Below are 103,647 nucleotides of genomic sequence, written 5' to 3'. Positions count from 1 at the left end.
GGAAGTAACTTCCGCGCCATAGTGGCCTTTACCTAAAATGCTTTCCCTCTTCCACAAAGGCGTATTCCCCTCCTAGGAGGGGTAAGGGTGGGTTTTGCACGTATTCCCATCTCCTTCAAAGGCGCACAAATCTGCTAAAGCAAACTTACTTAACTGACTTCACAAAAGCCACCACCGCAGGCATCAATTGGCTGGCCAAAGGAAGAGTGGGATTGGAGTAGGTGCTGATATTTGCGTTACGCTCTGAAGTAGTTTCCTTAAGCACATGGTTCATGTTCTGCACTTCTACCAACTTGCATTTAGGAGCGGCGGCAGCCAATAATTGAACTTCGTTCAGGCTCACCTGCAAATCTTGGGTGCCCTGAACCAGCAACACCGGTACGGTCAGTTTCCGAAGTTCTGCTTGCGGATCATACTTGAACCAGGAGATGAGATAGGGCTGCACGCTTGGTCTGAACAGCACCGCCAGCATTGGGTTTGCATCCGGCACCGTTTTGCCTTGAGCCAACTGGTCAAGAATAGGATAAGCAACTTCTTTCACCATCTCGGATAAGGGTTGCAATTGCTCTCTAATCACCTTCTCAGCCGATTGCCCGGCGCCTGCTACAGAGATGAAGGCATCTGCCTGAGCCTGCCGGGCGGCTATTATGCCAATCAAAGAACCTTCGCTGTGGCCTAAGACTACTACTTTACTGAATCTTGGGTCTTTCTTCAATTTCTGAATCCAGGCGGTGGCGTCCTGCACGTAATGGTCAAACCTTAAATCAAACTCTGATATAGCTGCGCTTTGGCTTTCGGCAATGCCACGTTTGTCAAACCGCACTGAAGCAATTCCCTGAGCATAAAGTTCCTCGGCCACCATCTTCAGGCTGTTGTTTTTCATGGCTGGGTTGTTCCCGTCGCGGTCGGTGGGGCCGGAACCGGAGAGAAGGAGAACCACCGGTACTTTCCCGGTGGAGACAGGAGCGAGTAGCGTGCCTTTGAGAGTACCTTTCTGCGTGACCAGCTCTATAGGCTTACCTTTGGCAGAAGCAGCAGATTGGGCTTGCGCCCGAAACAGACACAAGAAACAGAGTAAAGTCAGTAGCAAGGTGTTTTTCATCTGTTTTCTGGAAAAGGAGCCTAAAATCAAGGTTACTTCAAAAGCGGAGCAGCGGCTTCTTTTACGCGTTGCACCAAGCTAGCCGAAGCGGGAGCCAGGGGCAACCGCACGAACGGCTCACAGATACTGGCTTGTTGCAGCGCCAGTTTCACGCCCACCGGATTCGCCTCTTCGTACATAAGCGGATTGATTTTTCCGAAGGAACGTTGCAGCGCACCCGCTTCTCTGAAGTTTCCTTCCAGCGCCAGACGGGTCATACGGCTGAACCGCTCCGGAAATGCGTTGGCCAAAACAGAGATAATACCGTCACCACCCACCGAGATCAAAGGAACGGTGTGCATGTCATCACCGCTGATGACCAGAAAACCTTCGGGTCTTTCTTCCAAAATGGTCATGTACTGTTCCATGTTGGCGCTGGCGTCTTTAGTGCCTAAGATGTTGGGGTGCTGGGCTAGGCGCAGGGTAGTAGCGGCGGTCATGTTGATGCCCGTTCTGCCCGGTACGTTGTACAGAATCACCGGCACTGGCGAAGCATCGGCGATAGCCGTGTAGTGAAGAAAAATGCCTTCCTGCGAAGGTTTGTTATAGTAAGGGCACACCGAAAGGATAGCGTCAATGCCGGTAAAATCCAGCTTTTTGATTTGATCCAGCACGTAGTGCGTGTCATTGCTGCCTAAACCGTACACAATCGGTTTCCTACCTGCCACGCGCTCTTTGGCGAAGGCCAGCAAAGTGGCTCTTTCCTCGGGAGAAGTGGTCACCGACTCGCCTGTGGTGCCGTTCACCACCAGATAATCTACGCCATTCTCTATGTTGAAATCTATTAAGCGGCCAAAAGCTTCCAGGTCAACGGAAAGGTCGGCTTTGAAAGGAGTTACCAAGGCTACACCTGTTCCTCTTAATGCTTGCATGTCTGTAGGTTTGATGAATTTTTCGTCTCTCAAAGATACAGCTTTGCGCCATTAGTTGGTGTGTAGGACGAACGTTTGTTCTGCTACTTCTTAAAAGCCGTTTTTACCCTCAATTCTGGAAAATAAACCCTAAACAGTAATCGAAAAGAATCTCCCATGATGCTTTAAGGCTAGCTAAGTAAAAAGAGGCAATAAATATTCGGAAAGGTGAAAGGCTTATGACTCAGAACTCAAGACTCAGAACTAAAAACTATATATTCTTGCTTTCCACCCAGCGCATGAAGGACTCTTTGTAACTGTCACCAATGGGCACTTCCTGCTCCTTTATTCTGATGCGGCCTTTCTCAATACTATCTATGTGGGCCAGCGAAACAATGTAAGAACGGTGTACCCGCGCGAACTCCTGCTCCGGAAGTTTTTCCATGATTTTGTTCATAGATAACAGAGTGATTATCTTACGGGTAATGGTATGAATGATCACGTAGTCCTTTAAGCCTTCAATAAAAAGAATATCCTTCAGGTTAACCCGAAGTGTTTTGTAATCAGCCTTTACAAAAATGAAATTTTCGTTGTCAGCCGGAGTTGAGGCGGGCTGCGAAATGGGCAGCGAGGCGGGCTGAAGTTGCGCACGTTCGTAGACTTTGTTCACGGCCTTGAAGAAGCGGTCTAAGGGAATGGGCTTGAGCAGGTAATCTACCGCATCCAGGGTAAAGCCGTCCAACGCGTACTGCGGATAGGCGGTGGTGAAGATAATAGCGGGCCGATGGGAGAGCGACTGCACAAACTGAACCCCGGTAATCTCGGGCATCTCAATATCCAGAAACAGGAGGTCTATTGGCTGACGCTGCAAAATGGTCATAGCCTCCAAAGCGCTGGAGCAGGTCTGGATGAGTTGCAGAAACGGAATCTTGCTGATGTAAGAGCGCATGATGTCCAACGCGAGCGGTTCATCATCAATGGCGAGGCAGGTCAGTTGCATCTTGTGAAGGTACGTGTTTAGGAACGTTTGGTCAAGGTGAGCGTCGTGTTAAAGTCCTGTTCCTGTTGCCGGGTAGTGAACGTGTAGTTGCCCGGGTAAAGGAGTTCCAGACGTCTTTTCAGGTTCTGGAGCCCAATACCCCCGTAGGAGTTTTCATTTCCGCTGGCGGATTTCATGCGGTTCTGGGTAGTGAAGGTGAGGCTGCCGTTTTGGGCGGAGAGATGCACGTGCATGGGTGCTGAGGTAAGGCCATGCTTGAACATATTTTCTACCAAAGGCATCAGCAGCATGGGTGGGAGGGATAGGCTACTCAAGTCTCCATCTATCTGTGAGGTGAGCAAAGAAGGATCGGTCAGGCGCAGGCGGTGCAGGTCCAGTAAGTGCTCCAAGTGTTCCACCTCGCGCTCCAGCGGAACCACGTTGGTATTGGTTTCATAGAGCTGATAACGCAGCAACAGCGACAGTTTCATAATGACATCTGGGGTAGAGGGTGCCTGCTGGTAAGCCAGTGAGTAGATGTTGTTTAACGTGTTGAACAGAAAGTGAGGGTTTACCTGGGCTTTTAATAATTCCAGCTCCGTTGTCAATTGTTGTAGTTCCAGTTCTTTGCGCCTGCGTTCGTTGCGGAGGTAATCGCCGGTGACTTTCAAGGAGGAACTCAGGAAGATATTCATCAGGCCAAACACCGCCAGTTGTACCAGGTTAGTGATATAAGCGATCATGGTGGGGTACTTGGCCATCTGTTCAGCCAACGTTGGGGTAACACTGGCTTGCATCTTTATCTGATAGATCTCTATAGGAGCACGCACCGCCGCGAAAACTGCCAACGTCACCACTACAGCCGCCGCATACCCCAGTACATTTCCCTTCGCCAGAATTCTGGGTAACAGCACAAACCAATTAAAGTAAAAGAGCGCCAGATGAAAGCCAAACGTCTGCACCACGTCTAACGCTTTCCAAGTCCAGGGTAAATTCTTTTGAGACATACTGAAATGCATGGTAAGCGAGAGCACTATCAATACTATCCAAAGCAGCATGTGCAGCAAAACCGGGAAGTGTTTTTTCATTGTTTTATCCAAAAGAAACCAAAACTAAGCATTACAGGAAGTTTTCGGCGCAGAAACAACAGGAATTAGACTAACCCTCCAATTGTATCGACGAACAGGTTAATGGGGGTGAAAACGGCTTTTGTCCTGATGAAGTAGGGGTTGGTCTAGTTTAGTTGCGGTATGCAGAGGGAAGCTGTTCATTTGATTCATCCAACCTCAAACGCTATGCAAAAACCGCTCATCTCTACCCATCAGCTCACCTATCGCTACGGTCCGCAGGAAATACTAAAAGGTCTGAACCTAGAGATTCCCCAAGGCAGCATCTATGGTTTCCTGGGGCAAAACGGCGCCGGAAAGACCACTACCATCCGGTTGTTACTGGGTTTGTTAAAACCATCCGGCGGAAACATTCGGCTGTTCGGGCAGGAGTTGACTGCGCAGCGGGTGCCAATTCTGCAACGGGTAGGCGCCTTGATTGAAACGCCCAGCCTGTACCGTCACCTCTCTGGGAAAGACAATCTGGAAGTGATGCGCCGGGTGCTGGGGATAGAGAAAAAACATATTACCGAAGTGCTGGAGATTGTGCAGCTGCAACATGACGCGCATCGGCTGGTGAAACAATATTCCCTGGGCATGTGCCAGCGATTAGGTATTGCGCTGGCGCTGCTCTCAGACCCCGATCTGCTCCTTCTGGACGAGCCTACCAATGGCTTAGACCCAAGCGGCATCCGGGCGATGCGGGAACTGCTCAAAGAGCTGAATCAGGTGCACGGCAAAACCATCTTCCTTTCCAGTCATTTGTTAAGCGAAATTGAGAAAACAGTGACGCACGTGGGCATTCTCCATCAGGGGCATCTCTCTTTTCAGGGCAGCGTGCAGGAATTGCAGGAGGCAACCACAGCTTCTAAAAGCATTGAGGTGGAAGTAGATAATGCGTTGTTAGCAAAGGAGATATTACTTGGTAATGGATTCAAAGTCGAGCCTATAAATCGGTATTGCCTTAGAATAGCCGTGCCCGAAAAAGCAGAAGCGGCAGTTCTTAACCAGCTACTGGTACAGGGTGGGGTTTCGGTGTTTGGCTTGTCCTATACGAGCCAAAGCCTGGAGGAAGTTTTCCTGCACCTCACGCAAAATACTACCTCAACAACTCTTAAAACTACTCCTTCACTTTTGCAAAACGCCTAAAAAGATGAAGGCAGCAATCACGTACCTGGGCCGGGGAGTTTCGGCGGAAGCTTTGAAAATCAAAAATACCTGGGCTTTGTGGCTTTCGGTGCTGGCGCCGCTTTCCATTGTTGGAATGACGTTCCTGGTTTTCTTTTTCAAAGGGCACTTAATACTGAAGCCGGGTACTAATCCCTGGCTGATGTGGACGTTAAATAACTTCGCGGCTACTTCCCAACTGCTGGTGCCGCTGTTTCTGGCCTTGATCACTGCCTTAGTGAACGGCACCGAGCACCAAAGCGGCGGCTGGAAGCAGTTGTACGCCTTGCCGGTGCCTAAAGGCTGGGTATTCCTGAACAAATTTCTTCTGCAGTTCGGGCTGATGGTACTGGCCTGCGTGGTGTTCTGGGCCGGAATAGTGGCCGGTGGTTACCTGTTAGGTTTAGTGCGCCCAGGTCTGGGGTTTCAGCATTTCCACCATGTGCAGAGCATTAGCCTGAATGCGTTCCGCCTTTTAGTAGGGTCGCTCTTCATCTTTACGATGCAGTTCTGCATCAGCTTTCGTTTCAAGAGCATTGCCCTGAGCATTGGCTTGGGAATTCTGTTTACTATGGCTTTTCTCATCGGGAGCCGATGGGAGCACATCGGGTATTATCCTTATAGTTGGCCCTACTTTTCGGCTGCCTTCAACCTGAAAGAGACTTCCTTGTTTGTGCCGCAGATGGGATATAGCCTTGCCGGAAGCATGGTGCTTTTCCTGCTGGGGCTGTGGGATTCCTGCCGAAAATAGATACAGTAGTTTAAGAGGTGATTTAGGTAAAACAACTTATAAACAGATAATTATGAAAATAATGTTTACTGTTGCTTTAGGTGCTGTTTTAGGCTGGGCCACTAGCACTTGGCAAGAGGAAGACCAGTTAGCCTTGGAACAACACCAACTGAAAATAAATGAAGTACTGTACCAGGCAGCCGCTCGCACGGCAGAGGAGAAGGCCCTTTCAGAAGTACTGTATCTGTGGCCGTAAGTCAGCCGGTCCGTTTAACTTAAAGTGTAGTACGGTTCTTTCTCTTTGTCATGCATTCTAATCTGGCCCTGTAGGACCAGGTACACCAATAAGCGTTTGGTTCGCTGTTTGGAAAGATTGGCCAGGTGCATGAAATCTTTGATGGTGAGTTTACGGTATTTTCTGAGCAGCTCCAGAATGCGTTCTTGTTGGTGGTCTACTTTGTCTTCCAAAGACTCGGTGGCAGGTTCCAGCCTAAGCGACTTCTCCACCAGTTTGCTGGTTTGCACGCTCTCATCTTTCACCCTGATGTAGCTGCGCCAATCGTCTTCCTTTACTTTAGCCAAATGGGGTTTGGTGCCACTTTCGGGAATGATCACTTTCAGGATGGTGCCTTCGTCCATCTCCACTTCTTTGTAAATGACCTTCACGGGCGGCTCGCAGAAGGTAGTGATGGCAATGTCCAGGGAATATTTCTCTTCCTCGGGATCTGCGCCGCAGATGGTGCCGTCGTCCTGTACACCTACCAGAATCTGTCCGCCGCGCGTGTTGGCGAAGGAGACCAGGGTGCGGGCAATGCGAGCCGGGTGGGTGATGGTCTTCTTGAACTCCAGCGTTTCGCTTTCCCCCTCTAAAATCAACAGATACATTTCCTGCATGCCGAATAGTGTTTGGTTTGGACGGTGTTTTCCGAAAAGAAGCTAAAAACCGGTTTGTTCGGCACTTATGTCCCACAGGCGGCGAGCCACGTGCGCGTTATTGGAATCTCCGGCCGAGGCCGCCTGCTTGCAGTTCTTGAAGTATTTACCGCTTATATGGTTCAAGTGTGGCGAGGTGGCCAGATACACCGATGTCTTGGCACCTTTCTCGGGTGTTTTCATGAAAATGCGGGCTAACCGGAAGAACTGTTTAATGAAGAAATTGCTGTTACTCCCAAAGCTGGTTCCCACTACGCCCGGATGCAGGCAGTTCACCGTCAGATTGGTGAATTCTGTGCGGCGGGCCAGTTCATAGGTAAAGTGAATATTAGCCAGTTTGGAATCGGCGTACGCTGTAATAGCGCTGTATTTCTGCGGCTTACCGGCGTGCTCAAAGTCTATCTGCCCCAACCGGTGCGCTTCTGAGGTGACATTGATCACGCGTCCTTGTTCGGCGGCCAGCAAGGGCTCCATGAGTAAGTTGGTGAGTAGGAAAGGGGCGAGGTGGTTGGTGGCCCAGGCCAATTCCCACCCGTCTACCGTGGTTTCCATAACCCCGGGGATGAGTCCGGCGTTGTTGAGGAGCACGTCAATGAACGGGTAGTTTTCCTTGAGTTCGGCGGCCACTTTTCTCACTTCCTGCAAAGAAGATAAATCTGCGAGATGAAGTTTCAGGTTCGCTTCGGGCACTTTCTGCTTGATTTCTTCCATGGCCTGCAGCCCTTTCAGTTCGTTTCGGCACACGAGCACTACCTGCGCTCCCTCTTTAGCCAATGCCTGCGCGGTGGCCTTGCCTATGCCCGAACTTGCGCCGGTGACCACCATTACCTTTCCTTCTTTGTCTGTTGTCATGTTCTGTGCTATTCCAGGGTGTCTGGATAAGAGCTGGTTTAAATTTTGGGTTTGCAGCGAGAAAACCAACGTTTAAACACGCTCACAGGGGCACTACGCAAATTTTGTACTTTTCGCTGTGTTGAAAGTTCAGCTTTTACGCAGACATAAAAAATGCGGCCTTTTGGGGCCGCATTTTATGGTAAAGAAGGATTATCCTGAACTTAGAAAGGAAGGTCGTTGTCCATGTCATCGCTGATGAACGAAGAGCTGGATTTCACGGGCTGCTGGGCGGCATACGGGTTGCCAGAGGCTTGCGGCTGCGCGGCATTGCCGGCGTGCTCTACTCTCCAGGCCTGCAGGTTGGTGAAGTACATGGTGGTTCCGTTCTTAGTGAACGGCTTTCCGCTGAGGTTAAAGGCAACCTTCACTTCATCGCCTGTTTTATAGTTGTCAAGAATACCGCACTTGTCTTGGGTAAGCTGAAACTTGGCATATTGCGTATAAGAGCCGTCTGGGATTTCCAAAACGAATTCGCGTTTACGGAATTTCTCGCTCACTTGGGTTTCGTCAAAGATTTCGTGCAATCTTCCTTGTACATCAAAAGACATAGGTGATATTTTTAAAGATTAGTAAAGTAACTATTACAAAGATACAAAGAATAGAGGGTTTAGATTCCCCCGGCTAGACTTTAATTTATCCCCATGCAGCCTTTTTTCGGAATGCCCTGCTGGTGGCGCAAACGCTTTATTTTATGTCACTAAGTCTTAACCTTGTAGAAAAATTTTTCCTTTATATATGAAGAACCAATCCCGTTTTGCCATTGCCCTGCACGGAGGTGCCGGAACTATCACTAGAGATTCCCTCACCCAGGAAATGGATCTTGCATACCGGCAGGCGTTGCAGGCAGCCCTGACCATTGGCTACCGGGTGTTACAGCAAGGCGGAACGTCTCTGGCGGCGGTAGAGGCTACCGTGGTTTCTTTGGAAGATTGCCCTTTGTTTAATGCGGGCCGAGGTTCGGTGTTCAATAAAAGGGGCACGCACGAGATGGACGCTGCCCTCATGGACGGCAAGAACCTGGCAGCCGGAGCAGTCACTGGCGTAAGAAACGTCCGGAATCCCATTCAGCTGGCCAGCCAGGTGTTGCACCATTCAGACCATGTGTTTCTCTGCCAGCAAGGGGCCGAGGAATTTGCCCGCAACCACGGCATCGTCTTTGAACCAGATGACTACTTCTTCACCCAGCAGCGCTACGACCAGTGGCAGGCCCTCCGTGATTCTGACACCTACATGCTGGACCATTCTGAGACCAAGGAAAAGAAATTCGGGACGGTAGGGGCCGTGGCCCTGGACTTACAGGGAAACCTGGCCGCTGCCACTTCTACGGGTGGTATGACCAACAAGAACTTCAACCGCATTGGCGACACGCCCATCATTGGCGCGGGTACCTACGCTAACAACCGCACCTGCGCCATCTCCTGCACCGGCCACGGCGAGTACTTCATGCGGAACGTGGTAGCGTATGACATTTCTTGCCTCATGGAATACAAAGGCCTGTCCCTTTCGGAAGCCTCGGCGCTGGTAGTGCATCATAAGCTGAAAGAACAGGGGGGAGAAGGTGGCCTGGTAGCCGTAGATTTCAACGCCCAAGTAGCCTTGCCTTTCAACTCAGAGGGCATGTACCGGGCTAGCTGGGTTTCAGGTCAGGAACCGGTGGTGGCTATTTATGAGGAGTAGCTCTGGTGCTGCTGAGTACATGGAAGCGCTTTCTATAGGCTGCGACCTTCATCCGGTAGAACAACGACATTACGGTGTAACGTCGTACGCATTCCATAACTCCCCACCAATTTACCTTCCTAGGCGGGGCACTGATAGGCTCATTTTCCTACTAAAGGGCAAAGGGGGAAATCAATGTTTAAGAACTGATTTTGTGAAAGTAGCTTCAAAATAGTAGTGCTAAATACATTAGAGTTATGTGTATTATCTTAGAATTTAATCCAGGCTATCAATACATTACCTTGTGACTTTAAAAGTGTCGCTTTAATCAGAATTACTCCGTCAACACCTGTTTGGCTCCCACGCAGAACTTACGTTCTTTGATATCATAGTAATTTCCGAAGGCCAAAACGTGCATCTTGAAGTTCTCAATGGAAAGCGGCGTGCCCGGGGCGGCGTAGGAGGTGTTGTTGTGTTTGATATGGTGGCCGTCTACCACAATGACCAAATTGGAGCCAATGGTTTCAATAAAATTCCCTTGGGTAATCATCACGCCAGTGTCTTCCCCCAGCCCAATCCCAATCTTGAACGGGTGCGTGGCCACGGCTTCCATTAACCGTCCAAAACGGCCTCTTTTTACAAAGTGCGAGTCAAAGATGACGTTCTCCTGAAATGCCAATCCGCGGTCCAATTTCACCGAGCCCTTAAGCAAGGAGTGTTGGCTGCTGCCTCCTTTTATCATGATATCAGACATCGCCATGGCGCCTGCACTTGTTCCGGCAATGACAAAACCGGCTTCATTCCAATAACGGTTCAGCAAAATCTGGTGAAAGGCCGTGCCGGAGTAAATCCGGAACAAACGGGATTGGTCACCGCCGGTAAACATCACGCCGCTGGCTTGCTGTAAACGTTCCAAATACTCAGGTTTGAGCGCATCGGCTTCCTCCCTGATGTCCATGATGCCTACCTGCTTGCATCCCAAAGCCTCAAACGCCTGCAAGTACAACGCACCAACCTCCTCCGGAATCATGGAAGCAGTGGTGATGACTTCCACCCGAGCTTTGCTGCCGCCCATGGCGTCAATGATGCGCCGGAGAATGCCTAATTCAAAGAAACTTAAATGAAAACGCTTTTTAGGTCTAGGGAAGGTGCCTTTGTCTTCGCTTCCGCCTACGGCGATGAGAATGCCTTTGGGGGCCAGCTCAAATTTGGTCATGTATGCTACTCATTTTACTGTTATAGCTTTTTATACGGCGTAAACAGCTTTAACGGACTAATTAGCGGTAGAAAGATAAACTCGTAAAATCCTTTACGGCATTTTCAAACTACCGTATTTTAACCTCGTATAAAAATTATTTACTTGATTTTCAGATAATAAGAAACGCTTTGAAATTAACTTCTTTACATGACCTGTTCATCCATCAGATGAAGGATCTCTACAACGCCGAACAGCAATTATTGAAGGCGATGCCCGAAATGATGCAGATGGTGACCAGTCCGGAACTGGCAAACGCCCTGGAAACGCACATGCGCGAGACCCAGGGCCAGATACAACGCCTAGAGCAGTGTTTCCAGACCATGGGCATCAGCGGTGACGGTGAGAAATGCATGGCCATGGAAGGAATCCTGAAAGAAGCCAAAGCCTTTCTACAGCATGAGGCTGACGCCGAAGTCATGGATGCTGGTATTATTGCCTGCGCCCAACGGGTAGAGCACTACGAGATTGCCGGCTACGGCACCGCCTGTACCTACGCCAAATTCCTGGGCTTAACCGATGTTCTGAACCACCTCAAGGAAATCCTGAACGAAGAGAAAATGACTGACGAGAAACTGACCATGATTGCGGAAACCACGGTAAACCGAAAAGCGGAAAATCATTAACGTATTCCTCCTGTAAAGCAGAACAGCCCGTTCATTTTAATTGAACGGGCTGTTCTGCTTTACAGGAAATCCTTTCTAACGGAGGAGAGCGTCTAATGAACTGGTGGAAACAGCGTGGTAGTTGGGCCGAGCTTTTTCGTAAATTTCCTTCGCCAAAGCCGTTCCTTCTTCTGTTTGCAGCAAAGTTTTGTACAAAGGCAGCAGAAACTTCCGTCTTCCTACCCGTACCAAAAAGGATTCCAGCGCGGGATAGGCGGCTTTGTATTGATGTGTCACCGCGTGCCGTAGCCATTCCGCTTGAATTTCAGCGTTGCCGGAGGCGGTAAATCCAAACGCCTCGTCCAGTTCCTGCAATTGGGGCAATGTCAGTTGCTTGGGCAAGTTGCTCAGGAAGTACAGCCATTCATGGGTGCTCCAATGCGCGGTGGTGAGTTCGTTGGCTGGTATGCCTGTCGTCCATTTTTCCAGTTCCTGCGCTACTTTCTCAAACAGGGCCGCTTTCACGGGTGCTACGCCGGCGGGAATACCAGGGGCGTAGATCCAGTCTTTCGCTCTTGCTTTCTGCGTCAATTCCTCGTTTCCGTTTAGGAGCTCTTTTTCCAGAAACTGCTCAAAACGGGCCGTATCCATGGACTGAAACTGAAACGTACTAAAATAGCGGTGCACAAAGGCGTCAAACTTTTCCCGGCCTACCAGGGCTTCCAGATGGCGCAGAAACAGGTTGCCTTTCTCGTACGCAATTTCGGTGAGGCCTTCGTCTGGGTCACGGTTCTCCAGGTTCAGTTTGAGGAAAGTGTCTTGCGGGGTGTTGCTTAGTTCTTCCAGAGTGTGCCGCAAATCTTGATAGCCCAGGGTGTGCAGCATTTCGGCGTAGTCTGGGCCGTAAAGGGCTTCCATGATGCGTCGTTCAAAGTAAACGGTAAAGCCTTCGTTCAGCCAAAAGTCATTCCAGGTGGCGTTGGTCACCAGATTACCCGACCACGAATGCGCCAGTTCATGGGCCACCAGACTGGTGAGGGAACGGTCTCCGGCAATGATGGTGGGCGTGGCAAAGGTAAGCTTCGGATTTTCCATGCCCCCGAAAGGGAAGCTAGGCGGAAGCACCAGTAGATCATAACGGCCCCATTGGTACGGGCCGTACAGGTTCTCGGCGGCCAGCAGCATCTGCTCGGTCTCGGCAAACTCGTAAGCGGCGGCTTCCAGGGTTTCCGGCTCAGCGTACACACCGCATCTTTCGCCCAGGGGCGCAAAAACCAGATCGCCTACGGCTAGGGAGAGAAGGTAAGACGGAATGGGCTGGTCCATCCTGAAAAAGTACGTTCCCGCTTCGTTTTTCTCCTGCGGGTTCTCGGCGCTCATGAGGGGCAGTAGGTGAGGAGGGATCTGCACCCGAGCTGTGTAGGTGAACCGCACACTAGGGCTGTCCTGGCACGGGAGCCAGGTGCGCGCCAGAATAGCTTGGGATTGGGTGAACAGGAAAGGCTGCGTTTTACCAGCGGTTTGGGCAGGTTCCAACCACTGTAGCGCCGCCGATGCTGGCGTAGTCTCAAAGCTGATCCGGATTTTCTCTGTATCCGGTTTCAGGGGGATTTTCAAACCCTGGCCCAGAAACGGCTTTTCTTCTGTGAAGCTGTATTCAATTTCCTGCTCTTCTTCCGCCAGCCAGACCTGCGTAATCTTCAGATGATGGATATCCAATACTATATGTGAGGCTTGCCGATGGCTGACGTGGTAAACGCCGGTACCGGTTATCTGCTTCTGCTCAAAATTGACGGTCAATTCCCAATCTACGTGCTGGATAACAGCTTCTTGGGGTTTTGAAAAGCTGTGTGGGTCTTGGGGAGTTGTCATTTGGCTATTGTTGCTAAAATCCATTTTAGTTTAAAAATATGATTCGGTGAAAAATCAGACTCGTCTACGCCTGTTCTGGCAAATATCTGGTGGTACTACTCATAATAACTTCTGAAAAGAAAGTATTCCAACCCATTAGCCATCTTAATATTCCTGAACAAGCATAGAAGAGCTTGCATCTACAAGAATTGAGTGTAGCTACATTTATGCGGATATAGTTCAATTTTATCCTGCTGCTGTCTCTTAACTTTTTTAGGGGTTTGATAGTATAAGTACCACATCTCTTTGACAGAATTAATCCATATGAAATCAAATAAATCAGTTTTTCCTCTTCTCCTGCTTTTCATGATGACGTTAGCGCTGGTGTCTGCCTGCGCTAAGTCAGGCGATAAGCAACAAAAGAAAGTTGCCTTGGCAACGGTAGATGGTATTCCGCAGCAGACAGACAGTGCATACGTGGTGAATTTCACCAAAAACGATCCTAAGTTCAAGAAACACCTGGATCTGATGAAGCTATTTTACCGGGAGCGCCAATACCGGTTCGCCTGGTTTAAAGACGGTGAATTGGTGCCGCAGGCCTTTAAGTTTGTGGAAGTGCTTAACAAAGCCCATGAAGAAGGGCTAGACCCCAAAGATTACAACCAGAGTCAACTCAAGCAGATGTTCCAAAAACTGGAGCAGTCCCCTAAGGATTCGGCCCGTCACAAACTGCAGGAACAACTTGACGTGACCTTAACCGCTTCCTATTTCAACTATGCCAGTGACTTCTACCGGGGTACGGTAGATCCGCGCAGCGTTGATAACATTGAGTGGGCAGTTAAGAAAAACAAAATCAAGTTACACAAGGCACTTCAGACCATTTTAAAGGAACGGGAAAGCCGTTACCCGTACTATGAATTTGAAGCGCTGCATACCGGGTACATCCGCTTGCGGGAGGCCTTAAAGCAATACCGAGCCGCCAAACAACAGGGCGGCTGGCCCAAGGTGCAGCTTGCCACCAAAATGCTTAAACCCGGCGACTCTGCCGAGGCAGTGATGACGCTTAGACACCGTATAATTGGTAAAGTGGCCGAAAACACGCCACAAAACAGAGTCTATGATGATCAATTGGCTACCGCGGTCAAGAACTTCCAGATACGCCACGGCCTGAGACCAGATGGGGTAGTAGGCGGGGAGACCTTGCGGGTCATGAACATTCCTATTGAAGATAGGATTGACCAGATTATCATCAATATGGAGCGCTGGCGTTGGGTGCCCAAGCGCTTTGAAGACAAGTACGTGTTTGTGAACATTCCGGAATACATGCTGCACGTGTTTGAGAAAGATAAAGAAGTGCTGAGCATGAAAGTGGTGGTAGGAAAGGAAATGCACGCCACCCCGGTGTTCAGCGACAAACTGGAGTACATTGTTTTCTACCCTTACTGGAACATTACCCCGCAGATCTTGGCCGAAGAAATTGCTCCGGCGCAAGCCAACAACCCTAACTACTTAGCCAAAAATGACATGGAGTTGGTGAAAGACATAGGCAATAATAAGGTGGAAGTGGTTTCCCCTTCTTCAGTGGATTGGTATTCAGTAGATGAGAAATTCAAATACCGAGTGCGCCAGCGGCCGGGTAGCAGGAATCCGTTAGGCTATGTGAAATTTATCTTCCCCAACGAGCATAACGTGTACTTGCATGATACCCCCTCAGACCATTTGTTCAACCAAACCGAGCGCGGTTTCAGCCACGGGTGTATCAGAATTGAGAAGCCCTTTGAGATGGCCCAGTACCTATTGAAAGATCAGAAACAGTGGACACCTTCTGCTATCAAAGCGGCCATGCACGGGGGAGAAGAGAAGTACGTGAACCTCTCAGCCAAAGTGCCAGTGTACATTGTGTATTTTACGACCTGGGTTGATGACAATGGCGCCATCCACTTCCGCGATGATATTTACAACCATGATCGTGACCTGGAGATGGCTTATTTTAGATAAGTAACGCTTTATTACCTTCATTTAGGTTCTTAAATAAAGGCCCCTGCCTGCTCAGACTTTGAGCAGGCAGGGGCCTTTTCTGTTTTACAAATATAGCTGCCTTCCTGCAACTCTATAGCATGCAACTGTTTAATAGGCTAATATCACAAAGCCAAGGCATCTTCTGAAAGTCAAAGCATCCATCATTAAACTGTCCACTCACTAGTAGATGTGCCAGTAAAGAGTAACCCCGCTCTAAGTTATCGTGCCCATGCTCTGGTGGAGTGACTAGGATTTAAGCTTTAGTGATAACTATTGTAAACAGATAAGTAAATAGATATTAAGGTAAGTTAAATTATGGAATAAGAGTATAACACAAATGTATACAAAAATTAAGTTAACATTTGTTTATTATTATTACAAACGTGAATTAAGGTATTGATTTGTAGAATTTAGATTTCTAATTGAATTTTATTACATTTGTAAATTCTAAATCAGATGTATTATCTTAGGATTTGTCTATTTAAATCAATTGATTTAAATATGAAGAGTTTACATTTGTGCTCAACCTTAACCATCACCTTTACGTGACAGATTTATTAACCAGAATACAGGAAGTAATTAGCTGGAGTGCAATGGGGCCTACTGCTTTTGCAGATGAAATTGGCATAGCAAGACCGGTCATCAGCCATATTCTATCTGCTAGAAACAAAGCGAGTTTGGAAGTGGTACAGAAGCTACTTAGCCGGTTTCCTGAAATATCTCCCATTTGGCTGCTCTCAGGCGAAGGGGAAATGCTCAGTGGTGTGCCTGCTACTTCTAGTAGTGTGGCCAATAAGAATGAGACGCCATTGCCCAAATACCGAAATGAGGTAGCAAGCGCCTTCAGCCAGGAAGCGAGTAAAGGACAACGGAAGGAAAAAAGTAGGCCTGCTGTAACAGACCTGAAAGAGGAAGCGGCTAAAAAACTAGTTAAAGTGATGCTGTTCTATTCAGATGGAAGCTTTGAGAGTTATGATCCTTCCTAAAAGCGATGGTTGATAGCGGCAGTTGGAGTTGCTATTCTGTAGCCCTGCCCCGTTGTAGGTGAAGAATATTAAGATCGCTTCTTATTAGATCCTTTGATAAGGAATCTTTTGCACTTAAAACTCTGAAGCCAATTTCGTGTATTCGCTTAATTGACTACTTCTATGAAAGCAAAGTAATGTCAAAAAGATAGACTCCTTCTTCAGAGGTTTTGGTCAAAGACAGGTGCAACTTCTGTAACTCACCGTAGTAATTTGCGATTCCCTTTATCACACCAACTCCTAATTGAGGTATGTTTCTCTTGGAGCGGTATATGATATGTAAGCTCTTGGAACTTTTGCGTTCAATTTCTAAGATAGGCGGAGCAACGTTGGGGTTGTTTGTGCGCACGGCATGGTGCATGGTGCGCTCCGTATGCTCTAATAAGTCCATGGTTCTCCAGGAAGGGTCAATGTAGGCTTTGTACACTTTCAACAGACTGGGAACCAGCGTGTACCCAAACTTTTCCAGGAAATCACCCGCTTCCACTTCCAGTAACTTGATTGCTTCCCCCACCAAAGAAAAGACAACAGTATCTGGATAAATCTGATTTGCATCTATTGAAAGGTTTTCAGCATTAGCGTTCTTGGAAACTGTATTCCAGGTTGTAAATCCGTATTCTTTGATAATAAACTTCTCGAATTCTAACAGTATAAAACCATGCATAGGTGGGTGAGATTAATTCTAAGCTAAAACTACTGCTTGTACGGATAGTCTCAGACAAAAAATGATGTTAATACTGAATGGGACAATCTAATCAAGTGAAATTTGCCGTGTACCAAAAATCATCTTGAAAAAGAGAAGAAGGCAAAAGCTATAAACTCAATAAAAACAAAAGAGTCCCTTCACAAGAAGCGAAGGGACTCTTTTCCAAAAGCGGTCCGGACGGGACTCGAACCCGCGACCTCCGCCGTGACAGGGCGGCATTCTAACCAACTGAACTACCGGACCAACATCTTCCGGAGACCTGCTGTCCCCGTTTGATGGTGCAAATATGTAGAGTTAATTTTTAGCATGCAACAGATGCCTCACAAAGTTTCTAAATATTTTGAATAGTGAAGGAGGAGGAGGGCCGTTTTGCCTCTGTTTTTCTGAAAGAAGCTACAAAACAACTGCAAGCGTTTTATGTCTGCGCCTGAACGGAAAGATGTTCATTCGAAACTAAAAACCACTTAAAGCAAAAAGAGTCCCTTTACAAACTGTAAAGGGACTCTTCTCAAAAGCGGTCCGGACGGGACTCGAACCCGCGACCTCCGCCGTGACAGGGCGGCATTCTAACCAACTGAACTACCGGACCAACATCTTCCGGAGACCTGCTGTCCCCGTTTGATGATGCAAATATGGGGGGCAGATTGTTACCACACAACAGGCAAGCCCAAAAAAGACCAAAAGAAACGGCCCTTAAACGCTAACCGGTTCAGTGTCAAACCGAAAATTTTATGTAAAAACTTGAAAAAACTCGTGCTACAAAACTTTGCAAGTTTCGTTTACCTTTGTAGTCACACTTTAGCTAAACGTAAGGGGCATTACTATGCTGTTAGATTTTGAACAACCCATTGCTTCTCTGGAAGGAAAATTAGCCGAGATGAAAAAACTGGCCTCTGAGAGCCAGGTAGACGTGAGCGAGGCGGTTACTGCACTAGAGGAGAAAATAAAATCGCTTAAGAAAGAAACCTACGCCAACCTTACCCGGTGGCAGCGGGTGCAACTCTCCCGGCACGTGGAGAGACCTTATACCTTAGACTATATTAAAGGACTTTCTCCCACCTTTATAGAATTGCACGGCGACCGTAATGTGCGCGATGACAAAGCAATGGTGGGCGGTTTTGGCGAGATTGACGGCAAAACGGTGATGTTCATTGGCCAGCAGAAAGGCCGGAACACCAAAGAGCGTCAGTACCGTAATTTCGGGATGGCCAACCCCGAGGGGTACCGCAAAGCGCTTCGCCTGATGAAACTGGCCGAGAAATTCAACAAACCCATCATCACCTTCATTGATACGCCGGGCGCTTTCCCGGGGCTGGAGGCTGAAGAAAGAGGGCAGGGCGAAGCCATTGCGCGTAACCTGAAAGAGATGTTCATGCTCAAGGTGCCGGTCATCTGCATCATCATTGGGGAAGGTGCCTCGGGCGGAGCCCTGGGTATTGGCATTGGAGATAAGGTGTTCATGCTGGAAAACACCTGGTATTCGGTGATTTCGCCGGAGTCGTGTTCTTCTATTTTATGGCGCAGCTGGAACTACAAAGAACAAGCAGCCGAAGCCCTGAAACTGACCGCCAAAGACATGTTGGGAAATAAACTGGTGGACGGCATTATTAAAGAACCGTTGGGCGGCGCGCACGTGAACCCCGAGAAGATGATCAGAACCCTGCAAAAAAAGATTCTCTCAACCCTAGAAAAGCTGGAAGCCATTTCCCCCGAAGACCGCATTATGCAACGCATTGAGAAGTTCGGCGAGATGGGCGTAGTAACAGAGTAGTTCTGTTTTACCGCTTCTTTTTAGAAATCAGACTAAAAACCCCCAGGCATGGCCATGAATCTGTATCCTATTCCTACCGGAAATTTCAAGTTAGACGGTGGGGCCATGTTTGGTGTGGTTCCTAAATCCATCTGGCAGCGCACCAACCCGGCAGACGAAAATAACCTCTGTTCCTGGGCCATGCGCTGCCTGCTGGTGGAAACCGATGGCCGCCTGATTTTGGTTGACAACGGCATAGGAGACAAGCAGGATGGCAAGTTCTTCAGCCATTATTACCTGCACGGTGATGATTCACTGGAGAAATCTTTGCGCGAGGCGGGCTTCGGGTTTTCTGATATCACAGATGTATTCTTGACGCACCTGCACTTTGACCATTGCGGTGGTTCTGTGAAGTACGGCAAAGACGGCAGCATCCTTGAAACCGTTTTCGCTAACGCCCGCTACTGGAGCAACCAGGACCATTGGCAATGGGCCACAGAACCCAACCCCAGAGAGAAAGCGAGCTTCATCAAAGAGAACATCCTTCCCATTCAGGAGAGCGGACAACTGGAATACCTGGTAACGGGCCAGGAGCAGTTCCTGCCTGGGTTTGACGTGACCTATGTAGACGGACACACCGACAAGATGATGGTGCCTCGGTTGCAGTACAAAGGGCATACGCTCTGCTTCATGGCCGATCTGCTGCCCTCTGTAGGGCACATGCCACTCCCGTACGTGATGGGGTATGACACCCGGCCACTGCTGACGCTTCAGGAAAAAGAGAAATTCCTGAAGCAGGCCGCCGATGAAAACTGGGTTTTATTCTTTGAACACGACGTCCAAAATGAATGCTGCACCGTAAAGCACACCGACAAAGGAGTAAGGGTAGACCAAGTTTTCCCTTTGTCTGAGTTGTAGCAGATGCAGAAATTAGGAATTTGTATGTCTGGCGGGGCTGCCAGAGGAGTGGCGCACTTGGGAGTTTTACAGGCACTGCAGGAAATGGGCATTCACCTTCATGCCATCTCCGGAGTGAGTTCTGGAGCCATTGCTGGTGCTTTTTTCGCGGCTGGTTACGCCCCAACTGAAATTCTGAAATTGGTTTGTGCGTTGCCTTTGCCCAAGTTGCTCAGGCCAGCCCTTAATAGAGGTATCCTGCATACCCAGGCGCTGCACAAGATCTTTGAGGAACACCTGCAGGGCCGCACGTTTGAAGAACTTCCTATTAAGTTATGGATTTCGGCTTTGGATTTAGTGGAAGGTAGTACCGTTTACTTTACCCAGGGTTCTTTGGTGGATGCCTTGAAAGCTTCTTCGGCGGTACCGGTGTTGTTCAAGCCCATGCAGCTAGAGAAAAGGCAATTAGTAGACGGCGGCATCATCAATAACCTGCCGGTAGAATGTTTGACCGGGGAATGTGATAAGATCATTGGCGTACATGTCAATCCTACGCCTACCAATTTTGACATTAACGGCATCAAACAGGTAACGGAGCGAATCTTTCATTTAGCCCTGCACGAGAACATTCAGAGCAGAATTTCCCTTTGCGACTTGTTTCTGGAGCCACCCAAACTGAAGGACTTTCATATCTTGGATCTCAAAAAAGCGCAGGAAATGTACACCATAGGGTATGAATATACCTTAGATATAGCCCCCCAGATTGAAGCTTTAATGAAGTCTGAGGTAGATTAATCTATTAATTGTACTATATATTTGTGTTTTTATATAGTACTTCTGTGCACTTCAGCCGTATGAGTCATCATAGAGAATGTCATTTACCTTTATGTTGGCTTTATGAGAAAGTTGCTTTTCGCAAGCATTTTACTTCTAACGTTTATGCAGGCCCGGGCTCAGGAAAACCGGGGCACACTTGTACCAGCCAAAATATTTCAGCGCAGTTTAATGGTGGGCGGAAGCGTTTCTGGTTCCTATAAGCAAATCAACATCACCAGTGGCAGTGAGCCTTTATCCGGGCACCGGCAGCAGTTTGATCTGGATGTCAAACTAGGCTACTTCGTTTTAAGCGATGTAGCCTTGGGAATGAAGGGAACCATCTACCATTACAAAGAAGTGATGGACGATCAGATTCCTACCCAGGCCACCAATATCTTAGTAGGGCCTTTTGCCCGCTATTATTTGCAGAATGGTTTTTACGGCGAAGCCAGTGCGGCCGTGGGGGTAAACAATAAACCCAATAACCCCAAAACGGAACTGGCCGAATTCAAAGGTGGGGTGGGGTACGCCATCTTCATCAATCCCAAAGTAGCCATTGAGCCCGCCGTCATGTTCTCATACTACCAGGAAAAGAGGCCATCTGAAGGAAACAAAAAAGTGACCGAATGGGGCCCTTCGGTGAACATAGGCTTGCAGGTGTATTTGTTCCGGGAACGGAAGTTCCAGTTGTCTCCCCGTTAACCACAATACCGTGAGAAACCAGCTAAAAAGCTGGTTTTTTTTGTAATATTGTAGTTGAATTCACTTAAAATCTATGTTCGGGAAAGCGTTAGCGAAGGTTATTTTTAAAGTTGCCGGTTGGAAATTGAAAGGGAGCATGCCGCCGGGTATGAAACAGGCCATCATGATTGCGGCGCCGCACACCAGTAACTGGGATTTTGTGTATGCCCGCGCCGCCTTCTACCTCATGGACGTTCCCGTGAAATTAACCATCAAGAAAGAAGCGTTCTTTTTCCCGATGGGTGCTTTGCTTAGATCTATGGGAGCCGTACCGGTTGACCGGAAGAAAAATAATAACCTGGTAGCCGCCATGATTGACATCTTTAAGGAAAACGAAGAAATGGTCATGATGGTCACGCCCGAAGGAACCCGCAAGTACCAACCCCGCTGGAAGAAAGGCTTTTACCACACCGCCGTAGGAGCGGGCGTTCCCATTCTGCTAGGCTACCTGGACTACGCCAAAAAAGAAGCCGGCATAGGCCCCACTATTTATCCCACCGGTGACTTTGAAGCCGATATGAAATTGATCCTTGATTTCTACCGCACCGTCACCCCTAAGTTCCCGAGCCAGGGTGTGAGGTAAATTTTAGTAGGAAAACCAATTAGATACTCCTTCACCCTCCAATATTTGTCATCCTGAAAGGACCTTGTGGGCGAATGGTAGTAGCGGTTAATCATTGCCTTTCTAGTTCGCCCACAAGATCTTTCCAAGATGACAAAGAGGGAAGAAAGAGGGATGGGAATAAAAGGAAAGAAGTTATTTTCTAACTTCCATAAAAAAAGCCTCTTCCATTTAGCGCTTGTTTTACCATAAATAGGCGCTAAACGGAAGAGGCTTTTACTTTTAATATCTTGTTCTAAGCTGTCAAAGCCGCCTGCGTTTCTGGCTCTGGAGCCAAATCACGCAAGTCAACCGGAATCACGCGGGAAACGCCTACCTCCAGCATGGTGATGCCGTAGATCACATCCGTAGATACCATGGTGCGCTTGTTGTGGGTCACCACTATGAACTGGGAGTCATTGGAGAACTTCTTCACAATGTTGTTGAACTTGTCAATGTTTGCATCGTCCAGCGGAGCATCCACCTCGTCAAAAATACAGAACGGAGCCGGCTTGAGCAGGTAAATGGCGAACAGCAGCGAAATGGCCGTCAAGGTTTTCTCACCCCCGGAAAGCTGGTTGATGGTCAATGGACGCTTGCCTTTCGGCCGAGCCATAATCTCAATCTTAGACTCCAATGGGTTGCTAGGGTCAGCGATGTACAAGTCACAGGTATCTTCATCAGAGAAGAGCGACCGGAACACGCGCATGAAGTTCTCCTTGATCTGATCAAAGGCAGTCAGGTATTTCTCCTTAGCTACGGTGTCAATTTCCGCGATGGTGTCCATCAACTGCGTCTTGGCATCCAGTAAATCATTCTTCTGGGTAAGAATGAACTGATTGCGGGTGTCAATTTCCTGGTAAGCCTCGGCCGCCATGGGGTTTACCGGACCAATGTTGTCCAGTTTCTGTTTGACAGTCTGCACCTGTTGGCTTAACTCCTCATTGCTGATGTCCAGCTTCTCAGTAGGTGCTTCGGCCAGATCATCTGGGTTCATGTTGAACTCCGCCGATAGGCGTTCGATCACCGAGACCAACTTGATGCGGGTATCGGTAATAGCCTGGTTCATGGACTGGAATACTTCATCGGTGTTCTGTTTCTTGCGTTGCAGTTCCCGTATGTTCTTCTCCTTCTCGTCAATCTCGCCGCGCAAAGAGAAATAGGCTTTCTCAATCTCTTCCAGCTCGCGGGCCATTTCCTTGCGGGCCACCATGCCTTCTTCCAACAAGTGGGTCTGGTCTTCCACAAACTGGTCCAGTGAAACAGTCTCGTCTTCGGCCCGGCTGAGTTCGTCCTGAAGTTGCACCAGGCGTTCCTGGTGGTTCATGACGGTTTTCTGCTTGTACGCCAATTCCTGCTGAATGCTTTGCAGACGGTTCTTGAGTTGGTGGAACTTGATGTTCTCCTGGTTGAAGATGCCGCTGACTTCGGTGATGATTTCGTTTTGTTTTTCCAAAACCTGGCTTAAACCAGCAAGTTCCTGTTCATAGCTTTTCAGGGCCAGGTTCTTGCTTTCGGCATCCGGCATCAGGTCAGCTAGTTTGTCACCCAGCTCCTGGATTTTATCGAAGAGTTCGTCTTTTTTACTGGCCTGATTTTGCTGGTTTAACAGGAACTGCTCATAACGAACTTTGTGGCTCACCAATTCCTGCTGCAGGTTGTTGATGTCGCGCTCCTGTAACCTGATGTGCTCCTGTTGGGTGCTTTCCTTCTGGTTTTGCAACACCTGCTGCAAGGTGGTAATCTTCACTTTCAGTCGGTCCTGGTCTACTTTTAAGGTCTCCAGTTCCTCGGCCAGTTTCTCCAGGTTCTGCTTCCGGCCCAAACGGTTTCCGTCAAACAAACCCACTGAACCACCGGCCACACTCAACGGCTTTTTAATAGCCGAGCCATCGGTTAAAATATACGTTCGTCCGTCGCTTAGGAATAGTTCGGTATCGGCGGTATCGGTCAGGTACACTTCACTGAGCATGAAGCGCAGGAGGGAATGGTATTTCTCTTCGGCAGCGACCACCTCTAGGGCGGCTTTGTATTTTGGGGTGCTAAGCGTGTCTGGAATTTCCATTTCCTCCACCTCAGAGAGGATGATGAAACTCGCGCGTCCCTTGTTCTGCTCTTTCAGCAACTCAATGGCCTCCACCGCATCATGCGGAGAGTCTACCACGAAGAAGTTCATATACGGCTCCAGGTACGTCTCAATAAGGTTCTTGTACTCAGGGTCGCAGGAAATAATATCAGAGAGGAGAGGGGCAGGCTTTTCCCAGTTCTCTGCTTTGTACAGGAATTTGATTGCCTCGGGGAAACCCTCCAGGTTGTCCACCAAAGACTTCATGAGGTTGTACTGATTTTTCTTGGCGTCGTGCTCCCGATTCAGGTCAATGAGCTGTTGCCGGTAGTCGTGCAGGGTCTCCTCGGTTTTGGTCATCTCCGCCCGAAGCACATTTTCCGCTTCCTGCAGTTCGGCCAGATTTTCCTGGGCCTCTTCCAACAGGATTTTGGTTTCGGCTAAAGCCGATTCATGTTGCTGCGCGATTTCGTTCTCGTGGCCTTCCATTTGTTGCAGGCGTTCCAGTTCCATCCGGTGGCTCTGCATCTGTACCTGCGTAATCTCAATGCTTTTGTTTACCGTGAAAGCCTCGTTCTGCACCTGGCGCTGGGCCATGGTTTTCTCCTGCAATTCCTTCTGCAGCTCAGCTTTCTGCTGGTTCACGTGCTCCAGCTCCTTTTTGGTAAGTCCCAGTTGTTCCTCAGAAATGAGCAACTCTTCCTGAATCTGCTCCAAATCATTCTGCAAAGCCCCAAGGCTCTGTTCAGTCTGGCTGATGTTAGTGGTGTCCTGATTTATCTGGGTGTGCAGCGTTTTCACCCGCTCCTGCAGGTACATGTTGCGCTCGCTTTTCAGCTTGATGTCATTCTCTAGCTGCCGAAGTTGCCCGGTATGTTCGTTTACTTCCTTCTGCTTGTGCTGCAGTTCATGTTGGGTTCGGTCCAGCAGTGTTTTCTGCTCCTGCAAGGTATCTTCAAGAATGGCCAACTCCTCAGAGTAAGAACCTTTGCGGTCGGTTTCTTTCTGCAGTTCATTTTCCAACCGTTCCAGCGCCTCCTGGTGATGCCCGATGTTGCGGCGGGCGTATTCCAAGCTTAGTTTCTTGTATTCGTCTTTCAGGTTGAGGTAGCGCTCTGCGGTTTTGGCCTGCCGTTCCAGACTCTTCAGGTTCTTGCCAATCTCGAACAACACGTCTTCCACACGCTCTAAATCAGCATCGGTCTCTTCCAGCTTTTTGAGCGTTTGCTTTTTACGGACTTTGAACTTAGAAATCCCGGCAGCTTCCTCAAACAGGTTCCGGCGGGAGTTGTCTTTGTCCGTGAGAATGTCATCCACCATTTTCAGTTCGATGATGGCGTAGGAGTCTGACCCGATTCCTGTGTCCAGGAACAGGTCGTTGATGTCTTTGAGGCGGCAGGTGACGTTGTTGAGCAGGTACTCGCTTTCCCCGGAACGGTAGTACCGGCGGGTGATGGTCACCTGCGAGTACTCGGTAGGAAGAATGCCCTTGTTGTTGTTGAACGTGAGCGACACCTCCGCAAGTTGCTGCGGCTTCCGGTTCTTGGTACCATTGAAAATCACGCTCTCCATTTTGTCTGAGCGCAGGTTGCGGGTTTTTTGCTCACCCAACACCCACCGGATGGCATCCACAATGTTGGACTTGCCGCAGCCGTTTGGCCCTACAATCCCCGTGATACCGCTGTCAAAGTTAATGGTGACTTTATCGCCGAAACTCTTAAAGCCCTTGATCTCTAATCTTGCTAATTCCATACACATCGGCCAGAAACCCCGACCCCAATCTCAAAATTACAAAAAAGTGTGCGGAGTTGCGAGAGGTTGTGCTTTGCTATACAGAAGTGTGTTTGTTTTTAGAGAGATTTATAGAAAAGAGGCGAAAAACGGAGGAATTTGGTTGGTAGGAAATACCAGTTGCTCAAAAGACCTCGTAGCGTTTGAAAGACCTGCGAGCGTCTGTGTCTAAAGGCTTTCCCGCAACGCCAATTAGGAGATTGGCTGTCCGGTTCGTGCGTAGAGCGCTGACGCTAACTCTACGCACAGCAATAATCATCTTGGATTCCGGCGAGTCTGGAGACTCACTTCATCCTTTGTCTCGAGACTGTTTGGGCCAATTAGGACTTCCAGTAAAATAATAAAAAAGAAATGGCGCGGGAGTAACTCCGCGCCATTATAATTATAGAGTAGGTAATTCTTAAAAACTGGTTAACGCATAAGACACCAGATTGGCACCCATGCGCAGCGCGGCCTGGTGTTTCTCTGCCGGATCATTGTGTACTGCTTGGTCTTCCCAGCCGTTCCCTAAGTCGCATTCATAGGAGTAAAAGCACACCAACCGGCCTTGGTAAATAATCCCGAAACCTTGGGGGGGTTTGTTGTCGTGTTCGTGGATTTTAGGTAGGCCGCGCGGAAAGTCGAATTTCTGGTGGTAAACAGGGTGGTTGAAAGGTAATTCAATAAAATCTAGTTCAGGGAAGACTTTCTTCATTTCGCGCCGGGCGAATTTGTCCAGGCCGTAGTTGTCGTCAATATGGAGGAAGCCGCCACTGGTAAGGTATTTACGTAGGTTCTGGACTTCGGCCTCGGTGAAGATGACGTTGCCGTGGCCGGTCATGTGCACGAAAGGGTAGTCCAGCAGCTCGGGACTGCCGGGCTCTACAGATTCTTCCTGCGGCGCAATGTTGGCTTTCAGTTCGCGGTTACAGAAGGAGATGAGGTTGGGCAACGAGGTTTTGTTCGCGTACCAGTCTCCGCCGCCGCCATATTTAAGCCGGGCAATCCGGAAGCTGGGACGCTGCGCCCAGGCAGCACTGGTACCTGTTAGTATAAGAAGAAGCCAAAGGAGCAGCCGTTTTTGCATGGTTTTTCAGAAAAGAAGCTTAGAACGTTAAACGTCTAAAAGTACGTGAATGGTATGACAAGCGGCTAAAGCGGCAGTTTCAGTCCTAAGACGGCTTTGGCCCAGCGTCACTGGTTTGTATCCGGCTTGTAGGGCCTGCGCCACTTCCTCGGGACTAAAATCACCTTCCGGACCAATCAAGATGGTGTACGTATCTTCGCCCGAGATACTTTTCGCTAAGGAGTGCCGTTCCTGTCCTTCTACCAGATGGGCAATAAACCGCTGTCCGGCGGAGGGTTGTTTGATGAAATCCACGTAGCGGGTAAGTTCGTGCAGTTTGGGCAGGTACGCTTTCATGGACTGTTTCATGGCGCTTACCGCAATCTTCTCCAGCCGATCCAAATTAAGGTTTTTCCGCTCAGAGCGGGCGCATTGCAGGAAGGTGATTTCGTCAATGCCCATCTCCACCGCCTTCTCCACGAACCACTCCATTCTATCCATGTTTTTTGTAGGAGCCACCGCTATATGGATTTTATAGCCACGCTTTTGGTACTTAGGATGGTGCTGTAAAATGTTGATTTTGGTTTTCTTAGGGTTCGCCTCTGCAATCTCTGCTTCAAACAAGCCACCCCGGCCATCTATCAACGTGACGACATCGCCTTGCCCTAACCTGAGCACCCGGGCACAGTGCTTAGACTCTTCTTCAGACAGAGTGTAGAACGAGTCGGTGGGTTGCAGGTCTGGGGTGAAGAAGAGGTGCATGGGTGATTTGGTTTAGGAGCTGGTTTCCAAAAATACGGCAAAAACCCAAAGAGTGGCTTTCCAAATAAAAAAAGCCTTCCATAACATGGAAGGCTTTAATAAGGTGAAGGAAATAATTAATTAAAATCTTAGGCCTCAACGGCAATCTCTGGGGCACCGGCCAGAATCTCTTCGTTGGCGTAATCGGCGTACTTGTGGAAGTTCTTGACAAAGGCTTTGGCCAGGTCGTTGGCTTTGTGGTCGTAGGCATCTTTGTCGGACCAGGTGTTACGCGGGTTCAGGATATCTTCGGGAACGTTAGGGCAGGACGTAGGCATCTCCACGCCAAAAACCGGATGTTTGACGAAGGTCACCTCGTTCAACTCACCGTTTAAGGCAGCCGTAATCATGGCCCGGGTGTAGCCCAGTTTCATGCGGGATCCCACGCCGTACACGCCACCGGTCCAGCCAGTGTTCACAAGCCACACTTTCACGTTGTTTTCGGTCATTTTCTTGCCCAGCATCTCGGCGTAGTTGGTGGGGTGCAAAGGAAGAAACGCCGCGCCAAAACAAGCCGAGAAGGTCGTCTGCGGTTCGGTCACGCCCACCTCGGTCCCAGCTACCTTAGCAGTGTACCCCGAAATAAAGTGGTACATGGCCTGGCACTTGTTCAGCCGCGAAATAGGAGGCAACACCCCAAAAGCATCGGCGGTTAAGAAGAAGATGTTCTTGGGAATGCCTGCCCTGGATGGCTCCACGGCGTTGTCTATGTGATGAATAGGGTAAGCCGTGCGGGTGTTTTCAGTAACCGATTTGTTTGTGTAGTCTACGGTGCGGGTGCCAGGTTTAAAGCGTGTATTCTCTACAATAGCCCCAAACCGGATGGCATCCCAGATCTGAGGTTCTTTCTCACGGGTAAGGTCAATCACTTTGGCGTAGCAGCCGCCTTCAAAGTTGAAAACGCTGTCTTCGGTCCAGCCGTGTTCATCGTCACCAATCAAGCCGCGGTTCGGGTCTGCGGATAAAGTGGTCTTGCCGGTGCCGGATAATCCGAAGAAAATAGCGGTGTCGCCTTCTTTGCCCACGTTGGCTGAGCAGTGCATGGAAAGCGTGTTGCGTTTGTGCGGCAACAGGTAATTCAACACCGAGAAAATCCCTTTTTTCATTTCGCCGGCGTAACCAGTTCCGCCTAATAAAATCATCTTGCGGGAGAAGTTGATGATAGCGAAGTTGCTTTGGCGGGTTCCGTCTACCGCAGGGTCCGCTAAAAACTCGGGTGCATTGATGATGGTGAAGTCTGGGGTATGGTTTTCAAGTTCTTCTTCAGTTAAACGAAGGAACATGTTATGACAGAATAGGTTGTGCCAGGCTTGGGTGTTGATGATACGCAGGTTTATGCGGTATTCTGGGTGCGCTCCGGCGTAGGCGTCACGCACGTATAGTTTACTGCCTTTTAGGTGCGCCAGCATCTTCTGGTGCAGGGCCTCAAACTTGGCCGGGTCAAAAGCAATGTTCACATCGCCCCACCAAACAGAGTTTTCAGTTTCGGCGTCACGCACTATAAAACGGTCTTTAGGGGAGCGTCCGGTAAAGGAACCGGTATCGCACATCAACGCTCCGTTATCCGTCAGATAGCCTTCCCCGTTTTTCAGCGCTTCTTCCACTAACTCCGCCGGGGAAAGATTCCAGAGAACCTCTTTCGCTTGCGTAATACCTACTGCTGCTAAATCCATAGTGTCTGACTTTTTGCCAAATTCTTTCATAAAGGAAGCTTTATTTTTTATTTTTTCAAAATGGAAGAATGATTAAGAATTATGATTCTCAAATTTACAAAAAAACTAACGTATGTTATCTTTTTTGGGAACTTTCTTCCAGAGTGGGGCTCTGCCGTCGTACGGGTTTGCCCTTCTACAGCGTTTATGCTATATTTACCCGTTATACGAGTATCAGACAACCAAAACAAACCTTACTTTAATCTTTACTTTATGTCTCAAGGAGTTAATCCGCTTAATGACCAAGTCAGTAAGCATAACATCCCATACGGGGAGCAGCCGCTGGAAATAGACGGCGCGCACCCACCGGGACTTTTTGTGCTTTTCTTCACAGAAATGTGGGAGCGCTTCAGTTACTATGGCATGCGCGCCCTTTTCGTGCTTTTTCTAACCTCTACCGTGGCCAACGGCGGCTGGGCCTGGGAGCGGGAAGAAGCCCTTCAGTTGTATGGTATCTACACCGGTCTGGTGTATTTAACACCTATTATTGGTGGCTACATTGCGGACAAGTTCCTGGGTTTCCGGAATGCCATCATCTTTGGGGCCTTGCTCATGACGCTGGGGCACGCCAGCATGGCCATGGAATCTGTCATGTTTTTCTACATAGGGCTGGGGCTTATTATCATAGGGAATGGATTGTTTAAGCCCAATATCTCTTCCATGGTAGGGCAGCTGTATGTGAAGAACCCCGCTAAAAAAGATGCTGCGTACACTATCTTCTATATGGGAATCAACTCCGGGGCCTTTTTGGGAATCTTGCTCTGCGGGTACATTGGCGAAAAAGTAGGCTGGAGCTGGGGCTTCGGTCTGGCCGGTATCTTTATGCTGTTTGGCATGCTGCAGTTTATGTTCTCTAAGAAGTTATTCGGAAACATTGGTTTATCGCCTAAAAACCAGCTTGAGTCTGGAAGTGCCGCTGCCGCGAAAGCAGAGGAAGCCCCTGCGCACATTGTCAGAGACAGATTGATCGTAATTTCAGTACTGGCCTTCTTTGTGATTTTCTTCTGGATGGCGTTTGAGCAAGCCGGTGGTTCTATGACCATCTTCGCGGCAGATTACACCAACCGGGTATTGGAAGGCAGCAGCGGAACCATTTTCAAGTGGGCTAATGCTATTCTGGTGGTGGTGCCAATGTTGATTTTGACGGCGGTTCTGGGCAACCTTTTCAGACAGACCTACAAGCATATTCCCTTCTCTAACCTGTTCCTGGGCCTGAGCTTCCTGATTATTTGGGGAATTATCATCTGGATGCTGAGAAGAGAGTTTATCTCTGATGCCACGGAGGTACCTGCTTCCTGGTTCCAGATTCTGAATTCATTCTTTATTATCTCCTGCGCACCAATCTTCTCTAAAATTTGGGAGAGTAAGTACAACCCATCTGCCCCGGTGAAGTTTGCCTTAGGTTTGTTTTTGTTGGGAATTGGCTTCGGCATTTTAGCTTACGGCGGATTATCTATTCCGCAAGGCGCCAAGACTGCTTCTGTAAGTATGGTTTGGCTTATTTTGGCATATCTGTTCCACACCCTGGGAGAGCTTTGTATTTCGCCCGTAGGGCTGTCTTACGTAAGTAAGTTATCTCCGCAGAGGTTAGTAGGTCTGATGTTTGGGATTTGGTTTGTGGCCAACTTCGTAGCCAATACGTTGGCCGGCTGGACCGGTTCTTACATTGATAAAATCACCGAGACATATTCTATCTCTACCTTCTTCCTCATTTTCACCGCCTTGCCAGTACTAGCGGGCTTGATTATGTTGGCCCTGAACGGAACCCTGAAAAAGAAAATGCACGGTATTCAATAACCGCTGTCTTTTGCTGAAGAAAGCCTCTGTCATTTTTTGGCAGAGGCTTTTTTGTTGAACCGCAACTTCCTAAAATTAATAGTAAGTTTGTACAAAGGAGAGAGGGCGGCGTTACCTGCTGCCAAAGTTGGAATATGAAAAGAGAGTCTGCGGCCCCACGCAAAAGCCCCAAGAAACCAGCTCCGCGCAAGAAACCGGTGGCAGACCAAGGTACCTGGTGGAAGCCGCTCTTGTTGGGAGTATCTGGTTTTCTGGTGCTGTGCTTAGGGATAGAATATTTCAAAGAAGGAGGCAGGTTAGCTTTTTTGCGCCATAAGGTGGAAGAAGCAACTCAGACCAATACTCTTAAAACCTTCAATCCGGCCGGGTATGAGGTCATTGGCCTGGATATCTCGCACCACCAGCGTCAGGTAGATTGGAAAGCGGTGAAAGCCCAGAAGATTAAATTTGCCTTTATTAAAGCCACCGAGGGCATTACGCACCAGGATCGGTATTTCGCCCGGCATTGGCGGCAAGCCAAAAAACACGATGTCCTGAGAGGGGCGTACCATTTCTTTCTGCCCGCCAGAGATGCCGAGGAACAGGCCCGGAGTTTTCTTAAAAAAGTGAAATTAGAAGCCGGAGACCTGCCGCCCGTGCTGGACGTGGAGGTCACCAATCATCAGTCTGACGAGGAGATACGCGCAGGCGTTCAACTGTGGCTGGATGTGGTGGAGGAGAAGTATGATCTGAAGCCCATTATCTATACCAATTATGCTTTTTACGAAGAGCATCTGGCTGGGTATTTTGATGATTATCCGCTTTGGATCGCACATTATAACCCAGATAAAAGCCACCAGTTAGCAGATAGAAACTGGAAGTTCTGGCAGCACACCGAGAAAGGTAAACTCAAAGGAGTGAGAGGCAACCTAGACCTAAATGTTTTTAATGGTACTATGGAAGATCTGTATAATATGTGCTATGAACCTGGCGACGTAAAGGAATAGCAAATTGTTTTAATTATATTATAAATCTTTTTTGATTATGATATAATTAAATATATAACTTTTTGAAGGCAGTTTTCATGTGAATACCTTTGGTGTAAACCAATTGATAATCATGAAACCCTTTGTATGCAAATTACCTTTACTTGCAGTTCTTCCTTTTTTATTTCTATCCTGTAATGAACCCGCAGAGGAAATAGTACCTACTGCGCCCGTGGTAGCTTCAGTTGAAGAAAGTACTACTTACATCATCAAAAGCGGTGTGCATGAAACTACCAATCCTCTGAAAGGACTGCAAACCAACAGCCTCAGGTTTGAAGTAAGATTTGACGCCTCGGCTATTTACCAAACCAAAGACCCAAGCAACCAGGCTGACATCAACAAACTATACGGCATGTCAGATTGTGGTACTTTTCATCATCAGAACAGCGCCCGGTTCGGGTGGAGATGGTATAACAACAGACTAGAGCTACACGCTTACTCCTACAAAGATGGTGTGAACACTTCTTCCTTTATCACAGCCATTGACCTGAACAAAACTTATACCTGCCAACTAACCTTAGTAGGGAACAAGTATGTCTATAAAGTAGGAGACAAGGTGGTTGAGCATGACAGAAAGTGTGACGGAGAGGGGATAGGCTACCAACTATATCCGTACTTTGGCGGTGATGAAACGGCTCCGCATGAAATCAACATTAACATCAAAGTCCTGAAATAGCTTTTTAGCCTGTTTTCCAGAATGTAGACCAAAACAATAATGACTTTAAAAAGAAAAGCCCCGGTTCATGAACCGGGGCTTTTTTATAATCAGCGTATGCTGGAGGAGATTACATCATTCCGCCCATGCCGCCCATGCCACCTGGCATTCCGCCACCGGCAGCAGCACCAGCTTCTTCTGGCTCATCAGCAATCACACACTCTGTAGTCAGCAACAAGGCGGCTACGGAAGCAGCGTTCTCAAGAGCAAGACGCGTTACTTTAGTTGGGTCAATGATACCAGCCGCAAACATGTTCTCGAACTTGTCGTCACGGGCGTTGTAACCGTAGTCAGCTTTACCAGCACGTACTTCGTTTACAATCACTGAACCTTCGCCACCAGCGTTAGCCACAATGGTTCTCAACGGAGACTCCAAGGCAGTGCGGATGATCTGCACACCAGTTTTCTCATCTTCGTTACGAGTGTCTACATCGTTCAGGGCATCAATCGCTCTGATCAAGGCAACACCACCACCGGCTACAATACCTTCTTCAACGGCAGCTCTGGTCGCGTGTAAGGCATCATCTACACGGTCTTTCTTCTCTTTCATTTCTACTTCAGTTGAAGCACCAATGTAAAGGATAGCTACACCGCCAGATAATTTGGCCAGACGCTCTTGTAACTTCTCTCTGTCATAGTCAGAGGTAGTTTTCTCAATCTGAGACTTGATCTCGTTTACACGACCAGTGATCGCATCTTTCTCACCACGACCATTCACAATTGTAGTATTGTCTTTGTCGATGATGATGCGCTCAGCCTGACCTAGGTAGTCTAGGGTAGCGTTGTCAAGTTTGTAACCACGCTCTTCAGAGATCACAGTACCACCAGTCAAGATAGCGATGTCTTCCAACATAGCTTTTCTGCGGTCACCGAAACCTGGCGCTTTTACAGCAGCGATTTTCAATGATCCACGTAGTTTGTTTACTACCAAGGTAGCAAGAGCTTCGCCGTCTACGTCTTCAGAGATGATTACCAAGGCTTTACCAGTTTGTACCACTTGCTCCAATACCGGAAGCAATTCTTTCATGGTAGAAACTTTCTTGTCGTAGATCAAAATGTAAGCGTTTTCAAACTCAGCTTCCATTTTCTCTGGGTTGGTCACGAAGTAAGGAGACAGGTAACCGCGGTCAAACTGCATACCTTCTACAGTCTTCACTTCAGTTTCAGTACCTTTTGCTTCTTCTACCGTGATAACACCGTCTTTACCCACTTTGTCCATGGCATCAGCGATCATCTGTCCGATTTCGCTGTCGTTGTTGGCAGAGATAGTACCTACCTGGGCAATTTCAGAAGAGTTCTCGATCTTCTTAGACTGCTCTTTCAGGTTAGCCACTACTTTCGCAACGGCTTTGTCAATACCACGCTTCAAGTCCATTGGGTTAGCACCTGCCGCTACGTTTTTAGAACCGGCCGTGTAGATAGCCTGCGCCAATACGGTTGCAGTGGTAGTACCGTCACCTGCCATGTCAGCGGTTTTAGAAGCTACTTCTTTCACTAACTGAGCGCCCATGTTTTCCACGGCGTCTTTCAGTTCAATTTCTTTCGCAACAGTTACACCATCTTTGGTGATGGAAGGAGCACCGAATTTCTTATCGATGATGACGTTGCGGCCTTTAGGGCCTAAGGTTACTTTCACGGCATTTGCCAGGGTGTCCACGCCTTTTTTGATCTTATTGCGGGCGTCAACGTCGAAAGTGATGTTTTTAGATGCCATAGTTTCTTAAAATAGATTATGGTTGATGAATGTAAATGTAAGATTAAAGAACAGCCAGGATGTCAGACTCTTTCATGATCAGGTAATCTGACCCGTCTAAAGAGATCTCCGTACCAGCGTATTTACCATATAAAACCTCATCACCCGTTTTCACAGTTGGTTTTTTGCCTTCACCGTCTTCTTCTGATACTGCTACTATAGTACCTTTCTGTGGTTTCTCTTTGGCAGTGTCTGGGATGTACAATCCAGAAGCAGTTTTTTCTACCGCAGGAGCTGGCTCTACAATTACTCTGTTCGCAGTTCCAGCAATTGGTTTGATGTTTAAGGCCATAGGTTTTTTATAAGATTAGATTTAGTTAACGATGATGTCCGGCAGCGGAGCCGCCTGTGACGGTTAGCCTATTAGCGATTGTTATGCCAAAGCCGAAATTCTGCCAAACTTGCCGTTTTATGGCAGTTTTGCGGCTGTCAGACTTTCTGTAGGACTGACACGGAGGGAGGGGAGAACTTAAATTTTGTCAGATTTGACACACGTGTGACCCCGTTTTGCGTAATGGCTTTTGCTTAGAGCCGGCTTTGTAAGGAAGATTGGTAGGTGCATGCAGTTTGCTGTTCCCTATGCTTTTCTGCTTTTTGCGTGGTTGCAAGTGCGGCTCTTTGCATAGTTGCCGGTATGCGCTCACGGCCGCGAGGCCCCGTCTTCCCCTCTCGCACTGCCCTTTCGGCCTGAGAAGTTCGTCTCTCTTAGCTGGTGTTTGTCTAGGGCCAAAAGCGAGGCGCGCTCAGGAAAGACTGGAACTGGGGAAAGTAGCAGAAGTTTGAGGGAGAACTCTCATTTACTATGGCGCGGAAGTTACTTCCGTGACTCTCGGACATGTAAGTCACGGAAGTAACTTCAGCGCCATAGAGGCCATAGGGGTTTATATAAGTAGTTTTAGGTATTATCCTCCTCTTAATGAGCGCTTTTATTTCCCTCCTTGGAGGGGTATGGGTGGGTTTTTACTTTCCCTCGGATATAGCTAAAGCGTACCCGTTATTTGATATTGTTATGTCAAGTCTGAGAAGTTGTTTTGCGCCTGCTTTCAGGAAAAGTACCTCAAAACTGTGCAAAAAAAGAGTCCGTACCAGAAGGCACGGACTCCAATAAAGGGTCATCGGTATCGGCTTTTGTTATTGTGCTTTATCAACTGCTGGGGCTGGGGCGTTGGTTGGTGCCGGAGTGGCAGCGCCAGGGGCAGCGTTTTGCTGAGGTAGAGTTGGTGCGGCAGGAGCAGGGGCCGGAGCCACCTGACCGGCACGTTGCTCGTTGATGGTGCGGTTATCTGCGCCAGCGCCATCGTTCACAATGGTATGAGAAGCCAAGGACAATACAATGATTCCGATCGCGAACCCCCAGGTTAACTTCTCAAGAAGGTCGCCGGTGCGTTTCACACCCATTAACTGGCTGGTGCCACCGCCGCCAAACTGGCTGGATAAACCACCACCTTTAGAGTTCTGGGATAATACCACTAATACAAGCAGTACGCACAGGAAAATAATAACGCTGATCAGAGCAATGTACATAATTGGACTATTCGTTTCTTAAATTTTCAATTTGTTGCGCAAAGTAACTCTTTTTTTCGGGAAACTTCACTATTAGTTGTTCATAAATTTTGATGGCCTTTTTGCCCTTCCCTTGCTTCACCAGAATGAGGGCAAGGTTTTCAGACACAAGGGTTTTCTTGATCTTGGTGCTCTTGGCAGATAAATCCTCAATGGGTTCATTGTTGAGTTGCGCGCTGGCCAAGGTCTTGCGTTTGGGCGTGGTCTTCAGGAACTGGTTGATGATATCCAGTTGCTTGTCCAGCTTGGCCGCGGGAGTCATTTCCGGGGCAGGGGCTGGGGCATTCTTGCCTTTCACGTGCTCCAGAATAAGCTCTGGCTGGAAGTAGAAAGGCGTGGCCGAGGTCAGATCGTCTTTCAGCTGAATGCTTTCGCCCAAGCGGCTGGAGCCCATCCAATAAGCCAGGTTGTTCTGGGTGAAAATGGAAAGGTAGGGGTCTTGGCTTTCGTCTGTCTCTGCGATTGAGGCAGCTTCGGGGAGTTTTAACGTAGGAAACTCATACCCCGAGGTATCATATAAGGTGTCTAGTTTCGCAATCTCTAAGTAGGCGCTTACCTCTACCTCCTCGGTTTCCGGAACGGAATTGCTGGTGTTCTCTGGGGAAGATAACCGCTCGGCTACTTTCTCAAAGGCAATGGCAGGTTCTGCTGTGTCGTCCGTCTCCTCGGTAGAGGTAAGTTCCGGGGTAATTTCAGCAGGCGGCAGGGTAACGCTGGGACCAGGAACTGCAAAGGAAGAAAGGCTGCTGATTTGGATCAGTTCCAACAATTCATCCAGACTGTCGTCCTCCTCTGACAAGATGGGACCATCTGCTGCTGCTATCTCATCCGGCTCTACCGAATCTTCTTCCAGCGAAGGCGCGTCTACTGCTTTATCCGCAGTCTCAACTTCAACCGCAATCTCAATTGAAGAAGTGTCAGGCATTGGAGCTGCGTCACGTACCAATGCTTCATCCTCTATAATAGGAAGAGCCTCGGGGAAATCCGCTTCTAGTGTTTCCAGTGCAAGGGCAGGAGTTTCAGCTTCAACTATGTAAGCAGCTAATTCCTGTTGGTCAGGTAAAGAAGAAGCGTTCGGTTCCAGCTCGTCAACTACTGTAATAGTTTCAGCCAAAGGCTCCTGCGTTTCAGGAGTTTCAGAGTCATTTAAAGAAGAATCGGCTTGAACTGGTTCTGTGACTTCAAGTTCTGGTTCAGCTTCTAAAACCTCGTTTTGGTGCTGGTTTGAAAAATCAGGCGCTAAAACGGGTGAGATAACGCCGGCTGCTTCAATTTCCTCTTCTACAACCGTGGCCGTTGCTTCTTCCAGCGCGGGAGTTGCGTAGACAAGTTGCTTTAATAATTGACGGTTAGAAACGTGGGCGGCAGCTCTTCTCAGTTTTTGGTTGGAAAGCATGCTGCCCCGGTCATAGGCCGCCTTGGCGAGTAAAACATGGGCGGTCTGGCAGTACGGAAAAGACACTACCAGCCGTTCCAGGTCGTCAACTTCCTGGTCTTGGATGGGGGCCACTTGCCGTACAATGTTTAAAAATGCCGCTTTGTTCATGAAGCTTTGGTTTGCTTTGCGCTGTTGGCAAATACAAATTACTAGTTAAAAGGGAATTAGAGGAGAAAGGCACTGAAATTTATGATTTCAGTGCCTTTCTGGGGTTGCAAAGATACTTACCAATTTGCTACCGTTTTGGTAAAAACGCTGTAAATAATGCGTTCTGTGATTTGCCTGATCTGCGCCTGGCTTATCTGGTTGATATCCAGGGTGGGAGGAAAATCGGCGAAGCCGGAAAAACTTTGGTCAAAGTTGTTGGTGGGGTTCTTTGTGTCTGTGTAGTTGATCTGGACAACAATGGTGAGACGGTTTGCACCGGCTTGGTCCAATCCAATATTCCCACCGGCAGGGGCATCGGTACGCTGGATTGCGGCTGGACTGAAGGTGTAACTCAGGATCTGACCTTCAATCTGTAAATCACCCGCTTGGGGCAGAATGCGTAAATTGGTATTTCGTTGAAAGTAATCCTTGAAGTCTTCAGTCACAAACTGCTGTAAGTTAGAAGGTCCCTGTCCGGCAGCGTTGTTGAAGTTGGTGATGGAAATAGACTTCACCTCCGGCGATATATTGGTTCCCGTAAAGGAGTAGCAGCCGCCTAGCAGAAGCGGAAGGCAGAGCAGGAGCAGGTACGTAAAGGGTTTAAAGGTCTTCAAGGTCGTATTGTTTTAATTTGCGGTAAAGGGTGCGTTCTGAGATGCCCAGGTCTTTGGCGGCGTATTTGCGTTTGTTGCCGTGTTTCTTTAACGCTTTTAAGATCATTTCCTTTTCTTTGTGCTCCAAAGAAAGACTTTCTTCTTCGGTTTCATGGGAAATGTCTTCCACTTTGTCCTCGTATTCCTCGTCTGGCTCGTCCACGGAAAGCATGTACCCGTCACGGCGTTCGGGAGCGCGGTACACCGGCTGCTGTTCAAAGGGACGCACCTCTTCAAATAAATGCCGATTGTTCTTCAGAAGTTCCGCGTCTTCCTGTTGATGAGAGAGCAAGTCAAAAACCACCTGTTTCAGGTCGTTCATGTCTTTGCGCATGTCAAACAAAACCTTATAAAGTAAGTCACGCTCTGAAATTCCGCTGTTTCCATCTGCCTGCGCATTGGGGTGGAAGAGAGCAGGCAGTTGGTTTTGTTGTTCTTGCGGAAGGTACTTGCGTAAAGTGGCCCCGTTGATTTCGCGCTCGTACTCCAGCACCGATATCTGCTCCACAATGTTCTTCAGTTGCCGAATATTGCCCGGAAAACGGTACCGAAGCAGTTCCTGCACGGCTTCCTGGTTCAGGGTGATGGGCTTTACGTGGTAACGCTCGGCAAAGTCACTGGCGAATTTACGGAACAACAAGTGCGTGTCTTCGCCGCGTTCGCGCAGCGGCGGCACGCTGATGGGCACGGTATTGAGGCGGTAATACAAGTCTTCCCGGAACTGTCCGCGCTCCACGGCCTGCATCAGATTTACGTTGGTAGCGGCCACCACACGCACATCGGTTTTCTGCACTTTAGACGAGCCCACTTTGATGAATTCGCCGTTTTCCAGCACGCGCAGCAAACGGGCTTGGGTTCCCAGGGGCATTTCGCCAATCTCATCCAGAAAGATGGTACCGCCGTTGGTCACCTCAAAATAGCCTTTGCGAGCTTCGGCGGCGCCGGTGAAAGAGCCTTTCTCGTGCCCGAACAATTCAGAATCAATGGTGCCCTCCGGGATGGCGCCGCAGTTAATGGCAATGAACTGCCCGTGCTTGCGGGGACTCAAGTGATGAATGATCTTGGAGAAAGATTCTTTCCCGCTTCCGCTTTCACCGGAGATAAGGACGGTCATGTCAGTAGGCGCCACCTGCACGGCCACCTGAATGGCGTAGTTCAGCAAAGGCGAGTTCCCGATGATGCCAAACCGCTGCTTCACCGACTGGATTTCAATATCACGCATGTGTTAGATGTGAAGATGTGAAGATGTGAAAATGTGAAGATTTGAAAATGGAAGAATGAAAACCTGAATTTCCAAATCTTCACATCTCCAAATCTCCTCATTATAAAACGGGTTCCCCGAACAAGGTGCCTACGGAGCAGTGGGTGATGAGCACGTCTACGTAGTCGCCTTTTTTGAAGTGCATCTTGGGGAAGATCACTACTTTGTTCTGGTCATTACGGCCGCTGAGCATGTCGTCTGAGCGCTTGGAGAAGTTTTCTACCAATACCCGGGACACTTTGCCTACATCCAGTTTATTCCGTTCCAGGGAGTAGTGGCGTTGCTTGTCAATGATCTCCTGCAAACGGCGCTTCTTCGTTTCCAAAGGAACATTGTCTTCCAGTTTGCGGGCGGCCAAGGTGCCAGGGCGCTCAGAGTAGAAGAACATATAGGCGTAGTCATACTGCACGTAGTCAATGAGCGACAAGGTGTCCTGGTGCTCTTCCTCGGTTTCTGAGCAGAAGCCGGCGATCATATCCGTAGAGATGCCGCATTCCACGCCCAAAATCCGGCGGATGGCGTCTACGCGCTCCATGTACCAGGTGCGGTCATAGGTGCGGTTCATGAGTTCCAGCACGCGGGAGTTTCCGCTTTGGGCCGGTAAGTGGATGTATTTGCAAATGTTGTCGTACTTTTTCATGGTGTACAACACATCATCTGTGATGTCTTTGGGATGCGAGGTGGAGAAACGTACCCGCAGGTCTGGGCTGATCAAGGCCACGCTTTCCAGCAGTTGCGCAAAGTTGACGCGCTCCGTACCGTCTTCTGATTGCCATTTGTAGGAGTCTACGTTCTGGCCCAGCAAGGTCACTTCTTTGTAGCCCTGGTTTACCAGTTCCTGCGCTTCCCGCACAATGGAATGAGCATCGCGGGAGCGCTCGCGGCCCCGGGTGAACGGCACCACGCAGAAAGAGCACATGTTATCGCAGCCCCGCATGATGGATACGAAAGCACTCACACCGTTGCTGTTCAGACGAATCGGGTTGATGTCGGCGTAGGTTTCTTCGCGAGAGAGCAGCACGTTTACGGCTTTCTGGCCGCCGTCTACCTCATTAATGAGCGAAGGCAAATCGCGGTACGCGTCTGGGCCTACCACCAGGTCCACCATTTTCTCTTCTTCCAGCAGGTTTTTCTTCAGACGCTCGGCCATACAACCTAACACGCCCACTACCAAGCCGGGCTTTTTCTTTTTCAGGTGCTGCAATTGGGTTAAGCGGTGACGTACAGTCTGCTCGGCCTTTTCTCTGATGGAACAGGTGTTCAGCAAAACCAGGTCAGCATTGGTCACTTCTGAGGTAGTATCAAAACCAGCCTCAAACATGATGGACGAAACGATCTCACTGTCAGAGAAATTCATCTGACAGCCGTAGCTCTCTATGTAAAGTTTCCGCTGGCGGCCGGTATCGGAATCTGTGGTTACTTTGGTGTCGCACGCGGCTGCTTGTTCCGGCGTGCGGTTATCAATAAAGTCTAAGTCCAGAATGGGTGCGTGCATAGCTTGCAAGTAAAAAGACAAAGATAAGCATATTCACGTGCTTGTGACAGAATGGCAGACGATATTTTTGATGATATCGTTTAAAGATTCTCCAGTACGTTCTTTATGGCGGCCGCTTTCAAGAGGCATTCCTGGTATTCCTGCTCTGGATCAGAGTCATAGGTAATGGCGCTGCCTACTTCAAAGGATAGATAACCTGTCTGGGCATTGTATTGTAAACTGCGGATGACCACATTAAAGTCAAAATCACCATTAGGCAGAAAATACCCGAAGGAGCCCGAATAAAGGCCTCGCCTGGTTTTCTCATACTGCTCAATCAGTTCCAAGGCCCTGATCTTGGGCGCACCCGTCATACTGCCCATGGGGAAAGTGGCTTTGAGCATCTCTACGGAACTTACATTGTCCGGTACCTGGCCGGTAACGGTGGAAATCATCTGCCAGACATATTGAAAACGATATAAGCCAAACAGTTCATCTACCTGCACCGAACCGGTTACGGCTATCCGGTTTAAGTCATTGCGGACCAGATCCACAATCATCATGTTTTCGGCCTGTTCTTTCTCGCTGGAGGCTAAAAGCGTTTTCTGCCGTTGGTCTTCCTCGGGAGTGGTTCCGCGCCGGATGGTGCCTTTGATGGGCTGGCTGATGAGGACGTTCTTCTGCTTTTTCAAGAATCTTTCTGGACTGGCACAAAGCAAGTAACGGTCTTCCAGTTTAAGAAAGCCTGCAAACGGCGTAGGGGAGGCGGTATTCAGTTTCCAGAAAAGCGGAACAGGGTTGAGGGCTACTTCTTCAGCATAGAATTCCTGGCAATAATTCACTTCGTACACATCGCCGTCCAGAATATGCTGCCGTAGTTGCTCTACTGCCAGCAGGTATTCCTCTTTGGCTACGCGGGGCTGTATTTGGACCTTGTTTTGGGAAGATGAGTCCGAAAACGAATTATCCTGAATGGCTTGGGCAATAGTTTGTGGGTCTTCTACACAGGAAAAAATAGTCACGGAAGTCTCTGCCCATTGAAGCCAAGTTTCCGGTTGGAAAAAATAGAGTTCAGGGAAACCCATGTAATCTGGATGCTGGCTCTGCAATGGTTCCAGTCCGTTTTTGAGATCATAGGTAAGATACCCCAGCAAGGGAACGTTCCTGTTCTGATTTAACGCATTCTGTAGCCTCTCCCAGGAAGAAACGTCTGCTTCGCTTCTGTGCCTGCGCATGCCCAACAGGTTCTCAAACGTGCCGTGCCGGTAACTGATACCATTAGGCTCATAATAAGCCACTACCTCATGCTGCTGGGTTGCCCAGGCCATGGCTTTCTTTTTCCAGTCAGAAACGGAATCTGGTAAATCAGTAAAGGGCAAGGTGAGTTGCTGCATGGAAGAACTGATAGGGACGGGGCAAAGATAAGGAGTATATCCGGGGCTTGGCTCAGCGCGGAAACTACACGTCTGCTTTGAAGGTGTTTTTGGAGAAATGGCCTTGAAATGAAGGTTAAAGTTGATTGTTGGTGGTTCCCGGCGAGTCTGGAGACTCGCATCATCCCGTGTCACGAGACTGGAGTCTCGCGCCAGTTCTTTTCCAATATTTTTCCTGTACTTTCTAAACGTGTGAGGTCTTGGGAACCTCACACGTTCCGCGTTTAGAAGCTGTTTTACTGAAAACAGCTTCTAAACGCGTCTGGGTGAAAAATGGCTGCGCATAAAAAAAGGATGACTTTAAGCCATCCTTTTCTCTATAGGGTTACCTGATGTTGATTAAGCGATTGCTTTTTGCTCCACATCGGCTAGAATACGGCCACAGTGCTCGCAAACAGTTATTTTCTTGTGGGCGGCAATGTCAGACTGACGTTGTGGGGGAACGGTGTTGAAACATCCGCCGCAGGCGTCACGCTTCACCGTTACCACGGCTAGGCCGTTACGTACGTTTTTGCGAATTCGGTTATAGGCGAAAAGGAGACGCTCTTCAATGTGGGTTTTCGCTTCTTCTTTTTCCTGATTCAGGCGGCGCTCTTCTTCCTCACTTTCGTTCACCATTACCTGAAGTTCGCCGTTCTTGGTGTTCAGGTCTTTCTGGCGCTCTTCCAGGCGGTTTTTGGTCTCCTGAATTTCCTGGTTTTTCTGCTCTATCTGGAAATTTGCCTCGCGGATTTTTTTCTCGTTGATCTGGATTTCCAGTTTCTGAAGCTCAATTTCTTTGGTGATGGCGTCAAACTCGCGGTTATTACGCACATTCTCCTGTTGCTCTTCGTATTTCTTGATCAGTTTTTCAGCGTCTTTGATGCCTTGTTTGCGGCTGGCAATAGACTGCTGCAACTCAGCGATCTCATCATCAAATTTGCTCACGCGTACTTGGTAGCCGGCAATCTCATCTTCCAGGTCACGAACCTCTTCCGGAAGATCGCCTCTAATTTGTAGAATTTTGTCCAATTGAGAATCTAAGCTCTGAAGTCTTAGAAGTGCATCTAACTTGCTTGCTACGGTACTTTCCATGTATTTTTAGCTGTATCTAACGGGATTTGTGTGGGTACGGGACAAATCAACCGCAAAATTAGAAAAAGATTTTGTAAGTATATCATAAAAAAGCTCCTTGGTGAAAACTTCGCTTTCATAATGACCTACATCTACCAGGGCCATGTGCGCATTGGCTTCAAAGAACTCATGGTACTTCAGATCGGCAGTTAGGAAAACATCGGCGCCCGCCGCTTTGGCCTGCCTGATGAGAAAACTTCCAGCCCCGCCGCACACCGCAATTCTTTTGATGGGCTTCTGCGGCCAGGCGGTGTGCCGGAAGGTGCTGATTTGTAATTTCTCCTTTACGTGCTGCACAAAGGCCTCTGGAGAAAGGGCTTCTTCCAGTTCGCCTACCATACCCGCGCCTACTTCCTGGTTCTCGTTCTGCAGCGCTACTATATAATGTGCCACTTCCTCGTACGGGTGCGCTTCAAACAAAGCCTGCATGATCTGGTGCTGCTTGAAAGTAGGGAAAATTACTTCTATTTTGTTCTCGATGGTCTCCTCAGTGTGGCCAGCTTCGCCGATGTGGGGGTTGGCCTGGGCCGAAGGCGTAAACCGGCCGGTACCGGTTACCCGGAAACTACAGTCAGAGTACTCGCCAATCTGTCCGGCCCCGGCTTTATGGAGGGCAGCTAAGACTTTCTCGGTGTCCTCTAGAGGCACATAGGTCTCCAGTTTGGTTAGAAGCTGGGTTTTAGGCGAAAGGACTTTGGGATTCATAATGCCCATTTTCTCGCAGAGCTTCGCGTTAACACCGTTATGCACGTGGTCCAAATTGGTGTGGCAGGCGAAGATAGCGACCTGGTGTTGCAGGGCTTTAAGTAAAATGCGTTCAACGGGCGTTTTTCCGGTCAGGCTTTTCAGGGGTTTGAAGATGACCGGGTGGTGGGCCACAATGAGGTTACAGCCCCGTTCCACCGCTTCTTCTATTACTTCAAGGGTACAATCTAAGGTGACCAATACACCCGTTACGGTTGCGTCTGGGTCACCTATTTGGAGCAAGGCATTGTCATACGATTCCTGATAGGCGGGAGGGGCGTAGCGTTCCAATACCTGTACTACTTCCTTTATCTTGGTCATGCTATAGGTTTAAAGCTGTTTTGGTCAAAGAAAGCTAAATTTCGCTTACTTTTGCAGCCCATGTCCGCTATGCCGTCTGTCCTTCGTTATCCGTTGTACCCGTTCGCCCTGCTGTACGAAGGCATTGTCAGGACGCGCAATGTGTTATACGAGAAGGAGGTCTTTGATGTCTACCAAGCACCTATTCCTGTCATTTGCGTGGGCAACCTGAGCGTAGGAGGGACCGGCAAAACGCCGCAGGTAGAATACATTGCCAGGCTCTTGCATCCCAAAAAGATTGCTATTCTGAGCCGCGGCTATAAACGGGCCACCAAAGGCTTTGTTTTGGCAAATGCTCAAGCCACGGCAGCTACGCTGGGCGATGAACCATTTCAATACACCCAAAGCCTGCCCCAGGTGAAAGTGGCGGTTTGTGAGAAGCGGGCGCTGGGCATACAGCAACTTCTAAAGCAGTTTCCAGAACTGGAGGTGATTTTGCTGGATGATGCCTTCCAGCACAGGGCAGTCAAAGCTTCCCGTTACCTTTTGCTCACCGACTATAACCACCTGTTCACGCAAGATCACCTGCTGCCTGCGGGCCGTTTGCGGGAACCCAGAACCGGAGCCGAAAGAGCAGATGCTGTTGTCATTACCAAATGTCCTGAGCAAGTGACGCCTGAGCAACAAGGGGCCATCCGGCAGCAAATTCTGCCCTACACGCGCCCCGCCACGCCGGTTTTCTTCTCGCAAATAGTCTATGGTGCGGCTGTACCGGTTGGGCAAGGAAAAACGTTAGGAAAAAGGTTGATTTTGGTAACGGGTATTGCGAATGCGCAACCGTTGGTACGGCACCTGCAGCAAACGGGAGCGGAACTGGTGCGTCATTTTGAGTGGCTAGACCATGCGGCGGTGACCCCTGAGCGGGTAGAGGAGGTTATTTCTTTTTATAACACCTTGCAAGATCCGCAGGTAAGTATGCTCATGACGCAGAAAGATGCCGTGAAATGGCAGGAACCAGCGCTTGCAGCTCTTTGGCGAAATCTGCCGGTTTTCTATCTACCCATTACCAATGCCTTCGCCCCTCAGATACCTTCTTTTGATGACACCATCAGAGAATGGGTAACACAGGCGGGTTCAGATTTTAATGCTTAATTTTGAACGTGACTTATAAGAAATTTTTAGCTGCGGCTTTTGTGGTTGGACTGGGTCTCTGCTCCCAGCAGGCTTCTGCGCAAATCCTGAATGACTCTACCAAAGCCATTTACGGCTCTGCCACTACGTTGGTGCTCTATGAGGCAGATATCTTCAAAGGGAACCTCACGCCGGCGCGCATAGATACCTCGTTGACCAACGTGCATCAGTTCCGGCATTGGTACTATGACACTACCCTGCAGCAGAACCTGGGTAATGTGGGCACCGCCTCGCAGCCGCTTTTCTGGCGAATGCCTACTACCTTAGGTAATCGGCTGGGCCGAAATGCTTTTGATCCCTATGCCGTGAACCCGGCCACCATTGCGTATTATGACACCAAATCGCCGTTCACGTTCCTAAACTACATGCAGGGAAGTTTGGGCGAGCAGCTCTTCAGGGCGAAGCATACGCGTAATATTTCTCCTAACTGGAACGTAGGCATTGGGTATGAGCGGCTGGGAGCGGAGCGGCAATTCGGTAGTCCCGGACCCGGTAGAGACGCCTTCATCAGCCATTATGGTTTACAGGCCTTTACCCATTATTACAGCAAAAACGACCGCTACCGCTTAATGGCCAATTTCAGCCAAACGAGCCATGACCAGATAGAAATGGGGGGGATAAGGCCCGAGAGTGGTGATACCAGAGAAGATCTTTTTGACTACAAAGAAGAACCGGTTTGGTTAGCCGAGGCTTCCAGTGAGGAGAACCGCAGCAATTTACACGCCACGCAATGGTACAAGCTGTTGGGCCCCGGGCTGCAGTTGTACCATACCCTTGATGTGAATTCGCAGACCAATTCCTATTCAGATAAAACCTTGCAGTATGGGACCGAAGGAAACAGAAGAACCCGGGTTGTCAAGTTTTATCCTGCGGTACTATTAGACTCGGCCCGCACCTATGATGATTCGTACTTTAAGCAGGTAGAAAATACGTTTGGGGTCATGGGCAGCGGCCGGTTATTTGTATACCGGGCCTATGCCAAACGCCGCGATGGCTCTTATGAGGTCACCGCTGAAGGCGTAGATGTACTGGAAAGAGCAGGCGAGGAAGATACCTTGGTGTACAAGGTTGACCGGGAAAAAAGAACCATCGCCGATAATTTTATTGGTGGTGAGGCGCAGTTCCGGTTAAAGAATGACATCTACGTCACCACAGACGCCGAGTTCCAGATTGGTGGGGGCGATTACCGGATTAATGCCCAGGCCCGTTACAAGTACCTGACCCTGAGACAGACCCGTACCTCTTATTCCCCTACCTTGTTGCAGCGGGTGTTCATCAGTAACCACTACCAATGGTTCAATGATTTTGAGAACACCCAGGCCAACCAGACGGCGGCCTCCTTGGAAGCTGGTTACAAGAACCATTACCTCAATGCCCAGCTTCAGTTCACCAACCTCAAGAACTACGTGTACTACCGTGATTCTACCGAAACCGGGAGAGCTTTGTGGGCTTCTCCGGCGCAGGAGTCAGGAAATACCAATCTGGTGCAAGCCAGTGTGCGGTACAAGCTCAGTGTGAAGTCTTTTGTCTTTGACAACACCGTGTACTACAACAAAGTAACAGGGGAAGATATCATCAGAATGCCCGAATGGTACGTCAATTCCAAAGCGTATGTACAAGGACCGCTCTTTAAAGGAGCCATAAATGTGCAGACGGGTCTAGAGATGAACTGGCATTCTTCGTATTACGCTGATGGCTACATGCCTGTAACACAGCAGTTTCATTTGCAGAATCGTTTCCTGGTGAACCGCTACCCCACGCTGGACCTATTCCTGAACACCGATATAAAAACCATCAACATTTTCCTGAAACTGAGTAACCTGAACACCGTGACTAAAGCCTGGGAACCCGGGTACTTTACCACCCCATACTACCTGGCCAATCCCTTCAGCTTCATCTTCGGTCTGCAGTGGAATTTCTATGATTAGGTTTTTAGATTAGAAGATTTGAAAATGTGTAGATGTGAAGGTTTGCAGATGTAGAAACTTTCATCTTCCAATCTCCTTTCTATGCTATGGCGCGGAAGATACTTCCGTGTCTTAGGGAAAACCGCTAAAGCAAGTCACGAAAGTAACTTCTGCGCCATGGAAAGTAAGTCTTCAAACTTTCATATCTCTACATCAACCAATCTCCACATCTTCTAATTTCCATATCTTCAAATTAAAAAAGTGGCGAAATCGATCTTAAAACTACAGCTTCCTACTGATCCCCGGTGGGTGAACATCGCGGAGATGAACATTGAGGACATACTGGTGGACCATGCCTACTGTGAGCAGAAAGCGGCCACTTCCGGCATTTCCCTGATTGTGAAGTACCCCGATAAAACCAAGCTGGTAGAGGAAATGACGGCGTTGGTGGCCGAGGAGTGGAGCCACTTTGAACGGGTGCTGGAAGAACTGAAAAAGCGTGGCTATGAATTAGGGCGCAACCGGCCCGATGAATACGTGGTGCAACTGAGCAAACACATCAGGAAAGGAGATAAGCGTGAACGCCAACTCATGGATCATTTGCTGGTAAACGCGCTTATCGAGGCGCGTTCCTGCGAACGCTTCAAACTGCTCTGGAAGAACCTGCAAGATGAAGACTTACAGAAGTTCTACTATGAGTTGATGGTGTCAGAGGCAGGCCATTACGTGAGTTTTGTAAAACTGGCGAAAGAATATATGCCTAAAGAAGTAGTAGATGCCCGCCTGCAAGAACTACTGGAGATTGAAGCCAACATCATCGCCAATCTGGAACATCGCCCAGACCGCATTCATTGATTCTGATGGGGAAATTTGGAGGCTGTTTTAAGTAAAACGGGCTATAAATTGTAGCGTCGTTACACTGTAACGACGTGGTGCTGCGCAGCAAGAACGCCACTCTCTCCCTAAAATCCCCTCCTCAAAATCTCTTCTTGGTAAGGATGTTCTGGTGTAAGGTGTGAAACGGCATTATTTCAGAGAGTCACGTCGTTACGGTGTAACGATGCTACATTATCAAGTCTTCTGCTTTTTCTTTTTGGCGGCAGGGAAGAGAATATTGTTCAAAATCAGGCGGTAACCAGGGGAGTTGGGGTACAACGATAAATCGGTGGGTTCCTCTTCCACGAAGTGCTGGTAGTCCTCGGGGTCATGGCCGCCGTAGAAGGTCCAGGTGCCTTTCCCGAAGGTGCCATGAATGTAGCGGGCTTCGTCAATGGCCTTGTTTTCGCCCATGATCACTACTTCAGATTTAATCAGGCGCTTCTTGAAACCGGTAGTCAGGCCCATGAAGCCTTTGATGGTTTTGACGTGGTTTTGGGTAAGCATGGTAGGAATGGGGTCCCACTTCGCCGAGTAGGTGAACAACTGGAAGAAGTCGTTGTTTTCGCGCAGGCCTCGCTCCAGTTGCGAGTTGTCAATGTTGGAGAACTCAGGGTGGTAGGGGTCTCTGATGAGGGTGAAATCCTTGAAGGCAAAGGTGTTGTTGAAGTTCAGTTTCTGCTGCGCTTGAGGGTCGGAGGGGTCGCCGTCAAACATGGATTCCGTGATGTCCAGACCTACGGCGGCTAGCGCAATATCATAGGTGTCGGTGGCAGAGCACATGGCGAACATAAAGCCGCCACCCGCGCAGAAGTCTCTGATGCGTTGAGCCACGGCGCTTTTCAACTGCGGCACTTTGCTGAACCCGAACCGTTTGGCGGTTGCTTCGGCCTCACGTTTCTGCTCAATGTACCAGGGCGCGTTCCGGAAGGCGGTGTAGAATTTTCCGTGCTGTCCGGTAAAGTCCTCATGGTGCAGGTGCAGCCAATCGTACTTAGGTAATTTGTCTTCTAAGATCTCGGGGTCATAGATGATATCATAGGGAATCTCGGCGTAGGTAAGCACCAGTGTCACGGCGTCATCCCAAGGCTGTTTGGACTTGGGTGAGTACACGGCAATTTTGGGGGCTTTCTCCAGCTTCATCACGTCCATGTTAGACTCGGGGGCTGCAATCTGGGTCAAAACCTGGCTGTATTGCGCGTCTGAAATGGTCTGGTAGCTGATGCCACGCACCACCAGTTCGTTTTCGATCTCATTTTGCTGTTTCAGGGCAAAAGCGCCTCCCTTGTAATTCAGGAGCCATTCTACCTCTACTTGCCGTTGCAGCGCCCAATAGGCTAGCCCATAGGCTTTTAGATGGTTCTTCTGCGTCTCGTCCATGGGCAGGAGTAGGTAAGACGCCCAACTGGCATGACTTACCAGCTGCAAGAGCAGCAGAAAAAATAAAATTCGGGGTAAAATCCTCATCTGTAATCGGTTTGGAACGAATTTAAGAAAAACGGGCAATAAACAGGAAAACCTTTACTTTTATAGCAGTAAGAAAGCGAACACATGTGCGACCAATAGGTTGTTCCGGTACTGGCGCCCCAAAAACATGAATCTTTTAGAAAACACCAAAGAAGGTTTCCGCTCTATCAAAGGCAATATGCTCCGCACGGTGCTCACGGCCCTTATCATCTCCATCGGGATTATGTCTTTAGTTGGTATTCTAACGGCAATTGAGGGCATCAAGTATTCCGTTTCCAGCACATTTTCCACGTTAGGGGCCAATTCCTTCGACATTGAAAAGAAATGGGATGGCGGCGGACAGCGGGGCGGGCGGCAGAACAAGGTTTATCCTAACATTACGGAATTCCAGGCGAGGCAGTACAAAGAACTAATGGCCGATAAAGCACGGGTGAGTTTGTCTGCCTGGGTAAGTGGCAATGTGTCTGTCAAGGCCGGAAGCATCAAAACCAACCCTAACATGAGCGTAATTGGCGGCGATGAAAACTATCTGGTAAACGAAAACTATGACCTGGAACTGGGGCGTCCTTTCTCCAACACCGAGATTGAAACCGGTGCCCCGGTAGCCATCATTGGCGAAGAAGTAGCCAATAAACTGTTCCCTAAGCAGAGCCCCGAAGGCAAAAGCATTATTATGATGGGCCGTCGGTTCAAGGTGATTGGCAAAATCAAAAACGAAGGCGGCGGTTTAGGCGGGGGCGGTAGTAACCGCCGCATTATCATTCCGCTGGAAGCGGCTACCCAAATTCCTACGCCTAGTCCTTTGACGTTCGAGATAAAATCAGCTATTTTAAATGGTTCCAGTCTGGCCTTTGCCATGGAAGAAGCCACGGGCATTATGCGCAAGGTGCGGCAGGACCGGCTAGGCCAGGAAGATTCCTTTGAAATTACCCGTAGTGACTCTGTGGAGCAAGAACTGAACAACATTACCGGTTATCTAAAATCGGGTGGTTTTCTGGTGGGCTTTATTACGTTGCTGGGTGCTTCCATTGGTTTAATGAATATTATGATGGTGAGCGTGACCGAGCGTACCCGCGAAATTGGCATTAGAAAAGCCCTGGGAGCCACTATCAAGCAAATACGGCTGCAATTCCTGATTGAGGCCATTGTCATCTGCGTACTGGGGGGAATAGTAGGAATTCTACTGGGTATTTTAATGGGCAACGGCATTGCCATGCTCATTGGCAAAGGCGAATTCTTTGTGCCTTGGCTGTGGATGATTGTGGGCATGGGTATCTGTATTACCGTAGGGCTCATCTCGGGGTATTACCCGGCTTACAAAGCCTCCAAGCTGGATCCTATAGAATCGCTCCGCTACGAATAGTTGGGTAAAGAGCCCAAAAGAAGCACTTGCCCGATGTGGTTCTTCGGCTTACATTTGCGTTTTTAAAAGGTGATGGGGTACCACCTGTTTACAAACCGCCTTCTGTCAAGGCTGATGACTCCTACTTCTGCGTAGCTGAAATAGAACGGCTGCGCCTTTGATGATGTATCAACAGAAGTAGTATGACCTTTTTCAAAAAAAGATTCCTTTCCAAGTTCCTTCTTTCCCAAAGCTCTTTTCCGCAGGAATTTTCCTTGAACTTTCTCTTTCTGGGACGTTGGTTTGGCCTCGCCTTGTTGGTGGGAGTCCTGTCCGGGAGCGCTTCGGCCTTGTTTCTGAAATTGCTGGTAATGGCCACCGCTTACCGGGAAAGTCACTTATGGTTGATTGCCCTTCTGCCCCTAGGCGGTTTTCTGATTGGTTGGCTGTATTACACCTGGGGGCAGCAAGCGGAAGCTGGGAACAACTTGCTGCTATCTTCTATTCAGACCCCCGCTTCTAAACGCATACCTTTCATCATGGTGCCTCTGGTATTGGTGACCACTGTTCTCACCCACCTGTTTGGCGGTTCGGCAGGCCGGGAAGGCACCGCGGTGCAAATGGGAGGATCCCTGGCCGACCAACTAACCCGCTTATTCAAGCTGCGCCCCCGAGACCGGAAAATAATTTTGATCTGTGGCGTGAGTGCTGGTTTTGCCTCCGTGTTTGGAACACCCTTGGCCGGAGCCATTTTTGGACTTGAAGTTTTCCTGTTGGGGCAAGTCCGGTACCAGGCGCTGCTTCCTTCTTTTCTGGCGGCTGTGGTAGCTGATTACGTCACAACGGCGTGGGGGATTGGGCACACGGCCTATCCGGTGGTAGAAGTGCCGACTATTACGGTTCTAACCCTTGGGGCTACCATTCTGGCGGGTATTTGTTTTGGGCTGGCGGCAAGGCTTTTCTCCTGGGCTTCTCATGCAATTGGTGCCTCGTTTAAAAAGTATATCTCGTATCCGCCCTTCAGACCGGTGGTGGGAGGAGCTGTTCTCGCACTTCTTGTCTGGGCAATGGGTACCACCAAGTATATAGGATTAGGTATTTCTACCATTGTAGAATCATTTACCTCCCCGCTGCCGCCGTATGATTTTCTGGTAAAGTTGGCACTTACCGCCTTAACCCTGGGCAGTGGTTTCAAAGGAGGAGAGGTCACACCGCTGTTTTACATAGGGGCTACCTTGGGGAACGCACTATTTGCCGGATTGCCTTTGCCGTTGGAGTTGTTGGCCGCCATGGGCTTTGTCGCGGTTTTTGCCGGAGCCTCCAATACGCCCTTGGCCTGCACGTTCATGGCCATTGAATTATTTGGGGCTGGATGTGGGCTGTATGCGGGTTTGGCTTGCGCCGTGGCTTATGTGTTTTCGGGGCACAGCGGTATTTATGGGGCGCAGCTAGTGACGGAGAGTAAGCATCCTTTTTTTGCCCGTGAGTCTGGTGTTAAATTGTCAGAGGTGAAGAGAAGGTTTTTTTGAGTTTTTTTCTTAGGAGCTGAGCAGATTCATTCAGAGATAACATGGTCCAAGTTTTCAACTTGGACCTATTATGGTCGGAAGTTTGCAACTTCCGTGAGTCGAATGCCTCAAACCTTCTTTTGCTGATTCAGGTGCATGTAGTTTGCTGTTGCTAGCGTGGTGACTGTTTGAAGCGAGGCCCTTATGCTTGGTTGTTGCATGGTTTCTCTCCGTGCGCTCACGGCCGCGGGGCCCCGTCTTCCCTTCACGCACTGCCCTTTCGGCCTGAACTGTCATTTGCGCTTAGTTTTGCCATTCCGGGGCCAAAAGCGAGGCGCGCTCGGGGAAGACTGGAACAGGGGAAAGTAGCAGAAGACGTTATCAGGTATCGTAGAGACCAGGCACTGCCTTGTCTCTCACGCATTGCTTTCTTCTTCAATCACGCATTCCTATTAGCCGCAAAGGCGTATTCCCCTCTAGGGCACATTGATACCCTCGCTCGCCTCTGGCGAGTGTGAGCTACTTGCGGCGTCCCGCCGCTTTAGATAGGAAAAGAAGCGTTCAGAAGCATAGTTCACATTTGCAAGGGGGAAGGAAAGAGCATAAAAAAAGCCTGACGTATGTCAGGCTTTCCTATTGATAAAATGAGCGCGTTATTTCTTTGCGGCGGGTTTATTCGCTTTGTATTCTTCGTTCAGGCCTTTTACGGCATCATCTGTGATGTCCAGGGATTTGTCTCCGTAGAGGATGGCGCTGTTGCCGCGGGTGTAGGTCAACACCATTTTATAGCCTTTCTCCTGGCTTACTTTTTTGAGGTGGGCTTCTACTTTCTCGTAGATTTTTTTCATCTCATCGTTCTCGTCTTTGGCCAGTTGGTTGCCCAGGGTCTGCTGCTGTCCGGCCAGTTGCTGTTCTTTCTGGGCCAGGCGTTGCTCGGTGGCGGCGCGTTGTTCCTGGGTCATGCCGGCCCCGGTCTGGCGATATTGCTCCACTTCTTTCTGGAAACTGGTGGCTTTGCCTCTCAGGTCGTTCTCCATGCGCTTGCCTTTGGCTTCCAGACGGGCTTTCACGTCTTTGAAGTACTGGTATCTGTTCAGAAGAGTGTCTGAGTTTACAAATACAATCTCGGGAGCTACAGAACCAGTGGTAGAAGGAGCTGTTTCGGTTTCGTCAGTATCCGTGTTTTCGGCGGCTGGTGTGGTTTGAGTGGTAGCCGTGGTGGCTTGTTTGGGAGCCTGGTCGTTTTTACAGGCCGAAAAAGATGCTGATAACACAGCCAATAAGAGAAGCTTTCTAGTGATGCTCACAGTCAATGATTAAGGATGGTGAAAATGAAATCAGGGACCGCGACCATCTTTTCGCGGCCCCTGATTTGTTGTTTGGGCTCTAATTTAAGAAAATAAATGGTAAGGGGTAGAACCTGCGGGGTAGGAAGATTAATTTCCGCCGGCGCGGTTCACCTCGTCCAGGTTGGTGGCGCGTTTCTTCATCTCAAATTTCTCGCCTTTGTTGAAGCGGTAGCGTAGGTTCAGGCGTACTCCCTGGCCAAATTGGTACATGTTTATTTTGTTTAAGTTGCCATTCACTTCAGAGGTACCTTTCATGATTTGGGTTCTGAAAATATCGGTTAGGGCCAGGCTTGCATCCAGTTGGTCTTTCAGGAAGGACCTTTTTACGGCCACATCTACCCAGCCGGCAGGATCTGTTTTGTACACGTTGAACACGCCTTTGCTGCGGTAATTGCCGTTCACTTCCACTTTAAAGTTTTTGGGTAACAAAATGTTGTGGTTGGTTTGGGCCGTTAACATGGTCTGGGCGTTGAAAATGGCTTTCTCGTCTACTATGGTGGTGTAGTTCTGGTAAGCCACGGTCACGTTGTTGTTCATGTTCCACTTGGAGGTCACGGTTACTGGTGCCACCACCGTGATATTGGCAGTTTTGCTCTCTACGTTGCGCTGTTGGAATACCATGGAGTTTGTCTCAGGATAGAAGGCAGGAACTTCAGAGATATCATCTTTAGTGTGGGCGTAGCCGATGATCAGGTTATAGTTTTTCCGGAACGTCTGGGTTACCTGGAAGGAATTGGTGTACTCGGGTTTCAGGTACGGGTTGCCTTGGGCGTAGGTGTTGGCGTCAATGTAGAACCGGAAAGGGTTTAGGTTGCTGTAGCGCGGACGGTAAATGCGGCGGCTGTAATTGTAGCCAATCTGGTAGTTCTCAGAGACTTTTTGCTGCACAAACACGCTGGGGAACAAATCCAGGTAGGAGCGGGGTGTCACTTTTTGCTCAGGAATTGAGTTGCCTTTGGAGTCAGTGTACTCGGCCCGGAGTCCGGCCTGCAACGTGAATTTAGGATTCAGGCTGGCGCTGAAGTTGGAGTAGGCGGCGTAGATGTTTTCGTCATAGATGAAGTGGTCGCCTCTGCGTTTCTGGTCTGGCACGCGGGTAGAACCTTCCAGGGTGAAGAAATCTATCTGGTTGTCAGACTCCACGTAGCTGGCTTTCGCGCCCAGTTCCAGCTTGCCTTTGATGGAAGGGAAAGGCCTTGCATAATCTACCTTGGCTGAGTAAATCTGGTAAGCGGTAGGATTGTCGTTCTCAAAGTACTCTTCCTCTACAGAGCCATCAGAAACATGGGTCTTGAAGTTTAAAAAGTCGCTAAGGCCATGGTCTTTGATTCTGGCTACGTCTACATCAGCGGAAAGCGTGGTGCCCAGGGTATCTAGTTTGCCCACGTAATGCGCGTTGAAGGTGGCACTATAGAACTTCCGTTTGTTATGGGTGAATGTTTGGTTTGTGATGGGGCCGTCTTCTTTTGGGTCCAGCAAGGTGGAGTTGGTGTTCACCCCGGAGTTAGGGCGGGAATAAGATACATTCACCGATGCTCCCACACTATGGTTTTTGTTCAGGTCATAATCAGTTCCGAAACGGGCATTAGGGGCAAAAGTATAGCCGTTTTCCTGCCCTTTCTGAGCAAGGGTTGCATTTTCCCCCTCGGCGTTGAAGAAGGTGCGGTTCATGGTAAAATCTCTGCGGTAAGGCCGTTGCGCCACATCAACAGAAGCAAAAGAACTCCATTTACCTTGTTTCAGGTTAAGGTTCAGGCCACCGTTTCCGCCACTTTTCGTGTTGTTCTGGTAACCGGCGTACACGCTTCCGTTCAGGCCGTCCAGCGTGTTTTTCTTCAGGTTCAGGTTAATGATGCCCGCAGAGCCCTCGGCGTCAAACTTAGCCGATGGGTTGGCGATGATTTCCAGGTTCTTCAGATTATCGGCGGGCATGCCTTGCAGCATGGTCTGGAGTTGTTTTCCGTCCAGGTAAGTCAGTTTACCATCAATCATCACCTTTACGCCTTGTTTTCCGTTCAGCTGGATGTTGCCGTCCTGGTCCACCCACACGCCCGGCGACTTCGCCAGCACATCATAGGCGGTATTGCCCGCCGCCATGGCCGTTCCTTCCACACTCACCACCATTTTATCGGCCTGCACATCTACGCTGGGCCGTAGGTTCTGTACGGTCACTTCTTTGAGCACCTTGGCATCCTGTTTCAAGGCAATTCTTCCGAAATCACGCGAAAAACCGATAGAGGAAACCTCTACCGCAGGCAAGTCCTGATTGGCAAAACCCATGGCGCTGATGCGGAGCAGGTATTTGCCGGGAGCGGGGGTTTTCAGTTTAAAGGTACCATTCAGTTCAATGGCGGTGCCGGTGAGCAAAGACGCATCGGCGGCTTTCAGCAGGGACACGGTGCCGTAGGGGAGCGGTTCGCCTTTTTCATCTACCACCAAGCCGGTGAGGGAACCAGGGGTTTGGGCCAGGGCGGCCTGGGTCAGGAAAGCCAGGGCGGCCAGTAAGAGGAGGAAGTTGTATAGCTTTTTCATGGCAGTAGGTGTTTATGGGATGATGTTTAATGTGTATAGTACTGTGTTATGCAAGGTACATGTAGAAAAAAAAAGCCCGGCGGACTACAACCAGAACGTCTCTGGGGCAGCAACGGCTTTCTTCACGCGGGAGGCACCATGGGTAGAAGTCAGGTAGACATAGCCAAACACGATAGCCGTGAATGAACCTAAAAAGAGCATCACCTGAAATAAGAGCTGGAGGAGGGTTTGGGTTTCCATGGCTGTATTTTGTTTTTGTAGGAGTAACCTCTAAGGATGAAACAAATATACTATAAGGTACTATGTAACGCAAGGTACTGTTTGGAAATTTTTAAAATATTTTTTTTGAGTGTTTGGGGTGGGGAATGCGGTGCGGTGATTTCGCCGTTGTTGGTGTTATCACCAACAACCTGAAGGACTACCCTTCTAGCAAGAAGCTTTGGTGCAAGTAGTTTGCTGTTCCCTTGGCTTGTAAGCTTACTGCGTGGGTGCAAGTGCTGGGTTGTTTCATCTTTTCTGGTAAGCGCTCACGGCCGCGAGGCCCCGTCTTCCCCTCTCGCACTGCCCTTTCGGCCTGCACTGTTTGTCTCTCTTAGCTATTGTCTGTCTATGGCCAAAAGCGAGGCGCGCTCGGGAAAGACTGGTAAGGGGAAAGTAGCAGAATGGATTTCTACCCTCTAAAGCAGATACTTCCCCTTTGAAGGGGACGAAGGGGCATGTTTACACAAGCAGATCAAACGCATTCCCATTAGGAAACATGGTTCAAGTCTGTGACTTGGACCTACCATGACCGGAAGTTTGCAACTTCCGTGAAGCGAGGGCTTCAAAGATGTTTGCTGAATTGTGAATTACGTTTCTGGGCCATTTTCTGCAAGACAGCTCCTAAGACCTCGTAGCGTCTTCAGACCTGCGAGCGTCTCTCCGCCATCAACCTAATCAAGCCTATTCTCTCCAGCATCAATCATCAACTCAAACATAAAAGTTATTCGATGTTTCGGGGCTGTTTACCGTAATACAGCCCCGAAACATGTAGCTAATATTATCAGCCACCGGCACGGTTAGATTCTTCCAGGGTGGTGTTGCGGCGTTGCATTTCGAACTTCTGGCCTTTGTTGAACCGGTAGCGCAGGTTGAGCCGGACGCTTTGCGCCCCGAAGTACTGGTCAAAGGCGTTGACGTTGCCGTCGAAGTTGGCGGAACCTATCACCTTGCGGGTTCTAAAGATGTCAGTCACGGCCAGAGAGGCTTCCAGTTGGTCGCTCAGGAAAGAGCGCTTCACGGCGGCGTCAAGCCACCAGTTGCGCTCTATGATATAGAGGCCATAGGCGGCTGGCCCCTGGTAGCCTGCGTTCAGTTCCATCTTAACTTTCTTGGGCAGTTGCAGCGTGTGGTTGGAGTTGAGCATGTAATAGAACTGCTTGTTTTCCTGCACTTTGTTTTTAATAGTTAAGGCGTAGGACTGGTAACCCAGCGTCACGTTGTTGTTGATGTCCCATTTGTTCGAGATTTTCACAGGAGCCACCAGCGTGCCGAAGTATGAATCAAAGTCATCTACATTGCGGGGCCCGAAAACAGTGGTGTTGTTTTGGGTGTTCTGCTCCGGAATCTCGGCCACGAAATCAGTGGTCTTGGAGTAGCCAAGCGTCAGAATGTAGGTGTTCTTGAACGTTTGAGCTACCTCAAAGGCGTTGGAGTACTGTGGCTTCAGGTAAGGGTTACCCTGCGCCCAGGTCAAGGGGTCCAGGTAGAAGATGAACGGGTTCAGGGAACCGTAGTTAGGCCGATTGATGCGACGGCTGTAGTTGTAGGTGAGTTGGTAGTTGTCACTTACTTTCTGCTGCACAAATACGCTGGGGAAGAAGTTGAGGTACTCGCGTGGCGTGGTTTGGTCCAGCGTTTTGGAATATCCCTCAGAAACGGTATGCTCGGCCCGCAGACCGGTTTGCACGCTCCATTTGGCTCCCAAACTCATGGTGTAGTTCACGTAGCCCGCGTAGATGTTCTCTTTGTAGATGAAATGGTTGCTGCGGGTAGGGTCGTTCACTTGGGTGCTGCCTTCCAGGGAAAAGAACTTGAGCTGGTTGTCTGAGGTCACGTAGCTGGTTTTAACCCCGGCCTCCAGTTTGCTCTTGTTTTGGAATTTCTTCGTGTAATCGGCCTTGGCCGAATAGATGTGGTATTTGGTGGGGTTGTCGCTGCCCAGGCTTTGTACCTCCGTAGGTTTGGAGGCATTGGGATAGGCAAAGGTGTTCAGGAAGCGGGAATTGTCCTGGTCTTTGATCTGCACATAGTCCACGTCTGCGGAGAGCGAAGAACCCAGCGTGTCTATCTTGAACACGTAATGGCCGTTCAGGGTAATGTTGTAGTAGCTGCCGTCTACCCGGTTATTGGCTTTGATGAACTGGTCTTCCAGTTGGTTCCCGTTCCGCAGGTGGGTATCTGTGTCATACCTGTTGTCCCAGGTTAAGGTGGTGTAGTTGGCGGTGCCGCCAATGCTGTGGCGGTCGTTGAAGTCATAGTCGGTGCCGGCGCGGAGGGAGGGAACCAGGCGCACGCCCAGCTCATTGCCATTTTGGTCAAAGGTAGTGCGGCCTTCTTCACTGTTGAACACGCGGGTCATGGTGTTGGTGCGCAGGTTCACGCGCCGCGATACATCTACATTCGCGAAGGAGCTCCAGCGGCTGGTTTTATAATTCACGTTGGCACCGGAGTTGAACCCGTGGTGCCCGTTGAACTGGTAGCCGGTGTACACACTGCCGTTCATGCCTACCTGGGTGTTGCGCTTCAGGTTAAGATTGATGATGCCAGAATTGCCCTCAGCGTCATATTTGGAGGACGGATTGCTGATGATTTCCAGGTCTTTGATGTTTTCGGCGGGCATACTCTGCAACATGGTCTGTAGTTGCTTGCCGGTGAGATAGGTGAGCTTGCCGTCAATCATCATGCGCACCCCGGCTTTACCGTTCAGTTGGATGCTCCCGTCTTGGTCCACCCACACGCCGGGTGCCTTGGAAAGAACTTCCAGCGCCGTACTGCCCGCCGCCATGGCCGTTCCCTCCACGCTCACCACCATCTTGTCTGGGTGGTTCACAATGGTGGGCCGCATGGCTTCCACGGTCACTTCCTTCAGCAGCTTGCTGTCAGTTTTCAGAACCATCGTCCCGAAATCTTTGCTGAACCCGCCCGCCGTTACCGTGAAAGGAGGGGTGTCCAGGGCGGCATATCCCATTGCGCTGATGCGCAGCAGGTAAGAGCCGGGGGCCGGAGCGGGCATTTTGAAGGTTCCGTCCACTTCAATTCCAGCCCCGTTTACCACCGATGCCTCGGGCATCTTAAGCAGCGAAACGGTGCCGTAGGAAAGAACTTCGCCCTTTTCGTCTTTCAATTTACCGGTCAGCAGCCCGGCGCTTTGCGCGAAGAGGGATTGCACGGTGCAACAGAGAAAGCTGAAAAACAGGAGGTGTACTAATTTTTTCATGGAAGTTGAAAGGGTTTGAACGCGTGAATAAAAGGAGGGCCCAGTTTCTCTTTGTTCAGCTGATACTCCATAGATGAAGACATTTGTCTGATGGTTGCCTAAGCGCTTCATTTAATTTTCAGACCATCTACATCACGCTTTCCCTTATGTCAAATTCTTGCCAAAAACCTGGTTGATGCTTTATTATTTGATAATCAGTTTTTTATGTATAAAATAGATGTTGTATTATGTTCAGAACCGGACAGATTATGTTCGCAATAGAACAGGCAGACCGTACCGGAACTTCAAAAAAATTGTGTCAGAAGTTCTTATGCTCGGGGAGGGCTCACTGGTGTTTTGAGGCTGTTTTGCAGAAATCAGCTCTTAACTGGAAGATGAGAAGCGTTCAACCTTGAGGGCTTTCTTCAGCCGAGGAGGAACAATCAACTGACAACAGATGCAATAGTTTCTTTGCAGGTTTGACCAGTTTGGCCATTTTGCCCGTACTTTGCTCAACAGACAAAATGTAGCACCTCATTTATTTGGTTCATGCGTCCAGAAACACCTGCCCCGCCATTAGTACCACAAAAAGAAAATAAACCCGAAACGGGATTTCTGAAAAGAATTGGCCTGGATGCCTTTTTGCTGGCCTTGCTGGCGATGATTGTGCTCGCCTACCTATGGCCTGAATTGGGCGAAGAAAACGGACCGCTGCCGCTGGAAGAAATCACGACGTACGGTGTTTCGCTCATCTTCTTTTTCTACGGCCTGCGGTTAAGCCCCGCCAAACTCAAGGCCGGGCTCAGTGATTGGCGGCTGCATTTGGTGGTGCAGTTGAGCACGTTTCTGCTGTTTCCTTTGCTGGTGTACGTGGCTCATCTGCTGTTAGCCGACCAAGAAAATCAGTTGCTGTGGTTAGGCGTTTTCTACGTGGCAGCTTTGCCGTCTACGGTTTCATCCTCGGTGGTGATGGTGTCCATAGCGGGCGGAAACATTCCGTCGGCCATCTTCAATGCCAGTATTTCCAGCCTGATTGGGGTATTCATGACACCGCTCTGGATGGGACTGTTCATGAGCACCAGCTCTACCGCCGACATGGATTTGGGTAGTATTATCCTGAAGTTGATGCTGCAGGTGCTGTTACCGGTTACGTTGGGCGTGTTGCTGAACAAGCGGTTCGGAGCCTTTGCCGAGCAGCAGAAAGGCCGGCTGCGGCTCTTTGACCAGACCATTATCCTGCTCATCGTCTATTCCTCCTTCTGCGATTCCTTCGTCCGCGAAATGTTCAAAGGCTACAGCGCCACCCAACTGCTACTGCTGGGAGGCGCCATGGTGGCCTTATTCTTCCTGGTCTTCGGATTGATTCATGTGCTCAGTACCGCGCTAGGTTTCTCCCGCGAAAACCGGATTACGGCCATTTTCTGCGGCTCCAAAAAATCGCTGGTCCACGGCACGGTCATGTCCAAGGTGATTTTCCCAGATGCCAACATTGTAGGGATCATCCTTCTGCCACTCATGTTGTACCACGCCCTGCAATTAATTGCTGCCAGTGTTCTGGCCCAGCGCATGGCCCGGCAGACCAGTGTTACTACTGAAAAAGGCTGAGGTTTTTCAGGCTGTTTTTGGGAAACCAGGTTGGAAACGATAAGCTTAATATTCTCTTTTCTGTCACTTCTCTCTTTTTCTCCTTCACTGTCATCCTGAAAGGATCTTGTGAGCGAACTAGAAAGGCTTAGTAGTTAACGCTATTACCGTTTGCCTACAAGATCTTTCCAAGATGACAAAATAAGGGAAGGTGCTCATTATGTAGAAAGCAAAAGGTCCAGCTATGTCTAACATAGCTGGACCTTCAATCATGTAACAGGAATTTCGAGGCTCTTAATGAGCCAACAATTCATGATAGGTTTCTTCGGCTTCCATAAGTCCTGCCGGGGTGAGGTTGGTAAGGCGAACGTGTTTCTGCTCGTTCACCAGAACCGGGTCGTATTTGGCCACTACGCGCACATAATTCTCGGTGAAGCCTTCCATGTACCCGTCGGTGATATCAGCTTCAAAGAGAACGCGGCCTTCGTAGCCGATCTGGCTCTCGTAGAAAGCGCGCTTCTTTTTCTCTGAAAGAATGCGCAGCATATCTGCGCGGCGGTTACGTTCTTTCTGCGGTACCACGCCAGGTAAATCCAAGGCCATGGTATTGGCGCGCTCGGAGTATGGGAACACGTGCAGGTAGCTGATGTCTAAGCCATTCAGGAAGTTGTAGGTCTCCAAGAAATCTTCTTCAGTCTCACCCGGAAAGCCTACAATCACATCCACGCCGATGCAGGCGTGCGGCATGGCGGCCTTAATCCAGCTCACCCGCTGTGCGTACAGTTCCCGCAGATACCGGCGGCGCATCAGTTTCAGAATCTTGTTGCTGCCCGATTGCAAGGGTACGTGGAAGTGAGGCATAAAGCGCTGAGAACCTGCTACGAAGTTGATGATCTCTTCACTTAACAGATTAGGCTCGATAGACGAAATCCGGAAGCGGTTCACGTTCTCTACCTGGTCCAAGGCCTGCACCAACTGGAAGAAATTTTCTTTGCGTACGCCTTCCTGCAACCCGAAATCGCCGGTGTTTACGCCGGTCAAAACAATCTCTTTCACGCCAGAATCCCCGATGCTGCGGGCCTCGGCCACTACTTTCTCAATGGTGTTGCTTCTTGATTTGCCGCGGGCCTGCGGAATGGTGCAGAAGGTACAGGAATAGTCACAGCCGTCCTGTACTTTCAGGAAGGTGCGGGTACGGTCCCCGAAGGAGTAGGCGTTCACAAACGTGTTGGCCTCCGATACCGGACTGGCATGTACCTGCGGCGCGTCCTTCTTATCAAACGTCTCCAAAATGTCTACCAACTGAAACTTCTCGGCGGCACCCAATACGGCATCCACGCCGGGAATCTCGGAAATCTCTTTGGGTTTCAATTGGGCGTAGCAGCCTACAATGGTGATAAACGCGTTGGGCGAATGCTTGAGCGCTTCCTTCACCACTTTGCGGCACTTCTTATCGGCGTTGTCTGTGACGGAGCACGTGTTAATGACGTAAATATCGGGCGTATCGGTAAACTCTACCTTCTCAAAACCGCGCTCCTGAAAGATTCTGGAGAGGGTAGAAGTCTCAGAGAAATTGAGCTTACAGCCTAATGTATAAAATGCTACCTTTTTCATAATCAAGGTGCAAAGATACGGAGAATGGGGAAATAGTTTTTAGTTGTTGGTTGATAGTTGTCAGTTAGAGGTTTGTTTTGGGGCTGTTTTCCAGAAAACAGCCTTTCAGCAACGCTTTTCCTTAAAAGGACTCAGTCTTGATTTTATCACTTAACAACAAACAACCAACCACCAAAAATTACTTCTTCAAAAAATCACCGAAGCTGCTTTGCATGTAGGCTTTCCCTTGTTCCACCTGTTGGTCTGTGACTCCTGCCTCCCGCAGGATAGGGCGCTGGGCTACGTTGTCAAAGGTGACTACTCCTTGCGGTGTTACCATCCCGAAACCGTCATTGAAGACGTAAAACGCGAAGGGCGTGGCTTTGGCGTCTAGTAAGTTTTTGCTCCAGGCAAAGTGGTGCGTGGGCAAGCCGAACTGTTGCAACAGGGTAGGTACCAGATCCGTCTGTGAACCTATATTCGTCACTACGGAATCTCTTACCGCCAATGCACCGCCAGTTAATAGAAGCGGAATCCGGAATTTACTGGGGGCGTCATTCTGATCTCTTCCGGGGAAGTGGTGCCCGTGATCGGCTACTAGAACAACCAGGGTGTTCTGCCACCAGGGCATTTTCTTGGCAGCAACTATAAACCGGCCCAGGGCCCAATCGGTGTAGTGGAAAGCATTCTTGAACTGCGTTTCTTCATCGTTTCCCGGAAACTTAGCGGGAATGGGAATATCATATGGCTCATGGCTGCTGAGGGTAAAAATGGTGGTGAGGAACGGTTCTTTGGGGTGTTGGTGGTCGGCAAGTACTTTGTCGAACAGAATATGGTCATGCACGCCCCACTTGGAGTTGTAGTTCTCGCTGCTAAAATCTGATTTCTCCACCAGTTTGTCGTACTGCCCATTGATGAGGTAAGATTTAATGTTCGCGAAGGCCAATTCGCCGCCGTAATAATAGCTGGTGCTGTAGCCTAATCTTTTCAATTCGGCCGCAAACTGGGGCAGGCGTTCGGTCTTTCTTGGCGTTTTGATGATGGAGGTCGTGGTCTGCACGGGATAACCGCTCAGAAGCGCCACCATGCCTTTTTCGCTTCTATCCCCGGCGGCATAGATGTGATTGAAAAGGATTCCTTCTTTGGCTAAGGCGTTGAAATTAGGAGTCACCTCGGCAGGGCCACCCAGGGCGCCAATAAACTTTGCGGTATAGCTTTCCAGAATGATAAATAAGACGTTAGGCCGTTTTATCTTCAGCAAAGAAGGAATAGAATCACTTTTAGGCTGATACAGTTCCTGCACCAGGGTGTGCGCCTTTTGCTCGTCCAGGTACTGGTAAGGGCTCTTGGTGTTGTGGTTCTTCTTGATGACCGAGTGCATCACATTCCAGGGTACGTTCACGCCCGCATGGTTCGCGAAAATCTTCTGGGAAAAATACACGTCGCTTTGGTTCAGCGGGATCTGCTGCCAGCCGCCTCTGATGGGCAGCACCAGCAACGCCAGCAGAAAGAAACTCAGCAATAATTCAGCCGCCAGTTGTTTGGTGCTTCTTTTGGGAGAAACAGCCCATTTTCGTTGGAGGTACGTGTAAGCTGCCGCTCCTATCACCAGCAACCCTATATAAGAGAGCGCTAAAAGCCACACCGGGGCCGAGGCCGTAGATGCCAGCATCTCGGCGGGCGTGTTCAGGTATTGCAGGGGCGTAGAATCCAGCCGAAAGCCCCACGCCGAGTACAGTTCCAGGTCAATGGTCACCAACAGCACCAGCAGCGGGAGCAGCACATAGGTAAAGCCATTGATCAGGGTCAGAAACACTTTCTTTCTAAAGGCGGCTTCGTTGAGAAACAGCAGAAAGGGGATCACGCTCAGGTAGGCGGCAAAGGATAAGTCCATCCGGAAGCCATACCAAAAGACTTTGCCAAGTTCAGCGGCAGTTAAGGTAGCGGCTTTGGAATGCTGGTAGAGAAGGAAAAAAGCCCGGCAAATCTCAAAAAAGAGAGTCCAGAACAGAAAGTAGCTGATGGATCTGGTAAGTATTCGTTTCACAGGTCAAATATACCGCTAATAGAGCATCTGCAAAAAGGATGCCTTTTACAGAGGAGGTATTATTTTAGAGGGGTTTTTCTGCTGAAAGTAGCTTGTTTTCTGAAAAAGGCATCTGAAATGAGAGTAGTTCTGTGATAATTTGGGGTGTGTTGATAAAAAATGCCGTTAAAATTAAAGGGGTGTGCTTGTAAGTAAAATTTTCTCTCCTACATTTGAAGCAGATTATAAAACCAAACAAATTTCATGGCCATTCTTCGTTTTAAGGCAATTGAGTTGGTAAACCAACGCACGCCAGTAGAGGTGAAGCTACCTTCTGACAAAATCTCTGATTATTATGGCAGCAACGTATTCGGCATTGAGGCCATGCGTTCCACCCTTGCCGGCGACTACTTCAAGCGCCTGCAGTTTGCCATTAGAACCGGCAGCAAAGTAGACCGTAATTTAGCTGATGCGGTGGCGGGTGCCATGAAAACCTGGGCCTTGAGCCGCGGCGCCACCCACTACACCCACTGGTTTCAGCCCCTTACCGGCGAAACCGCTGAGAAACACGATTCTTTCTTTGACCTGAGCTCAGACGGACGCGCCATTGAAGTATTCAAGGGAAGTGCCTTGGTACAACAGGAGCCAGATGCTTCTTCTTTTCCAAGCGGCGGTATCCGGAACACGTTTGAGGCCCGCGGCTATACTGCCTGGGACCCCACCTCTCCGGCCTTCATTATTGAGAACGCAGGAGCCAAGACCCTTTGTATTCCTACCATCTTCGTTTCTTACACCGGCGAGGCCCTTGACTACAAAGCCCCTTTGCTGAAAAGCCTGAACCAGGTAGAGAAAGCGGCATTGGACGTTTGCCAGTACTTTGACAAAGACGTCACCAAAGTCACCACTACCTTGGGTATTGAGCAGGAATATTTCTTGGTAGACCGCGCCTTATTTGATGCCCGTCCAGATTTGGTCATGACCGGCAGAACCGTGTTCGGGCATGAGCCCGCCAAAGGCCAGCAGTTGGAAGACCACTACTTTGGGGCCATTCCTTCCCGCGTACACGCGTTCATGGTTGACTTTGAGGCCGAGTCCCACAAGCTGGGTATTCCGTTGAGAACCCGCCACAATGAGGTAGCTCCTAACCAGTTTGAGTGCGCTCCAACCTTTGAAGATGCTAACCTGGCCGTTGACCATAACCAGCTGTTAATGGATATCATGGACAGAGTTGCTGAAAAGCATCACTTTAAGGTATTGTTGCACGAGAAACCATTCAAAGGCGTAAACGGAAGTGGCAAGCACAACAACTGGGCCCTTAGTACCGATACCGGCGTTAACCTTTTCGCACCTGGCCGTCGTCCTAAAGAAAACCTGCAGTTCCTTACCTTCTTCATCACCACGGTGAAAGCCGTGCACCGCTACGCGGATTTGCTGCGCGCCAGCATCGCTTCGGCCAGCAACGACCACCGCCTGGGCGCGAACGAAGCTCCGCCGGCCATCATGTCCGTATTCATCGGGAAGAAATTGACCGAGGTTTTGGACGAGTTGGAGCGTACCGCCAAGTTACCGCTAGACAAAGGCGACAACGTGTACCTGAAACTTGGTATCGATAAAATTCCGGAAATCCTGCTGGACAACACCGACCGAAACCGTACCTCGCCGTTCGCTTTCACCGGTAATAAATTTGAGTTCCGCGCCGTAGGTTCTTCGGCCAACAGTTCCAACGCCATGACCACCCTAAACGCCATTGTCGCCGACCAATTGGTGGACTTCAAAAACAGCGTGGACGAGATGATCGCTCAGGGCAAGAAGAAAGAAGTGGCTATTATAGATGTGTTGCGCGAGTACGTGATTTCTTCCAAAGCCATCCGGTTTGAAGGAAACGGCTATTCCAAGGAGTGGGAAGAAGAAGCCGAGCGCCGTGGGTTGAGCAACATCCGTAAGACGCCGCAAGCCCTGGACAAACTGGTAGATGAAACCGCCATGGAGATCTTTACCAAGCATAACATCTTCAGTGCCCGTGAATTACACGCCCGTCATGAGATTTTGCTGGAAGACTACATCAAGCGTGTGCAGATTGAATCCCGCGTGATGGGTGACCTGGCCATGAACCACATCATTCCTACCGCCATCGCGTATCAGACCAAATTGGTTCAAAACATTAAGGGGCTGCGCGAGATTGGCTTGGATGACGATGAGTACACCAAAACTACCCTGGAAACCATCAAAACCATATCGGGGCACTTGACCACCATCAAGACCACCGTAGATGCCATGATTGAGCAGCGCAAAGTAGCCAATAAAATCGAGGACACCCGCGAGCGCGCCATCATGTACACCGACGAGGTGTTGGGCTTCTTTGATACCCTGCGTTACAGCGTAGACAAACTGGAACTGATTGTGGAAGACGAGCAGTGGCCATTGGTGAAATACCGCGAGATGTTGTTCCGCCATTAATCTTACCTATTCTTATAAAACAGAAAAGCTCCTGCCAATGGTAGGGGCTTTTCTGTTTCTACATTGTTTTGAGGGTATTTTCAACAAACAAAGGCTAAAACGCCGCTTATTCTGTGATGTTAGAGAAAGAGCGCCGGATCATCACCGTCGGGGGTTGGTTTCTGGCGGTTAGGCGTGAATTTCTGCCCCATGTTCTTTATTCTGGATTTAATGGTCTCCAGGTTGGGCATCCGTTGATGAAATTCCTGTTCCTGCCACCATTCCTGCATTCTAGGGTTCTTACGGGCCAGTTCAAACACTCTTTTCAGCACGAAAGGCAAAACCAGGGTGGCAATGTTGGTGGCCAAAGCGCTCCTGATGCCTAAATGCAGCATCAGGCGCACCAGCAGCAGGTCTTTGACTTTGTCGAAAAGCAACTTTGGGCCTTTCTCTTGTATATGTCCCTTCAGCACCGAGATCACATGCTGGGTATTGCCGTCCTCCAACTCTTTGCGCAGCACCTGTTCTGCCGTGTCGCGTGCTATCTGAATGGCCTGCGGAATCTGGCGGACCGTTAAACCAGCCTTGTGCAGCACCTGGGCCGCCAAAACATGGCTTCGTTTTAGAAAGGGAACCGGCATGGGGTAGGTTGCTAAGGGTGGTTGGAACTACGGCGGGCTGAAGGGTTAATTTACATTTTATTCCTTAGAGCTTGTTTAAATTTGAGGTTTGCAAGTGAAAACGACCAGATAAAGGTTCTTAGGAAGCGTTTTTTGAGACACGTAGCAGCGCTACGGGGCAGGAAAAAGGCAAATCCAGGTTCTTATTATGATTGTTTGCAGCGTAAAGATGAAATTCAAAACAAGCTCTTAACTCCTTTCACCTTAGTACGTATTGCGAGTACAAATAGTGTAGTTTTAGAACGCAGCCCCCATGGACTTTGATATTCCTGAATTCAAAAAACGGTTAGACAGAGAACGGATGGAGGGGAGCGCACCCGCCACCATTATTCAGCAGGAAATCAGGCAAGCTGAAGAGATGAAAGCAGGACTCTCTGAGGAAAACGACCATGCCAGCGAGTTCGTCTCAGAAGCCATCAATAGAATTGATACCTACATCTTCCAACTCCATGAAATGGCGCAGCAATTCAATCCGGCAGACTTTGACTTAGATCAGCAAACCTATCTGGATGATAACCGCATTCATGACCGAATTGCGAACCGGATAGAACGGTTGAAGGAACAAGGTGAGGCCAACGCTTCCACCGAAGATCCTTTGCTCAGAGAAGGCGAAACAAAGCAGGAGTAAATCAGCCACTTACAACTTCCGCTCGGAAATTGAACTGGTACTTTGTTTAAGGCTCGTTTTTCTAAAAAGAGGAGGTAAACAGAAAGGAGCCTCAGGCGAAGGCTCCGTTGTCTGTGGCTTGTTTCCCCGATAAGGATTTGCCCATGGTTCTGATCGTGGACTTGATATCCTCTTTGCTGGGCAGGTGCTTCCGGAGATCCAAGGTGTCCCACCACATCTTGAACATGGGGTTTTTCTGCATCAGCTCCACCATTAATTTCAGGATGAAGGGCAGAATAACGGTGGCCATTTTAGAGGCGGTGTCGTATTCCATGCCCATGCGCACGATGTACTTGGCGGTGACCAGATCCTTTAATTCATCAAAGAGAAGCTGAGAATCTTTTTCCAGGCAATCGCCTTTCACCATCTGGAAAACCAGCGGCAAATTACCCTGCTCCATTTCCTGGTGCAGCCACAGCTCGGCCGTTTCGCGGGTAATCTGAATGGTGTTGGGGATATTGATATTGTCCATGCCTGCCTTCCGGAGCAAAGCAGTTACCTGACGTTGACTTTGGGATAAAAACAGTAGAGACATAATGAAAGTGGTTTAGAACCTTATTGTACGCCTACCAGACGCCTGTGTTTCCGGCAGTACCAGAATTCAGCGGGGCAATGGGCGCGTAAACCGTACGTAAAGCCGAAATAACTTCTGTGTACACAACGTACTGACTGATCTTTAATATCTTAAATTAAAGCGTTTTTCTGGAAGAAGTTTATAAAATTCTTTAAAATATTTTAACGCCAGCTTCTTTTTAACCTTGGGAAGAAGTCATAGGCAAGCTTTGTAGGAGCGCCGTTTGGTTAGAGCACCGCACAGCTCAAAAAAACGTCGTACTTTTACAGAAGCGATGCTGAACAAACCGGTTTGGCACTTGGTTAAAGAAGTATGGACGCATCATTTCCCATGAACACAGAATCTCTTTCCTTAGGCGGTATTTATTGCCCCAGCCTCACGGATTATACCCGCCGCAAATCGCGCGAAGTGCGCATTGGAGACCTCGCCATGGGCGGAGACAATCCCATCCGCGTGCAGTCCATGACCACGGTAGACACCATGGATACCATGGGTTCAGTGGAGCAGGTGATCAGAATGGTGGAGGCAGGTTGCGAGTACGTGCGTATTACGGCCCCCAGCGTAAAAGAAGCCGAAAACCTGGGCAACATCAAGAAAGAACTCCGCCTGCGCGGCTACAACGTTCCCTTGATTGCCGACATCCACTTCACGCCTAACGCCGCTGAGTTGGCCGCCCGTCTGGTGGAGAAAGTACGCGTGAACCCCGGTAACTACGCCGATAAAAAGAAATTCCAGACGATTGACTATACAGATGTCACGTACCAGGCCGAGCTGGACCGCATACGCGAACGCTTCACGCCGCTGGTGAACATCTGCAAAGAATATGGCACCGCCATGCGCATTGGCACCAATCACGGCTCCTTGTCTGACCGCATTCTGAGCCGCTACGGCGATACGCCGCTGGGCATGGTAGAAAGTGCCCTGGAGTTCCTGCGCATCTGCGAAGACCTGAACTACTATGACGTAGTCTTATCCATGAAAGCCAGCAACACGCAGGTAATGGTGCAGGCTTACCGTTTGCTGGTGCAGAAGCTGGAGGAAGAAGGTTTGCAACCGTACCCATTGCACCTGGGCGTAACCGAAGCCGGCGAAGGCGAAGACGGGCGAGTGAAATCTGCTGTAGGGATTGGTACGTTGCTGGAGGATGGGTTAGGCGATACCGTGCGGGTTTCACTCACCGAAGCGCCGGAGTTTGAGGCGCCCGTGGCGAAAATGCTGATTGACCGCTACGCTACTCGCGCCGGACATACGCCAATCAAGCCCATTTGCAACCTGCCGTACAATCCGTTCCAGTACCACCGCCGCGAAACGCGTGAGGTGCTGAACTTGGGCGGCCACAACGTGCCCCGCGTAGTGGCAGATTTAAGCCGTTTGGAGGAAATCACCTATGAAGACCTTCGGCCGGTAGGCCATATCTATTCGCCTTCGCTGGACAAATTCCACATGACAGACCAAGGCGCTGATTACGTGTATACCGGCAGCACGCCCATCACGTTTATGCTGCCCAATGGCCTTAAAGAAATTGTAGATTACACCGCCTGGCTGGAAGCCGAGCAGCGCGAAGAGCGCTACCCTTTGTATACGGCCGTCCAGTTTGAAACCGCCGATTCTTGGCACCCGCAGCTTAACTTCGTACAGGTTTCCCTGGGTCAATTAACCAATGATTTCATAGAAACGCTGCATAATCGGCCGGACGTGGTGTTGCTTCTGGAGACGGAAAACGAGCACGCCATGCCTGAGCAGCGCAAAGCGTTCATCCGGCTCATGAACCAAGGACAACCGGTGCCGGTCATCATCAAGCGCTCCTATGAAGACTTAACCGATGAGCAGATTCAGCTTTACGCCGCCACAGACGTAGGAGGGCTCCTGATTGATGGTTTTGGCGATGGGGTGTTATTGAGCGCCCAGGACCTTAGCTTCCGCACCAAAGAGGAGTGGGGCTATACGCTGGAAGGATTGAATAAACTCGCTTTCGGGATTCTGCAGGCGGCTCGCACGCGCATGAGCAAAACCGAGTACATCAGTTGCCCCAGCTGTGGCCGCACCTTGTTCGACCTCCAGGAAACCACTGCCATGATCAGAAAGCGCACCGATCACCTTAAAGGCGTGAAGATTGGCATTATGGGTTGCATTGTGAACGGTCCCGGTGAAATGGCTGATGCCGATTACGGTTACGTGGGTGTGGGAAAAGGCAAAATCGCATTATACCGCGGGCAGCAGGTCATCAAGAAGTCGGTGCCCGAAGAACGAGCAGTTGATGAATTGATTGAACTCATACGCGAAGACGGCAACTGGAATGAGCCGGTAGGCATGGAGGCCTAAGAAATATATTGCGTTTTAGGTAAATCATTCCTTTCTTAAGGTTGTTCTACTTATATACAGATGAACACTAAACTTTAGAGACAACCCTATATGAAAGGTTTATTTGATTTCACCGAAGTAGCCACCTACTTCTTCCGTAAGAAAGACCCAAACCGTAAAACCAATTTCAACCTGCGCACCATGCACACCATCAACAAGGTGTCAATGCTCATGTTCCTGTGCGGCTTGGTTTACCTTATGATTAAACTGATGACCCGTTAAGGGCTACTGAATTTTTAAATTTTAGAACCACTTGTTCCCTGAGCAAGTGGTTTTTTTATTTATCTTCCCTGCCATGAACATAGAAGAATTCAGAGAATATTGCCTCAGTAAACCCCACGTAGAAGAAACCTTGCCTTTCGGCCCAGATAACTTGGTCTTCAAAGTAGCGGGAAAGATGTTTGCGATGTGCAGCCTGAACAATTACGCCGAGGGCGTAAATCTGAAATGTGACCCGGAGCGGGCAGTGGAATTAAGAGAGCAGTACCTGGCTATTCAACCCGGCTACCATATGAGCAAGAAACACTGGAACACCGTCTTCCCAGAGGCTTTTCTACCCATGGGCCTGTTACCAGAACTCATTGACCATTCTTATAATTTGGTGGTGCAGGGATTGCCAAAGAAGCAACGAACCGAATTAGGGTTGTAATCACCCTTCCATTCAAAAAGCCTTCATTGCTAAGAATGGTGAAACGAAGTTGCCCTAAGCACTTCCTAATCGGTGCATCAGAAAGCCCGCTTCTGAAGTTGGCTTGTTTTTGCGAAACCTAACCGTTTCCGGCTTACTAATCCGGTTAAGATGAGTCCTAGGCCTAAGGTGCTTAATCCGGCGGTGAACCCGGCTTCATAATTGTAGTGCCATTCTACTTGCCAGTCTTTCTTTGTTTCCAGGTCTTCGTAAATAGACCGGCTTATTTCCTCTCTGGTGGTAGTATGAAAATATCTGTTCTTGTTAAAGAAATAACCTGCCCCCACTGCTACCAGTAAGGCAATGCCGAGGATGATATTGTATCGTTTCACCATAGTTGAAGATAGGAAAATTTATTGAAAATGGATCAAGAGGCTAACAATTTGGGGATTCCAGTTTCACTCGCTCGCGTCCCGCGAGTGTGAGCTACCATCGGCCTCTGGCCGAGTTGATGAAATTTACTTAAGCATTGTTCATTTAGCGGCGGGACGCCGCAAGTAGCTCACACTCGCGGGACGCGAGCGAGTGTTCTATTTGAGTTTGCAATTACTATTAAAGCTATAGAGGACCTAATAGTTAACAACTCTAAAGTAAATACAAAAGCCTGCTCTTTGCAGAGACAGGCTTTTGTTGATGGAAGTATTTAGGTGCTTGTTTCAGAAAAACAGCCTCAAAACGTTAAATTACTACGTTTACAATTTTACCCGGTACCACAATCACTTTCTTCACCGGTTTACCTTCCAACAGTTTCTGTACCTGTTCAGAAGCTAGTACTTCTTTCTCCACGTCCTCTTTAGACATTTTCAGGTCGAAAGTAAGTTTGGATTTCACCTTGCCGTTGATGGAGATTGGGTAGTCAAAGGTGCTCTCGGTGAGGAATTCCTCTTTCCATGCTGGGTAAGCCGCATACGTGATGCTTTCCGAATGGCCGAGGCGGTTCCACAGTTCCTCGGTGATGTGCGGGGCGAAAGGCGCCAGCACGATAGTTAAAGGTTCCAGAATAGCGCGTTTCTTCGTTTTCAAGGCCGTTAACTCGTTCACGCAAATCATGAACTGGCTCACGCTGGTCCCGAAGGAGAAACGCTCAATGTCTTCCTCTATTTTCTTGATGGTCTTGTGCAGCGACTTCAACTCGGCCGGAGTAGGTTGTTCCTCAGTTACCGCGAAGCTGCCTTGCTCATCAAAAAACAGTTTCCAGAAACGGCGCAGGAACTTGTACACGCCGTCCATGCCGTTGGTGTTCCAGGGCTTGAACTGCTCCAAAGGCCCCAGGAACATTTCGTACATGCGCAGGGTATCGGCACCGTATTCTTCTACCAACACATCAGGGTTTACCACGTTGTGCTTCGATTTAGACATTTTCTCAATCTCTACACCCACTACATATTTACCGTCTTCCAGAATGAACTCGGCATTAGCGAAGTCAGGGCGCCAAGTTTTGAATTTCTCCAGGTCCAGCACATCATTCTCCACGATGTTCACATCTACGTGCAGCGCCGTTACCTCGTGCTCGTTTTTAAGACCGTGTGACACGAAGGTGTTGGTGTCTTTAATGCGGTACACAAAATTAGACCGGCCCTGAATCATTCCCTGGTTGATGAGTTTTTTAAAAGGCTCATCCTGGTTCACTAACCCGAGGTCAAACAGGAATTTGTTCCAGAAGCGGGAGTAGAGGAGGTGACCCGTAGCGTGCTCGGAGCCACCAATGTATAAGTCCACATTTTGCCAGTAGTCTATGGCTTGTTTGCTGGCGAATTCCTGGTCATTCTTGGGGTCCATGTAGCGGTACCAGTACCAGCTGGAACCCGCCCAACCAGGCATAGTGCTCAACTCGTACTCGTACTCGCCACGGTATTTCCAGTCTTGGGCACGGCCTAAAGGCGGTTCACCGGTCTCGGTGGGCAAATAAGCATCTATCTCAGGCAACACCAACGGCAACTCGCTTTCCTCCAGCAGGCCTGGAACATCGTCTTTGTAGTACACGGGCACCGGCTCGCCCCAGTATCTTTGCCGACCGAACACGGCATCGCGCATGCGGTAGTTGATGCGGGCCTTGCCCACGCCCAGTTCCTCGGCGCGCTGAATACCAGCTTTGATAGCATATTTCACCTCCAGCCCGTTCAAGAAATCGGAGTTGATGATTTTGCCTTCTTTGGCAGCGTGCGCTTCCTTAGTCAGGTCACCGCCTTCCACCACTTGCGGCATAGGTAAATTGAATTTCTTCGCGAAAGCGTAGTCACGGGTATCATGCCCCGGTACGGCCATCACGGCCCCGGTTCCATAGCCTGCCAAAACGTAGTCCGCAATCCAAACTGGGATTTTCTCGCCGGAAATAGGGTTGAGGGCGTAGGCTCCCGTGAAAGTACCGGTCACGGTTTTCACGTCAGACATACGGTCGCGCTCAGAGCGGTTTTTGGCCCAAGTCACGTATTCCTCTACCTCGGCGCGTTGCTCTGGTGTGGTGATTTCTGTTACATATTCATGCTCGGGTGCCAGCACCACAAAACTTACCCCGAAAATGGTGTCAATGCGGGTGGTGAACACAGTGATGTGCTTGTGCTCGTGGCCGTCCAGCTGGAAGCGCAGTTCAGCCCCTACAGACTTGCCAATCCAGTTGCGCTGCATTTCTTTCACTGGTTCGGGCCAGTCGATGGTGTCCAAACCCTGTAACAAACGCTCGGCGTACGCCGTGATGCGCATCATCCACTGCTTCATCAGTTTGCGCTCCACAGGGTAACCGCCTCGCTCCGATACGCCGTCCTTTACCTCGTCGTTCGCCAAAACGGTTCCCAATTGCGGGCACCAGTTCACTACGGCTTCCGACAGGAAGGTCAAGCGATATTTCAGTAACAGGTCTTGCTGCTCCTTTTCAGAAAGTCTGGCCCAGGCATCAGCGGTTACATGAGGGGTGTCTTCGTCGCAGGCGGCGTTGACGTGGGTGTTGCCGCGCATTTTGAACTCGGCCACCAAGGTCGCAATTGGTGCGGCTTTGTCAGAGGCGTAGTTGTACCAGCTGTTGAACAACTGCATGAAAATCCACTGCGTCCATTTGTAGTAATCTGGGTCAGAGGTGCGCACCTCTCGGTCCCAGTCAAAGGAGAAGCCCAGGTTGTTCAACTGCTCAATGTAGCGCTCAATGTTCTGCTTGGTAGTCACGGCAGGGTGCTGCCCGGTCTGAATGGCGTACTGCTCGGCCGGCAAGCCGAAGGAGTCAAAGCCCATGGGGTGCAGCACATTGAAGCCTTTGAGGCGCTTGTACCGGCTCACAATGTCAGAGGCGATGTACCCGAGCGGGTGCCCCACGTGCAGCCCTGCTCCGCTTGGGTACGGGAACATGTCCAGCGAATAGAATTTGGGTTTAGCCGTGTCAATGTCTGTCTTGAAGGTTTTGTTTTCGCTCCAGAAGCGCTGCCACTTCTGCTCAATAGATCGGTAGTCGTACTCTGACATGTAAGTATGTGTTTAGTTGCAGTGACGCAACGTTGGGAACCAATGAAGGAAAAAGCCTTTGGGGCTATCTGCAAAAATAAACGAATTTCTGGTAAGGCGTAAGACTTGTCTTTTATATATGGTCTAAAGGTGACACTTTGCATTATAAACCAAATGCCACTTTTGTTATATGGACCTGCTTGCTATTCTGGAAAAGGAAGAGAATCATCACAGGATGAAGTCCTTACTTGTGCTTCCGTTGTTGTTAGTGGTTCTGTTAGTTATTGATTATTGGCTCCCATCTACTACCAGTCAGCCCCATGACTTTTATTTTTATCAGCATAATACCAGTAGTAAAGGCAACAAAAGTTCTTACAATTACTTGAAGGCAGATGGGGTGGAGATAAATATATCTGATGACATATATTATAGCATTGATCATTTTAAACCCATCCAACTACATACTACGCCTATTCTTGGGATTATCAAATCCTTTACGTTTGGGAACCGATCTACCAAAGAGCAACAAACAGACAAGCCGAGGTACACTTTGTATAGCTTCTATTTCTTTTGGGAAGTTCTTCTGTTTGGAATAACTATTGCCACACTGCTCGCCAGAAATCCTAAAGCAATTGCTCACGGATTTATTTGCAGTTTCTCACTTATGCTGCTCTATGCAGCCATCTTGTTGATGTGAGCGTTTTAGAGCCGTAATCAAGAAACCAACCCAAAGTAGCAAGCTGATTATAGCAACCCCGCCAATGGGTCCACTCCGTTCCAGGTGCCTGCACTGTGCAGCGGCGTAAAACGGGCGAACAATTCCTCAGAATACCAGCCGCGGGCACGGGTGTTTTTAATGACTTCGCGATGGGCTTGCATGCGATAGGCGTAGGCTTTCATGCTGGCTTCGTTTTTCCATAGGCTGAAAGTGGCTTGTCTGATGAATGGGGCTTCACCCAGCCCAATGGAGGCGAGCAAACCCTCGGCGTGATCCAGGCTGGCACTGGCTTGAGGCACGTTTTTCCAGAAATCAATGGCTTTGGTGAGCCGGATGGAGGCGCGGGTGAGTACAGCGATGGGCGCGCCTTCAGGAGCTGGGAGCGTTTGCGTAGTGAACGGGTTTTGGCCGCTCCAAAGGCCGTGCGCCTGCAACGGGTGCAAAGCCAGGGTGTACTGTTCAAAAGTGTGCTGGCGGTATTCTTCTAAAAGTGAATGGCCCTTGAAAAAGTCTTCAGCGGCAGCTGGCGAGTCCCAGGTGGCCATGAGGCCGTAACGGTACCAGTTGGGTTTGAGGCTGAATCCTCGGCCCTGACCGCTGCCCAGCAATTTGAAGAATTTTAGTCCTTTCACCTTTTGTAACGGCCGCTGTGAGGTTCCCATCTGGGCCAGTCCCCAGCGCCAGTGGCCGGGCTTTATTCCAAACAAGGTTAAGGTGGTATGTGCCGCGGAAGAAGGGGAGAGAGGTGCCAAGCCGAAGATCAAGTAAAGGGGTTTAAACCAGTTTTCTTAAAAGTAGCCCAAAAGCGGCGGTTCTGCAACGCGGCAACAGGACATGAAAAAAGGGAGCCGAAACTCCCTTTCTGATCTCTTAACTACAAATTGATCTTTTTGTTTTCGCCGGGGTGCGGTGGCTCTCCGGTGATAGTGGCTTTTACCAAGCCGTACAAATGAACCACCGCGCTGCTGGGGGAGTCCCAGTACTCGGCCTGGTCTACGGTCACTTTCAGGATGCCTATGTTGGGATCGTCTTTCCCTTCGGGGAACCAGGATTTCATGAACGGGTTCCAGAGTTCGTCTATTTTCTGCTGGTCGCGGTACACCTGCGCCGTGCCGGAAACCGACACGTACAGTTGGTCGCCGGGCTTGGCGTAGCTCAGGTTCACGTGGCTTTCGTTTTTGATTTCGTCAGATTTACCTGAGTTATAGCCAGTAAAGAAATAGATGGCCCCGTTATCTTCTACCTTCAAATGCCGCATGGGACGGGAACGGATGGTGCCATCGGGCTCCACGGTACTCAACATAGCGGTGTTTATCTGTTCAATTTTCTCAATGAGGGCATTGATGTCGCCCCGATTTTGATTTTGTTGATTTTCCATAGTTAGATTAGGTCAATGATCACTTTGAAAGAAATACGGGCGGCTGCCTTGTAGGGTTCCTTTTGCGGCCAGTCCCTACTTTCATAACCAGAATACGTACCTTTGGTTTAAACCTGAGCCCTTGAATTACCTCGCCCATTTATTTCTTTCCGGAGACGATGAAGACCTGCGTCTGGGAAACTTCATTGCCGACGGCGTACGAGGTGCCCAGCTCCTGCAGTTCCCGCCACGCGTGCAGCAGGGCATCATACTGCACCGCCTCATTGACACCTACACCGACTCTCACCCCGTGGTGACCCAAACTAAAGAGCGGTTACGCCCCAAGTTTCGGAAGTACGCCGGGGTTGTGGCCGATGTCTTTTACGACCATTTCCTGGCCTCCACGTTCCACCGCTACAGTCCGCTTTCATTGCCTGATTTTGCGTCAGAAGCCTACACCCAAATGCAGCAAAACCCAGAGTTGCTGCCCGAGCGGGTACAGCATTTTCTGCCCTACATGGTGAAACAGAATTGGCTGGTGTCTTATGCCCAAATAGCCGGAATTTCCCGCGCCCTGACCGGTCTCAGCAGACGCACCCCTTTTGCCTCCAACATGGAAAATGCGGGAGAAGAACTGGAACTGAACTACCCCTCTTACCTCCAGGAATTTGAGGAGTTCTTCCCGGAGTTGCAGGCGTATGTAGCGGAGCAGATTGGTTTGATTAGGAATTAAGAATTAGGAATTAAGAATGGTTAGTAGGGGCAATCCCTTGTGGTTGCCCTTATGCGGTGGGAAACGTAAAGGGCAAACATAAGGGATTGCCCCTACTAATCTTTATTTTCTATGGCGCGGAAGTTACTTCCGTGACTTTTGAGACTGCGGTAAGAAAGTCACGGAAGTAACTTCCGCGCCATAGTTGATTAAACATGATGCAGTTTAGGGCATGATTTCTGAAAATCTGCTCTAAAACAAGAAAAGCCAATCCTTACAGGACTGGCTTTCTCAATTCCTAATTCCAGATTCTTAATTCCTAATTATTTTTTAGTGGTGGTGTCCGCCGGCGCCGTGAACGTGGCCGTGGGAGATTTCTTCCTGGGTAGCTTCGCGCACGTCAATGACTTTGCCTTCAAAGTGCATGTCCATACCGGCCAGCGGGTGGTTAAAGTCCATGAGGACGTGGTCTGCCTCTACACTCACAATGCGGCCCTGCATGTGGTTGCCTTCGTTGTCAGACATGGGAATGTAGTTGCCTACCTGCACCATTTCTTCGTCAATTTTGCCGTCTACCTCAAACACGTTTTTAGGCACCGGCACCACGGCAGACTCGTCTAAATCGCCGTAACCGTCTTCAGAGGCCACGGTGAATTTGAACGTGTCGCCCGCCGATTTTCCTTCCAGTTCCTGCTCAAATTTCTCGGGCAGGCCACTCACACCATACAAAAAGACCATCGGGTTTTCTTCGTCGGCGGTTTCCACCAGGGTGTCTTCGCCTTCTTCGTCGGTCACGCGTAGCTCGTAGGTGAGCGACACCACTTTGTTCTCTTCTATTTTCATTTGGTGGTTCGTTTAGGTATGATCGAATGTAAAGATATAAATTCAGCCGAAAGAATGTTGCCTTTAAGTGATTTCCCAACAGCTACCAGCCAGAGGCTGACGGCTGTTTTGAAGCTGTTTTCCAGAAAAAAACCTCTAAAAACCTCCTACGAAGCAGACGCGCCAAAGGATTTATTCCGCCTCCGGCGAAAGCAATTCCCAGGCACTGCGGTACGCGCCAATGTTCTCGGCGTATGTTAAAAACTGCTGGTAGAAAGCGTGTTGCCCCAAGGTAGCGCTGTCACCCACAATCACCATTTTCTTCTTGGCGCGGGTCATGGCTACGTTCATTCTGCGCATATCTGCCAGGAAACCGATCTCACCTTCGGGGTTGCTGCGCACCATGCTGATGTAGATGATGTCGCGTTCCTGCCCCTGGAAGGAATCTACCGTCCCCACCGAGAGTTGCCGTCTGGCCTGCAAAGCCGCCAACTTAGGCTGATGTTCTACCTGGTCATTGAGGTAATTGATTTGAGCGCGGTACGGCGATATGATGCCAATGCGCAAGGGTTTCTCAGGGAGCGGTTCGTCTTTGGGCGTGGGTTCATAGGGCGTGAGCAGGTTCAGCAGATGCTTGATGAGCACATCGGCTTCCTCGGGGTTGGCGGTGCTGCTGCCTTCACCAATGGTCTGGTCATTGAAGCCGCAACCAGCCGTGTCAATGAACTCTACAATAAGACCAGGGGCAAATTCAGGGTGCGCCTCAAGCAGGGTGGCCGTCCGCACGCTCTCGTGGGCCTGTAACTCGCCACCGTAGAACTGCCCGTTAGAAAAGCCCATGATGTCCTGGTGCATGCGGTACTGGGTAGTCAGCATCACGGCCGTCTCGGGCTGGCGTTCTATGCATTTCTCAAACAAAGTTCTAGCCAAGCCGCCGCGTTCGGCCACAATGGATTTCACGGTAGGCGGCAACTGGTGGTGGTCACCGGCCAGTACCACGCGGTTGGCGCGGGTAATTGGAATCCAGCAGGCGGGTTCCAGGGCTTGGGCGGCCTCGTCAATAAACACGGTGTCATACTGCAAGTGCCGGATGGCGCGGTTCGCCGAGCCTACCAAGGTACAGGTAATGACCTCCACGTGGTCCAGCAGATCCTCGGTGATGTAATCCTCTATGTCATCGGCCTGAGAGAGAATGCGTTTGCTTTCTTCTTTCATGAATTGCCGCTGTTGGCGTTCCTCATGCCCGAAGTTCCGCTTGTACTGCCCTGCCATGGCTTTGTACTCCTGCGCCGTTTTCCTGAGCTTTTTTAGTTGCTTGTAGTCACGGTGGTGCATGATCTGGGAGTCCAGCGTGTGCTCCAAAAGCACCTCAGAAACCCTTGACGGATTACCGATTCGGATGACGTTCACGCCCTGTTCGGCCAGTTTCTCGGTGAGTAAATCCACGGCGGTGTTGCTGGGGGCCGTTACCAGCAGTTTGCGTTCACCGGCTTGCAGGGTATGCAGAATGGCTTGTACCAAGGTGGTGGTTTTGCCGGTACCCGGAGGCCCGTGGATAATGGCCACATCTTTGGCCTGCACCATGTTCTTGACCGCCGCGTTCTGTGAGTCGTTGAGCGAGGCGATAGGCGTGAAGTCCTTCTCCCGGCGGAAGATAGCGGGCGCTGCTCCCAAGATGATGTCACGGAGTTGGGCCAGGCGGGTTTTCTGGGCCTCCATCACCTTCATGAGCGCGAACTCCATTTCGCGGTAGCTCACCTCGTCAAAGGTAAGCTCTACGCCCATGCGGGAGCCGCCTTCAATCCAGTCGGGGAGGTCTTCTTTGGAGGTGGCCAGGCGCAGTTTGTTGCGTTTCACTTCCAGCACCACGCCATTGAGCGTACCGCCCTCGCCGTTGGTGAACAGGGCCGCAGAGGATCCGGCCTGAAACATGTGCAGTTGGTCCCTGCCGGAGATACGCTCCAATTCCACCACTATTTTATTCCCGAACCCGACATCCTGTTTGATCACGTTCACCGGATACCAGCAAATTCCCAGACGCTTGCGCTCGGTAATGCTGGTTTGGGCATTTTTAAGTTGATATTGTTTGCGGTCTTCTTCCTGCTCCAGTTTAAGCAGGGCCCGCACATCTAGTAATTCGTTGAGAACTTTATCCATGAATATTGATGGTAGCACGAAGTGCGTATCAGGTAGCAAGTATCACGTATCAAGATTCTCTAATGACGTCATGATACATGCTACCTGATACGTGATACTAATTAACTATGCCGAAAACGAATGGCTGCAATCCTGGCATTGGTACACGGTGGTGCCAGCATAGAGAACCTTTTTCCACCAGGTTAAATTCCTTTGGGGCCATACGTATACGGAGCCGCACCTGGGGCAGGTTTGGGGTTCTTCGCTGATTTTGGCTTGTTTTTGGGAAAACTCCTCCAGAACGGGCTGGGCCGTTTCCAAGTCTTTTTGTTGCAACTGCAATTGGTAATACAAGCCATCGCCGAACGGCAGACTGGGCGGGCCGCAGGTTTTCACCAGTGCCACCACGCCTACCTGTGTAAGGTCATTGTACAGGCCAATGGCCTCGGTATACGTCAGGTATTTGGCGGCGGGCACCAGGCGGTCACTCATGCTTTGGCGTGTTTCTCCTCTGTCATGCTGGTGAGTTTGCCCCGGAGCCGAATAATGTAGCCTACCAAAACTAAACTTAACATGGCGAAAAACGCAGCAATGGCATCATGGTCAAACTTAGCTTCTTTAGACGCCTCCAGTTGCTCTTCCAAGTCCTTCAGCTTGCGGTCTTTGTTCCGGAGCAGGTTCTGGGCGTTGGAAAGGGACGTTTTCAGGTCATAAATGTTATCAGTGACCACGCGCTTATCGCCCAGCACCTGGCTGTTCAGTTTCCTGGATTCCGCCTCCAGTTCAGCGGCGCGTTTGGCCACGGCCCGGCGCGTTTCCAGGTTAGACTGCTCTACCGCCTGAATAATCTGCTCATCTTTCTGCAACACTTCTTTCAAGGCGTCTACCACCGCCAGCAAGTCTTCTTTAGAGGCTTTGCCCCAGAAGTTGTTGCCTTGCGTTTTCAGGTAGTCATATTTAAGCACTAGCTGTTCCCGCTCAGTAATAAGCCGGTCTACCTTCGTTAATCGTTGGGTAATGGCCGACTGCTTTTGGCGGCTAGAGTCTACCTGCGCGGCCTGCGCTTGGGTAGAAGAGGCAGGTGCCGAAGTGGTAGGGGTAGGTTTGGCCGCAGGAGGCGTAGTTTGAGGTTTTTGGCTCTTTATAATAGCATTGACTTTTGAGCTAAGTTTAGCATCCTGTTGCTTGCTAGTTGCCGCAGAAGTACTGCTAGCTGGCGGTGAGGCCAACGTTTGGGCCGAAATAGTCTCAGCCGTAAACAGCGAACTCAAAGCGAACAGGGCAGGGTATGCAATCTTCATAAATACTAAATGCTACTATAAATGTGTGTGTTAGATGCTTAGGCCCTCTCTAAACTAAACGTTTGGGGTTTGGGTTGGCAAAAATACGCTAAAAACAACAGATGCCTTCAAATATCCTTCCAGTTCTTGTTTACCGAGGGCTTCCTCCTTTGCTTATTTAGGGTGTTTTGCAAAAAATGCACTTAAATCAGGAGGTCTCCAGAATTTGGGCTTGCCTTTAAATATATGGAAATTTTTCTGATTTACAGGATTTTACCTGTAGGGACTGCTGTGCGCCGCTCTCCCTCCGGGCACACCTTCTACATTAGGAGGGAGGTTCTGGTTGTCACCGCTATTACGCTTACACAAAATGACCTGCGAGCGTTTGGAGGACCTACGAGCGTTTGTGCCGATGGCTTTTTCCATAACGCCAATCAGGAGATTGGCTGCCCCGTGGTGCGTAGAGCGCTGACGCTAACTCTACGCACAGCAATAGCTATATGCTTATCTGTGGTTCCCGGCGAGTCTGGAGACTCGCTTCATCTTATGTCACGAGACTGTAGTCTCGCGCCAGTTTCTTAATCCTGTGAGGTATTTGAGTCCTCACAGGTTTTTAGGTTTAAGGGCTGTTTTTCCAAAAACTGCTCACTATAGCCTTACTATGGCGCGGATTTACTTCCGTGACTTTTTTTAAAGCTTGACAAGGCACGGAAGTAAATCCGCGCCATAGAAATGCACAAAGCCAACTACAAACAAAAAGCCCACAGCAAAATCGCTGTGGGCTTTTTGATGAGTCATTTAGAAACAAGTCTTCTCAAGCAACACAAAATTACTGTTGCTTCTGCTGCTTCGCCCAATTGTCCATTTTCTTTTCAATAATACTGAGGGGCATGTTGCCGTCCTTTAACAGTTCATCATGGAAGCTGGCGAGTTTGAACTGGTCGCCGAGGTCTTTTTGGTATTTCTCGCGGAGTTCCTTGATTTTAAGCTGGCCGGTTTTGTAGGAAAGCGCCTGGCCGGGAATAGCCATGTAGCGCTCAATCTCAGCGATGGCGCCTTCTTCGGAGATGGGTTGGTTGGCAAGCATGTACTGGATGGCTTCCTCACGGGTCATGCCTTTGGTGTGCATGCCTACGTCAACCACCAGGCGCACGGCGCGGTGCATTTCATCGCCCAGGGCACCCATGTATTGGTAAGGATCGGTGTAGAGGCCTAGTTCTTTGCCCAGGGATTCGGTGTAGAGTGCCCAGCCTTCGCCGTAGGCACCGTACCAACTGAAGCGGCGGAACTTAGGCAAGTTCTCGTTTTCCTGCTGCAGCGAAATCTGGTAATGGTGGCCCGGAATGGCTTCGTGCAGGAACAGGGACTCCATACCCGACGTGGTGGCGAATTCCTTCGCATTAAGGATAGGTACGTAGAAGATGCCGGGACGGGAGCCGTCGGGCGAGCCCTGGTTGTACTCGGCAGAGGCGGAGGCAGCCCGGAAGGCTTCGGTTTGTCTTATCTCAAATGGCGTTTTAGGCGTGCGGCCGAACATCTTGGGCAGATTGGGTTCAATCTTGGCTTGGATGCTGCGGAAGGCATTGAGCACTTCCTCGGGCGTTTTGAAGGGAGTGAATTTAGGGTTGCTGCGCAGATACGTGAAGAAAGCGGCCATGTCTCCTTTGAAGCCTACCTGGTCTTTCACTTTCACCATTTCGGCATTGATGCGCTTCACTTCCTGCTGACCGGTTTTGTAGATGTCGCCTGCCGATTTATCAGTAGTGGTCCAGTACTTGACGTAATTTTTGTAAATGTCTCCGCCCCCCGGAACCTCACTAATGCCAGTACTGGTGCGGGCTTTGGGCAGGTACTCTTGTTGCAGAAAATTGGCTAGTTTCTGATAAGTAGGCACTAACTGGGTGGTAATGGCCTGACTGTACGCTTGGGTCAGGCGCTGGCGGTCGGCGGCGGGCACCTCGGCGGGGAAGTTCTGGATAGGAGTGTAGAACAGGCTTTTGGTGGGGTCAGAAACCACCATGCTCTGCATCTGCGGAATCATTTTAGAAACCAGCACTTTGGGTAACACCACCCCGGCGGCCATGCCTTGCCGGAAGTTAGCAATGGCGCTATCGGCCCAAATGGTGAAGCCCTGCACGCGACCCAGCCAGTTTTCGTAGTCTTTGGTGGTCTTGAACGGCTGGTTTCCGGTGCCCGAGCCCAGTTGGCCCATGGTGAGCGGCAAGCCCCAAAACTGCTGAAAGGGTATCATCCAGGTGTTCAATTTCAGGCCTTCCAACCGGGTCTGCATCTCGTACTGAAAAATGTCATAGCTGATCTGGTCGTTCGCGTTGAGGTCCTGGCGCTCAAACTGGTGCAGTTGGTCCAGGTGCTGCTGGTAGAACGTCTGGAGGCTGTCGCGGAAGGACTTGATGTTGTCATTGGGTAGCAGATGATTATAGCGGTTGTCGCCCTGGGCGGTGGCCTCCAGGGGGAAGAACCGGGCGTTCTGGTCCCAGTATTTCTCAAACATGGTGGCCAATTGCGCGTTGTCAGCGACGTTGGCGGCCGTGGTGGTCTCTGATTTCTTCTGGCAGGACAGGAGCGCACCAGCCAGGAGCGTGATCAGCAAAAATGTTCTCATAGGTAAGGTTCTTTGGTTTGGTGCCTCAAGATAGAAAGGAAAAGGGAGGTGCCGTAGCTTCTTCTCCAACGGCAGACGCAAAAAGATGGATGCGCGTATAAGTACCTCTTTTTAAGGCTATTTTCCCCAAACAAGCTGAAAACTACCTAATTCAAGAAATGTATACGGCACCAACATGCGACAATCGTTCTTTTTTCTGAGAAAGTACTTTGGCCCATACGCTAGGCGAATGTCCACTTTTTCCTATCTTGAAGCACCCAATTCTATATCCTACTTCTACCTTTCTACTTAAACATATGCAGGCTTACTTGGATTTGATGCGCCATATTCTGGACAACGGCGTGAAGAAAGAAGACCGTACCGGCACCGGTACCCTTAGTGTGTTCGGTTACCAGATGCGGTTTAACTTGCAGGAAGGTTTCCCGCTGGTGACCACCAAGAAAGTACACCTGAAATCTATTATCTATGAATTGCTGTGGTTTCTGCGCGGCGAAACCAACGTGCGCTGGCTGCAGGAGCGGGGCGTGAGCATCTGGAACGAATGGGCCGATGAAAACGGCGACCTAGGGCCGGTCTACGGCTCTCAGTGGCGTTCCTGGCCTACGCCCGATGGCGGCCACATTGACCAGATTACGCAGGTGATTGACCAAATCAAACGCAACCCAGACTCAAGACGCCTCATTGTGAGCGCTTGGAACGTGGCCGAAGTGAATAACATGAAACTGCCGCCCTGCCACGCGTTCTTCCAGTTCTACGTGGCCGAAGGCAAACTAAGCTGCCAACTCTACCAACGCTCTGCAGATGTCTTTTTAGGCGTGCCGTTCAACATTGCCTCCTACGCGCTGCTCACCATGATGGTGGCCCAGGTCTGCAACCTGGAACCCGGCGAATTCATCTGGACCGGCGGCGACACGCACCTCTACACCAACCACCTGGAGCAAACTGAACTCCAGCTTTCCCGTGAGCCGCGCCCTTTGCCTAAGATGAAGATTAACCCAGACGTGAAGGATATTTTCGGGTTTAATTTTGAGGATTTCACGCTGGAAGAGTATCAGCCATGGCCAGGGATTAAAGCACCAGTGGCGGTGTAATTCAGACCAAACACATACTTGCTTCTTGGGAAATCACCCGTGGACCTTGTGCTTTAAGTTGAAATTATACTGATGGCAAATAGGTAGCCATCAGCTGTACCACCTATATGAAAAGAAGAGAATTTATTAAAAACACCACTTTTGCAGCTGCTGGGGTTGCGGTTCTAGGACAAGAGAAATTGTTTTTCAGGCCAACAAATGTCACCAAGAAAATATTTTTAACGGGTGGCGGATATGATTCCACCACTATCAAGTACCTTATTTCCCTCACCGGGAAGCAAAACCCGAAGGTATGTTTTTTACCAACCCCGGTAGGGGATAGTGAAGCCTACATCCAGAAATGGTTTGAAATAGCCAAAACCTTACCGCTTCAACCATATACCCAGAAAATCTTCATCACTACAGAAGAACAAAAGGTATCTTTTGAAGAAACCCTGCTAAACATGGATGCCATTTTGGTGACGGGCGGTAACACCTTAAATGCCATGACCCTTTGGAAAGCGCACGGCATTGATGTGATTTTAAGAAAGGCTTGGGAAAAAGGGATTGTTCTTACCGGTCCCAGCGCAGGCGCCATCTGTTGGTTTGAGGAAGGCCTCTCTGATTCCAGGCCAGTTAACCTGTCTGCAGTAAAAGGTTTGGGCTTTCTAAATGGAAGCAACTGCCCGCATTACCACACAGAAAAAAACAGAAGACCATTATACCTTAAAATGGTGGAGGAGGGAAGAATGCTTCCTGGTTATGCCTGCGACGAAACAGCTGGGCTCTATTTTGAAAATACTACCCTTAAAAGCGTTGTCTCGCAAAATAAAGAAGATAAGGCTTATAAAGTGAGCATTAAGAATGGGAAGGTTATTGAGACACCTTTGGTGACAGATTTTATTAGTTAATAGGCAGTCAAAGAAACATTGAATTAAATACTTATTTCTTTAAAAAGTAAATCCATACAGATTGTGAACAGCAACTAAAGGCGTGGTACAATGAGGCGGAGCAGGCCAACTGGAAGTCCCCGAACGACATAAAGAAAGACTATCCTTCGGCTAGCATCTTGCAGGACAATAGAGTGGTCTTCAACATCAAGGGAAATACCTACCGGCTAATTGTGAAAATCAACTACCCGTACAGCATCGTTTGGATACGTTTTGTGGGTACCCATGCTGAGTACGATAAAGTTGACGCCACTAAAATCTAAGCTGACAAAGAGATGAATGTTAAGTTAATTAAAACAGAAGAAGATTATCAAGAAGCCCTTCAACGGTTAGAAGAGATTTTCAACGCAGAACCAGGCACACAGGAAGGCGATGAACTAGAGGTGCTTTCCTTTCTGATTGACTCTCATTAGAAGGAACATTTCCCCATTGAGGCACCAGACCCTATTGAGGCGGTCAAGTTCCGGATGGAGCAGCTTGGAATGAAGCAGAAAGACCTGGCTCAAGTGCTGGGCTACAAGAGCAGGGTAAGCGAAGTGCTTAACCGAAAAAGGAAACTCACTTTAGAAATGATACGAAATCTTCATACTACCTTGAACATTCCTACAAACGTGCTTATTCAGGAATACTAGCATTAAATTGTGAACGCAAAGAGCACAATAAGATTAGTTTTAAGAGAATGCCAAATCTATACATCATATCGGGGTGTAACGGAGCGGGAAAGACGACCGCTTCTTTTACCGTTCTTCCCGAGATGCTAAACTGCCGGGAATTTGTTAATGCTGACGAAATTGCTCGTGGTCTTTCTCCATTTCAGCCAGAAAAAGTGGCGATTGAAGCCGGAAAAATAATGCTCCAACGAATTGATGAGCTACTTAAAAAGCAAGAGGATTTTGCCATAGAAACTACGTAAGGAACTAGAAGCTATGTACAGACCATCAAAAAATCTAAGGAAGAAGGATATAACATTACCTTAGTTTATTTTTGGTTAAACTCTCCTGAGCTAGCTATTGCCAGAGTTGCAAAAAGAGTATCTGAAGGCGGTCACCATATTCCGGAAGAAGTTATCCGAAGAAGATATAAGAAAGGAGTTCAGAACCTTTTTAAGCTATTCATTCCAATCTGTGACTACTGGATACTTATTGATAATTCACAGACTCCGTATATCATAGTTGCAGAAGGGCAAGAAGATCAAGAGTTAAACATCCAAAATGAACATATTTGGAATAATTTAAAGATGCTGAGCAATGAATAAAGATAAACTAAATACAACTGAGTTGCGGAGTAAGATTTTAAAAGGGCTTGACTTGGCAGTTGAAAGACTTATCAGGAAAAAGCAGAAAGAAAATGGAGAACTTGTTTTCTCTCTAAATGGGCAAATTGTGGAAGTTAAAGCTAATGAGCTGGTAATTAATAAGTAATCCAATATACTCTTGACAAGCCCATTTATCAATTGAAAACCAATCCCCAAGCAAAACACATTCTCCCCACCATCGTCCTGGCCCAATTTGCCTGCACCTCGTTGTGGTTTGCGGGCAATGCGGTGCTTCCCGAGCTTATTCCGCAGTTTCACCTGGAGGCGAGTTCGTTGAGTCATCTTACCTCGGCGGTGCAGTTGGGGTTTATTCTGGGTACGCTGGTTTTTGCCGTGTTTACCATTTCAGATAGGTATTCGCCGTCCAAGGTATTTCTGGTGTGCGCGTTGGCAGGAGCGGGGTTTAATTTAAGTGTGTTGGGGGCGGGCGGTTTGTCTACGCTGCTGCTGAGTAGGTTTCTCACGGGGTTCTGCCTAGCAGGCATTTACCCTGTGGGCATGAAAATAGCCGCAGATTACCACCAGAAAGGTTTGGGCAAGGCCTTGGGGTTTCTGGTTGGGGCCTTGGTGCTGGGTACGGCGTTTCCGCATTTGCTCAAGAGCCTCACCCAGGGGCTGCCGTGGCGGTATGTCATTTGGGCTACCTCGGGGCTGGCGGTGTTGGGCGGCGGGTGTTTGTTTGCCCTGGTGCCAGATGGTCCGTTTAGAAGCCGCAGCAGCCAGCCAGATTTTACAGCTTTTTTTCAGATTTTCAGGCAAAAGGAGTTCCGGGCGGCTGCTTTCGGGTACTTCGGGCATATGTGGGAACTGTACACGTACTGGGCGTTTGTGCCCGTCATCCTTGCCTTGTACGCCCAGGCGCATCCGGATACGGCGCTGAACAATCCCTTGCTTTCCTTTTACATCATCGGCGTGGGGGCGGTGGGCTGCATCACCGGTGGGTACCTTTCCGGCAGCATAGGGAGTGGGAGAACGGCGTTTGCGGCCTTGGCCATCTCCTTTGCCTGCTGTTTGCTTTCGCCCTGGTTGATGCAGCTGGGCTTGCCTTTGTTTTTGGGCTTGCAGTTGGTTTGGGGGTTGGCGGCGGCTATGGATTCTCCGCAATTCTCTACGCTGGTGGCCCAAAGTGCCCCGGCACAGGCCAAAGGAACCGCGCTCACCATTGTCAATTCCCTCGGCTTTGCCATCACTATTGTCAGCATTCAGTTTCTGCGCAGTTTGCAAAATTTAGTGGCACCCACGTATTGGTTTCTGTTTCTCGCCATTGGGCCGTTTTTGGGGCTACTAGCTATGCGACGGCTGGTGAGGGGGAATTGAATGATTGAATAATGGATTGATTGAGAGAATGGGAAGAATGTGACGCTTCTTTTGGGGCTGTTTTTGTAATAGGAGGCTGAAAACGAGTCGGGACGGCTACTTGCCTTGAATAGGTACGGACAGGTCGCGACTTGTTCCTTTGCCCTGGAAAAAGAAAGAGCATAACTCTTCTACAGGTCATGATCAGGAATGCGTGGGGACAGGTCGCGACCTGTCCGTACTATGTTGAATCTCTGTTTCAGGCGTCATTTTCCAAAAACAATTCTGAAACAGAAGAGTTTAGAAGAGAGGTCTGCTAAGAAGGCAGGCGTTTTCTGTTTCATCTAAACCTGCTGGTATGTTGCCCCTAGACAGACTATTGACCTTGGTTCCTAATGAATTTACGCAGCCGGTCAGCCGGAAAAGTTTTCTGCAGATGGCTGGCAAAGGCGTGGCCGCCGGCCTGGTAGGTGGGCTGGTCGCCTCCTGCAAATCAACGGAAGCTGCCTCCGGTTCTACTGCGGCGGCTATGACGGCTCCCAACGGACAAACGGTGCCTAAACTGCCCACTGTTTCGCCCCCGGCGCAGGTGCCTTCAAAGCCCGACGAGCCCATCAAACTGGAAGCCTGGAAATCAGACGCCGACCGGCAGAGCGGAACCACGCCCATGCCGCTGCCGCCCGACCAGCGGGTGGGCTACGCCTTGGTGGGGCTGGGGCATTTGACCCTGGAGGAACTGCTGCCCGCGTTTGGGCAGTGCAAGAAATCTAAGCCGGTGGCGCTGGTGAGCGGCAGTCCCGAGAAGATGCGCAAAGTGGCCCAGCAGTACGGCATCAAGCCCGAGAACTGCTACAGCTACCAGACCTACGACCAGCTCAAAGACAATCCCGAGGTGCAGGTCATCTACATTGTGCTGCCTAACGCCCTGCACGCCGAATACACCATTAGGGGAGCCCAGGCCGGTAAACACATTCTCTGCGAAAAGCCCATGGCCAACTCCTCCAAAGAATGTCAGACCATGATTGAGGCCTGCCGCAAAGCCAATAAGAAACTGATGGTGGCCTACCGCATCCAATATGAGCCCTTTAACCGGCACGTGCGCGACATGGTGCGCGAGAAGAAATTCGGCGAGGTGAAGATGATTGAAGCCTTCAATACCCAAAGTTCGGCCAACCCAGAGCATTGGCGGCACAAGAAAGCGCTGGCCGGGGGCGGGGCGCTGCCCGATATTGGGTTGTATTGCCTCAATACGCTTCGGTTTCTGCTGGGCGAAGAACCCACCGAGGTTTTTGCCTACCAATACAGCACGCCGGGCAATCCCTTGTTCAAGGAAGTGGAAGAGATGATGAGCTGGCAGATGCGGTTCCCCAACGGCATTGTGGCCAACTGCGGCACGCACTACAACACCCACGAGAGCCGCCGTTACCGGGTGCTCTGCGAACGCGGCTGGCTAAACATGGACTCGGCGTTTGCCTACACTGGCCAGCAACTCAAAACCTCCCGCGCCGACGGTAAACTGGGCCGAAAGGAAGATATTGAGATGGAGCACAAAAACCAGTTCGCGACGGAGATTGACCACTTTTCTGAGTGCGTCATGAAAGACCTCGCCCCGTTCACGCCCGGCGAAGAAGGCCTGCAGGATCACCGCATCATGGAAGCCATCTACCAATCAGCGAAAGAAGGCCGGGCGGTGAAACTGCCCGCCGTGGCCAAGAAAGATGCGTTCAGAGGCCCAGATCCTAAGCTGGAGTAGGTATTTATCAAAGAAAGATTCTCCCCTTGAGGGGAGAATCTCATATTCCTGGTTTCTGCTCCGTTTATCGAAAGAACAGGAAAAACGCCGTGCCTTTGCCTTCTTCAGACTGGACTTGGATGGTGCCTTTGTGCAGCATGATAATCTGTTTGCATAAACTCAGGCCAATGCCGCTGCCGTTTTTCTTGCTGCTGAAAAAGGGAATGAAGATTTTCTCCTGCACTTCTTTTGACATGCCCGTGCCATTGTCTGCTACTTTGATAACCACTTTCTCATCTGTAGCGGCATACGCCGAAAGGGTAATTTCTGGCGCAGGTTGGTCTTTGACGGCATCCATGGCATTCACCAGCAGGTTGATCAATACCTGGTCCAGCAGGTTAGCGTCGGCTTCCAGGGTTAAATCTGGGTCATGGAGGAGCAGTTGGAGGGTGATGTTCTTCTGGGCGAGCGACGGGAGCATGAGGCGGCGCAGGTTGGTGAAGATATCTTGCAGGTAGACTTTTTCTTTGTTCAGTTGCGTGATCTTGCTCAGGTTGCGATACGTCTGCGCGAACTTCAGCAAACCCTGGCTACGGTACTTGATGGTGCTAATGCCTTCTTCCAGGTCTTCTATATCAGCAGCGGAAATGCCGGAGGGAACCGTTTCCTGCAAACGGGTTTTCAGAGTGTCGGCCAAGGAGGAAATGGGCGCAATGGAGTTCATGATCTCGTGCGTCATCACGTTCAGGAGCTTCTGCCAGGCTTTGGATTCGTTCTCTTCCAGGGCATCGTTCACGTTCTGGAACGCCACTAGTTTGTACCTTTTGCCTTCATTTTGGAAAACCGTGGCCGAAAGCATAAATTGATAGGTGCTTCTTTCCAGGCTGGGCGTTTGGATGAGGGCAATTTTGGGGTGACCGGGAGGCAAACTCATTACCTCGGTATACAAGCTGGGGTCTCGCTTTTCCAGCGCGTGCACCTGCTTGAGGAAGGGCATTTGCAGCAGCTTTTTCAGGGATTCGTTCATCAACACCACTTCGCCGCTGTCCAGGTCATACGACATGATGCCCGTGTCTACCAATTCCAGAATGCGTTGCAGGTGCTGGTGCTGGGTTTCTTTTTCCTGGTTAATGGTTTTGAAGGTGGTGTTAATCTGGTTGAAGCCTTTACGCAGGTGCTGCAACTGCGCCGAGGAAGATTTCTCATTGAAATACCGGGAAAAGTCGCGGTACTGTATGGCTTCAACAAACAGGTTGAGTTCTTCCTGTGCCTTTTTCAGGAAGTGGTACAGTTCGTACACTTGGTACACCAGTAGCGGCACCAGAAACACCAGCACTTCGGCCCAACCGCGTAAAATGACCAACGAGGGTGCACTTAAGGTAAGCAGCAGCAGAATTACCCGCAGAAGCAGCTTGCCTTCAAAGTTCTTAAAGCTCATACTTTCCCAGTCTCCGGTACAAGGCAGTACGGGTAATGCCCAACTCTTTCGCGGCTTTGGTCATGACGCCGTTGTGTTTCTCCAGTACCTTTATGATAGTGGCCTTTTCCAGTTCTTCCAGGTTGGTAGCCGTCTGTTGGACTGCATTAGCCGGGGCGGTTTCAATAGGAGAGAAGATGATGTCTTTGGCGTCCAGGGCGTGGTCATCGGCCATGATCACGGCCCGTTCAATGGCGTATTGCAGTTCCCGCACGTTGCCCGGGAAAGAGTAGCTTTTCAGTTTCTCCATGGCTCTATTGGTGAGGTCCAGTGGCGGTTTAAGGTACTTTTCAGAATATACCTGAATGTAATGCCGGGCAAGCAGCACCACGTCATTGCCTCTTTGCCGAAGCGGTGGCACCACAATCTCTACCGTGTTGATGCGGTAAATCAAGTCTTTTCGGAAGCGGGCATCACTGGCCAGATCTGTGAGGGAAACGTTGGTGGCGCACAACAGCCGCACATCTACGTTAATGGGTTCATTGGAGCCCACCCGTATTACCTGCCGGTTCTGCAGCACACTCAGCAGTTTGGCTTGTTGTTGCAAAGAGATGTTCCCTATTTCGTCCAAAAAGATGGTGCCATTGTGGGCGGCCTCAAAACGCCCGGCGCGTTCTTCGCGGGCATCGGTAAAGGCGCCTTTCTTGTGCCCGAACAACTCACTTTCAAACAAGGACTCGGTTAAGGCGCCCACGTCTACTTTGATGAAGGGCTGGATTGCGCGTAAAGAATGCTGGTGAATGGCTTTGGCAATAAGTTCTTTTCCGGTGCCGTTTTCGCCCAGAATCAGGATGTTGGCATCTGTGGGGGCTACTTTCTTGATCTTGTAGAAAATGTCCTGCATTGCCTCAGATTCGCCCAGAAGTTCCGGACCTATGGCCGATGTTGTCCCGTTTTTGCCGGAGGTGGAAGCACTTTTCTCCTTTCCGCTCACGGCTTCCTGTAGCGTGGTAAGGAGTTTCTCATTATGCCAGGGCTTCACGACAAAGTCATAGGCTCCTTCTTTCAAGGACCGTATGGCCAGATCAATATCGCCATAGGCAGTGATCATGACCACGGCGGCCGCCGATTTCAGACGTTTGATTTCTTTGAGCCAGAAAATTCCCTCGTTGCCCGTGTGAATGGAAGAGGCGAAGTTCATGTCCAGCAAAATCACATCAAACGAATGCTGCTTGAGAAGGGAAGGAATGTTCTCGGGGTTCTTGTCCAGCACAATCTCTTTCACCTGCGGCCGTAGTAGCAAGCGCACGGCGGTCAGCACATCTGGGTCGTCATCAATCACCAAAACGGTAGCCTTTTTCAACTGCATAAGCTTGCTATTCTATAAAGGGTGGTGTAGTAGGGCTGACCTGGGCTTGGGGGACGCTCAAATCCTTTTATCTTCAATCCTGCTTTAAAGCTGTTTTCTGAAAACGAGCCGCTAAACAGGCAATGGAATTACTTGTTGTTCCATCTTCCTGTAAAAACTCAATTGACTGGAAAAACTTCTGTCAGACGAAAAAACGATAATTATGCCATTCTTACAACTGCCTGAAAACGAATGTTTTTGCTTTTATCACAAGTGACTGCCCGTGCGAAAACGCACACTCAGGGAGCGAATTTGCACGGTGTTTTCTGGTAGATTTTAGATAAGTAGCTGAAAAACAAGTAGAAGCAGTTTTGGCATTTGATGTGCGTTTGCGGTACAGGAAACCAGACCAGTACTAAACCTATGAAACAGATCAACGACCCTGAAAAAAAGTACCGCCAAGAGGTTGTCCGAACAACTACTCTGAAGAAAGTAAGCCTTGTTGTGCAGGAAGATGAGTTCGTGCAACTGACAGACCTTTTAGCTCCTGTTTTCAGCGAAAGACCTCTAAAATAAAAAGCGATATGTTCCAGAATTACATTAAGATAGCCTACCGCAACCTGCTGCGGCACAAAGGCTTCAGCTTTATCAATATCGCCGGTTTGGCCTTGGGCTTGACGGCCTGCCTGCTCCTGGGTTTGTTTGTGTACGATGAGCTGCAGTATGACAAATTCCTGCCCGGGGGAGACCGGGTTTACAGGATCTACAACAATGTGCAGTCTGAGGAATCTACGGACCAGATCACCTGCGTGCCGCCCATGTTTGGCACCACCATTCAGGAGAGCTTCCCAGAGACCGAGACGGTAGTGCGCATCATTATGCAGCCCTGGGAAGGGCAGAGCCTGGTGGATGCCGGTGACAAGCGAATTTATGAGAAGGGCGGCTTGGTTTCTGACCCAACTTTCTTTCAGGTGTTTCCGCTCAAATTTATCTATGGCTCACCAGAAAAAGCGCTGGATGACCCCACCTCTGTGGTGATCTCAGATAAGTTTTCCAGCAGAGTATTCGGTAATGCAGATCCGGTGGGCAAGAAGATCTCCATTGACAAGGAATCTTACCTGGTGAAGGGAGTATTTGAAAGCAACCCCAAGTTTCACCTGCCGGTTAACTTCGTGGTAAACCTAGCCAGAATGCAGCTTGATCCAGAGCGTATGAAAAGCTGGGGTTGGCAACAGTTCTATACTTATGTTAAGCTGAAGAAAGGGGCAGACCCTGCCTTACTGCTTTCCAAGTTCCAGACCGAAGTCAGAAAGCAAATTGACGAGGAGACGCATAAACCGTTTAAATATACTCCGGCGCTGCAGCCCTTACGGGAGGTGCACCTGTACTCTGCCAGTTTCAAGTTTGACCAATCGTACAGGGGCAATATCACCTATGTAAAGGCGCTGAGCGTGATTGCCGTTTTCATTCTGGTTATTGCCTGCTTTAACTTCGTGAACCTGGCTACTGCTAAATCTTTGCAGCGGGCCAAGGAAGTAGGGGTGCGCAAAACCATCGGCGCCAGCCGCGGTCAGTTGATGTTCCAGTTCCTGGGTGAGACTTTGCTGCTCACGTTCATCAGCGTGGTGTTCGCGGCGGCGCTTACGTCTTTGCTGTTGCCTTCCTTGAATGCTTTCACCGACAAAGAAATGACGTTCAACATCTTCACCAGTCCGGGCCTGTTGCTGCTGTTGCTGGGTTTGCTGTTGGTGGTGGGCATTCTGGCGGGGCTATACCCGGCACTGGTGCTGGCGAACTTCAAACCCGTGAGCGTGCTCAAAGGCGGTCTGGTGAGTGACAGCGGACCGGGTAAAACGCCCTGGTTGCGCCATAGCCTCATTGTGCTGCAGTTCTCTCTTTCTGTGTTCCTTATTATCTGCGCGGTGGTGGTGTACCAGCAGGTGAGTTTCCTGCATAATAAAGACCTGGGGTTCAACAAAGACCAGATCATGTTCTTTGAGATGCGGGGCGACAATATGTACCAAAACTATGAGACCTTTAAAACCGAATTGCTGAAAAACCCCAACGTGGCCAGCGTGTCCATTGGGTACGGGTTTCCGGGCGATGCTACCGCCGGCGACGGAATCTATATCACCAGAAACGGGGAGCGGGTGAACCACGCGGTTACGCACCTCATGGTGGACTATGACTACATTAACACGCTGGGCCTTACGTTAGTGGCGGGCCGTGGTTTATCTAAAGATTTCCCCACCGACAAAGATGCCGCTTTCGTCATCAACGAAACCGCGGTGAAGGAACTAGGTTTTGAGACGCCGCAAAAAGCCTTAGGGCAGAAGATGGAGTGGAAGATGTGGGCCGAGAAGGATACCCTCAAGAAAGGCGAAGTGGTGGGCGTAGTTAAGGATTTCCATTTCAAGAGCCTGTTCGACAAAATGGACCCCACCATCCTGCAAATTTTCCCGGGTGCCAACTGGAAGGTGGCCGTTAAGCTGAAAAGCAGCAACGTGGCTGGGGCTATTGCCCACGTGAAAAACGTCTGGGATGATTTCTCCCCGGAGTACCCCATTGAATACAAGTTCATGGATGACAACTTTGAGGTGATGTACAAATCTGAGGACAAGCTGAAAACGCTACTCTGGATCTTTACCGGCATGGCTATTCTCGTGGGTTGTTTGGGATTGTTTGGATTAGCGGCTTACGCGGCCGAGCGCCGGAAAAAGGAGATCGGTATCCGGAAAATTCTGGGTGCGGAGACTTCTTCCATTGTGGCCCTGCTGTCCAAGGAGTTCCTGAAACTGGTTTTGATTGCGGCGGTAATCGCGATGCCCTTGGCCTGGTACGCCATGCGCAAGTGGCTGGAGGATTTCGCTTACCGCATTGATATTCCGCTTTGGGTGTTTGGGGCAGCCGTGATCCTGGCAGGAGTGGTTGCTTTCTTAACGGTAAGCTACCAGGCACTTAGGGCAGCCACCCTCAATCCGGTCAAGAATCTGCGAATGGATTGATAATGCATTGCCTTCTTTTATGGAGTAGCATCCTCTATGGCGCGGAAGTTACTTCCGTGACTTTCTGCAAAGTACCCAAGGCACGGAAGTAACTTCCGCGCCATAGCAATACAAAAACTCCTCATTTTTGTCATCTTGGAAAGATCTTGTGAGCGAACTAGAAAAGCTGGTAGTAAGCGCCTTTACTGTTCGTCCACAAGATCCTTTCAGGATGACAAAGAGGAGAGGGTGTTACTCGTAGGACTAAGAGGAGAAGGGGATAGTACCGCTGCTTACAGGATTACACTGAGGGAGAGCGTTCCTCACAAAAAAGAGTGCCACTTAATACATTATCCTCCTTGTCCGTCATCCGTACATGCAGGTGAGAAGGAGATAGTTCTCCTTCAGCATTCATTTGAACCACTTGTATAAAACGGAAGAATATGGCCAAAGAGAGCAGAATACTGAAAGCGATGTACGCGGTTGTGCAAGACCAGGAAAATAAAACCAGCTGGCCCATAGACGCGGCGGCCATCTCAGATAAAACACCGGGTCTTTCTCTGGGTGAAATTGAGCAGGAAATGAGGGATTTAAGTGTCAAGAAACTGGTGGAGCTGGACCAATCCCCGGAAATGTCACTGTTCTGCCGTTTAACCGAGGAAGGTTTACAGCGCGCCGAAATAGCGGCAAGAGATTAAATTACTTATTGATACTTCTTCTACTCCGTTTTAGGCTTGTTTTAACAGAAACAGCCTGAAACGGGAAGTAGTAATTAGACTAAGCCTTTTGAAATTTCTCCAGCGGAAGATTTAATTCTTCACCGGTCATCACAAAAAAGAAGTTTTGGAGTTGGTGCACGTATTCTACCGGGGCACTGGTGGCAATGTAACCGCCGTTGAACACAATCTCTTTGTACTCGGGGTCTAAGGCCCACTGGCTTAATTCTGGAAACGTGAATTCGTGCTCCAGTTCATTATACGTTGCCCCAGACAGCCATTCTACGGTGAGCGGCAGGGGCGCAAACGTAGTCCCATTGCCTTTCAGAATGGAAATTAGCTTGGGCACGTCAAGAACTACAGGTTTTCCTGCTTCCAAAAGGATATTGCCCAGCCGTAGTTCATTCGCAAACATTTTGCAATATAAGATTAATCCCTCCCAGGTTAAAATTTACCTCACGCGTCTTTCTCAAAACTAATGCCATCGTTTCTTTCCTGATTCCGGTGTGGTTTTTACGCAATCAGGCTTTAAAACCACTTCTTCTCAGGCAAGCATACGTAGGGTGCGATTGTTTGTAGGCAATTATTCTTAAAACGGGCTTAAAACACTTCATAGCTTCTACGGGAAAACTTCAGGCAGGAATTCTATTGAAACGTTGAATTTATCTGGGTGCTTCGTGCAACGGTTTACTTATTTCGGTGTCTTTCCTAGTGTAGTACATCACCAGCTTCCAACCTAACACACACTTCTAACTCCCTTCTTGCCATGAAAAAAAGAGCCCTCTTTTTGCTGGGACTGCTATGCCTTTGCCTTTCCTTTCAGGAAGTGAGTTGGGGGCAAACCGCGGCACCTACGCCTAGCGCTACTGGTTCCATCTCCGGTACCCTCACCGATTCACTCACGGGAAAACCGTTTGAATATGCCACAGTGGCCTTATTGCAGAAAGGCACCAATGCTTCGGCCGGTGGTACGCTCACCAATGCGCAGGGTAGCTACTCCTTCCAGCATGTGCCTTACGGGGAGTATGTCTTGTCGTTTAGCTTTATAGGATATAAGACCAAGATAAGCCCGGTCATTACGTTATCTGAACGTTCGCCGGAGGTGCGGGTGCCCACGATGAAATTAGCACAAGCTACCACCAACCTGAAAGAAGTGACGGTAACCGGTTTACGGCCTATTATTACCCAGGAAGCCGATAAACTGGTGGTGAGCATTGAAGGGACAGCGCTGGCAGCAGGCCGAACCGCCTTTGATGTGCTCACCAAAGCGCCGGGCGTGTTCGTGGACCAGGACGGCAATATTCAGTTGAACGGAAGGGGCGGGGTAACGGTGATGCTAGACGGCAAACTGACCTACCTTTCGGCCAATGACTTGCGCAACCTGTTGCAGAGCATGGCCGCCGAGAACATCAAGAACATTGAGATCATCACCAATCCCTCGGCTAAGTTTGACGCCGAAGGGGCTTCGGGCATCCTGAACATCAACCTGAAGAAAAATGATTTACGCGGGGTAAACGGAAGCGTGTTTGTCACGTCTACCTACAACTTCCGGCAACTGGCGGCTACGGTGGGCGGCAACATGAATTACAAGGTGGGCAAATGGAATTCTTTTCTGAGTTTGGAGTACCAGCGCCGGGCCTATAACCGTGACGGTACCTTTACCCGCGTGTTCTACACCGACGAAGAAACTACTTATTTCAACCAGGAAGCCTATGGCAAAAGCAAGAACCTGGGTCCGCCGGTGGTGCGGGTAGGAACGGACTATACTATCAATGACAAGCATAGCATTGGGGGCATGATCAACTTTAACCGGAACACCCGGTGGGAAGACTTTAATACGGCTACATTCATCGGGCATCAACCCAGCCAGCCCAACGAGTACATCACCGCCAATAACTATGTGACCAACACCTTTACCAATTTCACCACCAACCTGCACTACGTGGCAAAACTGGACACCATCGGTTCCAGTTTATCGGCTGATCTGGATTTTGTGAAGATTTTCAACGCGGGGTATTCCAACTTCTACAACTACTTTGGGCAGGTGAACGCCGCACAGCCCACCTCGCAGGATTTTCTGTATGCCAACTCAGACAACGGGTTTGACATTTACGCAGGCAAAGTGGATTACACCAGAAAACTCCGCAAGCTGGGAAAACTGGAACTGGGCGCCAAAGCCAGCCGGGTAGTGTCTGACAATGATTCCAAGTTCTTCTTCAACAATGCAGGCCTGGTGCTGGACCCCAACCGTACCAACCACTTCCTGTACAGCGAGAATATTTTTGCCGCCTACGTGAACTGGAACCACAAACTAGGGGAGCGCTATACGGCACAGGTGGGCTTACGGGCCGAGGAAACGCAGTCCAGGGGAGAACAACTGACCACCGGCCAAGTCACCGACCGCGACTACCTGAACCTTTTCCCCAGCGTGTTTATCCAGCAGAAGGTACACGAGAATTACCAGATCAGCTATAGCTACAGCCGCCGCATTCAGCGTCCCAACTACGGCAACCTGAACCCCTTCGTGATTTACCGAGACCCTTACACGTACTGGACCGGTAACCCGTACCTGCGTCCGCAGTATACCCACGCCATTGGCATTACCCAAACGTTCAAGAAGGATTACAACCTGGTGTTCAACTACCAGCAATTACAAGATGTCATGGCGGAACTGCCCATACTGGACGTGGAGAATGCCACCACTATCTACACCATAGGTAACGTAGATGATGCCAAGAACTTCAGTCTGGCCGCTATTGCCCCCGTTAAAATCATGAAGAAATGGGATACTAACAACACGGTTACGGTATCTTACAATGAGTTCAGGATGCTGGTGGGCAATGTACAGGAGGTGAATAAAAACGTGTTGTATGTGCTACAGACCAACCACAACATCTTATTGCCCAAAGATATTCAGATGGAAGTGAACGGAGTGGTCAGAAGCGCCGGGGTTTCGGGGTTGTACAAGATACAGCCCATGTGGTGGGTACACGTAGGTTTCAGGAAAAGCTTTCTGGACAAGAAGCTGGATCTGAGCGTGAACGTGAATGATATCTTCAGAACGTACCGCATCAGGTTTGATGCCCGCCTGGGCCGCAACATCAATGATTTTGACCAGTATTTCTACAACCGCAGTGTGGGCGTGACTTTGCGCTATAACTTCAGCCGAGGCCAGAAATTTGATCCTAAATGCAGAACCAACAGCCTGGATGAACTGAACCGTACTTAAAAAAAACAATCAAGAACTGGTAATTCAAAGCAGCCTTTGGCTGAACCTATTTGCTTGGGTTCAGCCAAAGGCTGCTTGCATTGATAGGAATCTTGGTTTTTACCTCCAAAATCAAAAAACAGGTTCTGAACGAGTGATGGAAGCACTGCATTTGTAGGTGTTAAGAATGCCTAAATGGTAAAATGCTTTGAAGTAAATACCAATTTCCAGAAAGAAGTAGGCTGCCACACATAATTCTATAAGTTTGCAGAGTAAACCGCCCGCTTGTGCGTAAAGCGGAGAGAGGTAGTACCAGATGAGCAGCGATGATTAGAGGCTTCTATATAAAAAAGGGCGAAATACACTGGGAGAAAAATCCGGAGAGTTTCCATGATGCAGAGAAAGGGCGCATTATCTGGATTGACCTGCAAGCCCCCAGCGACCATGAACAGCGCCTGGTGGAAGAGGAGTTCGGGATAGAGTTCTTTACCCAGCAGGAAGCCGCCGAGATTGAGAGTTCTTCGCGGTATTATGAAGATGATGGCATCTTTGAAGCCAACAGCGCATTTGTCATGCACCAGGAGGGTTCCTACATCACGCGCCAGGTTTCCTTTATCCTGAAGAACGAGATCCTGTTCACGTTGCGCCGCGCCGAAATGAAGTCTTTTGGCGAAACCGTACGCAAAATGAAAACCTTTAGGAGCACTACCACCAAAGCCTTTCAGATCTGGCTGCTTCTCCTGGAAACCCAGATTGACTATGACGCCGACTTTATAGAACTCCTTACCCGCACTACCAACGTGGTCAGTAAGCGGCTGGTGAAAGAGCAGTCCATCGAGGAGGAAATCCTGATCAGGATTACCGAGCTTCAGGAAAACACCATTCTCATTAGGGAAAGCATTGTAGACAAGCAACGGCTGGTTTCGTCTTTGCTGCGCAGTTACGCCGTAGAAGATCCCGAGAAAGAACGCCTGCGTACCATCATCAAAGACATCAACTCGCTGCTGCAACACACCCAGTTCAGCTTTGAACGCTTGGAGTATCTGCAAAACACGTTTCTGGGTCTGGTGAACATTGAGCAAAACCAGGTCATCAAGATTTTCACGGTAATGACAGTGGTGTTCATGCCGCCCACCCTTATTGCCAGCATCTACGGCATGAACTTCAAAGTAATACCAGAACTGCGTTGGACCGCCGGGTATCCATTTGCCTTGGGCTTGATGGTTGTTTCTTCGCTCGCGTTTTTGTGGTATTTTAAAAGGAAGAAATGGTTGTAGGGTTGATTACTTGATGAGGAAGTAGAAGTTTAGGATTGCGTTTTCTTAGGAGATTCAATAATTACAAACCATTTTATTACAAACCATGGTTCAAGTCTGTGACTTGGACCTACCATGTCTGGAAGTTTGCAACTTCCGTGAGGCGAGAGCCTCAAACTTCCTTTTGCTGAATCAATCAGTTTGTCCTTTTGCTGGGTTTTTCCGCCTTTATTGGTATTATCACCAACACCCTGAAGGACTGCCCTTCTAGAAGGAAGCTTTGGTGCATGCAGTTTGCCAGTTGCTGGCGTGGCGGTGGGTGGATGCGGTGCCCTTATGCTGAGTAGTTTCATAGTTTCCCTCCGTGCGCTCACGGCCGCGAGGCCCCGTCTTCCCCTCGCGCACTGCCCTTTCGGCCTGAAGTGTCTTTTGTTCTTAGTAGGAGTCTGTCTAGGGCCAAAAGCGAGGCGCGCTCGGGAAAGACTGG

Annotated in this window: 86 protein-coding genes, 2 tRNA genes, 1 pseudogene and 1 riboswitch; of the genes and pseudogenes, 41 read left to right on the top strand and 48 right to left on the bottom strand. The window is 49.5% G+C overall.

The features are described from left to right. Window positions 1-145 precede the first annotated feature (145 nt). The 4 genes from ACY0JR_RS01820 to ACY0JR_RS01805 form a co-directional block, all read right to left on the bottom strand. Window positions 146-1,102, bottom strand: a complete 957-nt coding sequence (locus ACY0JR_RS01820; RefSeq protein ID WP_462632103.1) for an alpha/beta hydrolase — start codon at window positions 1,100-1,102, stop codon at window positions 146-148. Between the two features lie 32 nt (window positions 1,103-1,134). After that, window positions 1,135-2,013: a 4-hydroxy-tetrahydrodipicolinate synthase gene (gene dapA / locus ACY0JR_RS01815; protein ID WP_462632102.1), complete on the bottom strand. Its 879-nt coding sequence runs from the start codon at window positions 2,011-2,013 to the stop codon at window positions 1,135-1,137. A gap of 250 nt (window positions 2,014-2,263) precedes the next feature. Beyond that, a complete protein-coding gene (locus tag ACY0JR_RS01810; RefSeq protein ID WP_462632101.1) occupies window positions 2,264-2,992 on the bottom strand; it encodes a LytR/AlgR family response regulator transcription factor in 729 nt (242 codons plus the stop codon). A gap of 17 nt (window positions 2,993-3,009) precedes the next feature. Further along, window positions 3,010-4,059 (bottom strand): sensor histidine kinase, encoded by a 1,050-nt coding sequence (locus ACY0JR_RS01805; protein WP_462632100.1) that lies wholly within the window; start codon window positions 4,057-4,059, stop codon window positions 3,010-3,012. A 207-nt stretch (window positions 4,060-4,266) separates the two neighbouring features. Here ACY0JR_RS01805 and ACY0JR_RS01800 point away from each other — a divergent pair, with 207 nt between their 5' ends. The 3 genes from ACY0JR_RS01800 to ACY0JR_RS01790 are packed head-to-tail and all read left to right on the top strand — an operon-like array spanning window position 4,267 to window position 6,230. Continuing rightward, on the top strand, window positions 4,267-5,226 hold the full coding sequence (locus ACY0JR_RS01800) for an ABC transporter ATP-binding protein (RefSeq protein WP_462632099.1): 960 nt from the start codon (window positions 4,267-4,269) through the stop codon (window positions 5,224-5,226). A 4-nt stretch (window positions 5,227-5,230) separates the two neighbouring features. Then, window positions 5,231-5,995 carry an ABC transporter permease gene (locus tag ACY0JR_RS01795; protein ID WP_462632098.1) on the top strand — a complete coding sequence of 255 codons (765 nt, stop codon included), beginning with the start codon at window positions 5,231-5,233 and terminating at the stop codon, window positions 5,993-5,995. Between the two features lie 52 nt (window positions 5,996-6,047). Continuing rightward, window positions 6,048-6,230, top strand: a complete 183-nt coding sequence (locus ACY0JR_RS01790) for a hypothetical protein (RefSeq protein ID WP_462632097.1) — start codon at window positions 6,048-6,050, stop codon at window positions 6,228-6,230. Between the two features lie 14 nt (window positions 6,231-6,244). Here the strand turns inward: ACY0JR_RS01790 and ACY0JR_RS01785 are convergent, their stop codons facing one another. The 3 genes from ACY0JR_RS01785 to ACY0JR_RS01775 form a co-directional block, all read right to left on the bottom strand. After that, window positions 6,245-6,868 (bottom strand): AlbA family DNA-binding domain-containing protein, encoded by a 624-nt coding sequence (locus ACY0JR_RS01785; protein ID WP_462632095.1) that lies wholly within the window; start codon window positions 6,866-6,868, stop codon window positions 6,245-6,247. Window positions 6,869-6,910: 42 nt separating this feature from the next. Beyond that, on the bottom strand, window positions 6,911-7,759 hold the full coding sequence (locus ACY0JR_RS01780) for an SDR family oxidoreductase (protein ID WP_462632094.1): 849 nt from the start codon (window positions 7,757-7,759) through the stop codon (window positions 6,911-6,913). 203 nt (window positions 7,760-7,962) lie between these two features. After that, window positions 7,963-8,349, bottom strand: coding sequence for a DUF3127 domain-containing protein (locus ACY0JR_RS01775; RefSeq protein ID WP_462632092.1), 387 nt, complete (start codon window positions 8,347-8,349; stop codon window positions 7,963-7,965). Window positions 8,350-8,536: 187 nt separating this feature from the next. On the opposite strand from ACY0JR_RS01775, the gene ACY0JR_RS01770 reads away from it, so the two are divergent. Then, window positions 8,537-9,478 carry an isoaspartyl peptidase/L-asparaginase family protein gene (locus ACY0JR_RS01770; protein ID WP_462632091.1) on the top strand — a complete coding sequence of 314 codons (942 nt, stop codon included), beginning with the start codon at window positions 8,537-8,539 and terminating at the stop codon, window positions 9,476-9,478. A gap of 313 nt (window positions 9,479-9,791) precedes the next feature. On the opposite strand, the gene ACY0JR_RS01765 is transcribed toward ACY0JR_RS01770, so the two are convergent. Further along, window positions 9,792-10,673 carry a cyanophycinase gene (locus tag ACY0JR_RS01765; protein WP_462632090.1) on the bottom strand — a complete coding sequence of 294 codons (882 nt, stop codon included), beginning with the start codon at window positions 10,671-10,673 and terminating at the stop codon, window positions 9,792-9,794. A gap of 170 nt (window positions 10,674-10,843) precedes the next feature. Here ACY0JR_RS01765 and ACY0JR_RS01760 point away from each other — a divergent pair, with 170 nt between their 5' ends. After that, window positions 10,844-11,338, top strand: a complete 495-nt coding sequence (locus tag ACY0JR_RS01760) for a YciE/YciF ferroxidase family protein (RefSeq protein WP_462632089.1) — start codon at window positions 10,844-10,846, stop codon at window positions 11,336-11,338. 75 nt (window positions 11,339-11,413) lie between these two features. Here the strand turns inward: ACY0JR_RS01760 and ACY0JR_RS01755 are convergent, their stop codons facing one another. Next, a complete protein-coding gene (locus ACY0JR_RS01755) occupies window positions 11,414-13,189 on the bottom strand; it encodes a M1 family metallopeptidase (RefSeq protein WP_462632088.1) in 1,776 nt (591 codons plus the stop codon). Window positions 13,190-13,492: 303 nt separating this feature from the next. On the opposite strand from ACY0JR_RS01755, the gene ACY0JR_RS01750 reads away from it, so the two are divergent. Next, a complete protein-coding gene (locus ACY0JR_RS01750; protein ID WP_462632087.1) occupies window positions 13,493-15,166 on the top strand; it encodes a L,D-transpeptidase family protein in 1,674 nt (557 codons plus the stop codon). 566 nt (window positions 15,167-15,732) lie between these two features. After that, the gene (locus ACY0JR_RS01745; RefSeq protein ID WP_462632086.1) at window positions 15,733-16,173 is read left to right on the top strand and encodes a helix-turn-helix domain-containing protein; all 441 of its coding nucleotides are present in this window, start codon (window positions 15,733-15,735) and stop codon (window positions 16,171-16,173) included. A 160-nt stretch (window positions 16,174-16,333) separates the two neighbouring features. Here the strand turns inward: ACY0JR_RS01745 and ACY0JR_RS01740 are convergent, their stop codons facing one another. From ACY0JR_RS01740 to ACY0JR_RS01730, 3 genes are all read right to left on the bottom strand, one after another. Continuing rightward, a complete protein-coding gene (locus ACY0JR_RS01740; protein WP_462632084.1) occupies window positions 16,334-16,876 on the bottom strand; it encodes a heme NO-binding domain-containing protein in 543 nt (180 codons plus the stop codon). Between the two features lie 211 nt (window positions 16,877-17,087). Beyond that, window positions 17,088-17,161: transfer RNA gene (locus tag ACY0JR_RS01735), tRNA-Asp, on the bottom strand. Between the two features lie 272 nt (window positions 17,162-17,433). After that, window positions 17,434-17,507: transfer RNA gene (locus tag ACY0JR_RS01730), tRNA-Asp, on the bottom strand. Window positions 17,508-17,741: 234 nt separating this feature from the next. On the opposite strand from ACY0JR_RS01730, the gene ACY0JR_RS01725 reads away from it, so the two are divergent. From ACY0JR_RS01725 to ACY0JR_RS01705, 5 genes are all read left to right on the top strand, one after another. Next, a complete protein-coding gene (locus ACY0JR_RS01725; RefSeq protein WP_462632083.1) occupies window positions 17,742-18,689 on the top strand; it encodes an acetyl-CoA carboxylase carboxyltransferase subunit alpha in 948 nt (315 codons plus the stop codon). 54 nt (window positions 18,690-18,743) lie between these two features. Then, entirely contained in the window at window positions 18,744-19,586 is an 843-nt protein-coding gene (locus tag ACY0JR_RS01720; RefSeq protein WP_462632106.1) for an MBL fold metallo-hydrolase, read from the top strand. A 3-nt stretch (window positions 19,587-19,589) separates the two neighbouring features. Then, window positions 19,590-20,360, top strand: a complete 771-nt coding sequence (locus ACY0JR_RS01715; RefSeq protein WP_462632082.1) for a patatin-like phospholipase family protein — start codon at window positions 19,590-19,592, stop codon at window positions 20,358-20,360. 102 nt (window positions 20,361-20,462) lie between these two features. After that, complete coding sequence (locus ACY0JR_RS01710) at window positions 20,463-21,083, top strand: hypothetical protein (RefSeq protein ID WP_462632081.1); 621 nt, start codon at window positions 20,463-20,465, stop codon at window positions 21,081-21,083. Between the two features lie 73 nt (window positions 21,084-21,156). After that, a complete protein-coding gene (locus tag ACY0JR_RS01705) occupies window positions 21,157-21,705 on the top strand; it encodes a lysophospholipid acyltransferase family protein (RefSeq protein ID WP_462632080.1) in 549 nt (182 codons plus the stop codon). Window positions 21,706-21,979: 274 nt separating this feature from the next. On the opposite strand, the gene smc is transcribed toward ACY0JR_RS01705, so the two are convergent. The 4 genes from smc to pckA form a co-directional block, all read right to left on the bottom strand. Then, window positions 21,980-25,540 (bottom strand): chromosome segregation protein SMC, encoded by a 3,561-nt coding sequence (gene smc / locus ACY0JR_RS01700; RefSeq protein WP_462632079.1) that lies wholly within the window; start codon window positions 25,538-25,540, stop codon window positions 21,980-21,982. Between the two features lie 439 nt (window positions 25,541-25,979). Beyond that, window positions 25,980-26,645 (bottom strand): DUF4159 domain-containing protein, encoded by a 666-nt coding sequence (locus ACY0JR_RS01695; protein ID WP_462632078.1) that lies wholly within the window; start codon window positions 26,643-26,645, stop codon window positions 25,980-25,982. 27 nt (window positions 26,646-26,672) lie between these two features. Continuing rightward, window positions 26,673-27,386 carry a 16S rRNA (uracil(1498)-N(3))-methyltransferase gene (locus ACY0JR_RS01690; RefSeq protein ID WP_462632077.1) on the bottom strand — a complete coding sequence of 238 codons (714 nt, stop codon included), beginning with the start codon at window positions 27,384-27,386 and terminating at the stop codon, window positions 26,673-26,675. Between the two features lie 128 nt (window positions 27,387-27,514). Beyond that, window positions 27,515-29,128: a phosphoenolpyruvate carboxykinase (ATP) gene (gene pckA / locus ACY0JR_RS01685; protein ID WP_462632076.1), complete on the bottom strand. Its 1,614-nt coding sequence runs from the start codon at window positions 29,126-29,128 to the stop codon at window positions 27,515-27,517. Window positions 29,129-29,350: 222 nt separating this feature from the next. Between pckA and ACY0JR_RS01680 the strand changes: the two genes are divergently transcribed. From ACY0JR_RS01680 to ACY0JR_RS01670, 3 genes are all read left to right on the top strand, one after another. Further along, window positions 29,351-30,934, top strand: a complete 1,584-nt coding sequence (locus ACY0JR_RS01680) for a peptide MFS transporter (protein ID WP_462632075.1) — start codon at window positions 29,351-29,353, stop codon at window positions 30,932-30,934. Window positions 30,935-31,068: 134 nt separating this feature from the next. After that, window positions 31,069-31,920, top strand: a complete 852-nt coding sequence (locus tag ACY0JR_RS01675; RefSeq protein WP_462632074.1) for a glycoside hydrolase family 25 protein — start codon at window positions 31,069-31,071, stop codon at window positions 31,918-31,920. A gap of 211 nt (window positions 31,921-32,131) precedes the next feature. Continuing rightward, window positions 32,132-32,635 (top strand): hypothetical protein, encoded by a 504-nt coding sequence (locus ACY0JR_RS01670; protein ID WP_462632073.1) that lies wholly within the window; start codon window positions 32,132-32,134, stop codon window positions 32,633-32,635. 109 nt (window positions 32,636-32,744) lie between these two features. Here the strand turns inward: ACY0JR_RS01670 and groL are convergent, their stop codons facing one another. The 10 genes from groL to ACY0JR_RS01620 form a co-directional block, all read right to left on the bottom strand. Next, complete coding sequence (groL, locus tag ACY0JR_RS01665; protein WP_462632072.1) at window positions 32,745-34,388, bottom strand: chaperonin GroEL; 1,644 nt, start codon at window positions 34,386-34,388, stop codon at window positions 32,745-32,747. A 43-nt stretch (window positions 34,389-34,431) separates the two neighbouring features. Continuing rightward, window positions 34,432-34,719, bottom strand: coding sequence for a co-chaperone GroES (locus tag ACY0JR_RS01660; RefSeq protein WP_181306479.1), 288 nt, complete (start codon window positions 34,717-34,719; stop codon window positions 34,432-34,434). A gap of 839 nt (window positions 34,720-35,558) precedes the next feature. Next, window positions 35,559-35,951: a preprotein translocase subunit SecG gene (gene secG, locus ACY0JR_RS01655; protein ID WP_462632071.1), complete on the bottom strand. Its 393-nt coding sequence runs from the start codon at window positions 35,949-35,951 to the stop codon at window positions 35,559-35,561. A 7-nt stretch (window positions 35,952-35,958) separates the two neighbouring features. Next, on the bottom strand, window positions 35,959-37,536 hold the full coding sequence (locus ACY0JR_RS01650; protein ID WP_462632070.1) for a hypothetical protein: 1,578 nt from the start codon (window positions 37,534-37,536) through the stop codon (window positions 35,959-35,961). A gap of 116 nt (window positions 37,537-37,652) precedes the next feature. After that, window positions 37,653-38,189 carry an LptE family protein gene (locus tag ACY0JR_RS01645; protein WP_462632068.1) on the bottom strand — a complete coding sequence of 179 codons (537 nt, stop codon included), beginning with the start codon at window positions 38,187-38,189 and terminating at the stop codon, window positions 37,653-37,655. Then, window positions 38,176-39,450, bottom strand: a complete 1,275-nt coding sequence (locus ACY0JR_RS01640; protein WP_462632067.1) for a sigma-54 interaction domain-containing protein — start codon at window positions 39,448-39,450, stop codon at window positions 38,176-38,178. The genes ACY0JR_RS01645 and ACY0JR_RS01640 overlap by 14 nt, the downstream gene beginning before the upstream one ends. 100 nt (window positions 39,451-39,550) lie before the next feature. Further along, complete coding sequence (miaB, locus tag ACY0JR_RS01635; RefSeq protein ID WP_462632066.1) at window positions 39,551-40,984, bottom strand: tRNA (N6-isopentenyl adenosine(37)-C2)-methylthiotransferase MiaB; 1,434 nt, start codon at window positions 40,982-40,984, stop codon at window positions 39,551-39,553. 80 nt (window positions 40,985-41,064) lie between these two features. Next, complete coding sequence (gene pabB, locus ACY0JR_RS01630; RefSeq protein WP_462632065.1) at window positions 41,065-42,357, bottom strand: aminodeoxychorismate synthase component I; 1,293 nt, start codon at window positions 42,355-42,357, stop codon at window positions 41,065-41,067. 378 nt (window positions 42,358-42,735) lie between these two features. Further along, a complete protein-coding gene (locus ACY0JR_RS01625; protein ID WP_462632063.1) occupies window positions 42,736-43,470 on the bottom strand; it encodes a zinc ribbon domain-containing protein in 735 nt (244 codons plus the stop codon). A gap of 6 nt (window positions 43,471-43,476) precedes the next feature. Then, the gene (locus ACY0JR_RS01620) at window positions 43,477-44,574 is read right to left on the bottom strand and encodes a Nif3-like dinuclear metal center hexameric protein (protein WP_462632062.1); all 1,098 of its coding nucleotides are present in this window, start codon (window positions 44,572-44,574) and stop codon (window positions 43,477-43,479) included. A gap of 69 nt (window positions 44,575-44,643) precedes the next feature. Between ACY0JR_RS01620 and lpxK the strand changes: the two genes are divergently transcribed. From lpxK to ACY0JR_RS01605, 3 genes are all read left to right on the top strand, one after another. Further along, on the top strand, window positions 44,644-45,705 hold the full coding sequence (gene lpxK / locus ACY0JR_RS01615; RefSeq protein ID WP_462632061.1) for a tetraacyldisaccharide 4'-kinase: 1,062 nt from the start codon (window positions 44,644-44,646) through the stop codon (window positions 45,703-45,705). An 8-nt stretch (window positions 45,706-45,713) separates the two neighbouring features. After that, a complete protein-coding gene (locus tag ACY0JR_RS01610; protein WP_462632060.1) occupies window positions 45,714-47,672 on the top strand; it encodes a putative porin in 1,959 nt (652 codons plus the stop codon). Window positions 47,673-47,912: 240 nt separating this feature from the next. Beyond that, window positions 47,913-48,506: a MiaE family protein gene (locus ACY0JR_RS01605; RefSeq protein ID WP_462632058.1), complete on the top strand. Its 594-nt coding sequence runs from the start codon at window positions 47,913-47,915 to the stop codon at window positions 48,504-48,506. A gap of 216 nt (window positions 48,507-48,722) precedes the next feature. Here ACY0JR_RS01605 and ACY0JR_RS01600 read toward each other — a convergent pair whose 3' ends face one another. Next, window positions 48,723-49,994: an asparagine synthetase B gene (locus ACY0JR_RS01600; protein WP_462632057.1), complete on the bottom strand. Its 1,272-nt coding sequence runs from the start codon at window positions 49,992-49,994 to the stop codon at window positions 48,723-48,725. Window positions 49,995-50,121: 127 nt separating this feature from the next. Between ACY0JR_RS01600 and ACY0JR_RS01595 the strand changes: the two genes are divergently transcribed. Both ACY0JR_RS01595 and ACY0JR_RS01590 read left to right on the top strand, forming a co-directional pair. Then, complete coding sequence (locus ACY0JR_RS01595) at window positions 50,122-51,357, top strand: ABC transporter permease (RefSeq protein WP_462632055.1); 1,236 nt, start codon at window positions 50,122-50,124, stop codon at window positions 51,355-51,357. Between the two features lie 59 nt (window positions 51,358-51,416). Then, a riboswitch (Fluoride riboswitch) is annotated at window positions 51,417-51,488 on the top strand. Between the two features lie 51 nt (window positions 51,489-51,539). After that, entirely contained in the window at window positions 51,540-52,865 is a 1,326-nt protein-coding gene (locus tag ACY0JR_RS01590; RefSeq protein WP_462632054.1) for a voltage-gated chloride channel family protein, read from the top strand. Window positions 52,866-53,497: 632 nt separating this feature from the next. On the opposite strand, the gene ACY0JR_RS01585 is transcribed toward ACY0JR_RS01590, so the two are convergent. The 4 genes from ACY0JR_RS01585 to ACY0JR_RS01570 form a co-directional block, all read right to left on the bottom strand. Continuing rightward, window positions 53,498-54,118 carry an OmpH/Skp family outer membrane protein gene (locus ACY0JR_RS01585; protein WP_462632053.1) on the bottom strand — a complete coding sequence of 207 codons (621 nt, stop codon included), beginning with the start codon at window positions 54,116-54,118 and terminating at the stop codon, window positions 53,498-53,500. 162 nt (window positions 54,119-54,280) lie between these two features. Further along, the gene (locus ACY0JR_RS01580) at window positions 54,281-56,725 is read right to left on the bottom strand and encodes a TonB-dependent receptor (RefSeq protein ID WP_462632052.1); all 2,445 of its coding nucleotides are present in this window, start codon (window positions 56,723-56,725) and stop codon (window positions 54,281-54,283) included. 84 nt (window positions 56,726-56,809) lie between these two features. Then, window positions 56,810-56,965, bottom strand: coding sequence for a hypothetical protein (locus ACY0JR_RS01575; protein WP_462632051.1), 156 nt, complete (start codon window positions 56,963-56,965; stop codon window positions 56,810-56,812). 802 nt (window positions 56,966-57,767) lie between these two features. Next, window positions 57,768-60,203: a TonB-dependent receptor domain-containing protein gene (locus ACY0JR_RS01570; RefSeq protein ID WP_462632050.1), complete on the bottom strand. Its 2,436-nt coding sequence runs from the start codon at window positions 60,201-60,203 to the stop codon at window positions 57,768-57,770. A 528-nt stretch (window positions 60,204-60,731) separates the two neighbouring features. On the opposite strand from ACY0JR_RS01570, the gene ACY0JR_RS01565 reads away from it, so the two are divergent. Then, the gene (locus ACY0JR_RS01565; RefSeq protein ID WP_462632049.1) at window positions 60,732-61,787 is read left to right on the top strand and encodes a bile acid:sodium symporter family protein; all 1,056 of its coding nucleotides are present in this window, start codon (window positions 60,732-60,734) and stop codon (window positions 61,785-61,787) included. A 273-nt stretch (window positions 61,788-62,060) separates the two neighbouring features. Here the strand turns inward: ACY0JR_RS01565 and mtaB are convergent, their stop codons facing one another. Beyond that, on the bottom strand, window positions 62,061-63,380 hold the full coding sequence (gene mtaB, locus ACY0JR_RS01560) for a tRNA (N(6)-L-threonylcarbamoyladenosine(37)-C(2))-methylthiotransferase MtaB (RefSeq protein WP_462632048.1): 1,320 nt from the start codon (window positions 63,378-63,380) through the stop codon (window positions 62,061-62,063). 178 nt (window positions 63,381-63,558) lie between these two features. Beyond that, a complete protein-coding gene (locus tag ACY0JR_RS01555) occupies window positions 63,559-65,406 on the bottom strand; it encodes an LTA synthase family protein (RefSeq protein ID WP_462632047.1) in 1,848 nt (615 codons plus the stop codon). A 243-nt stretch (window positions 65,407-65,649) separates the two neighbouring features. Here ACY0JR_RS01555 and ACY0JR_RS01550 point away from each other — a divergent pair, with 243 nt between their 5' ends. Beyond that, window positions 65,650-67,842 carry a glutamine synthetase III family protein gene (locus ACY0JR_RS01550; protein ID WP_462632046.1) on the top strand — a complete coding sequence of 731 codons (2,193 nt, stop codon included), beginning with the start codon at window positions 65,650-65,652 and terminating at the stop codon, window positions 67,840-67,842. A 119-nt stretch (window positions 67,843-67,961) separates the two neighbouring features. Here ACY0JR_RS01550 and ACY0JR_RS01545 read toward each other — a convergent pair whose 3' ends face one another. Next, on the bottom strand, window positions 67,962-68,462 hold the full coding sequence (locus tag ACY0JR_RS01545; RefSeq protein ID WP_462632045.1) for a hypothetical protein: 501 nt from the start codon (window positions 68,460-68,462) through the stop codon (window positions 67,962-67,964). A 292-nt stretch (window positions 68,463-68,754) separates the two neighbouring features. Here ACY0JR_RS01545 and ACY0JR_RS01540 point away from each other — a divergent pair, with 292 nt between their 5' ends. Further along, the gene (locus ACY0JR_RS01540; RefSeq protein ID WP_462632044.1) at window positions 68,755-69,129 is read left to right on the top strand and encodes a hypothetical protein; all 375 of its coding nucleotides are present in this window, start codon (window positions 68,755-68,757) and stop codon (window positions 69,127-69,129) included. Window positions 69,130-69,220: 91 nt separating this feature from the next. Here ACY0JR_RS01540 and ACY0JR_RS01535 read toward each other — a convergent pair whose 3' ends face one another. Beyond that, window positions 69,221-69,703, bottom strand: a complete 483-nt coding sequence (locus ACY0JR_RS01535) for a hypothetical protein (protein WP_462632043.1) — start codon at window positions 69,701-69,703, stop codon at window positions 69,221-69,223. 351 nt (window positions 69,704-70,054) lie between these two features. On the opposite strand from ACY0JR_RS01535, the gene ispG reads away from it, so the two are divergent. The 3 genes from ispG to ACY0JR_RS01520 all read left to right on the top strand — a co-directional run bounded on the left by ispG (window position 70,055) and on the right by ACY0JR_RS01520 (window position 72,752). Further along, window positions 70,055-72,064 (top strand): (E)-4-hydroxy-3-methylbut-2-enyl-diphosphate synthase, encoded by a 2,010-nt coding sequence (ispG, locus tag ACY0JR_RS01530; RefSeq protein ID WP_462632042.1) that lies wholly within the window; start codon window positions 70,055-70,057, stop codon window positions 72,062-72,064. 90 nt (window positions 72,065-72,154) lie between these two features. Next, complete coding sequence (locus ACY0JR_RS01525) at window positions 72,155-72,325, top strand: DUF6728 family protein (RefSeq protein ID WP_462632040.1); 171 nt, start codon at window positions 72,155-72,157, stop codon at window positions 72,323-72,325. Between the two features lie 73 nt (window positions 72,326-72,398). Then, entirely contained in the window at window positions 72,399-72,752 is a 354-nt protein-coding gene (locus ACY0JR_RS01520) for an MmcQ/YjbR family DNA-binding protein (RefSeq protein WP_462632039.1), read from the top strand. Between the two features lie 77 nt (window positions 72,753-72,829). On the opposite strand, the gene ACY0JR_RS01515 is transcribed toward ACY0JR_RS01520, so the two are convergent. Both ACY0JR_RS01515 and leuS read right to left on the bottom strand, forming a co-directional pair. After that, entirely contained in the window at window positions 72,830-73,126 is a 297-nt protein-coding gene (locus ACY0JR_RS01515; protein ID WP_462632038.1) for a hypothetical protein, read from the bottom strand. A 343-nt stretch (window positions 73,127-73,469) separates the two neighbouring features. Continuing rightward, window positions 73,470-76,241, bottom strand: a complete 2,772-nt coding sequence (gene leuS, locus ACY0JR_RS01510) for a leucine--tRNA ligase (protein ID WP_462632037.1) — start codon at window positions 76,239-76,241, stop codon at window positions 73,470-73,472. A 169-nt stretch (window positions 76,242-76,410) separates the two neighbouring features. Between leuS and ACY0JR_RS01505 the strand changes: the two genes are divergently transcribed. Next, entirely contained in the window at window positions 76,411-76,917 is a 507-nt protein-coding gene (locus ACY0JR_RS01505; RefSeq protein WP_462632035.1) for a hypothetical protein, read from the top strand. A gap of 47 nt (window positions 76,918-76,964) precedes the next feature. On the opposite strand, the gene ACY0JR_RS01500 is transcribed toward ACY0JR_RS01505, so the two are convergent. Continuing rightward, on the bottom strand, window positions 76,965-77,702 hold the full coding sequence (locus tag ACY0JR_RS01500; RefSeq protein WP_462632034.1) for a spheroidene monooxygenase: 738 nt from the start codon (window positions 77,700-77,702) through the stop codon (window positions 76,965-76,967). A gap of 110 nt (window positions 77,703-77,812) precedes the next feature. After that, window positions 77,813-78,316 (bottom strand): pyridoxamine 5'-phosphate oxidase family protein, encoded by a 504-nt coding sequence (locus ACY0JR_RS01495; RefSeq protein WP_462632033.1) that lies wholly within the window; start codon window positions 78,314-78,316, stop codon window positions 77,813-77,815. A 121-nt stretch (window positions 78,317-78,437) separates the two neighbouring features. Between ACY0JR_RS01495 and ACY0JR_RS01490 the strand changes: the two genes are divergently transcribed. Continuing rightward, window positions 78,438-79,028 (top strand): acyl carrier protein phosphodiesterase, encoded by a 591-nt coding sequence (locus ACY0JR_RS01490; protein WP_462632032.1) that lies wholly within the window; start codon window positions 78,438-78,440, stop codon window positions 79,026-79,028. 309 nt (window positions 79,029-79,337) lie between these two features. Here the strand turns inward: ACY0JR_RS01490 and ACY0JR_RS01485 are convergent, their stop codons facing one another. The 5 genes from ACY0JR_RS01485 to ACY0JR_RS01465 form a co-directional block, all read right to left on the bottom strand. Beyond that, window positions 79,338-79,850: an FKBP-type peptidyl-prolyl cis-trans isomerase gene (locus tag ACY0JR_RS01485; protein ID WP_462632031.1), complete on the bottom strand. Its 513-nt coding sequence runs from the start codon at window positions 79,848-79,850 to the stop codon at window positions 79,338-79,340. Window positions 79,851-80,021: 171 nt separating this feature from the next. Continuing rightward, window positions 80,022-81,986: an AAA domain-containing protein gene (locus ACY0JR_RS01480; protein ID WP_462632030.1), complete on the bottom strand. Its 1,965-nt coding sequence runs from the start codon at window positions 81,984-81,986 to the stop codon at window positions 80,022-80,024. Window positions 81,987-82,091: 105 nt separating this feature from the next. Beyond that, window positions 82,092-82,457 (bottom strand): hypothetical protein, encoded by a 366-nt coding sequence (locus tag ACY0JR_RS01475; protein ID WP_462632029.1) that lies wholly within the window; start codon window positions 82,455-82,457, stop codon window positions 82,092-82,094. Continuing rightward, window positions 82,454-83,266: a hypothetical protein gene (locus ACY0JR_RS01470; RefSeq protein ID WP_462632028.1), complete on the bottom strand. Its 813-nt coding sequence runs from the start codon at window positions 83,264-83,266 to the stop codon at window positions 82,454-82,456. The genes ACY0JR_RS01475 and ACY0JR_RS01470 overlap by 4 nt, the downstream gene beginning before the upstream one ends. A gap of 808 nt (window positions 83,267-84,074) precedes the next feature. Beyond that, window positions 84,075-85,868, bottom strand: coding sequence for a DUF885 domain-containing protein (locus tag ACY0JR_RS01465; protein ID WP_462632027.1), 1,794 nt, complete (start codon window positions 85,866-85,868; stop codon window positions 84,075-84,077). 296 nt (window positions 85,869-86,164) lie between these two features. Here ACY0JR_RS01465 and ACY0JR_RS01460 point away from each other — a divergent pair, with 296 nt between their 5' ends. The 8 genes and pseudogenes from ACY0JR_RS01460 (at window position 86,165) to ACY0JR_RS01425 (ending at window position 92,252) form a co-directional block, all read left to right on the top strand. Further along, a complete protein-coding gene (locus tag ACY0JR_RS01460) occupies window positions 86,165-86,959 on the top strand; it encodes a thymidylate synthase (protein ID WP_462632026.1) in 795 nt (264 codons plus the stop codon). 107 nt (window positions 86,960-87,066) lie between these two features. Next, a complete protein-coding gene (locus ACY0JR_RS01455) occupies window positions 87,067-87,849 on the top strand; it encodes a Type 1 glutamine amidotransferase-like domain-containing protein (RefSeq protein ID WP_462632025.1) in 783 nt (260 codons plus the stop codon). 50 nt (window positions 87,850-87,899) lie between these two features. Beyond that, window positions 87,900-88,151, top strand: coding sequence for a type II toxin-antitoxin system HigB family toxin (locus ACY0JR_RS01450; RefSeq protein WP_462632105.1), 252 nt, complete (start codon window positions 87,900-87,902; stop codon window positions 88,149-88,151). Window positions 88,152-88,163: 12 nt separating this feature from the next. Beyond that, window positions 88,164-88,520 (top strand): annotated as a pseudogene (locus ACY0JR_RS01445) (helix-turn-helix domain-containing protein). Between the two features lie 47 nt (window positions 88,521-88,567). Continuing rightward, the gene (locus tag ACY0JR_RS01440) at window positions 88,568-88,801 is read left to right on the top strand and encodes a hypothetical protein (RefSeq protein ID WP_462632024.1); all 234 of its coding nucleotides are present in this window, start codon (window positions 88,568-88,570) and stop codon (window positions 88,799-88,801) included. 334 nt (window positions 88,802-89,135) lie between these two features. After that, window positions 89,136-89,309, top strand: coding sequence for a hypothetical protein (locus ACY0JR_RS01435; protein ID WP_462632023.1), 174 nt, complete (start codon window positions 89,136-89,138; stop codon window positions 89,307-89,309). Window positions 89,310-89,341: 32 nt separating this feature from the next. Next, window positions 89,342-90,520: an MFS transporter gene (locus tag ACY0JR_RS01430; protein WP_462632022.1), complete on the top strand. Its 1,179-nt coding sequence runs from the start codon at window positions 89,342-89,344 to the stop codon at window positions 90,518-90,520. 337 nt (window positions 90,521-90,857) lie between these two features. Further along, window positions 90,858-92,252 carry a Gfo/Idh/MocA family protein gene (locus ACY0JR_RS01425; protein WP_462632021.1) on the top strand — a complete coding sequence of 465 codons (1,395 nt, stop codon included), beginning with the start codon at window positions 90,858-90,860 and terminating at the stop codon, window positions 92,250-92,252. 64 nt (window positions 92,253-92,316) lie between these two features. Here ACY0JR_RS01425 and ACY0JR_RS01420 read toward each other — a convergent pair whose 3' ends face one another. After that, complete coding sequence (locus tag ACY0JR_RS01420; protein ID WP_462632020.1) at window positions 92,317-93,669, bottom strand: sensor histidine kinase; 1,353 nt, start codon at window positions 93,667-93,669, stop codon at window positions 92,317-92,319. Continuing rightward, window positions 93,659-95,017: a sigma-54-dependent transcriptional regulator gene (locus ACY0JR_RS01415; RefSeq protein ID WP_462632018.1), complete on the bottom strand. Its 1,359-nt coding sequence runs from the start codon at window positions 95,015-95,017 to the stop codon at window positions 93,659-93,661. The genes ACY0JR_RS01420 and ACY0JR_RS01415 overlap by 11 nt, the downstream gene beginning before the upstream one ends. 402 nt (window positions 95,018-95,419) lie before the next feature. Here ACY0JR_RS01415 and ACY0JR_RS01410 point away from each other — a divergent pair, with 402 nt between their 5' ends. The 3 genes from ACY0JR_RS01410 to ACY0JR_RS01400 all read left to right on the top strand — a co-directional run bounded on the left by ACY0JR_RS01410 (window position 95,420) and on the right by ACY0JR_RS01400 (window position 98,678). Then, window positions 95,420-95,572, top strand: coding sequence for a hypothetical protein (locus ACY0JR_RS01410; RefSeq protein ID WP_462632017.1), 153 nt, complete (start codon window positions 95,420-95,422; stop codon window positions 95,570-95,572). Between the two features lie 8 nt (window positions 95,573-95,580). Beyond that, window positions 95,581-98,001 (top strand): FtsX-like permease family protein, encoded by a 2,421-nt coding sequence (locus ACY0JR_RS01405; protein ID WP_462632016.1) that lies wholly within the window; start codon window positions 95,581-95,583, stop codon window positions 97,999-98,001. A gap of 422 nt (window positions 98,002-98,423) precedes the next feature. Then, window positions 98,424-98,678: a hypothetical protein gene (locus ACY0JR_RS01400; RefSeq protein WP_462632014.1), complete on the top strand. Its 255-nt coding sequence runs from the start codon at window positions 98,424-98,426 to the stop codon at window positions 98,676-98,678. A gap of 79 nt (window positions 98,679-98,757) precedes the next feature. Here the strand turns inward: ACY0JR_RS01400 and ACY0JR_RS01395 are convergent, their stop codons facing one another. Further along, a complete protein-coding gene (locus tag ACY0JR_RS01395; protein WP_462632013.1) occupies window positions 98,758-99,045 on the bottom strand; it encodes a hypothetical protein in 288 nt (95 codons plus the stop codon). A 417-nt stretch (window positions 99,046-99,462) separates the two neighbouring features. Here ACY0JR_RS01395 and ACY0JR_RS01390 point away from each other — a divergent pair, with 417 nt between their 5' ends. Both ACY0JR_RS01390 and corA read left to right on the top strand, forming a co-directional pair. Then, entirely contained in the window at window positions 99,463-101,925 is a 2,463-nt protein-coding gene (locus ACY0JR_RS01390) for a TonB-dependent receptor (protein WP_462632012.1), read from the top strand. A 305-nt stretch (window positions 101,926-102,230) separates the two neighbouring features. Then, window positions 102,231-103,181, top strand: a complete 951-nt coding sequence (gene corA, locus ACY0JR_RS01385; protein WP_462632011.1) for a magnesium/cobalt transporter CorA — start codon at window positions 102,231-102,233, stop codon at window positions 103,179-103,181. Between the two features lie 29 nt (window positions 103,182-103,210). Here the strand turns inward: corA and ACY0JR_RS01380 are convergent, their stop codons facing one another. Next, window positions 103,211-103,513, bottom strand: a complete 303-nt coding sequence (locus ACY0JR_RS01380; protein ID WP_462632010.1) for a hypothetical protein — start codon at window positions 103,511-103,513, stop codon at window positions 103,211-103,213. Between the last annotated feature and the right edge of the window lie 134 nt (window positions 103,514-103,647).

This window comes from Rufibacter sp. JT3400010, from assembly GCF_054956755.1.
The sequence above is the reverse complement of the archived record's forward strand: the minus strand, read 5'-3'. Positions and strand labels throughout refer to the sequence as shown.

Coding starts and splice junctions, on each gene's coding strand:
- ACY0JR_RS01820 (WP_462632103.1), bottom strand. CDS start 1,102: ATGAAAAACACCTTGCTACTGACTTTACTCTGTTTCTTGTGTCTGTTT.
- dapA (WP_462632102.1), bottom strand. CDS start 2,013: ATGCAAGCATTAAGAGGAACAGGTGTAGCCTTGGTAACTCCTTTCAAA.
- ACY0JR_RS01810 (WP_462632101.1), bottom strand. CDS start 2,992: ATGCAACTGACCTGCCTCGCCATTGATGATGAACCGCTCGCGTTGGAC.
- ACY0JR_RS01805 (WP_462632100.1), bottom strand. CDS start 4,059: ATGAAAAAACACTTCCCGGTTTTGCTGCACATGCTGCTTTGGATAGTA.
- ACY0JR_RS01800 (WP_462632099.1), top strand. CDS start 4,267: ATGCAAAAACCGCTCATCTCTACCCATCAGCTCACCTATCGCTACGGT.
- ACY0JR_RS01795 (WP_462632098.1), top strand. CDS start 5,231: ATGAAGGCAGCAATCACGTACCTGGGCCGGGGAGTTTCGGCGGAAGCT.
- ACY0JR_RS01790 (WP_462632097.1), top strand. CDS start 6,048: ATGAAAATAATGTTTACTGTTGCTTTAGGTGCTGTTTTAGGCTGGGCC.
- ACY0JR_RS01785 (WP_462632095.1), bottom strand. CDS start 6,868: ATGCAGGAAATGTATCTGTTGATTTTAGAGGGGGAAAGCGAAACGCTG.
- ACY0JR_RS01780 (WP_462632094.1), bottom strand. CDS start 7,759: ATGACAACAGACAAAGAAGGAAAGGTAATGGTGGTCACCGGCGCAAGT.
- ACY0JR_RS01775 (WP_462632092.1), bottom strand. CDS start 8,349: ATGTCTTTTGATGTACAAGGAAGATTGCACGAAATCTTTGACGAAACC.
- ACY0JR_RS01770 (WP_462632091.1), top strand. CDS start 8,537: ATGAAGAACCAATCCCGTTTTGCCATTGCCCTGCACGGAGGTGCCGGA.
- ACY0JR_RS01765 (WP_462632090.1), bottom strand. CDS start 10,673: ATGACCAAATTTGAGCTGGCCCCCAAAGGCATTCTCATCGCCGTAGGC.
- ACY0JR_RS01755 (WP_462632088.1), bottom strand. CDS start 13,189: ATGACAACTCCCCAAGACCCACACAGCTTTTCAAAACCCCAAGAAGCT.
- ACY0JR_RS01750 (WP_462632087.1), top strand. CDS start 13,493: ATGAAATCAAATAAATCAGTTTTTCCTCTTCTCCTGCTTTTCATGATG.
- ACY0JR_RS01740 (WP_462632084.1), bottom strand. CDS start 16,876: ATGCATGGTTTTATACTGTTAGAATTCGAGAAGTTTATTATCAAAGAA.
- ACY0JR_RS01725 (WP_462632083.1), top strand. CDS start 17,742: ATGCTGTTAGATTTTGAACAACCCATTGCTTCTCTGGAAGGAAAATTA.
- ACY0JR_RS01720 (WP_462632106.1), top strand. CDS start 18,744: ATGAATCTGTATCCTATTCCTACCGGAAATTTCAAGTTAGACGGTGGG.
- ACY0JR_RS01715 (WP_462632082.1), top strand. CDS start 19,590: ATGCAGAAATTAGGAATTTGTATGTCTGGCGGGGCTGCCAGAGGAGTG.
- ACY0JR_RS01710 (WP_462632081.1), top strand. CDS start 20,463: ATGAGAAAGTTGCTTTTCGCAAGCATTTTACTTCTAACGTTTATGCAG.
- ACY0JR_RS01705 (WP_462632080.1), top strand. CDS start 21,157: ATGTTCGGGAAAGCGTTAGCGAAGGTTATTTTTAAAGTTGCCGGTTGG.
- smc (WP_462632079.1), bottom strand. CDS start 25,540: ATGGAATTAGCAAGATTAGAGATCAAGGGCTTTAAGAGTTTCGGCGAT.
- ACY0JR_RS01695 (WP_462632078.1), bottom strand. CDS start 26,645: ATGCAAAAACGGCTGCTCCTTTGGCTTCTTCTTATACTAACAGGTACC.
- ACY0JR_RS01690 (WP_462632077.1), bottom strand. CDS start 27,386: ATGCACCTCTTCTTCACCCCAGACCTGCAACCCACCGACTCGTTCTAC.
- pckA (WP_462632076.1), bottom strand. CDS start 29,128: ATGAAAGAATTTGGCAAAAAGTCAGACACTATGGATTTAGCAGCAGTA.
- ACY0JR_RS01680 (WP_462632075.1), top strand. CDS start 29,351: ATGTCTCAAGGAGTTAATCCGCTTAATGACCAAGTCAGTAAGCATAAC.
- ACY0JR_RS01675 (WP_462632074.1), top strand. CDS start 31,069: ATGAAAAGAGAGTCTGCGGCCCCACGCAAAAGCCCCAAGAAACCAGCT.
- groL (WP_462632072.1), bottom strand. CDS start 34,388: ATGGCATCTAAAAACATCACTTTCGACGTTGACGCCCGCAATAAGATC.
- ACY0JR_RS01660 (WP_181306479.1), bottom strand. CDS start 34,719: ATGGCCTTAAACATCAAACCAATTGCTGGAACTGCGAACAGAGTAATT.
- secG (WP_462632071.1), bottom strand. CDS start 35,951: ATGTACATTGCTCTGATCAGCGTTATTATTTTCCTGTGCGTACTGCTT.
- ACY0JR_RS01650 (WP_462632070.1), bottom strand. CDS start 37,536: ATGAACAAAGCGGCATTTTTAAACATTGTACGGCAAGTGGCCCCCATC.
- ACY0JR_RS01640 (WP_462632067.1), bottom strand. CDS start 39,450: ATGCGTGATATTGAAATCCAGTCGGTGAAGCAGCGGTTTGGCATCATC.
- miaB (WP_462632066.1), bottom strand. CDS start 40,984: ATGCACGCACCCATTCTGGACTTAGACTTTATTGATAACCGCACGCCG.
- pabB (WP_462632065.1), bottom strand. CDS start 42,357: ATGCAGCAACTCACCTTGCCCTTTACTGATTTACCAGATTCCGTTTCT.
- ACY0JR_RS01625 (WP_462632063.1), bottom strand. CDS start 43,470: ATGGAAAGTACCGTAGCAAGCAAGTTAGATGCACTTCTAAGACTTCAG.
- ACY0JR_RS01620 (WP_462632062.1), bottom strand. CDS start 44,574: ATGACCAAGATAAAGGAAGTAGTACAGGTATTGGAACGCTACGCCCCT.
- lpxK (WP_462632061.1), top strand. CDS start 44,644: ATGCCGTCTGTCCTTCGTTATCCGTTGTACCCGTTCGCCCTGCTGTAC.
- ACY0JR_RS01600 (WP_462632057.1), bottom strand. CDS start 49,994: ATGAGGATTTTACCCCGAATTTTATTTTTTCTGCTGCTCTTGCAGCTG.
- ACY0JR_RS01595 (WP_462632055.1), top strand. CDS start 50,122: ATGAATCTTTTAGAAAACACCAAAGAAGGTTTCCGCTCTATCAAAGGC.
- ACY0JR_RS01590 (WP_462632054.1), top strand. CDS start 51,540: ATGACCTTTTTCAAAAAAAGATTCCTTTCCAAGTTCCTTCTTTCCCAA.
- ACY0JR_RS01580 (WP_462632052.1), bottom strand. CDS start 56,725: ATGAAAAAGCTATACAACTTCCTCCTCTTACTGGCCGCCCTGGCTTTC.
- ACY0JR_RS01575 (WP_462632051.1), bottom strand. CDS start 56,965: ATGGAAACCCAAACCCTCCTCCAGCTCTTATTTCAGGTGATGCTCTTT.
- ACY0JR_RS01570 (WP_462632050.1), bottom strand. CDS start 60,203: ATGAAAAAATTAGTACACCTCCTGTTTTTCAGCTTTCTCTGTTGCACC.
- ACY0JR_RS01565 (WP_462632049.1), top strand. CDS start 60,732: ATGCGTCCAGAAACACCTGCCCCGCCATTAGTACCACAAAAAGAAAAT.
- mtaB (WP_462632048.1), bottom strand. CDS start 63,380: ATGAAAAAGGTAGCATTTTATACATTAGGCTGTAAGCTCAATTTCTCT.
- ACY0JR_RS01550 (WP_462632046.1), top strand. CDS start 65,650: ATGGCCATTCTTCGTTTTAAGGCAATTGAGTTGGTAAACCAACGCACG.
- ACY0JR_RS01545 (WP_462632045.1), bottom strand. CDS start 68,462: ATGCCGGTTCCCTTTCTAAAACGAAGCCATGTTTTGGCGGCCCAGGTG.
- ACY0JR_RS01540 (WP_462632044.1), top strand. CDS start 68,755: ATGGACTTTGATATTCCTGAATTCAAAAAACGGTTAGACAGAGAACGG.
- ACY0JR_RS01535 (WP_462632043.1), bottom strand. CDS start 69,703: ATGTCTCTACTGTTTTTATCCCAAAGTCAACGTCAGGTAACTGCTTTG.
- ispG (WP_462632042.1), top strand. CDS start 70,055: ATGGACGCATCATTTCCCATGAACACAGAATCTCTTTCCTTAGGCGGT.
- ACY0JR_RS01525 (WP_462632040.1), top strand. CDS start 72,155: ATGAAAGGTTTATTTGATTTCACCGAAGTAGCCACCTACTTCTTCCGT.
- ACY0JR_RS01520 (WP_462632039.1), top strand. CDS start 72,399: ATGAACATAGAAGAATTCAGAGAATATTGCCTCAGTAAACCCCACGTA.
- ACY0JR_RS01515 (WP_462632038.1), bottom strand. CDS start 73,126: ATGGTGAAACGATACAATATCATCCTCGGCATTGCCTTACTGGTAGCA.
- leuS (WP_462632037.1), bottom strand. CDS start 76,241: ATGTCAGAGTACGACTACCGATCTATTGAGCAGAAGTGGCAGCGCTTC.
- ACY0JR_RS01505 (WP_462632035.1), top strand. CDS start 76,411: ATGGACCTGCTTGCTATTCTGGAAAAGGAAGAGAATCATCACAGGATG.
- ACY0JR_RS01495 (WP_462632033.1), bottom strand. CDS start 78,316: ATGGAAAATCAACAAAATCAAAATCGGGGCGACATCAATGCCCTCATT.
- ACY0JR_RS01485 (WP_462632031.1), bottom strand. CDS start 79,850: ATGAAAATAGAAGAGAACAAAGTGGTGTCGCTCACCTACGAGCTACGC.
- ACY0JR_RS01480 (WP_462632030.1), bottom strand. CDS start 81,986: ATGGATAAAGTTCTCAACGAATTACTAGATGTGCGGGCCCTGCTTAAA.
- ACY0JR_RS01475 (WP_462632029.1), bottom strand. CDS start 82,457: ATGAGTGACCGCCTGGTGCCCGCCGCCAAATACCTGACGTATACCGAG.
- ACY0JR_RS01470 (WP_462632028.1), bottom strand. CDS start 83,266: ATGAAGATTGCATACCCTGCCCTGTTCGCTTTGAGTTCGCTGTTTACG.
- ACY0JR_RS01465 (WP_462632027.1), bottom strand. CDS start 85,868: ATGAGAACATTTTTGCTGATCACGCTCCTGGCTGGTGCGCTCCTGTCC.
- ACY0JR_RS01460 (WP_462632026.1), top strand. CDS start 86,165: ATGCAGGCTTACTTGGATTTGATGCGCCATATTCTGGACAACGGCGTG.
- ACY0JR_RS01455 (WP_462632025.1), top strand. CDS start 87,067: ATGAAAAGAAGAGAATTTATTAAAAACACCACTTTTGCAGCTGCTGGG.
- ACY0JR_RS01440 (WP_462632024.1), top strand. CDS start 88,568: ATGCCAAATCTATACATCATATCGGGGTGTAACGGAGCGGGAAAGACG.
- ACY0JR_RS01435 (WP_462632023.1), top strand. CDS start 89,136: ATGAATAAAGATAAACTAAATACAACTGAGTTGCGGAGTAAGATTTTA.
- ACY0JR_RS01425 (WP_462632021.1), top strand. CDS start 90,858: ATGTTGCCCCTAGACAGACTATTGACCTTGGTTCCTAATGAATTTACG.
- ACY0JR_RS01420 (WP_462632020.1), bottom strand. CDS start 93,669: ATGAGCTTTAAGAACTTTGAAGGCAAGCTGCTTCTGCGGGTAATTCTG.
- ACY0JR_RS01415 (WP_462632018.1), bottom strand. CDS start 95,017: ATGCAGTTGAAAAAGGCTACCGTTTTGGTGATTGATGACGACCCAGAT.
- ACY0JR_RS01410 (WP_462632017.1), top strand. CDS start 95,420: ATGAAACAGATCAACGACCCTGAAAAAAAGTACCGCCAAGAGGTTGTC.
- ACY0JR_RS01405 (WP_462632016.1), top strand. CDS start 95,581: ATGTTCCAGAATTACATTAAGATAGCCTACCGCAACCTGCTGCGGCAC.
- ACY0JR_RS01400 (WP_462632014.1), top strand. CDS start 98,424: ATGGCCAAAGAGAGCAGAATACTGAAAGCGATGTACGCGGTTGTGCAA.
- ACY0JR_RS01390 (WP_462632012.1), top strand. CDS start 99,463: ATGAAAAAAAGAGCCCTCTTTTTGCTGGGACTGCTATGCCTTTGCCTT.
- corA (WP_462632011.1), top strand. CDS start 102,231: ATGATTAGAGGCTTCTATATAAAAAAGGGCGAAATACACTGGGAGAAA.
- ACY0JR_RS01380 (WP_462632010.1), bottom strand. CDS start 103,513: ATGAAACTACTCAGCATAAGGGCACCGCATCCACCCACCGCCACGCCA.